We start from the raw sequence: 88405 nt of genomic DNA, 5'->3' as shown, positions 1-88405 counted from the left end.
GCCTGAACGTGAGCACGAAACACAGGCATCTGTTGCAGGTTATACGGGATGAGAAAGGTAAGAAGTATGTACGAGCGGCTGGTGATAAAAAGTCTTCTTTGTTTCACGCTAATCCCCTGGGTCACGTCATTCTGAGATGATCCTGTTCAGGATCTGGGTTTTTGGGAAACCGTGGTCTGGGTTAGCGGGTTGGTGGTAGGAAAGAGCAAAGGAACTGGTTGGCCGTTGAGCGGTTCTCCGTTCGCCGAAAAGAACCGTGAAGCAAGAGCATCAAGATTCCGACCAGTAGCTTTGTCGGAATGACAGCATCTGGCCCTTTCGGAAAAACCATCTGCTGTCATCCCGAACTTGTTTCGGGATCTGGTCCCGAAGAACCAAGAACCTGGACGCGTAGCGTCGGAACGAAGAACCAAGGACGTTTTCTCCTTCATTATCCTTACCGCTCTGATTCTGGAATTGTTATAAATGGTCCTCGTAAGGAAGAAAAAAACGAGGGGCAGACTGGTTCAATCCCCCCGTTCTTCGGTATTTAGCGAGAGATCCTAAAAGATCAATGTTCTCGCCAATTTGGATTCCTTTTGTCAGCTACAGATCAATAGGACATTTCCAATATTCTTTCCAGATCTTTGGTTTTCAGGTTACCAGGTGTCACTTCGACAAGAGCTCCCATTGTTCTCATAGCATCCTCAGCAAGTCTACCGAGCATAGACTTCTCGACTCCAAGGTCCTTAAGCGTAATGTCTATATCCACGCTTTTCTGAAGCCTGTGTATTAATTCTATTGACATTTTCGAGAGCTTATCGATATCTATCTCACTTTCAGGAGCTCCCATTATTTGAGCTACTCTGGCCAATCTCTCTTTTGTATGAGGCCTTATGTAATCAAAGAATGCAGGGCCGGTTGCGCAAAGTCCAGCTCCATGGGTAGCGTTATAATGGGCGCTTATAGGATGCTCAATGGAATGATTTGCGATGCAGCCCGAAAGTGTTTCGCAAATTCCTGCGGCTGTACTTGCCCATGCGAGGGCTGTTCTAGCTTCAATGTCGTTGCCATCCCTGTAAGCTATGGGTAGATAATGATTTATGAGCGACATGGCTTCCAGAGCAAGAAGGTCTGAAGTTGGCTGATGGTTTGTATTTATGTAAGACTCAATTGCATGATAGAAAGCGTCCATTCCGGTTGCCGCTGTCTGATAGGGTGGAAGAGTCTTCATAACTTCGGGATCGACAATAGAAACAGTGGGAAAAGTTTGATCAAATCCGACACCTATCTTCTCGTCAGTTTCAGTATTGGTTACCACGGCAAAGGGGTCTGACTCGGTTCCGGTACCGTGAGTAGTGGGAATAGCGATAACAGGTAGCGCCGTTTTGGGAATTCTTCCTCCCCCAGATCCAGTGTAATCCCAGCATTTACCGCCATCCTTAGCGACCACGGCTATTAGTTTTGCCGAGTCTATGGGGCTTCCCCCACCGAGACCGATGATCAGATCGCATCCTTCATTGTTTGCAAACTCAGCGCCTTTATCGACCGTAGATGAAAGGGGGTTTGGGACTATCTCATCAAATACGGCTGTTTCTACTCCATTCTTCTCTAGAACAGCTATGACCCTGTCAAGAAGGCCAGTCTTTTTCGTACTGCTCTTACCCGTTACAATTAGTGCCTTCTTGCCCAAGGACTTTGCAAACTCTCCAACTCTGTTTAATGATCCAACACCGAATACTAGCCTTGTCGGCAAAAAATACTCGAAATTCGAAATCCTATCCACTTCATTAACCTCCTCAATGTCTTTAAATCGAAAACAAATTGTTGATTTAACTCACATTACAGTGTTTCAACCATGAAACTCAAAACTATCGCCGGCCATAAGCTCCAGGACTTCGGCAGGAAATCTTTCTGCGATCTTCTTCACTACTTTGTCACCTGTACAGTGACCAATATGGAACTTATCTATATCGAAACCCAATAGATATTCAAAGATCTCTTCAAGCTCATCTTCAGTCTTGTGCAACAAGTGCAGGCCTCCAACTACGTTCTTTACTTTTCCAAATCCCGATGCTTGTTTTACGATGTTACCAATCCCCCTGTGAGAACAGCCCGTTATAACTGTCACAACACCATTTTGGACAACAGCAAGAGAAAGTTCGTCTTCAAAGAAACCTCGAATTCTTGTACCCCCTTTGATTCTGTTGTGCTTATCTCCGGGCCTTTCCTCGGTAACGAACGGAGCAGCAGTCATTACGTGTAGACCATTTGTGATCTCTCTTGAAGCGCGCACAGTTTCGATAGAAGCTCCGAGCTGCTCATATTCACTCCCACAACCTCCTGGACTGGATTCCGTTGAACCGCTGAATTTCCTCTCAAGACATCCTTCGCCGACCATGACCTTTTTTGCACCTGTTTTTTTCAAGACACTTCCGAGCCCACCAAGATGATCATAGTGACCATGACTGATAATAATCGACTCAACCTCAGAAAGATCTATACCCAATTTTTCGGCATTCTTAACTGCAACGTCGGTAGATCCAGTATCGAAAAGGAACTTCTTTCCATTCAGTTCGATAAAGAATGAAATTCCATGTTCAGATTTGAAACCTTCGAGACCTTTGTCATTGCAAAGAACAGTTATTTTCAAGTTAATTCTCCTCTCTGCGACCGGGAGTTTCACCTCTTCCCCGAGCGACAAGTTTATTCACACTTCCGAAGTTCTAACAAGCGGAAAAAACCAATCAACACGAATCTCACTAATCAATCAAGATCCATTTTGAAATTTACCGGTTGATCAAAATCTGACTCTAATCAATGCTTTCAAAGAGACAGTTATAAGAAATTCCATGAATAACATTACAACAATCACGGGCCCTGGAGGCATGTCAAGCACGTATGATACAAAGATGCCCATCACGCTTGCCACTACTGCCATAGCCAGTGAAATCAGAATCATACCTCTGAATGAACCGGCAATGGTCTTTGAAGTGACTGCAGGAATGACCAAAAAGGCAGTGACAAGAATTATTCCTGCAATTTTTACCGAGCCTACTACGCTCAGACTTATTCCTATTAGCACTCCATAATGTATGAATCCAATAGGTACACCGTAGTGTTTTGCCATCCCCTCATCGTAAGAGTAATACAGCAGTTCTCGGTAAAACACCGCGAAGAAGACCCAGGCAATAACGTTAGCTATCAATAGCATCCAAACGTCTTCAGAAGTGACCATAAGTATATTACCAAAGAAAAGACCCATAACATCAGGAGTATAGCCCCGTATAAATGAGAGAGCAATTACGCCCAGCGACATCGAAAGAGGGAGAAGCATTCCAATAACACTACTCTCGGACAGTTTGTTCTTCCTCGTAAAATAACTGACGGCAACTGCAAAAATCACGGCCGTAACCGCAGCCATGAGAAGATAGTTCGTTCCGAGCAGCAGACCAAATGCAATACCACCGAACGTCGCGTGAGCTGCCCCATCACCAATGAATTCAATCTTTCTAAGAACAACCACGCTTGAAAAGATACCCGTGAGTGCACTTACAAGAACTGCGGCTAAAATAGCATTACGCAAGAAGCTGTATGATATGATATCACTTATAAAATCCTGAATCATAAGTGATGCTCCCTTTCGAAATGATCTCTTGATCTTATGAAGAAATCAAGGTCGCTAGAGAACGCGGACTGCAGTTCCTCTGGAGTAATATTGTCCGCATCATTATAGCAATGTAGAGTCTTGTTGATGCACATCACAGTATCACAAGCGTCAAAAACCATTCCAATGTCATGGCTTACCATTAGTATAGCAATACTCTTTTCATTCTTGAGAGACTCGAGTAACCTGTAAAAAGAAGCTTTACCCATCTCATCAACTCCAGCTTCCGGTTCATCGAGTATAAGCAAGTCGGGATCGGAGGCCAACGCCCTTGCCAGCATCAGTCTCTGATACTCACCGCCCGAAAGCGTGCCGGCCTTTCTATCTCTCAGATCTAAAATACCTACCGTCCTGAGAAGATCATCCACTCTAATCCAGTCGCTTTTTCTGAAGGGCCTCAAGATTCCACGATCACCGTATAGCCCCATTGCAGCCACTTCCCTTACCTTTATAGGGAAATCTCTCTTCCTGTCTGGATTCTGAGATAGATATCCAATCTTCCCGGAAACAACGATCTTTCCCGAATAGCCTTCAAGATCTCCAACTATCGCTTTTATGAGAGTTGTTTTCCCTGCACCATTCGGCCCTATTATCCCAACGAATTCCTTTCTTGAGATACTGAAAGAAACGTCCCTCAGAATCCAATGACTTCCAATCCTGTAGCTCAAATTTTCGACACTTAGAATTTTATTTTCCATCAAATACCCTCATCATTTCGTCGAGATTCCATTGTAGAAGCTCAATAATGCTTCCCATTGAGAGACCTAAACTATCCAGTTCGCCATGACCGACCGCTGTTTCGCTTTTCAGTATATCTATGGCTCTCTTTGAATGCTGGTACTCCGCGAATATTCCAATGACATCCTTTTCTCTTACAAAGTCAACGAGTTCCTTTATTTCCCCTATACTGGGCTCATCGCCAACTCCTTCAAGAACAGGCTCAAGCTCTATTCCATATCTTCTAAAGAAGTAAGTGAAACTTGGGTGAGCAACTATTACAATCGACCCTCGAAATCTCTCCAAATAAGAGCTGGCCTTCTCATCGAAATCATGAAGCTCGGAAATTAGTTTTTCTGCGTTTACTTTGTACAACACCGAGTTAGCCGGATCAATATTGGACAGTTTTTCCACGATAACGGGAATCAAGTAGTCGGACAGAATTACTGGATCAAGCCAGATGTGAGGGTTGAAATGGTGTAAGTCGGTGTTCGCTTCACCAATTTCATCTTCAGATACGAGAAAGTCATCCGGCAACTGATTCCCCATGTATAACACGTGCTTTCCCTGCGCTGCCAGATCTTCAAGATAACTCTCTAGGAAACTCTCCAAATCTAAACCATTCGCAATGACTAAGTCCGCTTCATTTAGCTTTCTCACATCCGATATCTTGGGAGAGAATATGTGTGGGTTCTGACCTGGTCCAATCAGAAGATCGACCTGGCCTTCTTGACCGACTATTTCTCTAACGATCAAATAGTAAGGGTTTATTGTTGCCACAATCTTTAGAGGCAACAGGGTTGTTGAAAACAGAATCATTAGCGCTGTGATAGTTAGTAAAGTCCGTTTTTTCATAGCTTCCCATCCTCGATGTCGGAGAGCATTTTTCTCTTGCACTCTCCACAAATTCCAATGAAGTAAAACACATGATCAGTAATTGTAAAATCGCGGCTTTCCGCAACTTTTTTTGCAAAAGAATCGGCAAAACCCTCATAAAATGGTTCGGTTTTGTGGCACTTTTTGCAGTGCAAAAAATGTACCGGTTCTCTTTCGCTACTGAAATAAAATCTTGTCTCGCACTCGAAGGATATCGACCTTATAAGCCCCTCATCCTCCAGGAAGGAAAGGCTTCTATAAACGCTTGAAAGATTCGGTTTTTCCTTCAATTTTCCATAAATGGAATCGGCGCTCAACGGCGATTCGGAATTATTTATCAGGTCCAAAACTTCTCTTCTAAGTGATGTCAGTCTTTTCAATTGACACCTCCGTATTGCAATTCATTTGCGCAAACTCATTGCAATCTATTTTTGCATATACTTTTCTTCTTGTCAATTCTCTTGGATTCTAAGACTGCTTTCGCATCGGAAGTATTTCAAGCAGCTTTTGAAAGAAAAAAGGCGAGGAATTTGCAAATTGCGATATCCCGGTGATCTCTATGGCCGGGTCTCTCAAAAGAATCAAGGCCTTGCCAGAATCATCCTGCCAGATCTCACCGAAAACCCTGATTTTCTTTCTGTACAGTCTTTGCAAATCTTCGGAATCCTGACCGAAAAGTGTCGCTTCCTCAGGCCTTACTCTCACGACAATATCATCACCAACTACCGTAAAGCCATTTACGTCAATCACAGTGAACTCGACCCATACTATCTTTCCGAGAAAACCGCCCAATTGATACGGATAAAGGGCTTCACGAACCTCAGAGGCATCATAAACTTGAAAATCATTGTAGGATGAGAAGATCCCACTTCTGTTATTGAAAGCCTGTCTGTAGGCTTCTCTGATTTTCGCTGAATTATGGGAGGTATCCTCATAGGTTAGAGGTCTCGCCAGACCTTGCCTGACTAGTTCTGCATTCACGAATTCACCTTCAGAGTTGAAGAGGTAAGCAAGATGCCTTCCGTAAGAATCCTTTCCATGGAGTTCAAGGGTAACCTTTCCATTGCTCAGAACCATCTGCTTCAAGAACTCTCTTGCTTCTTCGGCAAATTGACCGGCCGGCTTGCTTCCTGAAGTGACCTCTGGTGCATCTATACCAATGAGCCTAACCGTTCCTTGAAGAGCCTTTACAGTAATAGAGTCACCGTCAATCACAGAAGTTACTGCTGTCGTTAGTTTGGAACGATCGCATCCTTGAAGAAGAAAGAATGAGAAGAAAAAAACAAGGCTTAGAACTATGAAAACACTTCTCTTCACTACTTATCCCCTCTTTATCGGTTTCTAACTGTGTAAACCAATTATACAATCGCACTTTGATCTCTGGCTTTCACAGATGGAAGAATGGTCCTTTAATGAGCAAATATGTAAATTTGTACTTTAAAGGTAGAATAGAAACGACTGAAAAGCAAAGGGGGTGAAAGAATGAAAGACAACATTTCCTCAGAGCAGCTCTCAGAACTTCTTACGCAGGCTTTGGCTCTTATCGAGGACGGAGTTGCTGTGCTCGATGAATTCTCGAATGTGCTTGTGGCAAACAATCGGGCCTCCACTCTGATAGAAGGGTTGCGGGAAGAGATTAAGAAGAAGATGAGAGATTTGACACGTAGAAGTGAAGAGGCTTTGGAATACCACCACATAAGAAAGAACGGGAGATGGTTGAGGTATTATTTGAAGAAATTATCGGTACCAAATGCATTGTACTTTCTCTTTGTGGTCGAAGATATCTCAGACTTGAAGCTAGCCGAACAAACAATTTCTGAACTTGCTCATTTTGACGGCGAGACTGGGCTCCCAAATTACGTGCTTTTCAGAGACAGATTGAACATGGCAATATTTAGAAGCAGAAGAAACAACCTGTTTTCGATGGTCGCTGCATTTGAACTAAGTAATAGAGAAGCAGTTCAGAGCATCCAAGAAGCAACGCTTGTAGAGATAACAGAAGAGCTTGTCAAGGGCATAAGAAAGAGCGATACGCTGTGTAGGTTTTCTAGAAGAGAATTTCTTCTGCTTGCCGAGGACCTTAAAAATCCTGATTCCGCCGCCAGGATAATTGGAAAAGTCCTTAGCTCTTTTGAGAAGTGGAAATTGGACCAAGGCGATTCAACGCTGGAACTCAAAGCGGGATCTGTCTTGCTCCCAAGGGACGGAGTGGAAGCGGAGTTGCTTGTCAACAAAGCCTTCGCTTCGATAAGTTCGCAAGGAGTCGAATAGCCATGAAATTCATTGTCATTGCGGTTTCTTTGCTCTCGGTAGTCTTAATTGCTCCCTTTCTTATCCCCGTGAGAGATCTGGAGGGTACTGTGAATCCTATTCTACTTGCAGAGGAAGATAGTATGTTTGTCAACATAAAGAACATAAACATTCATTACAAGAGCGCCGGTGAAGGTTCTACTTTGGTCCTTCTTCTTCATGGGTTTGGGGCAAGCACTTTTTCGTGGCGCGAGGTGATTGGTCCTTTAGCTGAGGAGTATTTCGTAGTTGCGTTCGACAGACCTGGATTCGGTTTTACCTCAAGACCGCTGGGTGAAGATCTTGAGATTTTCAACCCTTATTCAATGGAAGGCCAGGTAGAACTTACAGTATCACTCATCGAGTATCTGGGATATGAAGAAGCTATCTTGATCGGTAATTCTGCCGGCGGCCTTACTGCATTGGAAGTAGCGGCATCGTACCCGCAAAAGGTCAAAGGACTCGTGCTAGTAGATGCTGCCGTATATACGAACGATGCAGATAACCCCTTTTTCAAGTTACTGACAAACACACCACAGGGTAGACATCTGGGTCCTCTTGTATCTAGAGCTTTCCTGGGAAACTCACGAAATCTTCTAGATCTGGCTTGGTACGATACCGGCAAGCTTACCCCGGATATTCTTGAAGGATACGAAAAACCACTGAAGGCGGAAAACTGGGACAGGGCTTTATGGGAACTGACGCTTGCAAGAAAGCCTTACGACTATTCCAAAATTCCCATTATTCATGTACCGTCATTAGTTATCACTGTAGAGAACGACAAAATAGTGCCCATTGAGGACTCAGTAAGGCTCGCGAAAGAGCTTCCCTTAGCTCGGCTGTCTATCATCCCAGACACGGGCCACCTGCCACATGAGGAAAGCCCCTGGGAATTCCTCGAAATTGTAATGCCATTCTTGAGATCGCTAGCGACAATGGATTAGAGGATTGGTATCCAAATTGAATACGGCGCGAAAATATGGAAAAGGAACAGCGCCCATGTGACTATCATCAGGCCTTTATGTATGGGTCTCCATTTCTTCTTCATAGCCGAAACATACTTTCCGAGCAAATAGACTATGAACTGCGCAAATACCCCGATGAAAACAAGACTGCCACTGTACAGGACAAAACCTCCAGTTGCAAGATAACCATGATAAAGGGCAGTGAACAAGAGAATTGAACCGGTCCATGGATGAACAGCGGCCAGGACTACCATCATTTTCTTAAAGCCCTTCCAGGGAAAGCGCTCAAGCCTCTTATTGAATGTGCGGTAGAACCATCTTGTCAGAAAGAGAGATGTGTTTATGACAAGAAGAGTGAAGTTTATCCATCCAAGAGTTTTCATCCACGTGTACACTTTCGCACCTCCAACGCAATGACATACAAATAAGATACCAGTTTTAGTTCTCGAAAACCCCATTTCTCAAGTGTCAAAACAAGAGGCAAGAACCGGATATCTTAGCTGTGAAGAGATGGAACAACTATCAGATTTGTTATCGAGGTTCGCGCAGAAGTTAAGTATGAAGTGTCATAAGGCATTTGGTGAAAGTGCCTTCTTGCAAAAAGATAGGCAGTGGTACTTTTTTCAATTTATAGTCTTGTCGGCCGCTTACTCTTTCAGAGCCTGCCATCTATTCCAATTCTTAAAAATTCGGGTAAAGGTTTTCAGTACAAGAGCTACTCATTGATCTTTCTTAGCAACCAGGCCATGTTTTCACCGAGAACTCTCATTGTTCGTATTCCCTCTTTATCTTTCTCGAAATCTCCTTTTCGCCAGGCTAAAGAGAGATTCCAGTATGATGAACCGGGAATTATCATCTGAGAGATAAGGAAGAAGTGATTGATGGAATCAAATGCGTGAACCGATCCACCTCTACGAACAGCTACTACGCCTGCCCCTACTTTTCTCCTGAACATGGCGTTGTTGGCAAGAGCCACCATCCCCGCTCTATCGATCAGAGCCTTCACCTCAGGCGAGAGATCCGCAAAATAAGTCGGCGTTCCGAAGATAATTCCGTCTGCCTCAACCATATTTTCTATGCAACCGTTCACATAGTCATCATCTATTGCGCATCTCCTGTTTTTCGTGTCGAAGCAGATATTGCAGGCAGTGCAACCCATTACGGGGTTCCCGCCAATCTGTACTATCTCGGTATCTATTCCTTCATCATTTAGAACAGTGAAGACTTCTTCAATCATCTTAGAGGTGTTCCCATCAACACGCGGACTTCCATTAAAGGCTACGACTTTCATTCTTGACCTCCAGCTACATGGTTGAAAAATGGAGGGGCATCCCCCTCCACTAATTTATCACCTAAACATCTCTTCTATCAACCTTTGATGAGTCTTTTCGCCTCATCTAGTGAGGGTATTTTCCCGGATAGAACGATCTTTCCATCGACCGCGACAGCAGGAGTCGAGACTATTCCTTTCTCCATAATCGCCATCATGTCCGTTACCTTCTCGATTATCGCATCTGAATCCAACTCTTCAACGGCCATCTTCATAATCTTTTCTGTCTGCTTGCATCTCGGACAGCCCGAACCAAAGATTTCGATCTTCATTGTACGACCTCCTTAATCCTAAAATAGATTTCCATATATGAATCCCCACAACGTGGAGAATACCACTACCAATCCAAAGTAAGTGAATGCTCTCTTCTTTCCCAGAAGTCTAGTGATAACTATCATGCTGGGCAAACTAAGTGAGTTACCTGCCATGAAGAGCGCCAGGGCAGGACCTTTGCCCATTCCCAGAGACATGAGCGACTGAACGATAGGAACTTCCGTCAATGTCGCAAAATACATGAAGGCTCCAAAGACAGATGCGAAGAGAGTTGAGCCGAACCTGTTGCCTCCAAGAAGAGATTCCACAAAACTTTGCGGAAGCGCGCTGGATATGATTCCTGCCGCAAAAACCCCAAAGAAAAGATACGGGAGGATCTTCTTTGCAAAATCCCATGTCTCACCTATCCACTGATTTCTCAGTTCTCTCTTGAAACGTATAGCCATTACAAAAACTGCAACAGCGGAGATAACTAGTATTGATGCCTTAACTATCGGATCGATAGCCAGGCCGCCAACAATTAAGAAGGTCATCTGGAGACCCAGAAAACCAATAGACTCTGGCCAGGAAATTTGATCATCCGATTCCTGGGTCACAAAACCTCCTGATCCCTTTTCTCTAAAGATGCCCTGCATCGTCAAACCAATAAGAATTGCCGAGGTCGAAGCCCCAAGAATTCTCACAAGTGCCATCTCCCATCCTATAGCACTTCCAGTTAGGAAGATTGCAGCAACATTTATTGCCGGACCGCTGAAGAGAAAGGCAACTGCAGGTCCAAGGCCGGCGCCCCGTTTGTAGATACCACCGAAAAGAGGAAGAATCGTACACGAACAAACTGCCAGAATTCCGCCAGAAATGGCGGCGATTGGATACGAAATGATCTTTCGGGCATCGGGACCCAGTAGTTTCAATATTGAGTCCTTCCGTATAAATACAGTGATAGTACCCGCAATGAAAAAGGCAGGCACAAGACAGAGAAGTACGTGTTCTCTTGCGTATGAACCAAGCATTGTAAAACCGCTAATTATCGCATCCTGCACATACTGGCTTCCAAAAGGCAGAAAATAGAAAATAAAAAAACCAGTTGCCAACAATCCGAATTTCCTAACTTCTTTCTTCAAATCCTTCTCCATCTCAAAAATGCCTCCTATTCACTCAGGCTGGTAGCCTGTGCATATATCTCCTCAATACTTTCAGTTCCGGTTATTCTTTCGAGTATTATCGACATAAGTAGTATTCCTGGAATGTTTATCGCCAGTCTAAGCAGAGCGAACCCTGCACCCAGTGATCCCAACTCGAACATAAACATCGGAATTTTAGTTGTTGACCAAGCTCCAATGAAGATCAGCACGTTCGAAAACTTTACTCCTTTCTTCATGAAGACCGCTGCTATTGGAAAGGCTCCATATAGAGGCCCCGCCGCAGCTGCCCCTAGAAGAAAGGAAAGTACTATTCCCTTTATTCCTGACTCCTCTCCCAGATGTCTGATAATCTTCTCTCTCGGAATCCAGACATCGAGAAGACCCAAGAGAATAAATATTGGAGGAATAACGGACAACATTTCCAAAAAACTCGATCCAGTAATGCTCAGTGCATTGCGCCCAACCTGATTGTCGACAGCAAATACGGCAGAAACGACAGCTGCCATTAATAGTGGAAAGACATACCTTTTCGCCTTCATCCCAGAACCGCTCCCATAAGACCAGCCACTATAAATGAGAATCCAAATGCCATTACATTTCTCACAATCGTTAATTTGGTTCCGAAATACTTTTTCTCCACCGGAAAAGTGACAACTCCTACCATCATCAGGGTGGAGATGAAAAGAGCTATCTGAGTTATACCGGCTCCATTATTCAGCAACATGGCCGCCGTAGGAAAAGCCACAAAACCGGGAATTAGGGTGATAGACCCCACTACTGAAGCTATCAGCAACCCCCAAACTCCCGAACTTTCTCCTAGCAGCTGTGAGATTGTCTCGGGATTCAACAGCGCGATAAGCAACCCGACAAAAAGCAGAATAGCGATCAGTTCAGGCAGAATTCCCTCAAATGATCTCCATGCTTTCTTGAGCGCCAGAATTGTCTTTTTTTGGCTTGCAATGAGAGAGATAACTAGAAGCAATCCAGTTATGAAATAGATTACAATGCTGTACACAGTCATCTACTCCGATTCTTGTGATGATACATCAGTGATTGACTTGGCAAGCTCGATAATCTCCAGGACTCTTCTATCTGCTATGCTGAGCTCCTTTCTCGTGCCATTCCTGTTTTCTTTGACGAGGCCCGTATCTACCAGCGCCTTAACGTGCCTTGAGAGAGTTGTCTTGTCTATCGAATAAAGGTCATCGAACTCGCAAATACACATAGTACCTTTTGAAAGATGCTCAAGTATCTTCAGTCGCCAGCTACACCCTAGTGCCTTGAAAAGCATTACTGTCCTCTTGTTCATCAGACACCTCCAAAGAAGCTATACTTATAGAATAATCTATGTTGCATTGTTGTGCAACAATGAAACTTAACGTTCTGTAAAAACCCAGAAAACAATCGGCGTGTATCATATTCATATATTCGAATGTGAGAATATTGGAGGCAGTATACTTGGAACAGAGATTTGATGTTTTCAGCAAATATCTAACAGTGTGGGTGGGAGCTGCAATGGTTCTGGGGGCCATACTGGGCAACATTCTTCCCGGTCTCTCAAATTCCCTAGGAAACTGGCAAATTGCAAATGTTTCAGTTCCGGTAGCAGTAGTTCTGCTTTTCATGATGTATCCGATCATGCTGAAGATTGAGTTCAAAGAAATAGTCAACGTACAGAAGAACTCCAGGCCTCTTCTAGTAACATTGGTAGTCAACTGGGCGATCAAGCCGTTTACTATGGCCTTCATCTCGTGGCTTTTCATAAAGATATTCTTTAGTCCATTGATTCCTGATGGACTTGCTAATGAATATGTTGCTGGGATGGTATTGCTGGGATTGGCTCCATGCACAGCGATGGTTCTAGTTTGGACATATCTTGCAAAGGGCAACATAAACTACGCGCTTGTACAGGTGGCAATCAACGATCTGTTTATTCTCTTTCTTTTCGCACCAGTGGGTAAACTTCTGATAGGAGTATCGACAGGCTTTCCGGTACCCTTCTCAACCATTTTCTGGTCGGTTGTCTTCTATGTAGCAATTCCTCTTTCTTTGGCGATTCTGACGCGAAGGCTTGTAGTGAAAAGAAGAGGAGAGAAATACCTGAACGAGAATGTCATTCCAAAATTCGATCCGTTCACAAAGATTGGGTTACTTCTAACACTTGTCCTGGTATTTATGTTTCAGGGAAAGACAATAGTTGATAATCCTCTTCACATAGTCTTGATAGCAATACCTTTAGTGATTCAGACCTATCTGATCTTTTACATTGGATACTATGCAGTGAAAAAGCTAAAGATAGACTATGCCGAAGCCGCGCCATCGACGTTTATTGGCGCGTCGAATTTCTTTGAACTTTCAATAGCGGTTGCACTCATACTTTTCGGTATGAATTCCGGTGCAGCGCTGGCTACAGTAGTCGGCGTGCTTGTCGAAGTACCGGTAATGCTATCACTGGTTGCAATCATGAAGAATCGGAAGGACTCATTCGATTTCTCAAAAGGTGGGGGGATTAAGTGAAGACGCTTGCTAGGAATCTTACCGACGTTATGAAGAGTCTTGCCGATGAGACAAATCTGAGACTTCTTGGCCTTATCAAGCTTCATGAGGAATTATGTGTCTGTGAATTCGAAGATATGCTTGAGCTCCCACAGCCTACAGTTTCCAGGCACTTGAAAGCACTGGCTGATTCAGGGTTGACTCAAGCTAGGAAAGATGGCAGATGGAGATATTACAGCATGGCTGATTGCCCGGGATTCGTTGACGAAATCGTTGATATCGCTGTAGATGAGTTTGGAATCAAGAAGCAGGAGAGACATAGAAAGTGTGGTGAAGAACAATGAGATTGGCATTCTTTTCCGATATACATGGAAATCTTGAGGCTCTCGAAGCAGTGCTGAAAGATATTGAGAGTCAAAACATTGAAAGAATTTACTGTCTCGGAGATCTAGTAGGGTATGGCCCTCAGCCACAAGAGGTTGTTCAAAGAATTCGCGACCTTAAAATCCCTACGATAATGGGAAATTATGATGATGCAATAGGTTATGAAAAGAAAAGCTGCGGCTGCGCATATAATCCCGGTAGAGAAACGGAAGTTGGAGACGAGTCCTTAAACTGGACCATAACAAATACTTCAGCTACAGTTAAGGAGTTCTTACGTTCACTTCCTCATACATTGGAATTCGAAGAAGAAGGTGTGAAGTTTCTTTTTGTTCATGGAAGCCCTGTAGATCATCTACTTGAGTACATTAGGCCAGAAACTTCAAGCGAAAGGCTACAAAAAGTGTTGGAGAGCGTCAAAGCCGATGTTGTAGTAAACGGCCACACTCATCTCCCGATGGTTCGCTGGGCGATGGGAAAACTCGTCTTCAACGACGGCAGCGTCGGCAGGCCTAAGGACGGAAATCCCAAGGCCTGCTATTTGATTATTGATGTTGTCCAGCAGAGTATTTCATATGAATTTCGAAGAGTTGAGTATGATGTCAAATCTACAGTTGAGAAAATTACTGAGGTCGGGCTGCCTGCAGAACTTGCTCTAGTTCTTGTGCTTGGCAAAGGATACGAAATGGGGCAGTCGAAATCAAAGAACACAATTGACTTCAAGATCTGAAGCTCTATGGTTCGATCTTTTGCGGTTTTCATAAGAGACGCTGATTGAGCTCGATATGAACGCGGTTTGATGGAAGGATCGAGGCGAGAGAACACTGACCCAGAAAGAAATCTGTGAAAAAGAATCAAGAAGAGGTTCTTGGGTACGAAAAAGACTGGGAAAGGAAATTCTAGATTAGTAATTGCTCTTTTCATGGGGGGTGAAACGTGAAACTGAAGAGAATCATTAGAATCTGTCTGGTGCTGTTTGTCTCGATCAGTATTGCTTATTTTGCTTATGACGAAATCAATCTTATGCAAGAATCTTCGAAGACTCGAGAAAATGTTCTTGGAGAGATCTGTGATCCCTCTCTCCCGGTGGATTACTCTGTTCTTTACTACTTTCACGGCACGATCCGTTGTAAGGCATGCCTGGACATGGAGGCAAACGCGAAGAAAGTAGTCGAGACATACTTTTCTTCACAGTATGAAGCGGGGACCTTGAGGTGGAAAGTGGTGAACATAGACCTTCCGGAGAATTACCACTACCTCGAAGATTACATTATCATGTATAACACTCTTGTCATCCAGCAATACATAGACGGGAAGCCCGCCGAATGGAAGGAACTGTGGCATGCCTGGGATCTTTCAGAAAAGGAAGATCAGTACATTGAATATGTGAGAGATGAAGTTGCTTCTTTTCTGGAGGTTAACTGATGGACAATTTAGTGATTTCAATGATTTCCGCTCTTTGGTTCGGGATTCTTACCTCAATTAGCCCCTGCCCTCTGACAACAAACATTGCAGCGGTTTCATTTATTAGCCGGAATATAGGTAGCCCGAGAAAGTCGGTTTTCGCAGGGCTTCTTTACACACTGGGAAGGGTAGCTACATATGTTGTCATTGGCGCAATTCTTGTTTCTAGCTTGACGGTGGCCCCCGGTATGTCGAGATTCCTCCAGAAATACATGGGGAAGTTGATTGGTCCGATAATGATCATCGTTGGTATGTTTCTTCTTGAACTTCTAAGTTTTAGAAACAAGGGAAGAAATCTGGATACAAAATCACAAGAAAAGATCAAGAGCAAAGGCCTGCTCGGTGCCCTGATCCTCGGCTCTCTGTTCGCCCTTACCTTCTGTCCTGTATCGGCGGCACTTTTCTTTGGAAGCGTAATCCCTCTTGCCGTCAATCAACAGTCCAGACTGTTGATTCCTGCAATCTATGGAATCGGAACAGGCCTACCTGTTGTCGTTGTTGCCATAGGAATTGCCATAAGCACGAAGCTGGTCGCGAAGATGTTCAAGCGAATTAACAAGTTCGAATATTGGGCTCGGACAGTTACCGGAGCAGTTTTCATAGTCCTGGGAATCTACCTTAGCATCACCAGGATTTTCCTGTGATGAAAGTTTCTTACTACGACATCCCTAAATCAGCAACAATGCCCGGTTAATCAAGGCTCATATGGAGGTAGCAGATGCACATCATGAAGAAAAAGACTGCCACAGTAGTTGTTATTATTCTAGTAGTCGCTGCAATAGTAAGTATCTGGTTATTCAAGAACGCTGGCAGCGACTCCAAAAGTAATTCGTCAAAACACGCCGAAAATCAAATCGATGGCATCATTTCACCTGCTTACGAAGATGCTTTCACCCTTGAAGCAACTGCCATAGGGTTGGATGAACTAAAAGTTTACGGCATTCCAATCATAATAGATTTCGGAGCCGATTCGTGTATCCCATGCAAAGAGATGGCACCTGTCCTCAGGAACCTAAACTCTGAGATGCAGGGAAAGGCCATAATCAAATTCGTGGATGTTTGGAAAAACAGGCAGGCCGCTGATGGATTTCCTATTCAGCTAATACCTACGCAAGTACTAGTAAACTCTGAAGGAAATCCGTATGTTCCGAGCAAGGATATTGGGATAGAATTCACAAAGTACGTTATGAAGGACACGGGAGAACATATATTCACCGTTCATCAGGGAGGGCTTACTGAGGATCAGATGAGGAAAATACTTGCAGACATGGGGATTGAGAATGAATGAAATTCTTATAAGTCTTTCAGATGTAATCACCTCTAGCGGCTGGCTAGCCCCAGTAATGGCTCTTTTTGCGGGTATTCTGACATCTCTAACTCCTTGCGCCTTGTCTGGAATTCCGCTAATCGTAGGTTACGTTGGAGGAATTGGCCAGAGAAACATGAGGAGAGCATTCTGGCTTTCAGTAACCTTTGCTGCCGGCGCGGCGGTAACTTTTACCATTCTTGGAGTTATTGCCTCGCTTGCAGGGAAGCTCATGGGTACTTCAACACCATGGTGGTATATCATTTTAGGCATTCTGATGGTGCTAATGGCTCTGCAAACATGGGAGCTTATCGAAATCATTCCATCAAGTTATCTGATCTCAAAGAATAGAAGAACTGGGTTTATTGGTGCATTCATTGCAGGAATTCTTGCCGGAGTTTTTTCGTCGCCATGTTCTACACCTGTGCTCATAGTTCTTCTGGCAATTGTTGCAGGGAAAGGGAACGTCGTCTGGGGAGCTCTGTTGCTTCTATTGTATTCAATCGGCCATGGAATTCTGGCTATTGTGGCAGGTACTTCAGTCGGGCTAGTACAGAAGTTGTCAGAAAGCAACAGCTACAGCAGAGTCAGTCTGATACTGAAAACCTTTATGGGTGCTTTAGTCCTCCTGATAGGTTTATACATGTTCTATCTCGGGTTCTGAACTGCAATGAGTCCAGCGGATTTTCTGTAGATTATGGAATAGGAAGAGAGATCTAGACTCCAAATTCGATACTTGTTGATGAGACTTCACTGATGAACGGATCGTACCTAGAATCTGCAGCGACCACGTTATAAAAGCCTTAACGAAAGGACGCAGCCTTGTTCATTTTGTGGAGCCACATGACAAAATGCGGGTCTCTCTTGGACTCATTTTCCCACGTTTTCTGTACCGGTATTGAGGACTGCGTAGCATAGACTGCCGAGGCAGCAATCAAATTCGCCAATAATGGCTGAAGTATACTTGGGATGCTTCTGAGAACTTTGTTTATATCTCTTTGCTTGACTTTCTGATGTACCCGTTTCTATGAGCGATTTGGTCAAATTATGAAGTGCAAGACATGGATATAAAGTATGCTGGAGAGCCGAATCATTTCTAAATAGGTCAACATTAACCGCTTTTTGAGAGCACCCGAGGCGACATCGACAACAGGTCGAGAAAAGGAATTAATAACCTGGAGAGTTGCTCCAGAAACGGGGCACCCGCGAAAACTCTGTTTAAAGCTAAGGATTATAATAGAAGCAAAACTTTATCTAACTCTACTAGGGGGAAACTTATGAAAAATGAAGAGAATCACTCGAGTTTTTCTCAAGGATTTTCTAATGGCCATCATCATGGAAATTCCTTTGCTTCTAACAGAAAACTAATATTCTCAGTGTTCTTGAATCTAACGATTTCGATTACCGAGGTATTTGGAGGTTTGTTTTCCGGTAGTCTTGCTTTGATTTCGGATTCATTACACAATTTTGGAGACACGAGTTCACTATTTGTTAGTTTTATTGCTAGAAAGATCTCGAGAAAAGAGAGAAACAGCACTTATACATATGGCTACAAACGGGCGGAGATAATTGGCGCAACACTTAACACCATCTTTCTTCTTGCTATTGCAGTTTTCCTTTTTGCCGAGGCTATTAGGAAACTCCTTTCACCGGCTGAAATAAAGGGAGAATTGATGTTTTGGGTTGCCATTGTTGGACTTGTTGGAAATGTAATTACTGCCTTCCTTCTTTTTTCGGAATCAAAACAGAATCTGAATATTAGGTCTGCCTTTATACATATTGTTAGTGATACTCTTTCTTCAGTTTTCGTTATAATAGCCAGCTTGATAATAATCAGGTATGATTTTCTGCTTCTCGATCCCTTGCTTACAATTGTAGTTGGAGCATATATTTGCTATCAGTCAATCCATCTTCTGAAGAAAACTATGCAGATTTTAATGCAAGGAATTCCCGATGATCACAGTATTGAAATGGTAAGAACGGAACTTGAAAAACTTGATTTTGTTCATAACGCTCACCATATACATATATGGACCTCAGATGGATCCGACATATATGTTGAGGCTCACGTCCAGTTAACGAAAGAAGCCGAAAACTCAAAGGTAAGCCTTGATAGTTATCTGGAAAAAGTCGAACAGGTACTTAAGCAACTTAGAATAAACCATTCCACAATTCAGATTGAAAACGGTCGTTGTAATGGAGGAAGCTGACTTATCTGAGATAACAGAATCTTCTTTACCATTTTTCGAAGTATGTTAATTACTGCAAAACCCACTACAGTTTCAGGAAAACCATTAGAGAGAATTCTCTGGTGACTTAGTTCAGGTAGTTCTTTTTTTTGCAGATATAGAGGACCCCTGTAATAAATGAGTCTTCGAACTGGCAGGATGGGAAACGCCCAGTTCTGCATTACACAGGTAACGAAAGGCATGAGATTATCATCCATTAAGGATTCTCTCAAAGCTTAATCCCAAACTTCGAAAGTATGAGCGAAAAGAAGGCATAGCCTGCCATCATGACTCCACTGGACAAGGCAAGTGCTACGTAGAAATTGATGCCTCTTCTGAGAAACAATGGTATAGTGACAAAGAAAATTAGAGAAGGAAGGACAAATAAGAGAATACCGGTTGAGAGTTCAGCAACTTTACTTAAATTTTTCGTATCGTTGTAGAGCCAGAAAAGCGCCAAAATCGAAGTAAGAGGTAAAGATGCTATAAGTCCCCCAATGTATCCAGACTTCTTGCTGACTTCAGAAACAAGAGCGATTATTACCGATGACACAAGGATTTTCACGATGTATCTCAGCAAACTCCTTCACCTCCGCTTTGACTATTCTTCTTGCCCGAACTGCCCCAAGCACTTTGAATGATCTTGTGTCACTCCTGAGATTCTAATAGATTATCATACGCCGGTTTAGCTCAGCTTGTAACGAATCGTTCCTTCGTAAAAACAATTACGATTAGTCCTCCAGTGGCAATGAGTGAAGCCATCATAATGAACATGCCGAAATAAGAATATTCCGCAACAGTTCCGGCCAGCATCGGCCCAACCATGAAACCAATGGCTCTGGCCGACCTAAGAAGTCCCAGAAACTCGGCTCTTCTCCCCGGCGGTGAACAGAGAGATACCATAGTGCCGGCACCGTTTATGAAGGCTCCAAAGGCAATGCCAAGGCAGAAGTACCCAATCGCAATGAAAACCCAGTTCTTTGCCACGGCAAAGAAAACCATTGTGAATACTGTTAGACCTATGCCGATCAGCGTACTTTTTCTTGGTCCAGTCTTCGATATCACCCTTCCGAAGAAGATATGAGAAAAGATCTGCATAAAGGGGTTTATCGAAGTAATGATTGCTGTAGCCGCTCCTGACAAACCAATTCTTTCAGTCATATATATTGCAATTATCGAAGTGGCTCCAGCCGTTCCAAGTTGTCTCAAGAAAGTACCAGCATAAACAGCCCATAATCCATTTTCCCAGAGAGGCGTAGAATCCTCTTTCAAGGGGAACAACCTGTTCAAGAAGCCCTTTCTACGAGAGACGAGGTGTTTCTCTTCCTTCAAGAAAAGGACAGGTATGACAGCAATCAGAGCAACGAATGCATACCAGTTTATAGCCTGGCTCACAGTGAAAAAGACTAGAAGAATCGAGAGCATAATTCTGCCTGTTAGCATTCCGATTGAATTTGCAGTATTCAATATCGACAGTTCTCTTGAAGTATTCCTGACCGAATCCCGTGAATGCTCAGTGCTCAAGGCCATTGCTATAGGTTCGAATCCAGCGGTGAAGAAAGCAATTAATGAAGAAAAGAGAATGAATGCTATGGGAGTCTCGATTACTGAATAGGCAAAGTAGAGAAGGGCCGGCGTGAGTACAAGTAATATCATCAGTAGTTTTCGTTTCTTAAGTCCGTCAGATATCGCTCCCCAGGCCGGAGAACCAAAAGTCTCTACAGCGCCCCTCACTGTTGTAAGAAGCCCGACCATAAGAAGTGAAGCCCCAAGCTCTCTTAGCTTCAGCTGCAAGAGCAAACCAAGACCGAACATCACAAAGAACACTAACAGAGATGTCAGCAAGAGTGGAAGACGTTTGTTATGCAAGGGAGTTTCTCCTTTAGTTTGATTGACTTATTAATTATAGCATCAGCTTCCAATCCCTCAAATTGGTCAGAATTATCGTGATGAGGACTCAAATTCGATCAGATGACCATCACGTTCATTCAGAAATCCTGCTCTCTTCTTAGCTTTCCAGCTTCTTCTCGAGAAGAACCGAGAATTCTTTCATACCAGTGGCTCTAGACCAGAAGTGATAATCACTCTCAAATACACATTCGAAGAAGGATTCTTCAACCCCCCTAACCAATAGATACTCACTCAGGAATGAAAGTAGGTTTCTTCCTATACCCATTTGGCGAAAATGTTCGCTGACAAAAACAAATTCTATAAATCCGAGAAGACTGTAAGTCATAAGATCTTCGAAGACAGAATAGATTAGAACTCCCGCCGTTTCTTCATCTTGGCGGCAAATTAGAATTCTACCTCCAGAGTCCATGATTTCATTCAGATTGAAGAACAGCTCACTTGGTGTCATTTGAAGCTGGTGTTTTACTATTTTGGGAGAAGACGAGATTTCGACAAAGACTTTTCCAAGATCATCAGGAAGACCGCGGAAGATTTCGAAAGAATTTATCCTAGAGTGTGAAAGTCGTTTATCAGTACTGAAGGTAATTCTCTTTTCATTGAAGCCCTCACTTTTCAGCATATGCCATCCAGCTCCGAATCTATAGGTATTGGCGGTAATCTTCTGAAAAAAAGGCTTAAGTTCCTTTAAAGCAGACCTAAGAAGAGTCCTTCCTGCTCCTTCTCCTCTGTGCTCTTTCTTGACATATAGATCATAGATGTGTCCAGATAAACTGGAAGAAAACCGTTCGTCCCTCTGTGGCCCGAAGTGGACATGCCCAATTATCTCTCCTTGGCCTCTCAAAACAAGCAATTTATCGCCTCTCTTAAGAAAATCAAAGTAGACTTCCTCAATCGGCCTGAGTTCTGAAAGCGAATACCTACCATTACTCGATTCGGGAATCGAGTGATACATCTTCTCCATAATCCGTCTTGACTCCTCAGAAGAGGGCCTATCGACATAGAAATCTTTCATCATGATCCCGCCTATAGGGAAGATAAATGATACCGTTTTTACCCAACTCCTGTATGATTATAGTAACTTTGCACATGGAGGTGTAGCAGTGAAAAGAATCTCTCTATTTTTAGTTTTGCTGGTTTTCTCTGTGATTGCTCTTGGACAATCGGAGTTTATGATTCCTATGAGCACCGAGGATTTCGGACTGAGGGGACCTGTTAAGTCAGCAAAAATACTATACCCGGAGAACGAAATGGATCTGGGAGTCGATGAGGAGTTCTTCCTCTCTGGATACAGTGTTCTTTCGTTCAACGAGAATGGCAGTCTTGTTTCGCAGATTGAATATGACAAAGACGGTAATGAACAGAGTGCGATACTCTTCAATTACGACGCCAATGGAAAACTACTTTCTGTGTCTGGAAGAGAGAATGGTGTTGAGGAAAACGTCGACGAAATAAAGGTCGAAAACGGAAGAATTGCTGGAATAGTTGTTGAAGACTCCGAAGGTGACTCTAATTTGATCATGGAATATGATGAGGCAGGAAGACTGATCGCTCAGAAGATATCCGGAATGAGCGAAGGCCAGGAAATTGAAATGACTATCTCGATGAAGTACGATGACAACGGAAATCTAATTGAAGAGTCATTTGGAATGATGGGCATGGTAATGACAAAAACAGTCTTCGAATATAACGATAAGAATCAGAGCATTAGAGAACTGGAATACATGTATATGTTCGCAGAACCCGGAAGCGAACCGGAACCTATTGAATCTATTCTTGAATACAACGAGATGGGCGATGTTGTTCTAAGAATATCCGACAGCGCCTTTGGTGAAGAGAAAGAGGCCGTTGTATACGAGTACGAATATGATTCAATGGGAAACTACACGCATAAAGTAGGCTATTATGTAATGAACGCTGCTGATCTCGAAAAAGAAACCTGGAAAGAGACTGCAACTGTTGAAGAAGAAGAAACTCGCGAGATTGAGTATTACTGATCAAAATGCATAATCATAAGAGGGTGGAAACACCCTCTTTTTCATTTTGAAATATCTGCTTTCTCTTAAAAGTACCGCTGCGAATTTACTTCCCTCTTTTTGTTTTGTTATTACTACGATACTCACGTTAAACACAGAATCTTACAAGAAAAACTCTAACAATCGAATTTATAACGTAATCGATCGTTGAGTCAATATAAACGTAAATATCGTTCTTTCAATACTATAATCTGCCTGCACAATGACTTATTGACATACAGCTTGAATATGAACAGGAAAGCTCCGCATGACGGGAAGGTGATATTATGCGGCTGAAAAGAGTATCGATAGTTATTGTTGCGGCTCTCGTTGCAATGCTTATGATATCTTCCTGTATTCCAAAAGATCCTGTTGTAGCTGCCACAAGAAAGTTCATTCAGTTCATAGAGGAGGAAGGAGAACCGGAAGGGCCATTTACCGGACTGTATCTTGGAGAAGTTGTTAAGGGCGATGTCATTGGATCTGAGTCGGCTGGAGGCCAACAACTCCAGTATCAGTTGCAAGGGATAAATGAAGCAGGTTATTTCTTTTATCTGGATGAAGCTCCCGGTGCATTCTACGATCACCCTGGAAAACTCGTCGTCATTTCTAAAGGCGGCCAGGCTATTTTTGAAGAAGACACCGAAGGCTGGCCAACGATTAACGGAAACATTGTTTCACCTTTGAGCGATCGGAATCTCTATGCTAAAGCAGTTATTTGGGACAAGTGGAAGTATGTCAGGGAAATAATCACTGGAATTGTTGTTGACTGGACACAAGTGTTTTTCAGAATAAAGGGGGCCGTAATTACCAGTGGACTCACTCCCACACAGAATCTTTACGCGGAGGCCCGAGATGTAAGGGATCTCATGTCCACCGCTTTCAAGACAATAATGGGAACTGACAAAGTAAAGGATGTGAAATATTTATCTGGCGCAGCTTTACCAAACTGGACTGCTGTGCGAGCTGCAATGGACGACCTTTTCACCACAAAAAAGGTTACCGACATGACCCTATATTTTATTGCACATGGAAACACGAACCTCATGAATCTCGGGGGAACGACTTTCTACGCAAATCAACTTAGAAGCTATATTCTCGAGCACTCTAGCAAGAGGTTCCTAATAATAATCGAGTCTTGTCATTCTGGTAGCTGGCTTGAGGGTCTAAAATCCGACGGAGTAATCCCTTCAAATGTCGAAATAATAATAACTACTACTACCGCTACCAAGGGTGCATATCCAGACTGGGACAGCGCTGGTGGTGCGGTGGATTACAATCCTGACGACATGTATGTTGAGTGGTCGGGTGACTTCCTGCAAAAACTCTCTTCCTTTACCGGCACAGGCTGGCCAGAAGTCACATCATACGCCTCTAGCAAATCCATAGACACACTGCCCGCATTGTTGTACAAGTGTTATACGGCAATAAAGGGTGGAAGTCCTTCGACTACGTCATGGACTTTGACAGAGCGTTCTGTGGCAGGCCCTGTTCAGCAACCTATGATATACACGAAGTGGACACCTTAAGGTTATTATTGAAAAGTAAGTGAAGAGCGGGTGATTCCCGCTCTTTATTTTTCTCCTAGCTTTGTTCTTCGCAAATAGCATAATTGAAATATGGATGTTCTTTCTATGGTCAAACCGGAAAAGCAAAAGGGTTACCTTGTAAGACTGAAGGTTCTTAAAGACGAGACTGATCTTCTCAGGGTTGAAATCGAGCTCTACAAAACTTCAACCCACCCCGTGATAATGGATTCACTTTTCGATACCTCTATAATAAGGGCGTCCAAACTGGTACGCAACAGTGGCTTCACCATGAAGAGTTTTCGAGAGTATATCCGACAAGGCTGCCCAAAACACTTTCGGCGAGAATTATATCGAATAATGGACGATTTTGATAGAGAGGAAGCCCTCCTTGCAGAACGAATTAAGAAACTAAAGAATCGTCGTGATCGAGTGATTGTTCACATGGATCCGCGTTTTGCCTTTCATCCCGAGCGAGAAGATGAAAACAGAGTAGATCTAGAAGACATAGAAGCGATATGCTTACATCTTGAAAGACAGGTTGCTTTCTTCAGTGGAAAGACTCTAGACGAAGGATGAAGTTAGCGTTAGAGCACGTATGGAGCATCCGCAGAACTTCAGTTGAATCCTATCTCCGATGAACGAACCCAGTAAACCGAAACGGCCAGCAAGAGTTATCAGCAGTGAAACACTTCGGATGACACACACCTAATGAAAGAATAACCGTTAAACAACTATTCGAAGAATTCCCCTTTGACAAATGCAGATCAGAATTCACGATCGATTTGTTCTTTTTCTATGTATAAGAATCTGCAAGAATATGCAACCAAGAGTAATATCTACAAGCTATGTGCCCATGAGAGATCTCATAACGTATGATACAAGAATTACCAGAAAACTATCACTTTTCGAACATGAAGCGCTCACTTCTATCAACACTTACTGAGTTCCCCAAAGAAAATGTCTCCTATGTAGATTCATGAATGTTTTCCCGGAGAATCGTCACCTGTTCCACATTTCGACGAATGTCTCATGAGAGATCAGCGGTCGGCTAATGAATTTCAGAAGATCATCGTCTATTGTCTCTTTTCTTACGAGTTCGTAGCCCGCCTCCTCAACTTTGAGAAGTATCTCTTTTCCTTCATCTGTCGGATCTCCCCTGTCAAACATTAGGTGAACATGAGGCCTGATCAAAGCACCGGAAAACACTACGCTAGCATTCTCCGCCAATTCACGTACGATTCTTATAAGAGTGTCGAAGTTTTCCTTTTCCCACCAGCCGCCTGTAGATACCAGCATAATCTTCTTCGTTTTCCAGCCGGCTCTCAGCTTGGCCCGAGTCCTGCCATCAACAATACTTAGTACTGGATCTATCATAGGACATAGCCTGTTTATGAGATTCTGCATCGCTCCCGACAACGGAATGTAAACTGGAGCTGCCAGTACGAGAATCTCAGATTCTTTGATTTTCTCATAAATCGGTTGCATACTATCCTTCATGCAGCAGATTCCAGGCTCTATATCCCAGCAGTGCATACTTCCGCAAGTACAAAGTAGTGGTGAAAAAGTGTTTGTGTAGAAGAGCTCAGTATCGCATCCCGCGCTTTGGATGCCCTTTAAGAGCGAAGATAACAGTCTTGAAGTGTAGCCTCTCTCCATCCTTGGACTTCCATTGAAGGCAATTGCTTTCACTATTTCACCTCCTCAAACGAGGATTCACAGACTTGAAAGCAAGATCAATCTTTTCTAAGATTCCAGATTTCATGTATCCACCCCCCGGAACATCTCAAAAACAATCTAGTCTTTTAGTCTTATAGTGTGACTTATGCGTTATGACAAAAGAAACTCTTTACTCCTTTCTTCAAACGTTATATCTTTACCTGAGTAGGCTGATCTACAAAGATGAAATGTTTATAATACTTGACATTATGTAAAGTGTTATGTACACTTGACCCAGGTGATGGCTATGAAGAACAGATTGAAGGAATTTAGATTCAAGAATGGAGAAATGACACAAGACAATATGGCAAGAATAGCTGGAGTAAGCCGGCAGACAATAATTGCAGTCGAAAAAGGAAAATTCAATCCTTCAGCAAAACTTGCTCTTAAGCTCGCAAATATCCTTCACTGTACTGTCGAAGAACTCTTTGAACTGGAAGAGGGTGATTAGGTGTTGCTTAAAACGGGTATCTTGATATTTGATGTCTTCATAATTATCCTATCAGTTTCTCTCATTAGAACGGCGGGAGGCTGGTATTCTCTACTCTTACTGGGCCTCTATCTCTTTCCTTCACTGAGGATGCTCCGATTGATCCCCGGATTTGACGAAAGGGAGAAGGCAATCGACAGTTTTTCATCTAATATGGCTTTAGGAATAAGCTTCGTTTTAGCCATCTTTTATATTGGTATGAGTTACACCCTTACGATCGACGCTGCGATCTCTTTCATCCTTATTCCTTTTGTTGCAAAGGCCGTCTTTTTCTCCGGATTCACCCTTGAGAGAAAGCAGTTGGTTTCAATCATTGGAAGATCGGTGGGCTTGATATTTGTAGGATTCGCTCTTTTTTCCCACGGTTTTTCTACGGTTGGTTTGATAGAAATGCTGCCCGGTATCGTTATTATTATTTGCACTGAGCTTTCTCGCAGATACAGATGGTTCGGTCTCAGTTATCTGTTCTTAATAGGTGTTGCAACATGGGTCTATTTACCAAACTTTGGAAGAATCACGTCGGTGCTTGTATACTCATTGTTCGTCATTCCGTTTAGTTTTCTTCTGGTAAGATCTCTTATGAATACCTTGAACTATGAACTCTAGGTCTTTCTTCGATACTGCAAAGCCTCTGCAATGTGCCTGGCCTCGACTTTGCTTTCTTCGAGATCGGCAATTGTGAGTGCTACTTTTAGAACTCTATCAATGGCCCTTGCGGTTAATTTCATCTTATCCATGGCCGCCGAAAGAAGTGATCTCGATGCAGTATCGAGTGGGACGTATTCTTTCAGCAAGGCATGACCAAGCTGACTATTCGAAAATATGCTCATTCCATCATATCTCTCCGACTGTCTCTTTCTTGCCGCAATGACCCTCTTCCGAATTTCGTCCGAGCTTTCTGTCGTCGAGTTTTCCATATACTTGTCGAAATCTAGTCTTGGCATATCCACAAAGATGTCTATTCTATCTTCCATTGGACCCGAGATCTTTCTGTTGTACCTCTGTATGTCATACCAAGAGCATGTACACTCTCTAGTTTTATCTCCGTACCACCCGCAGGGACAGGGATTCTGAGCAGCAACCATCATGAACCTTGCTGGATATGTCGCAGTTAGCTTTGCCCTGGCCACTGTTATCACTCCATCCTCTAGCGGCTGTCTGAGAGCCTCGATAACATCTCTTCTGAATTCCGGGAACTCGTCCATGAACAAAACTCCATTATGAGCCAGACTAATCTCGCCCGGCTTTGCGTCATTGCCTCCTCCGACAATGGACGTTGTCGACGCAGTATGATGCGGCGATCTAAAAGGCCTCTCCTTTATTAGTCCTTTCTCTCCAAGAAGGCCCGCAACACTGTAAATCATCGTTGTCTCAATAGCCTCTTCCATAGTCAAAGGAGGAAGAATTGACGGAATCCTGCGTGCAAGCATTGTCTTGCCGCATCCTGGTGAACCTCGAAGAGAGATGTTGTGACCACCTGCAGCAGCAACTTCGGAAGCTCTTTTGGCAAACTCCTGACCTTTGATCTCAGACATGTCCGGCCCACTAACATTACCAAGTTCTGGCTGCGAATAAGCGATGGGAGACTTCTCTATATACCCGTTTAGAAAACCGACCAGATCATTTAGATTATCGGCCGTAAATATTGTCAAATTGTCTACTATTGAAGCCTCCTGTCTGTTAGGAGCAGGTAGCACTATCTTCATACCCTTTGCCCTTCTTGAAAGTGAAAGCAAAATCGGCAATACTCCCCTTACTCTTCTCAAGCTTCCATCAAGACCTAGCTCTCCAAAGAAGACAAAGTCTGATAGGTCGGCGTTAATCTTTGAAGTGGCTTTGAGAAGCCCCACAGCTATTGGAAGATCAAGATAAGAACCCTCCTTCTTCACATCGCTAGGAGCGAGGTTCACAGTTATCCTTCCATTCGGAAGCTCAATCCCAGAATTCTTGACGGCACTCTTCACCCTCTTCTTGCTCTCCTTAATAACGGTGTCTCCTAGACCTACAATATCCATTTCCTGGATGACTGCCCTACTGTCAATATCCAGCTCAACAAGAACATCCAGAACTTTCAGACCAACAGTTGTAACCGTTCTAACTCTTGAATAGCGCATTCCATGACCTCCTATCTCATCTCACATTATATCAATCAATGAGCGGAGAGGTGATATACTTAAGTTGAGGTATGGTTGAGGTGTGCATATGAAGAATACACATCGTATTAAAGTGAGAGCTCTCATTATTAAAAACGAATCTGTCCTTCTTGTTCGTCATGAGCATCACGACAGACCTCCCTTCTGGTGTTTCCCTGGCGGCTTTGTCGAATCGGACGAAGATCTTTTCAGTGCAATCAAGAGAGAGATAAGGGAGGAGACTCAAGTAGTGGTTTCCCCACGCTCTGTCATTGCACTTCAGGAATTCAAAAGAGAAAGCCTTCTGGAGGTGATATTCTCCTGCGATTATGTCTCAGGAAAGTTGAAGCTGGGATCAGATCCAGATAATCCGGGAATCCCAACTCTGGTCGATGCGAAGTGGGTAAGAATTGATGAACTTGACAGGTTCAAAATACTTCCAGTTCAACTCGCTTCTCTTTTAAAGAACAGCTGGGGTAATCTCTGCTCAGTAGAACTGTTCCAGATCGAAACCATGAGAGAGGTTCCCTAGAAGGACCATGATCCCGGTGCACTGTAACGGTCTTTGATATTGTGATAACATGTAATAACGCAACTTGAGTCACATCACGCGAGAGGAGGGTTATCATGGATTACAACATCTACTCTAAAGACGTAACTGTAACAGACTCCATGAAAGACTACATCGACAAGAGGTTCTCGAAAGTGTCGAAAGTTGTCAACGAGGAGAAGCTAATCTCGATGGATCTCAGGCTCTCGAAGGAAAGAGCTTTTTACAAGATCGAAGCGACCGCCCACCTGCCAGGTGTCATGGTTCGTGTCGAGGAGAAGGGCAGTGACTTCTATACGGTCGTTGATTCATCATCGGATGCCTTTGAGAGAAGGATTAAGAGATTCAAGGAGAGAACTCGCTACAAACATAAAAACGGCCTTAAGGAAAACCTCGATTCAATTCCCTCCAAGTTTGAGGAAGACCACTCCACAATGATAACAAGACGCAAGAAGTTCACTATTAAACCTATGACCGAGGAAGAGGCCGTGCTTCAAATGGAGATGTTAGGCCACACTTTTTTCGTTTACAGAAACATTGACACAGATGAAGTGAATGTTCTCTATACCAGAAAGAATGGATCCATAGGACTAATTGAAATGACTGAATAGCGAAAGGCCACCTGAAGGTGGCCCGCTTTTTTATTATCCGATGAGATATACTGGTTGTAGAAAAACTGAAATCTAGTTCTGTCTATAGAAATGAAAGGGCGGTGGCAAGAATACAGAATAACAGAACACAGACTATAGTCTTCAGTCGAATCGAAGACGAGGTCAGGATTGCTTCGCTTGACGGTGATCAACTCGAAGAGATATTCTTTGAAGATATGGACAGCGAAAGTGTCACTGGAAATATCTATCTGGGTAAGGTAGAGAATGTTGTTCCCAGTCTGGAAGCTGCTTTTGTAAATATTGGAATTGGAAGAAATGCTTTTCTAAGATTCAAGGATGCATCGGGACAACCAAAACTTGAAAAGAACAACAAGGTTCTCGTACAAGTCAGCAAGGATCCTATCGGCTCGAAGGGACCTCAAATAACTCTGAAAGTCAGCATCCCCGGAAGGAGTTTGGTGTACACTCCCTTTTCAAAACATATCGGAATCTCTAAGAAGATTACGGACCAGCAAGAAAGACAAAGACTTACCGCAGTTGCGAAGTCCACTTTAGAAAACAAGGAAGGTGTGATATTCCGCACAGCCGCTTTTGGTGTTGGCGACGAGACAATAAAAGAAGAGCTTGAGAGTCTGCGTACCAACTGGAATCAGATCTGCGAGACGTTCAGGAGAAGCAGAAAACCAAAGATTCTATACGAGGAACCATCCTTTGTCGAGTACATTCTTAGAGAGAGACTTACTGAAAACACGAAAGAAATAGTGGTTGACTCGGAAGAGCTTTGGCACGACGTAGTGGCCGGAATCAGCAAGTTCAAATCGGGCTTCAAACCAGTCGTAAGATATGTCGAGGGCGATGCCTTCGCAAGCGAAGAAGTGTACGAGAAGATGAAGATCCTTTACACGAGAATGGTTTCTCTACCGGGCGGAGGAAATATCTACATAGACAGAACTGAAGCCATGACGGTAATCGACGTCAATTCGGCAAGCAATGTTTCCGGCAACGACGTTTCCGAAACCTCTCTAAATACAAACCTGGAGGCAGCTTCAGAAATAGCAAGACAGCTCAAACTCCGGAACATAGGCGGAATAGTTGTAATCGACTTCATTGACATGAAAAGCGATGAAGATCGTCAAAAGATTATTTCCAGTCTAACAGGTGAATTCAAGAAAGATAAGGCCAGGACAATGATCATGGGATTCACGAGGCTGGGACTTCTAGAAATGACAAGGAAGAGATCGTCTGCAGCCATTGGATCCAAGTTATACTCTTCTTGCCCGATTTGCAAGGGAACCGGGAGAATCGAGTCTCCGAGAGCAGTTTATCAGAGGTTGCTTAAGGATCTCGCGAGAGGCTTTGAAGATGAAACTATCAGCTCGGCAACCGTTCAAGTTTATCAGAACATGTCGGGAATCCTTACGCCAGAAAACCAGAAGAATCTTGCCAAATCTCTGAAGAGAGAAATCTCGGTGGGCTTTACGTGGCCTATTCCTACCTCATATGAGATCAAGTTCGCGAAGAAGCAAGAAAAACCAAAGAGAACACGAAGGAAAACGAAAAAGGAGTCCAACTGACTCCCTTATCTATTCTGGTGGATGCGACAGGGATTGAACCTGTGGCCTCTTCCGTGTGAAGGAAGCGCTCTTCCGCTGAGCTACGCATCCGTATAGTAGATTCTATCACCGGCCAGATACAGTGTCAAGGTTTGAAACCTGGCTTCGTGGTGGCATATGGTGGTGATGGCCTGAAAGAGGGGAAGATCGGTGTTGGGGGTCGGAGGTTGGTCAGGAGCAAAGAATAAGAGCTTGAACCAGTCCTCAAGAAGAAAATTACGCCCGCGGATCAGAACGAACATATTTTGTCATCCTGAAGTGCTCCTGTTCAGGATCTGGGCTTAGAAATAAACCGAGGTTAGGGGTCAGAGGTAGGAAGAGCAAGAGAGTGGTCGCCGTTCGCCGAGGGAAAACCTGTTATTCGTTCAAGTGCGAGAATCTGTTCCTCGTTCTTGGTCAATTTCAAAAGCCAAGATCAAGATGCTGAAAGAAGTTCAGCATGGAATTAGGAGCAGGGTATAGAGTATAGGGTCTGGGGTCTCGATAACGAAAGCAGTTGACCCATTCACGGCTTTCAGTGCTACTGAGGATGTAACCCCTACAGTGGCCTTTGAAAGATCTCTGTATATTCAACCCTCAGCGAATTTTCGAATAATTATTCGCTGTCATCCCGTGGAGTCTGCCCCAAAGCTCTCCTGCTTGAGACTTCTCTTTTGGGATCTCGTTCAGTGTCATCCCGAATTCATTTTGGTATCTAGTTTTCTAAAGGGCATATGTTCTTATCATGCAATGGGTCTTCCACATCAAAATTTATGTTCTAAAATCCGCAGTTACTCTTCCTGAGAACCGGGTTCAGCTCTAGAAAGAGAAATTGCGAAAACATGTACATTAGGCATTTGAGGTAATACTATTCCCTTCAAAGGCTTCTCAAGAAGATTGATACAACAGTAATACAACATGCATTTTATTCTCTCCGTGTTGCCTGTATTATCATATCTACCTGAAAACTCGAATGCGATCTTCTCTCCTGTAGAGGGACCTCCACACCAGTCGGAAAAAGACAATGGAATCACTTGCTGATAGTCGTCTTCATAAATTAGAAGAGCTTCACCTGTGTAATCACCGTGATTCGCCGCACCAAGAATGCAGATCTTATCGAACATTTCTGCCGAAAATGTCAACGCCTGTCCTGTAAGCCTGAAGTTGTCGTTTCCGTCTACATTAACCATGAATTCGGTGTCTTCTACAGCAAGAAAACCGGAATCGATAGCTTTCTCAAGCTCCGAGGATATGTAGGAAGCTCCGAATTGTCCCTGAGGATTATCGAAGTTTGCTGTTTTCCTTTCGTCAGAGGTAGCAATTCCGTTGTTATCAAAATACTTGAGCAGATCTAGGTGGACAAAACCATTCATCTCAATAAGGCTTACTGGAAGCACCGGTACTTGTAAAACGCTCTTTTCTCTCTCAAACACCCTGCCATCGATTACGGATACTCCCTCGTCAAATTCACTGCACCCTTTGAAATTGAAGACAATCGTTACGTCATCTTCAACGAGATAAACTGCAACGATGTCTGGCACTAGAATGATCTGATCGATGTCAAAGCTTCCTTCGCTCACTTTTCCTCCGACCGTAAGCGTTGTCTCTTTTCCATTTCCCTTGAGGACTCCTAGCTTCTGCACTGTTTTCTCTTCGATTCTTATCGTCTTTTCCGATTTTGATTCTCCCATTCTCAAGGTGAAAACCACTTCATTCGTTTTTGCTTCATTTATAGCTGCAAAGACTGAATAGGAAGCCTCTACGAGGGTGACTGGTTGACGTAAGCTAAATGCTCCGGAAATTTTGGTCACCGCACTTCCTGAGACTCCAGTACTCTGAATAATCTCCGATTCTGAAAGGCCCGCCCTCATAGATTCAGCTTCCAAAACCACTACCGGGGTGAGAACCTCTATCGCTGCTGAGAACAGATCTCCGTACTCTTCGGGAAGTCTCTTGATTCTTTCCAGAGAAAGAAGCATGGAAATTGTTGATTCCGCTCCCGCATTTTTGTTCACATGTGTGAACTCAAGTCCGTCAAATCCCTCCCCGTTCTTTCCTACCATTGACTGATTCAATTTGTTGACCCCAAGGAACCAACTCCCAAGAAGAGCCGTTATGGCTGCAAAATCCCTATCGCCGGTTAAGTGATATAGTCTGAAGCCCGCTGAAATTGCCGATTCAGCTGCATAGGCGATCTGTGGGAAAAGCTGTAAATAGCTCGAAATTGAGTAAAGGGGCCCCGCGTTTATAAGGAGCAAAGAGCTTTGCTTGAATGATTCTGTCGAGATTTCAAGAAGGCTGTCGTCTCCCAGAATCTCTCCCGCCACTGCCAACGCCTCCAGCTGTCTTGAACCCCACCCGTGCCAGAAGTATCTCGGTTCTGAAGGCGATGATTCGTCGACAAGACCATTGAAAATAGAGTCCTCATTCTGAATGACTTTGCTCTGCAAAGCAGCTGCGCATCTCTTTATGAAACCTCCCAATAGCGCATCGTTGCTCATGGAATACAACTCCGCCGCTCCAAGAAGAACTACTGAGGAAAGATCAGTGTATCCCTGGATAAGACCGTCACGCTCAAAACCGATGATTTTTCGAAAACAACGTTGGGCCGCATCTGCCAAGCGCATCGAGAACTCTGGATCGAGATTCTGAGAAACCCGAGCCCCTTTCGCAAGAGCATACAGAGCTCTCGCCGCCCACCAGTTGCCTCCTTTTCTTGATGTGGGACCGTTTCTGTTGATGCTACCATCCTCGAAGACAAAATTATAGAAATCTCCATCACTGTCCTGCATGGAAAGAACAAATTCGAGAGCTTCTTTAGCGCGATCGTAGTGTTGTTCCATTCCAGAGATTTCAAAAAGCCTCAAATATAGAACTGCAGCCCTTGCAACATCGTCGACGCATGTCACTCCTTCGCCCGGAGCGTCGGCATGCCTGTAATTGCCATCAGGAAGCCTGTCTGCATAGATCCAGTAACCGATTTCACTTTCTCCCTCAACGGCAAAATGATCTCTGAGAAACTCAAGATGATCCAGATTAATCTGAACTTCAATTCCTAAAAGCATCAACGAAATAAGAAGTACTAGAATAATCAACGCTTTCTTCATAAGCACCTCCAAAAGAAAAGGGTGAGAGGAAACCTCTCACCCTTCATTAAGGATCAGTTATTCTCCGATCTTGAGTGATTGAATCTCTGACTTCTTCATTTCAACGAACTCTATTGAGTCCTCTATCGAGTCGGCACTGTATATCGAGTAAACCCTCTTGAAACTGACAACATCTCCTGCCACAAAGTGCTTTACATAGTCTTCCCAATTCGATGATACGTAGTCTTTCGTACTCTCGAAGATATCGATCTCACCTGGCATCCATTCGAAGTATCCGTCTCTGAATTCTCTGCTCTCATATACCCAGGTAAGGCCACCCATCCACTCTTCATAGTCGGCGACCACGACTGGGACCTCTGGATTTATCTCTGCTACACCAGTCTTCAACGACTGCGAGTAGTTGGCTCTCCAGCTCTCCTGGGAGGCAAAAATGTATGTTGCACCCCACCAGAGAGGTCTCATCGAATCGACAGCCGGAAAAACTATGTAAGGTTTGTTTCCGGAAAACATGATCGCATTTCTATCAAGCCAATATTCTAGCGGGGTAATGTTCAGCTGATCGGCCCAAAGAAGTCTTCTGAATACCGGGAGTGTATGGACCGTGTCTTCGGCTGCGTCAGTCAATACTCTTGTTGCCATTATTTGCAGTTTCATTAGTTCGGCGTATGTCGCAAATTCGAAGGTGTTATGAGAAATGATATCCCCATTGCTGAATAATGTTGTGATTATCTTTTGGGTTATTCCGAGGAACGGTTGGGCTTCAAGCGTGCTGACTACTGTTATTCCTACGGGGCCTGCCGGAAGAACTGTAGCTTCCTTTACTATGAAGTCTCCACTTGTCTTTTCCTCATGTCGCCCGTATTCACCATCTACGTAGTATGTAGATCCAACGTAGCCGGACATTCTCACAATTCCCAGTTCGTCTACTATCGTGCCCTCTACATCTCCAAAGCCTGTAACCTTTACTAGACCCTTGCTATTCGCTACTGCAGTTATTTCTCCAATCTCGATAAGCCACTGTCCTTCTTCCTCCACGACCTTTCCCACTGAAACGAACTCCGGTGGAAGAATATCGAAATCGTCGGTAACCGTGATTTCTGCCGGTCCTGTAATCAGAAAGGCCATAACATCCCCGGACGACAGTTTGCCATTAAGATCGGTATCGTCAATTTGATAAGGAAGCTCCTTCCCATCCTGAACTACTTTAAGCGAATCCCAGTTAGCGTCAAAGTCAACTCCAACAAGATCAAGGATCTCGCTCATCGATATTGTTACTGCAATGGGTTCTCCAGTGAAGGAGCTGACAGACACTGGAACTCTCACTGTTTCAGCAACAGAAAAAACTGAGAACACTATGAAGAAAAGAACCAAGAACCTTTTCATATTAACACCTCCCTAAGGTCGATATGAAATCGCTTACATATTGTTGAAATTATAGAATCTAATTGCGTTTTTGTTCTAAAAGTATCTAGAGCTGCTCTGATCATCTATATATTGTAGTAAGCTACTGCATAATCTAATCTCTCTCTAATGAAGTTTATCTTTATTTTTTAACCAAAATTGCTACCTGGCAGCCATCAAGGCGGAAAATAAAAGCAATATTGCGAAATTTAATCTCTACAATGTATAAAAGCTTCTAAAGGTTCCAGAAGGATCTAGAATAGACATGATTATCTAGTCGAAATAAGGGTATATTTATCCTAGAGATGTAAGCGTTTACATATACTGAGGTGATAATTTTGTCCGCTAAGCTTTCTGATGTTGCTAAATTGGCCGAAGTATCTACAGCAACCGTCTCCCGAGTGCTCAATAAAAGTGGGTATGTCTCCAAGAAGTCAAGAGAAAAGGTTATGCTGGCCGTCGAGGAACTTGAATACAAGCCTTCAAAAGTCGCGAGTTTTCTGGCAAGTCGAAAGCTCGCGTTCAATATTGGAATTGTTGCAGGAAAGAGATTATTTCGCGTCCTGTCGGATCAATCCGATCAGTTTTACACAATTGTCCTCAAAGGAATAGAAGAGTTTTTCGCGGGGAACAACATGAGGGGAACTCTTGTCCCTTCAAATGATTTTTCGGAAGACTACGATGGATACCTGCTGATCGGTGGAGAGATTACTGAAGAGGATATAAGAAGAGCAAAGGAGACTAAGAAACCGGTTGTGCTTATCGATCAGTATCTCGCCGGCGTAAAGGTCGACTGCGTTGTATCTGATGGATATGATGGAGCAATATATGGAATGAAAAAACTGATTTCGAAAGGACTCAAGAAGATTGTAAATATCCACGGACCCCTTTCTCATTTTGGATTCAAGGACCGCTTTGACGGCTACATATCTGCAATGGAAGGCGCCGGATATCTTCCCAAAGCTTATGAATACGATGAAGATAATGATAATATGAGCGCGATAATCGATCTGCTGCTTTCTAGATATGGACTTCCCGATGCTGTATTTGGATGTAACGACACCGCCGCGATAAGAGCGATGGAAGAGCTCCAGGCCAGAGGAATAAATATACCGGAAGAGGTGTCGATCATGGGTTTCGATGACATCGTCAATTCCTCGGCGACTACTCCCTCATTGACTACTTTCAAGATATTCAAGCATGAGATGGGAGTAGTTGGATCTAGGAGGCTACAAAGTCTGCTAATTGGTAATGAACCGCATCCAACAAAGATCTCCCTATTCACTGAATTTGTTCAGAGAGAAAGCACTTTATAAAAAAGGAGGTAAATCACATGAAAAAATTGATTCTGTTAACTTTGTTTTCGTGTCTCTTTGTGGGATTGTTCGCCGTTGAACTTGTCTTCTGGACAGCGCCCAATCCTCTCCAAGAAAGCTTCTGGAAGGAAGTAGTGGCTGAGTGGAATGAAAACAACCCTGATATCCAGATCAAGTGGTCGACTATTCCCGCTGCGGGAAGCTCAGAAGAGGCTATCCTTACTTCAATCGCTTCCGGAAGAATGCCAGATATCTGTACGAACATATTTTCGGGATTCGCCGCACAACTCATCGAAGCAGATATACTTATTCCCCTCAACTCTTTCCCGGATTTCTGGGAACTCGTGGAGCAAAGAAAGATGACCTCCATCGTTGAAAACTGGAAGTTCGGAGATAACTATTACGTACTCCCGATCTATTCGAACCCTATAATGATGTGGTGGAGATCAGACATCTTGAAGGAACTTGGGTATGACAGACCGCCGAGAACCTACTCTGAGATCTACGAGATAAGCGAGAAGTATTCTGTGCCGTACGAGAAGTATGGAGCACTTGTGGTAATGGGAAGAAACTGGTACGACCGATGGTACGACTTCATAACCTACTACTATGCCGCGAGTGAAGGAGCTCCATATCTAGATGTTGAAAAAGCCAGAGCACTTTTCAACAATGAGACCGGCGAGAAAGTCGTTACATTTATAGATACCATGTTCAGAAACAACTGGACGGCAGTTGATCTCGGAAGCAACCCTTTCTATTTCGGTGTTGTCCTTGGAGGGATCTTCGGTCCGTGGGAGATAAACCAGGCGAGAAATCTCTTCCCCGATGTCTTCGATCATATAACAATCGTTCCCCCTCCAGTTCCAGATGATTATCCGGAGGACAAACCGATCTACACTTTCGCAGATACCAAGGGGCTTGTAATGTTTGCCACCACAAAGCATAGGGAGGCTGCATGGAAATTCATTAAGTGGGTCTATTCGGATATTGAAAAAGACAGAAAATGGATGGAGTTCACTAATCTTCCTCCGGCAAGGGAAGACCTGTTAACGAATCCCATCTTCCAGGAGTATATGGAGGACAATCCGAAGTTCGCTGCTTATGCGAGCCACGTTGCCTACGCCGTTCCGCCGGCTTTGACTACGAAGACTGTAGAAGTTCAGGAAATTCTCACAACATTTTTGATAGAGCAAATAATGTATGGAAAATCAACTCCGCTAGATGCACTTAAAGACTCTGCTACGAGAGTAAGGAGAGAACTCTTCTAGGAGAAGGGGTGATTGAGAGTGAGGAAGAGACTGAAAACCATCGATGCAATAAAGGGCTGGTCTCTGTCTGGGGGATATCTGGTATACACGGCAATATTCTGGGGTTACCCATTTGTGTGGCTTGTTATACTTGCTTTGTCAAAATGGAATTACTTCACCCCAAGGAAGTTCATCTGGTTTGACAACTTCATAGAACTATTTCAGGACGAAATGTTCTGGAGAGTTTTCTTCAATACATTTAACTTCATGCTGTACTTTATCCCCATGGTTCTCGGTCTTTCCTTACTCTTTGCCCTTGGATTGAAGAGAGTCAAGCTATTCCGAACGTTTTTCATACTCGCATTTCTCGTAGCAAATGTCTCATCGGGAGTGGCTTATTCCATAATTTTTCAAAAGCTCTTCGCGATAAACGGCCCCTTGAATGGATTAACAAGAGCGATTTTTGGAATTACGATTCCATGGTTCAGCAGTCCTCAGCTGGCCACTCTTTCAATAGCGATCATGGTCACATGGAAATTCATAGGATACTACGGTCTAATACTCTTTTCTGGTCTTCAGGCGATCCCGGAGAGCCTTTACGAGGCCGCAGAACTTGATGGGGCCGGAAAGATGACAAAGTTCTTCAGGATAACTTTACCTTTGATAAACCCGTCGATTGTCATGGTACTGGTTCTCTCCCTTACTCTGACTTTCGGAATATTCACGGAACCATTCTTGATTACTGGAGGGGGACCAATGAGAACTACATACACATTTCAAATGCTGATTTATACGACAGCCTTCCAGAAGATCAATCCGGGGTACGCTTCAACACTGGCTATAGTTGTTGCATTACTTAGCTATGGCTGTGTATTGCTTACAAGGAAGCTGGTCGAGAGAGAGGTGGAGATTGTATGAAGAAGGTCCCGACAATAATCCTTTATGTATTTCTTTTTGCCGCCTCAATACTTTGGATTTATCCTTATGTATGGATGCTTCTCTCATCGTTCAAACCAACCAATGAGATTTATTCAGGTTTTCTTCCAAGTCAGTTTACTCTGGACAATTACAGATTCATTCTTGAGGCCGCAGACAAGATGGAGAGACCATTTATTCAGGCTCTTGGCAATTCAATCTTCATTTCGGTTACAGTTACCCTCGGTGTCTTGGTATCTTCAGCGCTTGTTGGCTTCGCCCTTTCAAGGCTTAACTTCAAGGGAAAAAACGCCATATTCAACTTCATAATCTTTCAGATGATCTTTCCGGGATTTCTATTCATAGTTCCACTGTACGTTCTTATTAAAAATCTAGGTCTTATAGACACTAGAACGGCATTGATTCTACCTTCACTCGTCTCTGCTTGGGGAGTCTTCATGTTTACACAGTCGTTCAGAGCAGTTCCCAACGAATACCTGGAAGCGGCCAGAATGGATGGAGCCAATGATCTATGGATAATCACCAAGGTATTGGTTCCACTGACAAGCTCAACCGTATCGATCGTAGGTCTCTTCACTTTCATAGGAATATGGGATAATTTCATGTGGCCACTGATTGTGGTAAGCGACTATTCGAAGATGCCTCTCTCTGTACTACTTGCAAGTTTTAATATGCAGTACGGGAGTTATCTGGGTCCAGTCCTGGCCGGTTCTGTATTGCAAACAATGCCGATGGTCTTAATATTTCTGGTGTTCAGAAAGTACTTTCTTCAGGGAATCTCTATGTCATTGAAATGAGGAGTGAGAGTTGTGATCAAACTAGAAAGACATCCGTTAAATCCCCTATTCTCTCCGATCTCGCAACATCATTGGGAATCCAAGTATGTTTTCAACTGCGCCGTTATAAAACGCCAAGGATTGTTTCACATGATTTATAGGGCTCAGGGCGAAGATATGGTTTCGAGAATGGGATACGCCGTTTCATTAGATGGTGTTAGATTCAACCGCTTCGAAAAACCGGTCTTCACTCCAGGGAGCCAGCTGGAGCTTTACGGGGTGGAAGATCCAAGGCTTACAGAAATTGAAGGAAAAGTCTACATGCAGTACACGGCCTACTCTCCAAAAGGCGTACGAATATCTATGGCTTCGACTACCGACTTTCTCAGGTGGGAACGTCACGGAGTGATAATCCCTGATGTCGATAACAAAGATGCTGCGCTATTCCCGGCGAAAGTAAAAGGTCGATATCTCATGTTCCATAGGATCGAACCCGACATGTATCTGGCTTATTCGGAAGATCTGAGGACCTGGACGGAATTCACCCCGATAGCCGGTCCAAGATCTGGTAAGTGGGACAACCTTAAAATCGGCGTGGGGGCCCCGCCAATAGAGACTGAATATGGTTGGCTAGTCCTTTATCACGGAGTAGAGAATACTCCAAGGCCAACTTATAGACTTGGATTTATGCTCCTTGACCTGGAAAATCCCGAGAAAGTTGTAAAGAGGAGTGATGAACCGATCCTTGAACCGGAAGAAGAGTGGGAGATTTTCGGAGGTGTCCCCAACGTTGTATTCTCCGATGCGATGGTAGAACATGAAGAAAAGTACTTTGTCTACTATGGCGCAGCCGATAACCATATCGCTCTTGCCACAATCGACAAAGAGACCGTGGTGAAATGGATAAGGAGTTGATTTGATGAAAAGATCTTTGGTAATTGTGCTGCTTCTCTCATGTGTAATTGGCGTTGCCGTTTCGATAGATTTCGAATCTCTATACACCATGGAGAGAGCTTCTGATTTTCCGCTTCTTATGCCACAGGGGATCGAATGGGAAAGCAAAGCGGTTTTTAATCCGGCCGCCATAATGATAGACTCTACAATTTACCTTCTCTACAGATCGGAAGACTGGAGTGGCACGGGTAGATGGAACGGCACATCCAGAATTGGCCTTGCGAAGTCCACCGATGGGTTTGAATTTACAAGAGAGCCTTCCCCCCTTATATACCCAACAGAACCATATGAAATCCCGGGTGGATGCGAAGATCCCCGTATCGTTAAGATTGACGACCTGTACATCCTTACTTACACGGGATACGATGGAGGAAAGGCTAGGCTTTGCATCGCAACTTCAAAGGACTTTGCAGAATGGGAAAAGCTGGGACCGGTATTCAAAGATGACACTTGGTCAAAGTCCGGTGCTATAGTACCTGCGAAGATCGACAACAAGTACTACATGTATTTTGGTGATTCCTCAATAAAACTCGCTTACTCCACAGACCTGAAGAACTGGACAATTTTCCCCAGACCCGTCATGGAACCAAGACAGGGAAGTTTCGATAGCAGGTTGATTGAACCGGGGCCAACGCCAATCATTACTGACGAAGGGATTCTGTTGATATATAACAGTGCTGATTTCTCCACGATTTATAGACCTGGAGCTGCGTTGTTTGATATCGAGAATCCCAGAAAGATTATCAAGAGAACCGACAAACCTCTTGCAGAACCGGAACTTTCATGGGAGAAACAAGGGCAGGTTCCAAACGTGATATTCATAGAAGGGGCTGTGATTAAAGAAGATAGACTCATACTATACTACGGCGCGGCCGATACATATATAGGGGCTTTCGTCGTCGATCTAACCGACTAGTCTTTAACTCTAACTCCCAAAATTATTCTTTCTCTGAGCTTTCTTCGGGGCCTTGCGATGGGCCCCGTTTTCCAGTGATGCGATCTCTTTTCGGCTCAAACGTTTGATATCACCGGGATTGGGAACGAGAGATATGCTCAAAGGACCAATGGATACTCTGACAAGGCTCGATACAGACTTGTTTAATACCCTAAAGATCTCCCGAATCTCTCTCTTATGACCCTCATGAATGGTAATCGCATATTTTGAAAAGTCGCCGTCGCTTCTCACAAGCCTTATCTTTGCAGGCGACGTCATGAATCCATCCCCGAGCGTCAACCCACCCTTCACAGCTTCAAGATCGCGATCGGTCAATTTTCCCTTTATTCCTACTACATAGGTTTTCTCGATCTCTGATGCCGGATGGGAAACAAGATTGGAAAGATCACCGTCATTCGTCATGAGTATCAGACCGCAGCTGTCCTGATCGAGTCTTCCGACATGAAATACCCTTTCTTTTATTCGTTCTGAGACTAGATCGGAGAGCGTCTTTCTTCCGCGATCATCACTCATGGCACTCAGGTATCCTACTGGCTTATTGACGAGATAAACCACTTTCTCTTCATTAGAGAAAATCAGTCTACTTCCGTCAAGAAGAATCTCCGAACTCTCGGGAAAAACGTCAAGCCTAGGGTAAGTCTCGATCCGGCCGTTCACTTTCACTCTCCCGTCCAGAATCGCTTGAGTCGACTTTCTCCTTGACATGTTCGTTATCTGAGAGATTATCTCGTGAAGTTTCAAGATCATCTTCCTCCTTGCTGAAGGCCAAACCGTTTACTATCTCCTTAAGATCATCGACCTGGAACAACTCGTAGAAACGGGAGGTAACTTTGTAGAGATAAGGCCTTCCAGGTAGCTTAGATTTTCTCTTGCTTATGAGCCCCATTTTCGATAACTCCAGGAGCTGTCCCTGAGAGGAACGACCTCTTATAAGTTCGACATCGTTTCTTGTAAGCGGGCCCTTAACTGCGACTATCGCAAGCGACTCCATCTGGGTATCTGTGATGCTTACTAAAGGTCTTACAGATATCTGACTTACAAATGACTGAATTGAGGCTTTAGTATAGAACCTGAGTTTGCCGTTGACGGATTTGATCATAACTCCGTGTTCATGACCTCCGTATTCTCTTTCCAGCTCCTCCAGGAGAAGCATTACCTGGTTCAGCTTCATGCCCGTGATCGAAGCGATTCTCGATGGTTCGATTCCACTTCTTGCAGAGAATATCAGCGCTTCAATTATCGCCTTTTTTGTCAGTTCCTCGCTCACGAAGCTTTCCTCCTGAGAGTTAGAGGTTCTACCGTGTCAAGATAGTATCTGTTCAATTTCAACAGCTCAAGTACTGCAAGAAAGGAGACGATGATTTCCGACCTGCTTTCGAGACTCATTAGAAATTTGTATAGCTCTATCGTCTCGTATAGCTGCTCTATCTGAAGCATTCGATCTTCGACGTTGATACTTTCAGAGACAATCGTATAAACTCTATCTCTCAAAACCGTCTCTTTGAGGATAGCCTTGAAGGCCTCCGTCAGTTCCTCGGGGAGATCTTCCTTCCTTTTCTGATCGACCGTCGGTTTCGCCGTAGCTCTTTCGTAGTTGTAAGCATCGTAGAGCTTGACCCGAAATTCTTTGGAAAGGTCCTTGAGAGCTTTATACTCTTCTACTCTCCTGTAAAGTTCCTTTCTCTGATTGTCAAATGTTTCGGCTTCGCCGCCACTCATTCTTGGGAGAAGCGCTTTAGACTTCATTTCCATAAGGGTTGAAGCCATGACGAGGAAATCAGATGTGACGACCATGTCAAGAGATTTCATCTTGTTGACGTGAGTTATGAACTCATCTGCTATGACAGTGATTGGAATTGAACGTATATCCACCCGATGTTTTCTCACAAGAAAAACCAGTAGATCAAGCGGTCCTTCAAATTCCGGGAAACTGAAGACCAGTTCGAGTTGTTCCATCTTCACCACCCCAACTTCGTTGCTTCAATAACCCTCTTCATTGTCTCTTTTGCAACCACTCTAGCTTTCCTATTGCCATCTTCAATTATTTCGAAAAGTTCATCTGAATTCTCTTTTAGATGAGAGAGTTTTTCCCAGACGGGAGAAAGCCTTTGAACTAGATTCTTGTGAAGAAGCCTCTTGCACTCGATACAACCGATTCCCGCCGTCTTGCAACCCTCAACAACCCATCTCTTTTCTTCATCAGAGGTAGTGAATGCTTTGTGGTAATCCCAGACCGGGCATTTTTCAGGGTCTCCCGGATCAGTCCTTCTCATTCTCGCCGGATCGGTCATCATTGGAGCTATCATTTTCCATAGCTCTTTCTCATCTGTGTCTATCAGGATATAGTTTCCGTAGCTCTTAGACATCTTCCTGCCATCCGTTCCGGGAAGCTTTGGAACCTTTGCGAGAATCGGTTCCGGCTCAGGGAAAACTTCGGCAAACTGATTGTTGAATTTTCTGGCGATCTCCCTCGTCAACTCCACGTGATATATCTGATCCTCACCGACTGGAACTCCTGTGGCAAGATACATTAGAATATCTGCGGCCTGAAGAACAGGGTACAGTAAGAATCCGCCGCTTGAAAGATCTCTGTCTGTTATCTGTTCCTTTTGATCCTTGTAAGTGGGTACTCGTTCAAGCCTTGAAACCGATACGAGCATCGAGAAATAAAGAAAGAGCTCTGCATGCTCCTTTATTGCAGACTGAATGAAGAGAACAGATTTCTCTGGGTCGAGACCTGCCGAAACGTATGTTCTCACTATGTCAAGACTCCAATCGTAAAAAGAAGAGGTTTCGTCTATATGGGAAGTAAGTCCGTGCCAGTTAGCCACAAAGTAAAAGCATTCGTTCCCTTGGTCTTGCAGTTCTTTCCACTTCTCCAGAGTGATAAAATGACCGAGGTGAAGTCTGCCAGTAGACCGCATACCGCTAAGAATTCGCACTGAAATCCCTCCAAACCGGAAACTCGAAATAAAAACCTTTACCGATCGTCAAAGTCAAATGAAAAGCTTTGTACAATGTATTTTAGCATAGAATGATGTTATCATATTCTCAGAATCAATCTAAAATTGTCAGGAGGTTTTAAATGAAATTCAATACCCTTCTTATCATACTTGTTGTTGTCATGGTTGGAATGACCGCAATAAATATGTTTATGGCATTCAACAACAGGCTGGACATAGATACCCTGTCTTCAACCAGCAACTATTCATACGACTACGAGGGACGGGCGACACTTGACATCGAGACAGAGATAATCTTCAATAAACCAGACCAGATGACTCAGTTCCTTGAGCAATATGATAAGCCTCAGGAAGAACAACTGGCCGACTTTCAGGAATCGATGACTCAGTTTTCGGAAAGCTTCGACAGACTGATGTTAGTAGAGAGCTTCCAGTCAACGGCAACTGTTCTGAGTTCTAACAGAGTTAAAGTAGTCGAACATGCCGTTATCGCAGGCTTTGCAGCGGTTGAAAATGGTGTTGTTAATACCGACATGGGAGACATGGAGTTCGACCTTACAGGTGATGCCTATTCCTTAACAATTTCAATACCGGCCGACGCAAAGGTAATTAATCTAGATCCAGCTCCAACCGTAGCCGCAGATGGAAATGAATTCATATGGACCAATACGGGCAAGACTATCTTCCCGAAGATTCAATTCTCGAGAGGTGAGTAGAGTAAGTCAAGAAGCAAGGAACTTCATTTCACTGATAAGAGAATCGACCTGCACTTCTGTACTAACGGGGGCAGGTATATCTGTCGCTAGCGGCATTCCCGACTTCAGAAGTCCGGGAGGTCTATATAGCAAGATTTCTCCGGACATCTTCGAGCTAAGCTCTTTCATTGAAGATCCGGCAAGGTACTATAGAGTAGCAAAGGAGAGAATACACACTATGTCGGACGTAAGCCCAAACGCTACTCACATTCTCCTCACCAGACTACAAACCCTGGGTCTAATTGAGACGATAATCACGCAAAATATCGATGGACTTCAACAGAAGTCGGGGGCAGAAGAAGTTGTGGAGCTACACGGGACCGTTTCCAAATTCGAATGCATGCAGTGTAAGAAACGGTTTACAAGGAAAGAAGTCGAGTTACTGCTTGAAAGATCCGATGTTCCTAGATGTGATTGCGGTGGCCTGATCAAGCCAAACATCGTTTTCTTCGGAGAAATGCTACCCCAGGATGCAATAAGAAGAGCCGAGAATGCTGCATTGAAGTCCGATCTCTTTATTGCTATGGGATCCTCCTTGATGGTTTACCCCGCCGCTCAGTTTCCAGTAATTGCAAAATCCTCAGGTGCCAGAGTCGCGATTGTCAACAGAGATGAAACTGGCCTCGATTACCTTGCCGACTACATATTCTCAGTTGAACTTGAAAGCTTTTCAGAGGAAGCTCTCAGACTTCTGGACGAAGAATCATGAAACGGTAATTTCCAGACAAATCCTTTTTGAATTCACAGGAATATCCATTAAGGTCAGAAACTAACTCTCTTAAACCCTCGGTCTCATACTGAGATATTTCCAGATAAACTTTTTTCCCCGTTGGTAGATATTTTAAAAACTCCCTGTAGAAGTCAAGACCGTCTTTTCCTCCATCCAGAGCAACTATAGGTTCGTACTTCCTCACGTTGGTGTCCAGAGAATCTAGATCCCCCGTCCTTACATACGGTGGGTTGGAAACGATGACCTCGACAGAATCTAGAAAGTCATTCAGTCCTGATATGTTGTCACCTTCAATGAATCTAATATTGAATATTCCGTTCGTTCTGGCATTCTTTTCGGCAAGCATGAGAGCATCTCTAGAGATGTCTGTTGCAAAGACCAGTGAAGAAGGAATATTGCGGGCTAAAGCACAGGCTATCCCCCCGCTTCCAGTTCCGATATCGGCGAACACTTTCGAATTCTTCTCTTCGTCGATGACTATCTCAACTAGCTCTTCCGTTTCATTTCGGGGTATCAAAACACTCCTTGTAACCTCAAGCCTGATTCCAAAGAATTCTCTGAATCCTAATACGTAGTCGATCGGCTCTCCCTCAACAACTCTTTCCACGGCCTTCATATATTTTGCGCTTAACTTCGATTCGATTTCCTTCTCTCCATTGAGGATCAGATCGGCTTCATTCAAGGAAAGAACTCCCCTAAACAGGGATATCATAACGAAGCGGGAATTCTCTATTCCCGCCTCCGAAAGCTTTCTTTTCGATATATGGATTAGCTCTTTTAGATTCACATTCCCAAGATCTTTCTTACATCGTCGCTAGCCATCTCGGGTGACCATGGTGGATCAAAAGTGAGTTCCATCTTCACATCGCCGATTCCCTCAATCTCGCTGACCTTTCGCCTTGCATCTTCAAGCATCAGTCCGGCAAGAGGACACATAGGCGTCGTCAAAGTCATCTTGACCTTGACATCGTTCTCATTTTCTAGCTCCACTCCATATATCAACCCCAGAGAGACTACATCGAACCCTATTTCGAGATCGTATACTTCTCCAAGGGCCTTCATAACGTCTTCTTTTGTCACACTCAACTTATTCTCCTCCACCCGTTTCGTAGTATCTTTTTATGACAGCCTCTTCCTTGAAAGGCTTGAACTCCTGTTCCTGCCAGATTCTCCAGAAAAGATCCTTTTTTTCCGAAATCAATATCCCCTGTATTTCTTCCCTAACATCTTCAATGCCCTTTGCTCCTGCAGGAGAATATGATTCGAGATAGATTACCGCGTACTTATTGCCAAGAGTCACGACGGAAGAAAGCAACTCACCTTCTGTCGGTTTGAAAAGCGATTTCACAAGTTCGGGATTCAGCGCCTCGATTTCTTCTCTCGTATAACTCCCGGACTGCACTTCCGGGAAAGTATCCAAAACCGAAGAAGGGTTAGCATCCCTGGATGCAGCTTTCCAAACCGAATAGGCTTCCGAGAAGGAATCAAAGAGAAGCACCTTCATGTCGGCCCTCTCTTCTTCTACAGCATATCTCGAAGAATTGGCCAGATAGTACTGCTCTATCTCCTCTTCGGTGACTGTCGCATTCACTGTAACGGCTTCATACAAGGAACTTAGAACCTCTTTGTAAGCGAGATCTCTGACCACCTTCGCCTCATAGGAGCTTAATCCGTCGATGTAACCTTTGAGAATGTAGAAAAGGTCCGCATCCGACTTCTCAATCTGAAGTTCGGTGAGTGTGTCCATGATTGACTTACTTACTACTTCTCTTAAAGCCTCGATATCGGCTTCGATCCCAACCTCTTTTGCATACTGAATTAGAAGAGTCTCTTCAATAAGAGCTTCGAGAGAATTTCTTTCGTATTCCTCTAGCAGTTTCTGACCTGCTTCAGTATTGAGGAGCATTTCCGAAAAAAGAGGATCTACCTCTTCTATTCTCTTCGATATCTCGGTATAGTTAGGCAAAACCTTTGAAAGGAAAGTATCCATGGTGATGATCTCACCGTTAACCTCGGCGGCTATACCTGTTTCAGAAAGGGTTTCTGTCTGCGAAAGCGCTACTGCAGTGATCAATAATAATATCAGGGCAGCGATAAACTTCTTCAATTTGTACCCTCCTTCGCTATTTCCCACAGGTGATTCAACTCATCTATGGTCATATTGTTGATATCAAGGCCATGCTTCTCAATATGACTCTCCATTTCGTGGAAACGGTTCAAGAATTTCTCTGTTGATTTTCTCAAAGCCGCTTCGGGATCAACATCAAGGAATCTAGATAGATTTGTGACCGTGAAAAGAACATCTCCTACTTCCTCTTCGATCTTTTTTTTGTCCTTTTCGACTATCGCGCTGTCTAGCTCTTCTATTTCTTCATTCAATTTTTCGCGTGGTCCTTCGATTTCTCCCCAATCAAAACCGACCACGGAAGCGTTCTCCTGAACTCTTCGCGCCAAGCTCAGCGCGGGAAGAGCCTTATTTATCTCACCTATCGAAGAACTCTTTCCCGAATCTTTGGCTTTTTCCTTTGCCTTTATTTCCTCCCACTGACGATATGAGTAACCCTCCGAATCTGAAAAGACGTGGGGATGCCTTCTAATTAACTTGTCCGTCAAGACCTTTAGAACATCCGTTATCGTGAAGGCCTTTCTTTCCATTGCAATCTGCGCATGAAAGACAACCTGCAGAAGGACATCGCCAAGCTCTTCGGCGAGCTCCTTATCATCTCCACCATCGATTGCATCGAGTACCTCGTAAGCTTCTTCGATCAAGTAAGGTTTTAGGGACTGATGAGTTTGCTCTATATCCCATTCACATCCTCCAGGTGATCTCAATATCTTCATTGTCTCAATTAGCCTTAACCATTCACTTCCGTCAAATTCATTCTTCATTTGTCGGCCTCCATAGTCGCCAGCCCCGCTCTGAAAAGCCTGATTTGGCTCACTTCACTCTCATTCGACCAGCGGCTTGCCCTTTCCTTTGTGATCAATTCCCTGACAGGCCTAAATGTCAGTCTGTGCCAGGTGGTCGGTCCATGCTTTCTAAGAGCTCTTAGATGCATATCGGTGCAGTAACCTTTGTGATTTCTATAACCGTACTCGGGATACAAGATGTCCAGTGAATCCATTATTCGATCTCTGAATACCTTTGCCACAATCGAGGCACTCGCAATCGCTGCACTTCTTCGATCGCCGCCAACTATGCATTCACCCTTTATATCGAGTTTAAGCGATTTTCCATCAACTATTATATAGTCTGGCTTCCTCGACAAAATCCTCAGTGCTCTGTTCATTGCCAACCTGGTAGCCGCAAAGACATTGAGAATATCAACCTCCTCAGGAGAGGAAAGACCGATTCCTACGATAGAGTTCTCAAGTATTTGTCCAAACAACAACTCTCTCGTCTTTCTACATAGAGCCTTCGAATCGTACACGCCATCGACGGGATTCAAGACTATAACGGCAGCGGCCACAACTGGACCGGCGAGAGGGCCTCTTCCTGCTTCATCTACCCCCGCAATAACTCTGTAATCAGCTCTGTATGAAGCATCGAATCTCACAAGTTCGGATAGATCTCGTTTGGCCGATTTCATACTGAAATTATACATCACCATTCAGGAGGCTTCAGCACATGTCTATAAAGGCATCAAAACCGTTAAATGAACAGCTTTAGGTGCAGAATCAGTCTTAACCGGTACATGGATGATGATATAATGTTTTGAATAGTATCGTTTTCAGTAAACTAATACAAGGGGTTTGGAGGTGCTGTGATGTCCGTTGGTGAAGTCAAAAAGGAAGACGCTGCAATTCTTGAGAAGAACCTAAGAACGATTTCCACGAGAATCAGAAGGGAAGGAAGAAAGGTTTTGAGAGACTTCCCGATCACTCCTGCCCAATTCGATGTCCTTCAGGTGCTTTTTTTTAACGGAGAGAAACGGATGAGTGACATCAGTCGCTGGCTTGGAATAACCAAGAGCACGACAACTGGTCTTGTTAAGAGGCTCATCGACGCTGATCTGGTAGAGCGAAGACGTTCCGATAAAGATAGGAGATCGTACATTATCGACATCTCCGCCGCCGGAAAGACACTAATCGAGAAGGTCATCGACAGAAGGGTGGAGTACTTGAAATCTGTAATGACTGAGATCAAGTCCGATCAGGTGAAAGAACTTGAGGTTATTGTTAAGAACCTTCTCGAAATAATGGACAGCAAGAAAACGAAAGACTAATCGTCTGGAGGTAATTATGAAGAGAAGAACTACCCTGATTATCGGATTGATTGTCATTTTCCTTACCGCAACGATCTTTGCAAGTACCGTGCGAATCAAGGGAGACACAGTGCTTGGATCGCTTCAAAAAGAGGTTTTTACCTTCATCGGGAACGTTTTTATCAATAAGGACGGAGATATTTACGTCGAAACTCCCCTTGCAACGGCCACAAAGGGCGCTACTGATTGGGAGAGCTTCGTAACCGAAGGTGAGACCTTTGTTAGATTCCAGACAGGCGAAGCAACCGCTCTATCCCTCGACTACAATCTGGAGAACTCCACGGGAACTCTTTTCGGAAATGTGGAGGCAGTTATCTATTCAAAGGAAGAGGACGGAAAGGATATATTCATATACGAGACAGAGATTCTTAACTTTGATCAGAAAACGGAATACTATGAAGGTTTTGCTGAAGAAACTGCGGAAGCAACGCCCGAGCTTATCTTCATAAATTACAAGGGAGATTTGAATGTAGACACTCTTTACTTCGAATACTTCGGAGATACCGGCCTTCTGAACCTAAAGGGAAACGTCTTTGTCGATGACTTCAAGAATAGTAGGAAAATCTGGGCCTCCGAACTGATATACGATACGACGGATGATTCATTTGAAGGGAAAAACGTAGAGATAGAGCTTGTTTTTTAGCAGGAGGAAGAAATAATGATTGACGTAAGGTTGATTCGAGAAAACCCCGAAATTGTGAGGAGGGCCCTTGAGTGCAGGCAGATGACCTCGGAGCTGCTGGATGAGATAGTCTATCTGGAATCAAAGAGGAGAGAGGCGCTGCAGGTCGTTGAACAGAAAAAGGCCGAGAGAAACAGTATATCTTCGGAGATTGCCCGAGCCAAAGCTAGCAAAGACGTAAGCCTTTCGCTTTCCCTTATGGAAAGGGCAAAAGAAATCTCATCTGAAGTTAAGGAACTTGATCTCCAAACTTCTCAGATAGAAGAAGAACTGAAGAAAAAGCTTCTCTATCTACCCAATATTCCTTCGTCGACCACACCTGTTGGCAAGAGTGAGGAAGATAACGTCGTCATCAGGATGTGGGGAGAACCGAGAAAGGTCGACTTTGAAATCCGACCTCACTGGGACTACGGCCCGGAAACCGGACTTATAGACTTTGAAAGAGCCGCGAAAATATCTGGAGCGAGATTCACGATTCTTAGAAGAGACTTTGCAAGACTTGAGAGGGCAATAGCTAACTTCATGCTGGACCTCCACCACTCAAAGGGGTACGAGGAAGTAGCTCTGCCTTTCATGGTTAAGAGAGATACTATGCAGGCAACGGGCCAACTACCTAAATTTGAGGAGGAGGCCTACAGAATCGACCCGGACGATATGTTCATGATACCAACTGCAGAGGTCCCACTCGTTTCGCAGCACATGGACGAGATCCTCGAAGGTGACCTGCCCAAAAAGTACACGGCGTACAGTGCATGCTTCAGGAGAGAGGCCGGATCGTACGGAAAGGATGTTCGGGGCATGATAAGAGTTCACCAATTTGACAAGGTTGAGCTTGTCTGGTTCACCCATCCCGATGACTCTTACGATGCTCTTGAAAATCTTACGGCCGATGCTGAAGATGTTCTCAGGAAATTGGAGCTTCCTTACCGGGTAGTCTCTCTTTGTACCGGGGATATTGGGTTTGCCGCGGCAAAGACTTATGATCTTGAAGTTTGGTTGCCTTCTTACAACACTTATAGGGAGATTTCCTCCTGCTCAAACGTTGAGGACTTCCAGCCAAGACGAGCCAACATAAGGTTCAGAGATGTTGACAACAAACTGAAGTTTGTACACTGTTTAAATGGTTCTGGACTGGCCGTTGGAAGGACCCTGGTAGCAATAGTCGAGAACTACCAGAGAAGAGACGGAAAGATCGACGTGCCGAAAGCTCTCGTACCATACATGAGGCAGGAGGTAATTGGTTAATTGCCTAATGCCTTCTTCGTCCTGCCTGAAGACAACAGAGTCATTCTAGACGGCGGTGAAACCAAACATCTGAGAGTGACGAGAGCAAAACCCGGTGATGAACTGACAGGCATTGATGGGAGAGGTACCGTTTACAGATTTCTTCTCGAAGAACTCGGGAAATCATCTGCTTCGGGAACTGTAGTCGAGCGAGAGTACGTTGAGAGAGACGGGAAGAGTATTACTGTAGCCGTGGCAGCGACAAAGTGGCCACGGCTTCATATTTTGATAGAGAAAGCAACCGAACTGGGAGTCGACAGAATCGAGTTGTTCAATAGCCTTAGATCGGTTTCAAGAGTTGATGAAACTAAGCTGACTAAGTTCAATGCGGTCGCAAGGGAAGCGGCCAAGCAGAGTGTTAATCCTTACATTCCCGAGATTACTGTATCCCAGACACTTCCTCTAGAAGGATCATACAACCTGCTTCTGGAATTCGGCGGCAGACCTTTATTAGAAGTGGAAGAAAAACTCGCTTGTGAAAGAAAACTGCGACTGATAGTGGGACCCGAAGGGGGCTTCGCGCCGGAGGAGATAAAAGACATCTCGACCCGATGTACGCCCGTTTCGTTGGGAAGAAGGACTCTGAGAGTCGAGACAAGCGTGATTGTAGTACTCGGAATCATAAACTATCGTCTCGGCAGGATGTAGGAGGTGTAAATGGTGATTTTCTCACTGACTTTGAACGCAGCTCTAGATAGATTCTTATATACAGACGCTCTAATTGAGGACGATACGGTGAGGGTAGATAGAGTCAAAGATTACCCCGCAGGAAAGGGTGTAGACGTATCACGTGTGATAAATGAACTGGGAGGCCATTCGGTCGCTGTAGCTTTCCTTGGAGGTCATACCGGAAAGGTAATAGAAGAGATGCTCGACGATGAGGGAGTCGTTTATGCAACGGTAAGAAGTGAAGAAGAAACAAGGACCAACATTCTCGTACAGACTGGAAGCGGTCAATACAGAATGAGTCTTCCCGGTCCGGTAATATCCGTCAAGGAAGTCTATAAACTGTACAAGACAATCGACGTACTTTTGAGAAAGGACGACTACCTTCTTTTGTGCGGAAGCATACCGGAAGGAGTAAGCAGCGATATCTACGCTCAGCTTTGTTCAAGGATGAGGAAAATTGGAGTCAACGTTTATATCGATTCCGACAAGGAGCCTTTCTCCAAGGGGGTCGAGGCCAAGCCAAGAGGAATAAAGCCAAATATTCACGAACTTCAGAGACTGCTCAATCGCGAGCTAATCGGAGAGATAGATTTTAGAAAGGCCATTTCCGAAGTGTCGAACAAGTATTCAATCGAAGAAATTCTACTGACTATGGGAGCCGAGGGAGCGATTGCATCAGTGAGTGGGGAGTTCTATCGTATTCGGGTACCTAAAGTACCTGTCAAGAGCGGGGTTGGTGCAGGGGATTCTTTCCTGGCGGCATACTGCATGTACAGAGAACTTGGCGAGACGGTGAAAACTGCCTTGAAAATGGCTGGTGCCGCCAGTTCAGCTGCCGTCATGACACCCGGCACAGAGCTTTGTAGATTCGATGATGTAATGAGTCTTGCTTCGAAGATAGCTGTAGAAGCGCTGTAATCGAGACGTTGTATGACCATATACATTCAGTAGCTAAAGAGGGTTTTCTCCAGATCGATTCGGTGTTTTCTCTTCGCAAGAGAGATGAATGGATGATAAAAAACGAAGATTTCATAGCCTTCTTGAAGAGTAAAGGTAAGAGCTAGAATGTTATCAACACAACGTTGTCTGGGGTTGCATCCCTCGAGAAATTCCTTCTTGATTCGAATGAGAAATCAGTTGAAGAGGCAGAAAAAGAGGATATTGAAAGTTTCGCAAAATCGAACCGCAATGACAAGGCCCGTCTGAAGCAAAACTCCGTAGGATAGGCCAGTATTTCAGTTTTCTTTCTGAACCTTCACTCGCAAAATTCGCCCCAGAGCTTCGTGAGAAAGGAATCGCGGCAAAGAGGGAAAGAATGAGAATACACAAATTCCCTGGTACGACACGATAGTAATGGAAAAACTCGCGAAAGCGGGCATATTTGCCACCTATCAAATGATCGAAGTGCCCTTTCACCTGAGCTAAGAGAAAGCCTGGCTGCACGCATCGGGACTGAAATGGAGAAAATACTTGAGTACCTTAAACTCTCGGATCTTTCAAGACTTGGTGGAATGAAAGGAGTTAGGGTGAGGCTATACTGCAATGCAGGATTAGATACCTTGGACAAACTTTCTAACTGGAACCCTGAGGAACTTTGGGCGATGCTGGTCGACTTCGTCAGAAAAACGGGTTTCGAGGGAATACCTCCTCTGCCGAAAGAAGTAAGTAGCACAATAGAAGCGGCTAAGAAGCTTGAAAGGCTTATTGGGTACTGATGTTGGCGTGATTAACGGTTTCGTTCAGCCGAATTGTTTTTGGATTGACTCAGCTTAGAGAAGAAACTCCATCATGATTCTTTCGATCAAAAACAAGCCCTTCCATACTTGTATAATCTTTAAGACGATTATTGCGGAGATGGAGGTGGAAGATGTCCAGAGACACTCCTTTGAAATAGGATTACATCGATTGCGTGAACTCCGTCATAGATTACATTGAGGAGCACCTTTCATCCCCGATAACTCTCGACGATCTCTGCTAAGAAAGCTTCTACTCATCAGTTCATCTTCAGCGGATCTTCTTTCACACTGTGGACAAGATGATAGGCCAGTATCGCAAGGGTAGAAGGTTGAGCGTGGCTGCCGAAAAACTTGCTACAACCTCGATAAGTATTTTGGAGATCGCCTTGCAGTTAGGCTATGATTCGCAGGAATCACTTACCAGAGCATTCAAAAGCAGATACTACGTGAAGCCTGGCAAGTATCGCAGGCTTTGACTCCACTTCGCCGTCACTCAGAAAAAGAGACTGTGCAAAAAAGACCCGATTGGTCTCAAGGGAGGAATAAGAATGGAACCAAAGATCATCCACAAATCGGCGTTCAAAGTCATTGGTCTGAAGTACTACGGAAATGATCCGGCGAACAACTGCCCGAAACTCTGGAGAGATTTAATGGAGAGGCATACCGAGATCGAGAATGTCATATCGGCGAAGGAAAGCTACGGATTGATGTGCACTGGAGAAGAAGACTTCATAGACGGCAAGTTCGACTACATAGCCTCTTTGGCCGTCTCGACTCTGAGAATAATCCCGGAGGGAATGGTTGGGGCAGAAGTGCCTGAGGCAACCTATGCCGTTTTCACTCATACGGGAAAGCTTGACTCACTGCAAAATACCTATGAGTACATCCATGCAAAGTGGTTTCAGAACTTCGAGTATGAACCGATTGTTTTGAACGAGTTTGAACTATATGACAAAAGATTCACAGGGGAAGAAGATTCGGAGTTTGACATCTACATACCGATAGAGAAGAAGCAATAAAAAAGGGGGACTGGATAATCCAGTCCCCGTTTTGCAGATCTACTATATATTGTGCTCCTTAAGGAAGTCTTCTATTATCTCTTCTAGATCGGGCTTCCCTATCTCCTGAAGCTCATAACCGATTCTTACGGCAGGTTTCTTTATGTCGATTACCCTTCTCAGGTCAATCGGAGTTCCAATTATAACAAGATCTACGTCGGCCTTGTTAATGGTCTCCTCTAGCTCTTTCATCTGTTTCTCACCGTATCCCATCGCTGGAAGGATCTGATCCAGGTGGTTGTACTTTTCATATGTTGAAACGAGTGATCCTACTGCATAAGGCCTTGGATCAACTATCTCGGATGCACCAAACTTCTTAGCCGCTACCCATCCCGCACCGTACTTCATTCCACCGTGGGTCAGGGTCGGGCCATCCTCTACGACGAGAACTCTCTTGCCCTTTATTTCGGACGACTTGCCTCCCTCAATGGTTATCGGTGAAGCACCGTCAACTACAATGGCATCGGGATTGAATTTCGCAATATTCCTTCGGACGATGTCGATATCTTCTGGAGAAGCCGTCTCCTCCTTGTTTATAACAACTACATCGGCCATCATAAGATTCGTGAATCCCGGGTAGTATGTAGTCTCGTGACCGGCTCTATGAGGATCGGTTACAGTTATATACAGATCTGTCTTATAAAATGAGAAATCATTGTTTCCGCCGTCCCATATTATTACGTCTACATCCTCTTTTTCAGCTTCTCTGAGAATCGCTTCGTAGTCGACCCCGGCATATATAACGGCATTTCGATCTATATGAGGTTCGTATTCCTCTCTCTCTTCAATAGTGCATTCGTGTTTATCTAGATCCGAATAATCGGCGAATCTCTGGACCTTCTGTTTCACGAGATCTCCATAAGGCATCGGATGTCTGATAGAGACAACCTTCTTCCCCTTGGCTCTCAGGATGTCGAGCACTCTTCTGGTTGTCTGGCTCTTTCCACAGCCCGTCCTAACTGCGCAGATAGAGATTACCGGTTTCGAGGACTTAACCATTGTCTTGCTGGGCCCAAGAAGAATGAAATCCGCACCGTGTGCGTTTGCTATTGCCGCCCTCTCCATGACATATTGATGTGGAAGATCGCTGTATGCGAGAACGACCTGATCGATCTTGTGCTCGTCGATCAATTTGCCGAATTCTTCTTCCGGAACTATCGGAATGCCATTTGGATAGAGTCTGCCTGCGAGTTCCGCAGGATACTTTTTTCCATCGATTCCAGGTATCTGAGTCGCCGTGAAAGCTACTACTTCGAACTCTTCGTTGTCTCTGTAGTAAGTGTTGAAGTTATGAAAGTCTCTTCCGGCAGCGCCGAGAATCAAAACCTTTTTTCTTTCCAATTTCTCCACCTCCATATATATTCCAACTATCCTTTAAAATTCTACATTTAAAAGAGGATCCCTACAAAAAAACCTAATTCCGCCACGAAACGATGAAGACCAAAAGAAGGGATTTTGTGAGCTTATACGTGAGTATGCGTTACTATGCGCCCGTTTGGTCTGCATTGGCTGCAACGATTATGAGAACCCTCGACTTTGCCGAGATCAGCTCATCTTCACCGACAAATCTTCCGTCTACCAGAACAAGAGGAGAGACAGACCCAAGCTGTGTTTCCTCTATCAGTTCACTGAAGGTAAGATCTCTGTCGAAACTCCATCGATTGTTTCCATAGACTACTTCCAAGCTTCGTCACCTCTTGGCTGAAGAACAGACGGGACAACCTTCACGTCGTTCAAAGGAAATGCTCTCGAATTTACCCTTTCTCAGGTCAAACCAGAAAACATCGTCTCCACACATTCCGGTATTCAGAAAAGTCAACACCATGGCCGCCTCTAACATGCCTCCAAAATAGCTTACAAAAGTCAGTATCCCCTTTTGTGCCCCCGTATCCTTTCTGTTGTCGCCCATGAAACACCTGTAGCAAGGCACTCTTTTATCTCTAAACATCGCATATCCGCCAAAATTCTCTACGGCCGAATCGACAAAGGGAACACAGTTGCGGTAGCAGGAATCATTTATCAGATACCTAGCCTCATAATTGTCAACGCAGCTGACAACTACGTCGGGTTTTTCAGTCTTGATGAGGGTTGGATCGAAACTTTCTTTACGGATCTTGACCCGAACGCCACTGTACCGCTGTGCAATCTTTTTTTCAATTACACTCGCTTTTGAAAGACCAACATCTCCATAATCGTACAATATTTGTCGGTGTAAATTGTTAAGTTTAATTTCACCCGGTTCGATGATACATATGTCATCAATTCCGTTATCCAGCAAGATTTTTATCAATGGGCAGCCCAATCCGCCGGCTCCAACAACCATCACTCTTCCCTTTCTGGACGCCTTCTGCAAATCTAACGGGAGATCACAAATGGGACCGATCTCGTTGCTTCCATTCATGAGCCAGGAAAAAACCTTTCCGGCTATCAAAGGTGAGAACATAATCGACAGAGTGTGTGGAAAGCTTACAATTCTCTTTCCACAATCTTCCTCGATTTTGAAATCGTCTCCATCTCTGAATTCCATGGTCTCTTTCTGCCTGTAAATCAGAGGCGAATAAAAGGGGAGAATTCTGTGCCTTGGAAAATCTCTAGTGATTCCGGAAAGACCACTTCTTATTAGGAGTTCGGCGGTAAGTTCCTCAGTCGCGCCCCATAGATGACCAAATGTCTCCTCGGCCAATCTCAGCAGGAACGACCTGGTCATTCCCTCAACAAGTAATTGCCGCTCGTACCATCTGAATAGAAAATCATTCTCTATGTCCATATGCGTCCCTCCACAGATCCAAGACCAGCCTAAGTATAACAAATAATCCTCAAGTGGATAACCCTACAGCTAAAGACTTATTCGTGTTTGAAAATGGAATACACCTCTTGGAGCCGGATCGCGAAACCTTTGATCTCAAGTGGTGGCAAACAAACGGGAGAATGAATTTTCATAATTCACTTCACGAATTGAAATTTTGCGCTCGGAAGGCGCAGGCTGACATAGAACTGAGAGACTTTCAAGAGAGTCTTCCATCTGCTAATTCAGAGTATTCCAAAGCCATTGATGAACATGCCTTTTTTTTGACCCCTCTCAACCCTCCCGATATTTACGGGAGTATCTACTGGAGAGATCACATATCCGGTATATATCCCTTGAACTGAGCCCTATAAAGCCCCGCGTAATGTCCGCCCTTCTCGAGGAGTTCGTCATGAGAGCCCCTTTCTATGATTCCATTGTTCGTTATCACAACTATCTCATCGGCGTTCTTAATTGTGGAAAGTCTGTGGGCAATTACAAGTGTTGTGCGTCCTTTCGAAAGGGCTTCTAGAGACTCCTGGATCTTCAGCTCAGTCTCATTATCCAGCGCAGAAGTGGCTTCATCTAAAATGAGAAGGGGAGGATTCTTTAGAAAGACCCTCGCGATTGATATTCTCTGCTTCTGACCTCCGGAAAGCATTACTCCTCTTTCACCAACATAAGAATCGTATCCGTTCTCGAGACTCATGATGAAATCATGAATATTCGCTCTCTTTGCAGCCTCAATTATCTCTTCGTCTGTAGCGTCGCCCTTACCGTAAGCAATATTATCCCTAATTGTTCCTGCAAAGAGAAAGACATCCTGTTGAACAATACCGATGTGGGTTCTTAAGGAGTGAATGGTAACGTCACGAATATCCACTCCGTCAACGGTGATCCGTCCACTTTTAACGTCATAGAATCTAGGAATAAGATGGCAAAGAGTTGTTTTTCCACCACCAGAGGGGCCGACTAGAGCCACCATCTTACCGGCAGGAATATGGAGATTTATATCGGTGAGTACGTTTTCACCTCCGTCGTAGGCGAAAGAGACCTTCTCAACTCTTATATCTCCCCTGACACCATTTAGTTCAACTGCATCCGGCGAATCTGTGATGCTTGACTTCGTTTCCATTATTTCAACGAACCTTTCAAAACCTGACATTCCGTCTTCATATTGCTGAGCAAACTGCATAAGCCTTCTTATCGGCTGGAGAAATAGATCAACGTAAAGAAAGTAAGCTACAAAGGCTCCGACGGTTATCTCGCCTGAGTAAGTAAGATATCCCCCGAAAGCCAGAACGGTAACTTTCAACATGTTCATCATCAGGTCGACACCGGTCGTCATCTCGGCCATCGACTTGAAGGCGAACTGCCTGGATTCCTTGAATTCCTGGTTGCCAAGATCGAATTTACTTTTTTCGAATTCTTCATTGGTGAATGACTGAGCGACTCTAATACCAGAAATACTGTTCTCAAGCTGTGCATTGACGTTCGCTATCTTCTTTCTCACCAATCTAAATGCCTTTGCCATCTTCTGTCTCTTTCTCACTCCATACCAGACCATAAAAGGTATATAGGCAAAGACAACGAGAGTGAGTCTCCAGTCGTTCTGCATTAAGATTATGAAGGCTCCGATCAACGTTACAGTAGAAATGAAGACATCTTCGGGGCCGTGATGTGCAAGCTCCGTGATTTCTCGAAGATCGTTCACTATTCTCGACATGATCTTCCCGGTTCTCACCTTGTCGAAATAACTAAAAGATAGCGTCTGCAGGTGGGAGAAAATATCCTTTCTCATGTTGTACTCCATCCTTACCCCGACAACGTGACCCCAGTAACTGACAACGTAATTGAAGACGGCTCTCAAGACAAAGAGAAACGCCATTATTGCGGCGATAATCACAATACCTCTCATGTTACCCGAAGGGATATAATCATCCAGGGCCAATGTAGTGAATCTAGGAAAAACCAGATCGATTCCAGCAATCATGAAAGCACATGCCATATCCAGTAAAAATAGCCCTAGATGTGGCCGATAATAGGCCATGAATTTTCGAATCATAGCAAGCCTCCCGCATAGTTAGGTAAGAGTCTCAATTTTACATTAGAATACTCTGGATAACAAGTTCATGCATTTAAATCCAAATAGAGAAATTGACTCCTTGTCCTGTCGAACGAGCTTTATGATCTTTACGCAGTAATCCCAAAATACTGTTAAAATAGCTGTGGAGTCTTCAGTTCAGGAGAAGGAAAAGAAGAGCTTGTCGAAAACAGTAGTCCTTTACAAAACTAGATATGGAAGTTCGAAGAAATATGCAGAATGGATTGCAGAAGAGCTCCACGGCGATCTCTTTGATATTGAAGATGTCGATCCTGAAAGACTTAAGGATTACGACTGCATCGTATTCGGCGGATCACTCTACGCCACTGGCATCAGTGGATTGTCTACAATAAAAGAGAATTTCAAATCTTTCGAGAATAAGAAGGTAATTATCTTCTCCGTGGGAGCTTCTCCAGCGAGATCAGAGGTTATCGAAGACATAAAGGCAAAGAACTTCTCGCCTGAAATTGTCGAGAAGATTGAGTTCTTCCATTTGAGGGGCGGATTTGACTTCAAGAGATTGAGACTCGTAGATAAGATTTTGATGATTCTATTGAAGAGTAAACTCAAAGGAAAGAAGAGACGCGGAGAAGAGCTTTCCGACGATGAAAGAGGGATGCTGGCGGCTTACAGTACGGCAGTAGATTTCACAAGCAGGAAAGCTATTGAACCGATACTGGAAAGCATCAGTAAGTTTACTCACGGGAATGCTTAAGACAGATTCTGGATCGAAGCGTTGCTTGCAATGAGAAGTATTTTGAAAGAGTCACACCTCTCAAGCACTTCCCCGATTGAATTTGCTCTCGCTCTTTCGTACGGTTCTGTGTAGGAGGATTTTGCTTTTTCATATGCGCCACTAAAATCAGGATGTTCGTTTTTGTACAGCAAGAGAGTTTGCTTTCTGCCCCGGAATCGGTGGGTAAGAATTATGATCGGAGGTAATATGTCCAGAATTCGTAGGCTTGAAGAGATCTCCTTAAACTCCTGGCCAGCCGGTTACACAAAGTTCCTTGATGGCTGGGTATTGAGATACGCAGGCGGATATACAAACAGGTCAAACTCCGTCTATCCTATCTACGATGGGTTCGAACCTCTAGAGCAAAAGATCGAAGAGGCTAGCAGGTTCTATAAGTCAAAGGGGTTAAGGACGATGTTCAAGCTCACCGCGGACTCAAAGCCTGCAGGACTGAACAGTGTCCTCAAAGAGATGGGGTTTGAAGAAAGGGATAGAGCACTGGTAATGACGAGAGCGATAGGCAGTGAACCCCACGATCTTTCAGACGCCGATGTCGCTTCAAGGCCCGAGGAGGAATGGCTCGAACTCTTCTTCTCTCTGAATAGCAGGGCAAGAGAAAATCAAGCCTGGGCAAGAAAACTACTTTCTATGCTTCTTCCTGGCAGCCCCTTCATCATCCTTAGAAAAAGAGGAATCGCAGTTGGTTGCGGGTTTGCAGTAATAGAAAGCAATCACGTGGGACTCTTCGGAATAGCGGTGCGAGAATCGGAACGGCGAAAAGGATACGGGAGAGAGATAACCGAAAAACTCTTGGAGCTTGGTAGGCAACGGGGAGCAGAGACAGCCTATCTGCAGGTTGACAAACCCAACGAGAGCGCGATAAGTCTCTATTCTAAGATCGGCTTTCGAGAAGAATATCAGTACTGGTACAGGGTTGGCGAATAGATGTTAGACACAGTAGATCTCTTCAACGATTTGAGCAGTGATGAAAAAAGCGAAGTTCTTTCGGCTTCGCGAACTGTCAGGTTCCAGCCCGATCAGGTGATCTACACTCCAGATGATCTTTGCGATTCACTTTGTATAGTTCTCAAGGGCAGGTTAAGAATTGCAAAGGTATTGCCCTCTGGTCGTGAACAGACTATCAATTACATTGAAAAGAACCAGATTTTTGGAGAAGCGCTTGCGTTCGCTGGAAGAAAGTGCGCCTCACATGTCTTCGCGGAAGAGGATTCGGAAATACTAAGCATTCCGAAGAGAGCTCTCCTATATGCTTTCAAAAACAAGCGTTTTCTGTTCTCTTACCTAAAGAGCATTTCCGAAAAGACACTGAATCTCTCATATATCATTGAATTGCTTTCATTATCAACCGTCAAGAAGAAGCTGGCAAGCTACCTTCTGGAACTATCTCTTGAAAAGGGAAGCAATTCATTTGAACTTCCTCATACCAAGAAGACACTCGCAAACCTTTTTGGATCAACAAGAGAAGCCGTTTCTCGAAACTTTTCTGAACTGCGGAAGGATGGAATCATCTTCATGCCAGATAGAAATTCCGTGGAAATAAAAAGCTCAAAACAACTCGAGAAAATTCTCTTCGATTAAATTAAACTATCGAACCTCTTTTCCAAATACTCTCTAACCCCGTTCAGATTATCGAACACATGTTTTGAAAGCGACAAATCAAGGTCTATGTTCTCCTCGTGCCTTACCCCAAGAACCTCCATTCCGGCCATGAAACCGCTTCTAATGCCGTTTGGCGAGTCTTCAATAACAATGCAATCCTCCGGGGCAATTCCCAAAAGCCGCGAAGCTCTTTGATAGATCATCGGCGATGGCTTAGATTCCCTAACTTCATCTCCCCCGACGATTACCGAGAAGTATTCGAGCACGTTTATTTTCTTCATCAACTCCTCAATAGCGGACTTCTCAGTCGACGATGCAATGGCCACTTTAACCTTTCCGTGAAGAAAATCTAGAAGCTCAATCAATCCGTCATTCGGAACCAGTGTCTCTCTGGCGAGTTCTAGATACCTTTCCATGTACCTTCTGCCAAATTCCTCAGGCTCCATATCCAGACCGGCAGTCTGAACAATTACTCTCTGAGTTTGAGACATTTTAAGACCCATCTGCTTCTCGAAGAGCTCATCACTTATCTTTCCACCAAGCTCCGAAACCAGTTCGGTACAGGCCCTTCTATAGAGCTTTTCGGAATCGATTATCACGCCATCCATATCGAATATTACTGCTCTAATCATTTCATATCCCTCAAATTCAAAAGATTTCTGATATCGGCTGCTGCCCTCCGTACAGTCTCTTTTCTCACACAGATTATGCTGCTGAATGGATCAACGTCGATCAACGATGACTTGAACAGAAGTCCCATATGATAGGAAATGGTAGACTTGGCGAGGCCTGTGAATTCAACGAGGTCCTTCTGTAAAGCCGGTTCCTTGCTGAGTCTCTTCAGGATCTTGAATCTGGTCTCGTCGGAAAGCACCTTAAGAAGACTCCGTAGCCTGACTTCCTGCGGGATTCTGCCCGAGAAATCTTCGGTAACCTCTTCAAGACCCATTATCAGAAGATGAAAGGTCGGATATGTCATTAGGCCAGAGTTTGTATGAGGTACCGAGTTTTGAAGAGTTATGTATACAGGTTTCGTCTCGTCGAGTACGATATCGTAATAGTCGAGATAGTTCGAGAAGGCGTCTTTGATCTTCTGTGACGAACTACTCTCTATGTATCCTTTTACGAGCCGAGTGTTGAGGTCTCTTAAACCGCTTCCTTCATAATAGTTTAAGATTTTCATCGTCTTGGAGGAAAGGAAATCCATCGCCGTCTTCGGAAAGAAGAGTAGCTGGTGCACAAACCAGACAGTATCCGGGCTTACACCGCCTATTGCCTCTATGGCCTTTGAGACCTTCTGCGGTTCCTCGCTTATCATACGATTCAGCTCATCATGGGAAATCTTGAGCCTTCTATCTGCAAATACCTGGATGAAACGGTCTCTTATCAACTCGATTCCCTCTTCCGTTACATTAAGGCTTTCCTCAATTGTCACCTGCATACCGTCTTGAAGCTTCTGCCTTATTGGGAAGAGGATGGGAGCCATAACACCCAGTTCGTTCATAAAGGTTATATACATCCTCGTTGACCACTCTTCATCCTTAAGAAGTGTTTCCCTGAATTCCAAGAGCTGAGAAGAGGGTTCATAATCAACCCCGAGCGTCTTGAGTACCTTCTCAACAGGACCAGTGTTCAGCGAAAACTGAATGGCCATTGTCAGATCGTATATTTCGAAATAGCCGGTGATTATTTCCATTAGTTCTCACCTTCATCGTATAGCGTCTCAAGTCCTTTCAGAATTTTTTCGAGACGCTCTTTATTCAAAGAGAAGTACACTCTTCTGTGATCTTTTCGGCTCTTAACCAGGGCAAGTTCGGACAGAGTCGAAAGGTGGTAGGATACTGTCGCTTTGGATAGCCCTACGAGCTTTGCAAGCTCATCCACGTATTTTGGTTCCTCGGATATCGACTTCAAAATCTGCATCTTGGTTTGATCGGCTAGATTTCTGAGAAACAGTCTGAGAGTATTGTCCGTAACCGATGGATTCATAATCTCTTCAATCTGCTTGAAGTGCTCGCTGAATACTATCAGCTGGGTATTGCAGGAGCTTGCAAACTTAAGCCCTGAATACTTCAGTGTATTCTGAAACAAGAGATGAAGCGGCAAGTCTTCTCTTGCCTTAATGCCATAAAAATCAAGAAATCCCTCGGCAATTTGATTATACTGATCATTTTCGAAGAGCTTTAGTTTTTCGGCTATCTGATCGCGATTCTTTTTTCTCAGACCGGATTCTTCGTAGTACTTCTTCATTTCGTTAAGAGCAAAGAGCAGGATCTCTTTCGACTGCCTGGGAAAGTTTATCAGCTGAGTAATGAACCATGTCGTGTTTTCAGAGAGATCTTCGGCCTTGTTTACAGCTTCGGGCACAATGCTTAGATCCCCTTCAAGTATCTTATCTACTTCCTCTTGAGAGAAATTAAGATTGTTCGAAAGAATGCTGTTTACTACACATCTAGATTTCTCTTCGAAGTTATTCGCAAGGCTTTCGATTGAGTCCTCGAGGAGAATCTCCCCCCCCGGCCTTTCGGGAAAGTCGCAAAAGAAGATGACGCTGTCCTTTATTTCCGAAAATACGTCAGCGACAACTTTTATCGACCAGTTCTCATTCTCTCTGATCTTAAGAAGAAATGCCCCTAGCTCTTGACCCGGTTCGAAATCGAATCCAAGATCATGTGAAACTGCGTCGAAATAACTCTTCCTGTCAGCAAGACCACATGCCATCAAAATCTCTACGAGTTCAACGTATCCCGGGATTATATTCAAGGAATACACCTCTCAAGTTCGACTTGTATTGAATTATAGCATGGATAAGGTTCGAGAAACCTTGAACCAGGGAAATTCATCAACAACGCAACTCTATAACGTACTTAAAATGCGGAACATGTACAAGTATTCTTCGGTGTCGAATCAAATCCATTTGAAAGTGCAAGATCGTAAATCTGCTTAATCGATATATTGTTAGAAGTTTATTGTGCGTTAACAATAATAGTTTGACAACTATCTAACGTAGTGATATGATGAAAATGTAAGAGATGAATCGAACAGACGAAAAGGAGGAGTCGATATGAAGAAGGGATCTTTGAAAATCGGAAAAGATGTCCAGAAGGAAATCGATAAAGCCAGATCGGCTTCTATAAGATACGGAAACTTTTTTGCACTCTGAAGAAATAAACCAGTAGAATCGCGACATACAAGCAACCCCCCTTTTCCCCCACGGAAAGAAAGATGACTTCGGGTCTCTCGGTAGAGACCCTTTTTTGTTTCTTTCATTCAAAAAGAGAGAACCTTCAGGCTCTCTCTTTTTCTTGGGGTTTCTCTAGTCCTACTGAAAAGTAAGGAAGGGTCTGGACTTCAAGATTTCTACTCGTGCCTTTTCTATCTGTTCCGTAACTTCTCTCATCGATTTTGTAGTGCAATTTGACATTATCAATTCCTCCACCGGTTCGATATATATCTTACACTGAGATCATAACATATGGTTAGATATATGTCAAACCTAGTCCTAGAATTCTATTGCAGTCTAACTTTATTCTTGTTCTGCGTTTTGTCTCTAATTCCAGGCTGAGATGGTCTCCACATTTTTTCTGGTTAGAAGAGCAGGTTTCCTCTTTCAGGGTCCGATAAGAAAGCAGGGATACTATACTAGATCGTGGAGCATCTTACGGGCCGGACTGGAGTAGCTGGAATACCCATTTGGGATGAGTTATACTTGTGATCACTGAATGATTTCGACAGGAAATTCGAAGTATCGTCACACAGAAAACGATATTTGGTTCTCAAGGGTAGATGTTTTGCGAGGAAGGAGGGTGAACAGAGAAATGTTCTTCATAACGAAGGAGTTCACTTTTGACGCAGCACATAACCTCACCATGTATCACGGTAAGTGCGAGAAGCTGCACGGTCACACTTATAAACTTCAAGTTACCGTTGCCGGGGAGAAGCAAGAGGAAGACATGGTAATCGACTTTCTGAAAATGAAAGAAATTGTCAGAGACGAAGTCCTGAGTGTGCTGGATCACTCTTATATAAATGATGTGCTATCGCAACCAACTGCAGAGAACATAGCAGAGTGGATTTTCAATAAACTCGCAGGCAAGATTCGCGGGAATTCGTTCGAGCTCTATGAAGTAGCCTTATGGGAAACTCCCACCAGCTTTGTTCGTTACAGGGAGAGAGATGGTTGGTAGAGATTCCCTTAGGTCGCTTCTTCCCTGCCGACTCAATCATTCATAAACTGTCTCCCGTTGTCAAGACGATTTCTTTTGTGGCGCTTGCGGTGGGATCTTTGTTCTTGAGCGGCATTGTTGATTCTCTGATCCTTTTTTCCTTTTGGATTTCGCTTCTCTTGCTTTCAAAGGTTCCGCTGGGGGAGTACATCAAAACCCTCTGGACAATCAAGTTTCTTCTACTCTTAATTGTCATCTTCCAGCTCTTCTTTACGCACGGAAAAGTCCTGCTGGATATGAAGATACTGAGGATAACAGAAGAGGGCCTTTTGAACGCCACCTTATTGACTGTTAGGATGGTTTTTGCAGTCTTCTTCAGCATTACATTATCATATACAACAACCCCCATGGAGATCTCCTCCTCCATTGAAGCAATCGTCGGAAAGCTACCGATGAAAACTAAGAGGGTTTCTGAACTCGGAATGGCACTTTCACTAACCCTCACTTTCATTCCTCTTCTCTCGCTTCAGACGAATCGAATAATTATGGCCCAGAAGGCTAGAGGTGTGGAATTCAATGGCGGAAGTTTTTTCAAGAGAGTAAGAAACTCTCTCTCAGTGGTGATACCCGTGATTACGACCTCGCTAAAGAAGGCCCAGGACACCGCGTCCGCTCTGGAAATAATGGGATACGAGCCCGGCCATACATTGCGAAGCCTCGACAAAATGAGCTGGTCGATTAATGACTCGATTATCTTGATTTCGACGGCGGTTTCTATTACAGCGGTTGTTATACTGTAAAGCCAAAGAGATCGGCCAAACGTGAGGGGTTTATTCTTGCCATTGCTCTGGCAGACGATAGTCTTAGGCGACTCTCACTGGAAGCATCTACCACTATCTCTTCGAGACAAGGGAGCAAACCGTCCAGTTTGAGAAGACCCGTCACGGAAGAAGCAAGAATCCTCGTCTGAAGCTCTTCCTTCCTGTTGGAAAGAATTCTTGAAACGTGATCACCCACATCCAATGTTTTGAGTTTCTTTACTGCTCTGAGTGAAGCCTTCTTCAGTCTCGACGAAGTTGATCTCAATGATTCATCAATGACATCGGAGATAGAATTATCCATTAGGTTGGCCAAAGCTTCAATACATATCGCCCTAACCCTGTCTGAGGGATCATTAAGTCCTTCTCGAAGAATATCAACCGCGGATGGTTCAAGTAGACCTTTGACGTACTGCGCCCCGACGAATCTCATCTCTTCATCATCTGAATCCATGAACCTCTCTGCGGCCTGCAACAACGAAACATCGTATCCCTTGATTTTTCTGTAAGTCTTCAGTGCTGTTATTGCTACGTTTGAATCCTCGGACTCGACTAGCTTTCTCAGCGCCGGAACCGAGACCTCCTCCGGGAATGGTTCTAGAGATTCAACTAGAATCTGCTTTGTCTTTGAAATGCGAAAATCCTTTATAAGACCCAAAAGCTTTTCTGAAGAAGTCGAATCCAGTTTACCGAGCCTTGAATGAATAGCAAGTTTCTGGAATTTTCCCGAAAGCGAAGAGAGCACCTCTTCATCTAGCTGCAGTTCGCCATTGTAGGCAGACAATATCCTTCGAACGTCGGTGCTTGGATCTCCGTTGAACTCCTGTAAGAGTTCGCTCTCTCCGGCTTCCGCAAGGGAGATAACAAAGGTCTTCCTAACCTTTTTTGAAGGATCTGCAGCAATTTTCCTCGCCAACTCCTCGTCCTCATAACCGAACTCGACGAGTTCCTTCGCCGTTGCGCTTCTAACGAGGTCTGACGGGTCATCAAGAGCCTTCAGTATAGAATCTCGATCTTCACCGAATTTCGCCATCGAAGAAACCGCGTTTTTTCTGACATCCGGCGAAGGATCATCAAGAAAAGACTCGATATTCTCGATTTTCATATCGCGTTCCACTGCTGATTTTATTGCCCTTGCCCTTACGTATGCCGATGGAGATTCCAGCATATCCTTCACATTCATTTCGGCTCTTGAGAAAATCTCCTCCTCAATAGCCTGAAGCATCTTTCTGATATCTTTTGGATTCATTTTATCCACCTTCAATTCCAATCAGGATTTCTCCTTCATCAACAAAGAATCTTACGCTTCCTTCTTCTCCATAAAAACCGGCAGACTTTACAAATTCGGTCACCGTGTTGTAAGAGTTGCCAGATCTTCTAATAATTCTGTCGCCGGAAACGTAATATCTGATTCTCTTGTATCGACCGTCAACAATAGCGTCGAAGCTAATGAAGGAGGTCCCCCACGAAAAGTTTCCGATTGATCGGTTGAGATCTCTTTCAATAACATCGAAGGTTCTGGAAAGCGACATGTAACTCTTTGTCTCTCTCACAATGTTGAATGACATCGCAATCGACATGTTCACTATTTTGAAAACCGATATCAGAAGTATCGCAGAAACCGCAAGCGACACAACCATCTCAATCAGAGAGATTCCCTTCCTCATACTCAATCATCTCGAGAAGGTTTTCCAGTCTCTCGAGGACCCTATCCCTGCCGAGAACGGAGATCGTCTCGAAAAGTCCCGGAGTCACAAGCCTTCCCGTTACCCCCCCTCTCAAGGTCTGAAAAGTATTCTTCTTCGAAGCTATCTTTTCATCGGCAAGCTCTCTTACGGTTTTTTCTACTCCTTCAACAGACCAGTCAAGAGAATCCTCAAATTTCCTTATTGCTGCCGAGATTAAATCCTTGCTCCAGTTGTTCTGAAGATACTTGGAAACATACTCCTCTTGATAATCGAGCTCATCACTGAAAAAGGGAGCAGAGAAATCAAATAGCTGTTCAAGCGTGTTTATCTTCTCCCTGCACATCGTGAGTACCTCTCTCGAGTAGAACTGGTCGGACTCAATGATCGCGTAGTAGTCAAATCTTCCGGTGAACTTCAACCACAATCCAAACTGGATCATGAGCTCCTCGGGATCCAGCAATCTCAAATGCTTTCCGTTTATCCATTCGAGCTTCTCATAATCGAAGACAACGCCTTTGTTAGAGATATCGGAAGGAATGAAATCCTTGACCTTTTCGTGATAATCGAAAATTTCCTCATCGACCGTCCATCCGAGAAGCGCCAGATAATTCATAAGCCCCACGCTAAGATAACCTTCTTCTCTGAAATGGTCCACGCTTGTGTGGCCGTGCCTTTTTGAAAGCGGAGCCCTGTCACTCCCAAGAATCAGTGGTATATGCATGAATGTAGGCGGTTCCCAGTCGAGAGCTCTATAGATCATTATTTGCCTTGGAGTGTTCGTAAGGTGATCCTCGCCTCTGAAGACATGAGTAATATCCATCATATGATCATCGACTACCACAGCAAAATTGTAGGTGGGGAAGCCATTGGACTTTATAATTATGAAATCCGAGAAGTTCTCGTTCTCAAAACTCATCTTCCCTTTTGAGAGATCAGAAAATTCCGTTTTGCCCTCTGGAATCCTGAACTTAATTGTGTAGACTTCGTCACCTGATATATCAGGCATCTCCATTGAGATTCTCAGCACGTCTTCCTGATTCGACTTTTTGTAGACCGCATAATATGCGTGTCCTCTCTCGACGAGCTCTTGAGCATACTTATCATAAAACCCGAGAGCTACTCGCTCGCTCTGTCTATAAGGACCGTACTCCCCACCGATGTCGGGACCTTCCGACCAATTAAGACCGCACCATTTCATGGAAGAGAGAATCTGGTCCTCGAATCTCTTCTCGGAACGCTCGGTATCTGTATCTTCTATTCTCAGCACGAAACTTCCATTTTGATTTTTCGCAAAAAGCCAGTTGAACAGCGCTGTCCTTACACCGCCAACGTGAAGATTGCCTGTCGGACTTGGCGCAAATCTACACCTTACCATTCTCTGCCTCCTCAAGTAACCTCTCAAGATCTTCGATACTATTTGCTCTCATGACTTCTGCAGTTCTCCTCTCGTCTAAATACTTTCCATCTATGAGCACCGACCCTATCCTATCTGTCCAGCCACCGGTACCACCCATGAGAATGACGGGGTGTCCGTAAGAATATGAGGAGATTATCTCAAGCAGAGTTCCTGCTTGACCTCCGATTGAAATCACCACATCTGCAGATTTAGTAAGTATCAACGATCTCAAAGCAAAATCCATCCCAGTGCGAATCCTGATTTCATTGTGGGTGTTGCCCTCATCTCCGGCGGGGAGCACACCAATAACACGTCCCCCTTCTTTCGAAACAGCTCTAGAAACAAGTTCCATTACCCCGTCTCTTCCACCCGTCATAACAACGTGTCCGTGCCTGGCAAGAGTCCTCCCTACTTCTTCGCAAATTCCGTGAAGCTCCTTCACGGGGCTCGCGCTTATTGAACCGGAGTATCCTATTACCGTTACGTGAAGCATCATTCATCACTTCCAAGATACTTTTCTACCACCAGACTATCTCCAAGAACCGCCGCAGGATCGCCTGAAGAAATGACCTCTCCCTTGTACAGTACGTATAACCTGTCGACCACTTTAGCTATGGATGAAACATCATGATCCGTTACGATGACACCGATCCCCCTGCTCTTTAGCTTTCTGATCATCTTCTGAATATCCTTCACTGTCATTGGATCGATGCCGACAAAGGGCTCGTCCAGAAGAATGAACGAGGGTGAAAGAGTCATAGTCCTGGCAAATTCAAGCCTTCTCTTTTCTCCCCCAGATATGAGAGAGGCAGTTTGATCTTTCAGAGAAAGAATACCAAATTCGTCAAGAATTTCACTTGCCTTTTCCAGGCATTTGTCTTCCTGACCCGTTAGCTTCATCACCATTGTAAGGTTTTCGATTACTTTGAGGCCTCTGAAGATCGACGTTTCCTGAGGCAAATAGGCAATCCCTCTCTTGGCTCTTTCGTGAATAGGAAGGTGTGTAATGTTCTCACCATCAAGGAAAATGCTTCCCGAATTAGGAATCACAATTCCCAGGATAGACTTGAAGGCGGTGGTCTTTCCTGCACCATTTGGTCCAAGGAGTCCCACAACCTCAAGAGAGGATGCCTCCAGCGAGACATCCTTTAATACTCTTCTTTTTCCGTAGCGTTTGTCAAGATGTTCGCATTTCAGATAAGAAGGATCACTCAATTCTGAAAACCTTTCATATATTCAATGATCGCGTCGGTAACATCGTACGCGGAAGAACCATAAACGACAACCTCACTGGAGAGCACCATATCTATTCCGACAAACGTAGCATAATCCTTTATTCTCTTGTTGACCTGTTCCATTATTACCTGAAGCTTTGCATTGTAAGTCGTTTCAAGTGTTTGTTCGTACTGGCTCTTCTTCGTAAGGATCTCTTGCTGTTTCTGTAGAAGGGCGTCTTGACTCGCTCCAGAATTTGCCAGATCTTGATATTCTTGGCTAAGAGTATCTAACTGGCCCTGATAAAACTTCGTGTCTTTCTGATAATCGATGTTCAAAGTTACCCAGTCTTTTGTCGCTTCTAGCACCTTCTGCATATTGGCAAATGCAATCTTTGCAGGCTCCGATGGACCAGCACCGCCTTCAGAAACAACTATCGCTCCGACAGCCGATACCATTATCACAATAAGAATGAATCTCAAGGATCTTTTCACAAGAACACCTCCTAAAATACTCTCTTTGAATCCAATAAAATTGTAACGGGCCCACTGTTAACAAGTTCTACGTCCATGTGAGCCTGGAATATTCCTGTCTCGACTCTCACAGTCTTAGACGCCATCTGGAGAAAATCGTTGAACAGCCCCCTGGCCACTTCAGGTTCGGCAGCATCGGTAAACGAAGGTCGCCTGCCCTTTCTCGCATCACCCATTACTGTGAACTGCGATATGGCAAGAAGCGATCCCGAAACATCTATAAGGGAAAGATTCATTTTGTCATTTTCATCTTCAAAGATACGGAGATTAACCGTCTTGTCTACCAGCCACTCCACATCTCTCTCATCATCTTCCCTGCCAATTCCAACAAGAACAAGAAGCCCCTTATCTATCTTGCCCGTGACCTTTCCGTCCACAACTACACTCGCACTACTTACTCTTTGAACTACAGCTCTCACGAAACTCCTCCGTATCTCTTAACATTTTGAACGCCCTTCATACCCCTGAGGTTCTCCATAACTGAAGTAAGATGGGCTACATCCTTGACAAGGATATTCGCAATCAGTGTATCATATCCCCACCTGCCTGCTTCAACGGAGTACTTCATTACTTTTGCGTTCTTGTTTTCAAGTCTCTCAAGAGACTTGTTTACAATGGTTCTATCAGCACTATCAAACTCCACAACGATCCAGGAACTGAATTTGCCGCCAGTGTCAAGGTTCCAGTGTGCCTCCACAAGCTTGTCTTTGCTTATGCCTTTCAGGTTTCTACAATTGCGAGTGTGAATCGAGATCCCCCTGCTGCTCATTACAGCAACGATATCGTCCCCGGGAAGCGGAGTGCAGCACTTAGCAAAATAAACGGCAATTCCCGTTTCACCCCCTACAACAACCTCATTACCCTTTGCCTGTTTCTGTTTTATCAGTTCCGTCTCTTCGGGAAGAGTCTCAATCTCTTCTTCCTTCGGCGCAAGAAGGCTTAGAACCTCTCCCATAGTTACCGATCCATCACCAAGCTTGCTGAAAAGATCGTTTTCATTGTGCGCACCCAACCTGTTCATCAGGGCCTTTATTTGTTCTCCCTCAATGAGGTCATCCATCGAAACGGCAAGACGTTTGCTTATCTTTCTGAATATCTCTTTGCCCCTCTCTACGAGTTTCGCCGAGTATTCATTCTTGAAAAATCTCTTTATCTTAGCCTTGGTCGAGTTTGCTCTCACATATTTCAGCCAGTCGAGACTCGGACCTTCGCTTGCCTTGTTAACAATTACCTCAACCCTATCACCAAGTTGCAGTTCATAGTTGACCGGAACGAGACGATCGTTCACCTTGGCACCGGCGTAGTGATGGCCAACCTCAGTGTGGATGGCATAAGCGAAGTCAATCGGTGTGGCCCCTTTCGGAAGATGAACCACCTCACCCTTTGGAGTGAAGACAAAAACCTCTTCGACCTCTAGCTCGCGAGAAATAGATTCCATATCTTTGAAGCTTTCTATGAAATCTTTCTGCCAGTCAACGAGCTGCGTAAACCATGTTCTATCCTTTACATCTATGCCTTCTTTATAAACCCAGTGAGAGGCAACACCGTATTCAGCTTCCTTGTGCATTCTCTCGCTTCTTATTTGGATCTCCAAAGGCTCCCCTCTGTGGGTGATTAAAGTTGTGTGGAGTGACTTGTATCCGTTCGATTTGGGAGCGGCTATGTAGTCTTTGAATCTACCAGGCATTGGTGGCCAAAGAGAGTGAACCGCTCCCAGTATCTTGTAGCAGTTGACTTCATCTCCGGTTACGATACGGAGAGCAATTAGGTCGAATACTTCATCGAAAGACCTATTCTTCTTAATCATCTTCTGCCATATGCTGTACAGATGCTTTACTCTTCCTTCGATCAAGGCGGAGATCCTGTTCTTTCTCAACTCTCGAAGCACAATTTCTTTGTATTCGTCCATTATGTCCTGACGTTCCTTAAGCTTTCTGTTGACCTTGAATTTTAGTTCCTTGAACTCTTCGGGATACTCATACTTGAAAGAGAGATCCTCGAGTTCGGCCTGTATTTTGTGCATACCTATCCTGTGGGCAATCGGTGCATAGATTTGAAGTGTCTCTCTTGCCTTGTCACGCTTCTTTTCAGGATCTTTTAGAAAGTCCAGCGTTCGCATGTTGTGAAGCCGGTCCGCCAGTTTCACTATGATTATCCTAGGGTCATCTGAAAGTGCCAGAAGCATCTTTCGTAATGTCTCGACTTTCATTCTCGACTTGACTATCTTGGACTCAAGCTTCTCATTTAGCTTCAAGTTGCTTATCTTTGTCACACCGTCAACTATGAGGGCTACCGTATCTCCATATTTTTCTGCGATCTCCGATAGTGGAACATTGCAGTCTTCGACTATGTCATGAAGAATTCCGGCAATGATTGTGTCGTTGTCCGCGGAAAACTGGGCCAGTATTTTGGCGACTTCAATGGGGTGACTTATGAAGGGCTCTCCAGAGTCTCTCATCTGTTCCTGATGATGGAAGCGCGCGAACTCATAGGCGTCGAAGATCCGCTCTTTGTCTCTCCTCTTGAGGCGATATTGAAGAATGCTTTCGAGGTCACCCAGGAGAATCTGGGCATCGATTTCAGTTCTGGCCACTATCTCACCTTCTATTTGTTTATTTTAGCATGAAGCAACTGGTGAATACAGCGAGCCATGCGCAAAGATTTCCAGTCGAGGAAGTTGAGAAGTTCATTCTTCAGCCCTGGTCTAAAGCGTTGACCTAATCGAAACGGTAGAATATTAGAGTAATCATTGTCCTTAACACGGGGGTGAACATGTGAAGAAACAGTCGCTACTAAGTGCGTTGCTAATCATGTTGATGATTTCACTGTCGATAAGCTGTTTCGCTACTTCCATAGACTCAAATCATATCGTCACGGAAAGTAAAGTCCACTTCTTTGTCGAGGGAGAGAGAATAAACGGTATTCTGACACGTCCAGAATCTTCAGAAGGACCCGTGCCAGTTGTTGTGCTACTTCATGGATTCCTGGGACATATGGATGATCTCACTGTGTACGGTTCTGAAGAATCCCTCTACAGGATGACCGCAAGGCTTTTCGCCGAAAAGGGCCTGGCATCGTTGAGGTTTGACTTCAGGGGCTCCGGAACAAGTGATGGCGAATGGAAGGACACTACTTTCACGAAACAGATATCCGATGCGATATCTTCGATTGACTTTCTTTCATCGGCGGAAGATTTAGACAGCCGAAGAGTCGGCGTAGTCGGTCTCAGTCAGGGTGGTCTCGTCGCAGCCTGTCTCGCAGCTTGCGACTCCAGAGTCAAGAGTGTTGCCCTCTGGTCGGCAGTCGCAATACCCGTTCACACGTATTCGGCACTTCTCGGTAAGGATTCCGTTGATAGAGCTATTGAAGCAGATCCACTCGAAGAAATCACCGCAGAGATTTCCTGGGGAGGAACAACTGTTCTCAGAAAGGAATTCTTTGATGAGCTGTTTCTTATAGATCCCGTTGCCGAGATCGTTTCCTACGATGGGCCACTTCTGGTTGTCTCTGGATCGAAGGACGATCTGGTCTTTCCCCAACCGGAAGTCTCAAATCTCTTCACAATGTACCACAAAGGTGTAGACAGACTGCTTCAACAGGACTCCGGTCACATTTTCGACCTTTTCGAAAGACAGGATAAAGTGCTGGAGATCATCGATGCTACTCTGGAGTGGTTTTTGATAACTCTTTAGAAAGGGGTGGATAAATATGAGATTAGAAGGTAAGAAGATAGCGGTTCTTGTTGAAGACGGCTTTGAAGATCTCGAATTCTGGGTACCGGTGATGCGGCTTCGCGAAGAAGGAGCAGAGGTGGTCATTGCTGGCAGGGAAAAGGGCATTCTTTTTCTTGGTAAGAGCGGGCTTGAAGCGTTTTCGGATTCAGACTTCAAATCGATAGACGTCTCGAAAATGGATGGGATTGTGATTCCCGGCGGGTGGGCTCCCGACAGGCTTAGACGATTCGAAGAGGTGAAGAGTCTGGTTAGAGATGCCAACGAAAGAGGAAAGGTTATCGGGATGATCTGCCATGCCGGTCTCGTTGGAATATCGGCAGGAATTGTGAGGGGTTCGAAAGCAGTAGGAAGTGAAGGAATAAAAGATGACCTAATAAATGCTGGTTCGGTTTGGGTAGACGAGCCGGCATTAGTTGATGGCAATCTAGTTTGGGGAAGAGTGGTGAAAGACATCCCTGACTTCTGCAGGAAACTGGTCGAAACTCTCGAAAATGGACTCCGTTGACTCAGTCAAATAATGACAACATGAGAAAGGGTCGGCAACAAGACCTGTGATTTTCTAGTACCTCAGAGTAGAACCGAATGCAAGCACTCTCTTCATTATTGGTTCTACCAGTGATCCTTGCACTAAAACTGCTCAGTGAAATTCTTCAAGTAATGTATTGAAATCCGACAGAATTTATAGTATTATTAGAATAACCCTCCCCCCAGGGGGGGGTCCAATCGAAGGGGTGATACGATGATGTTCTTTGGATTCCTAATAGTAATCTTTGCGGTAGTATTCTTTCTGAAGCCTGATATCCTGAAGAGTCGAATGACTATCTCCTCCTCATATGACAAAGAAATGAGAGTTCTCAGAGAAAGACTGGCTAATGGAGAGATCTCAATTGAGCAGTACGAGCAACTGAAAAAGCCGCTGTCTGAGGAAAAATGAGATGAGTTTTGAGAATAATCATGTAAAAGAAGAATATATTGTAGAAGGCATGACCTGCGCGGCATGTGTAAGAGCCGTTGAAAAAGCTGTCTCTAAAATCGAAGGAGTGGAGAGGCCTGTAGTAAATCTCGCTACGGAACGTCTTACATTCGAAGTGTTCCAGGAAGTCGATAAAGGCAGAGTATTTGAGGCAGTAGAGCGGGCAGGATACAGTCTTAAAGAAATTCCGGTTTTTAGGAAGGCTGTAATGGAAATTGATGGAATGACATGCGCTGCCTGCAGTACAGCCGTAGAAAAAGCAATCGGAAGGCTGCATGGAGTTGAGAATGTCAGTGTCAATCTATCTTCGGACACCGTTTCTTTTAAGTACGATCCCAACATCTTGAAAATTGGAGAGGTGAAGAAAGTAGTTGAAAAAGCCGGATATAGGCCAGGCAACCTCGTCACTGAAGCATTTGAAGAGAGCCGACTGAAAAAAGAGGCTGCAATAGCATCCTACAAGAGGAAATTCATATTTTCTGCGGCCTTCGCTCTGCCGCTGCTGATAATTGCCATGGGCCATATGATGGGCCTTTCGCTTCCGGCAATCATCGATCCCCATCTCAATCCCCTTAACTTCGCCATAGTTCAGCTAATTCTAACGATTCCGATAGTAGTTGCGGGCAGAGATTTCTATTCCAAGGGAATACCAAATCTCTTCAGAGGAAGCCCAAATATGGACACTTTAGTAGGTCTAGGGACGGGAGCGGCATTCTCTTACGGAATCTTTGCGACGGTTCAAATAGCCCTCGGTAGACACAGCTACGTAGGAGATTTGTACTTTGAATCGGCCGGAGTGATTATCGCTCTAATATCTCTCGGCAAGTATCTTGAGAATCTTTCAAGGGGAAGAACTTCCGATGCCATAATGAAACTTATGAATCTCTCTCCCGAAACGGCTCTCGTAAAACGGCAGGACGTCTTCGAAGAAGTAGCGATTGAAGAGATAGAGGTTGGAGACGTTCTTCTTGTCAAACCTGGTATGAGAATCCCGGTGGATGGGGAAGTCTTGAATGGTGCAAGCTCAGTAGACCAGTCAATGATTACTGGGGAATCGATTCCCGTAGATATCTCAGAGAGTTCGAAAGTAATTGGCGGTACTACGAATATAAATGGAGCATTCGAAATGAGGGCAACTGTCGTTGGCAGCGACACAGTCCTTTCGAGAATAATCAAACTCGTCGAGGACGCACAGTCGTCAAAGGCTCCGATAGCCAGAATGGCCGATGTCGTCAGCGGTTATTTCGTGCCATTCGTTCTAGTGATTGCGGCAGTTACTTTCCTTGTCTGGATGACGCTTGGATATGGTCTCGTCTTTTCAATGTCCATGATGATAGCGGTGCTTGTAATAGCCTGTCCCTGCGCACTCGGACTTGCCACGCCTACCGCGATAATGGTGGGTACCGGTAGGGGAGCCGAAATGGGAATTCTTTTCCGGAATGGCGAAGCCCTAGAAACCACTCACAAAATTGGTGCTGTAGTTTTCGACAAGACTGGTACGATAACGGAAGGAAGGCCAAGGTTAGTAGATGTGCATACATTTGGGAAGCACGGAAGAGAAGGTGTGATGCAGATATCGGCCAGTATTGCTTCAAAGAGTTCCCACCCGCTCGATGTGGCTATCTCCGGTGCATATAGTGGTCCTCTCCTGGAGGTTTCTTCATTTGAGGCTTATTCTGGCAAAGGAATTCTGGCGAGAGTCTCTGGGCAGGAAGTCAAGATGGGAAACCATCGTTTTATTTCTCTGATGCCGGAAGAAATGAAGTTTGTCGATGAGTTATCCAGTGAGGGTAAGACACCCGTTGTTGTCTCCATAGAAGGTAGAGCGGCAGCAGTGCTTGGTATCGCTGATGTTGTGAGAGAGGATTCTCTGGATGCGATTAAGTCTCTGAAGAAAATGGGAATAGATACTTACATGATGACCGGTGACAACTCCAGGACTGCAATGGCAATTGCTAACCAAGTTGGGATCGAGAATGTAATATCGGAAGTGATGCCGGAAGACAAAGCCAAAAAGGTTTCCGATCTCAAGAGGGAAGGTAAGACAGTGATGATGGTAGGCGATGGAATAAATGATTCTCCGGCTCTTGCGGAGGCCCATATTGGAATTGCCGTTGGTTCTGGAACGGACATCGCTATTGAGACGGCAGATGTGGTACTTATGAGCGACAACTTAAGCAACATCTTCAAAGCGATAAAGTTATCGAAGGAAACTATAAAGAACATAAAACAGAATCTCTTCTGGGCATTCTTCTACAACGTAATCGGCATACCTTTGGCAGCCGGTCTCTTCTACGGAGTTGCCGGAATAAGGCTTAATCCAATGGTAGCCGGAGCGGCGATGGCTTTTTCTAGCGTAAGTGTAGTAACCAACGCATTAAGATTGAAGAAAATTAAGATCTGAAAGGGAGGAAGAAAATGAGACTGACAATTGAAGGAATGAGCTGCAACCACTGCAAGATGAGGGTTGAAAAATCATTGAAGGCTCTGGAAGGAGTCAAGGACGTAGAAGTCGATCTTGGAACCGGAGTGGCAACCATTAGCACTTCAAAGGAAATAGAAGACAGGTTGCTGAAAGAAGCCGTAGAAGATGCCGGCTATTTGTTAAAGGGAATCGAAAGATAAGATGGATAATCATTCTCATCACAAACACAGCGGCGCGTTGAAGATTCTCAGGACAGCAAGGGGTCAGATAGACGGTATCATAAAGATGATAGAAGAAGAGCGATATTGCATAGATATTTCGACACAGCTCCTGGCCGTTATCTCTCTTCTCAAAAAGGCAAACACAACCGTTGTCAACAAACACATCGAAACATGCATAAGGGAAGCTATTGATTCAGGAAATGTCGATGAGAAGATAGGTGAACTGGAGACGCTTATGAAATACATCGAAAAGAGCCTCTAATCTACTGAAGGAGGCTCTTTTGGAGTTTTACCGTCATCTATTGAATGCTTCGATAATCCCTTAAGCACCTCTTCCAGCTCATCGTCTTCAACACTCCAGAGATCTTCGATTCTTTGCTTCATCAGGGCGTCTCTCTCTTCGGATGCTTTCATATAGAGCATGAAGAGCTTCTTCCTGCGCGAATCCATCGAACCAATCTCTCTTAGGACATCGATCGTTACTTTCTTGTCCTCATCTATTAGGTCTCCGATCGTAAGAACTACGTCTTCGAGTTTCCACTGAACATCGTCGGACAGCACAGCGAGCGTTTTCCTGATCTTTTTAAGCTTTTCAGTTCTCTTTTGCATCGGCTCTTCCCCCATTTTTCTCTCGTTTTTCTTCTTCGGGATGCCTGATGACCAGGCTCAGCAGAGCGCCCGCTACGCTTAGCACGGCCGAGACTATGTAGCTTATCTCATACCCACCGGTGATATCACGGGCGATTCCTCCGAGCAATGGCCCGATAACTCCGCCAACACCCCACGCCGTTATCATTACACCGTAATTCACTCCAAGATTCTTAACACCGTAAAAGTCAGCCGTCACAACCGGAAAGATTGCAAGCATTCCACCAAATGTGAACCCAACAACGCTCTTGCCTATTAATAAAGCAAGAGGATTTGTTAACGAGCTGAACAGGAAGTAAACAAGTGCCTGTATGGCAAACATAGCGAAAAGTGTGGCCGTTCTCCCAATAAAGTCGGAGATGCTTCCCCAGGTAACCCGGCCAATGAAATTGAAGATTGCATATACAACCACGAGAAGAAAGCCGTTACTAATCGATGCCTGCTCAAGACCGATCTTAGACATCTGGCCAATAATGAGTAATCCCGCAAATGTTCCAAAGAAGAACATGGTCCACAGTATGTAGAACTGTGGTGTTCTAACCATCTCCTTAAGGGTGTAATCCTTTGAGGTCAGTCTATGGACCTTTCTCGGCTTCTTTTTCAGTCTTACCTTTTCGACTCCCTCTTGGGGATTACTTATGAAGAACGAGAGAGTGAAGACTATTAGAAAGAATAGAAGACCCAGTATCATAAGGGACGTGGGCAGACCAAACAGACCAATGAGGCCTGACGTCAACGGTGCAATATACACCGGTGCCAGGCCGAAGCCACTGACAACGATTCCAGATATTAGCCCTCTATGGTCGGAGTGAAACCACTTCACTGCGGCCGGCGTTGGCGATGAATAACCAAAACCCATTGCAAGACCGAAGACAAGACCGAAGAAAAACGTCAGACCGGCAACCGAAAGGTTCAGGCCGGAAAAGAAGAAACCCAGGCCGGCAAGGATCGATGAAACAAAGAGAACGGGTCTCGGGCCAAACTTGTCCTGAAGCTTTCCCCCGGGAATCATAGTGAGAGCGAAAACCGCAGAAGCCAGCATATAAGGGATTTGAGTCTGAGTTGCAGTCCATTTGAAGTCGTCTATCAGGGCCGCAGAAATAATTCCCCATGAATAGAGGACGCCGAGCGTAAGGTTGACTCCAAGACCACTGAAGACTACGAGCCAGGCCTTCTTTGTATTATCCACAGATTTGTCCTCCTGAAAATGACGTTAATTGCCGGGCAGATCTGTTCAGTCGGTTCGTAGTACTATGCTAGTATTTTACAACAACTCCACATCATTCCAAAACTGTGCGATACGATCAACCAATTCTTAGATGAAAAACCGGTGATTACTTTTCCCTTGTCCTGAATAGGCTCGCGTAAGAACCGGAAAACGCTTGCTGGAAGTGAACAAGCTGCCACTTCTTCTCAACCTTTAGTAGAAAGGCCGAACCAAAAGTCTCAACTCTCCTTAAGGCGGCTTTTCTAGCAAACTTGACGCCTCTTTTCCATGAAAAATAACAGAATGAAGGTCTTTCAACAGAGGATTCCCAGGATATCGGTTCGAAAAGAACCCCGAATGATTCGAACTCTCTTTTCAGAAGCTGGAGAAACTCATCTATGCCATTACTGGATAGTCCCTCGGGATTGATGTAGGTAATATTATCGGTGCAAAGTGACTTCAACGATTCAAAATCCTGATTCCTGTAGCTCTCGAAAAAGGCCTTTAGAACCTCTCTGGCCGACATCTCGCTTGGCTCCACTGAATAACACCTCACTCTCAGTCACTATTAAGATTCTATCATTGAACTGCCCCGTCAAATGTGTACAAGATCGTATCGTTAGTCGTTCAAACTGGAATGTAATCTCGCTGAGATGGGAGGTTTTCTTAATGAAAACGATTGTTATGATCTTTTTCTTTCTCGTTTTCTTTGTGGCAGTCCCCGGGCTAACACTGAGAGCTGGAAAAGAAGCCCAGCGATAATCGGTTTCTCTCTGGAACTGGACTCCAATATTTACTGCGGAGTGGGAGCGATACCTACATTTACGATATTTGGTTCAGGCGGTCCCTGGTCTTTCTAGCTTACAGGAAGTTACAGATCGTAATTTGAGCTTATTCGGAGAGAAGATGATAATATCAGCTGTTGGAAGAGGTTGTGCCGGAGCGATATTTTCCGACGCTTTCGATTTGGCTGCCATAGCGGGAATGCTTCTTGAGATCAAATGGAGTTTAAATACTAGCTTCAAAGCAGGATTTCAGCTGTGGATGAGTCTTGGACTGTATCAGCGAATTACGAACCCGGAAACGAGCTTCGTTCCAATGGGTCAGATCGGCGTAGCCCTTGATTTCTGAAGGTCATCATTTTTTGAACCTGAGTGTTTTCAGCTTACCGATCTCTCTAAAACCCAGCCGATTATAGATCCTTCCCGCCTCTGGATTGTCGTATAGCAAACATGGTGTCCTTCCCTCGGCGAGTAGATCTTCACACAGCTTGGATACAACTGCCGAAGCAAGACCTCGCCCTCTGAAATCCTTGCCGGTTGCGACTCCAACAATCATTGCCATATCGGAACTCTCGGAGGTACTGGCCGCCGTGGCCAGTATTTCGCCCTGATCTTCAATTATGTATCTTCTTGTGCTCCCGTCTTTCAGTGTGGCCATGAAGGATTCTTCATCCGTTGCGTGGAACTCTTCTATTGAGAAAAGAAAGGCCAAAAGCTTCTCTGCATCCTCAGTAGTAGCCCTTCTTACCTCAAACCCGGCCGCATTAAGATTGGGTTCCCTCAAAACTGCGAAGCGGAGAGTTTCTTCCTCTTCACGTATCTCCTGCAAATACGGAGATATCCTATCTATACCCGAGATGGTTCCGCTAAGCATCATAGCCTGTTCATACCTCCTCACAACGCCTGCCGCTTCTCTGAAATTCATCCCCGCCCCGTCGGAAAGAATGAGAAATTTGTAGTATCGAAGCAGAATGCCTCTAGGACTGTCAAAGTCTCCATCTAGGTAAATCTCCATGTTGTCCGAATCAGGACTTGTATTCTCTATATCGCCGATAATGAACATGTTGAACTCCCTGTTTTTGTAAAGAAAGGGAAGAAGATTCCTCCACTCACTGCCGTCGATTTTTCTCATCGGATCACCGCCATTAGTTTGGACTGTAAAGACTATACCATCAAGAACCTATTCACAAATCGCCTCCTCTAATACGTTCGTGACTTATATCACGTACTTGACCTTACTTTTGCTATAGACTTTCATTGAAAGGAGAGATTTATATGACAAATAGAAAGGCCGCGGCTCTGAGAGTAATTGTAGAGGTTGGCTTCCTGTTCCTATTCTTTTTTCTTCTGAGGAGCAGGGATCTCCAGAAGTGGTTCTTAATTTTCGGGATCGGTCTGGTCGGAGCTCTATTTCTGGGAAGGTTTTACTGCGGGTGGATCTGCCCAATGGAAACACTTTTCAGACCCATAAATTGGCTCTATTCAAAGCTTAGAGTGAAGAGGTTAAAGACACCAGCAATCTTCAAGAACAATGTATTCAGATGGTCTGTACTTGTTCTCTTCCTTTTGCTTATGGTAGCGGTAAGAATCTTTAAGATCAAGGTCAACCTTCTTCTATACATAACTGCCTTCTCTGTTCTGATAACTCTGGTATTCGAAGAGGAGTTTTGGCACAGGTATATGTGTCCCTTTGGAACCTTGCTGTCTCTCTTTTCAAGAAAACCGTTGTTTGGAATGAAGGTGGAGAAACCACCGTGTGTTTCCTGCGGGATCTGTCAGAATGTTTGCCCTGTAAGTGCAATCGAATCCGAAGAAGATGGAATGAAGATTGACACTTCGGAATGTCTTGTATGTCTTAAATGCAAAGAGAGCTGCCCGAAAATTTCGATAAAGTATTCCGTATTGAAATGATCAGTAGCTTGCCTTGAAAAGGGCAGACTGAAGAGTTATCCCATTTAATCTGGGACGGCTTTCCATTGTTTGAATATTGGATTGCTACCAAGGTTTTTAATGCTAGAATCATTCTATTACTAAAGTAGAGAGAGGAATTATAGTGTCGACTGAAGAAGGCAGCGACAACCTGGCAAGATCAGTTTTCGCTCTTCAGGAGCGGATGAAGGAATTGGATTGCGTTTACAGAATATTCAATGAGCTTCATAAGTCTTCGACTGCCGATGAAGCAGTTGTATCTGTATTGGAACAGCTTCCTCGGGGATTTAGATTTCCCGAACTGACGGCGATAAGAATAGAGATCGATGGAAATGAGCATAGATCAGTCGATCAATGGTCTGATGAAAGAATGATTTCAGCGGAAATCGTTGTGAACGGAAAGAAAATAGGAACAATAAGTGTCTCCTTAACAGAAGAGCTCGACATAAAGGGAAGTCCTTTTCTTAAGGAAGAAAAGAAACTTCTTTTGGGAGTAGCTGCTGCGCTTTCAAATACCCTTGAGAGAGTAATCATTCAGCGGGAACTGAAGGAAAGTCTCGCAAGACTAACTTTCGCAGTAGATGCTTCTGGCGAAGGCATATGGGACTGGGATATTGAGACCGGCAAGGTTATTTTCTCCAAGCGATGGAAGGAGATACTTGGTTTCTCTGACGAAGAGATCTCTGACCATGTCAGCGAATGGGAGAAGAGAATTCATCCCGAAGATGTTGAAGAAGTGAAGTCTGTTCTCAACAGATGTTTCAAGGGCGATATACCCTTCTATGAAAAGGAGTACAGGCTAATAGGGAAGAACGGTTCTCTTGTCTGGGTTCGTGATAGAGCACGAATTGTCTCAAGAGACAGTGAAGGAAAACCCTTGAGGATGGTCGGAATGTACACCGATCTTACCCAGCGCAGGATGGACGAAATTAAACTTCAGAAACTCAACAAATTGCTAACCCTAATGTTCAGAGCAAACGAATTTCTCGTCCATGCAAAGGATGAACATTCTTTACTGAAGGGACTTTGTGACATCGTGGTCGAAAACGGAGGGTTCCCTCTTGTCTGGATAGCCTTCAAGAAGTCCGGGGGGAAAATGTTGACACCTGTTGCGGTAAGCGGAGTGGCAAAGGGTTATCCCTACGAAGTTGCAGTCGCCTGGGATAACAGCGAACTGAGCAGAAGCGCAATAGGAAAAGCCATAAAGACCGGCAGGACATTCATTTCAAGGGATATCGACAGTTCACCCGACTATCTTCCTTGGAAGAAAACGATTCTGAAGTACGGGTTGAAATCATCGATTGCCGTGCCTCTTGTTATTGGAAAAGAGATCATAGGCGGCTTTGTCATTTATTCCACAGAGGAAGATGCATTTGATAATGAGGAGGTTCTCCTTCTCGAAGAGCTCGGCGAAGATATCTCCTATGGAATACTGTCACTGAGACTAGAGGCTCAGCTAGAGCATCAGAGCGGTGTTCTATCATCTATTAGAAGAGTAAACCAGCTGATAGTATCGGCAACCGATGTTGAAGAGTTGATCAAAAGGGCGACGGAGCTTATGACGGGTTCCCGCGGTTTCGAAAGATGTCTTCTTGTTCTCGTTGAGAATGAAAATGTGAAGAACTGGGCCGCTTCTGGCTTCAGCAGAACGCAGCTGCTCGAAGTCGACTCGATTTTCGAGTCGGGAGAAATTCCTCCTCTTTTGAGAAGGGCAATGGAAGAAGAAGGAGTGATCTCCTTAACTGGAAGAGAGTACAACAAACAATGCGTAATAATCAGCGATTCAGATGATCTTGCAGTCTTCGCGAAAGGGCTCAGAATCGGTGGCAATATCCTGGGTGCTATGGCCGTAGTTATGAAACAGAGCTTCTCTTTTTCGAAGGATGAAAGAGATCTCTTTTCCGAAATCGTGGATGATATTTCTTTTGCGATTCATAAGATAAGAATTGAGAAGAACGAGAGAGTTCTTCAGAAGAGGTTTTCTCTTTTCATGGATAAACTGCCCGGAGCCGTGTTCATTTCTGACAGTGACCTGAAGACTTCATACTTCAATGACTTCGCAGCCAGAGTCTTTGGTTTCAAAGAAGACTGGAAAGGAAAGAATCCCGAAGCCAACTATCCCGGAGAACTCGACAAGCTGATTCTTCAAGATGATAGAAGGACTCAAAACGGGGAGAACATCGTGAGGGAAGAGAGGGTACTCGGTACCGACGGCAAGGAAAGGATCCTCTATGTTCAGAAGTTTCCAATTGTTTCAGAAGGAGATAAACCGATGGTCGGTGCAATCGCCATGGATATTACCGAATGGAAGCTCGCAGAGATGGCCCTCACCAGATTGGGAAGAGTCATAGATCTTTCAGTGAATGAGCTATATATATTCGATTCAGAGACTCTGAGATTTCTTCAAGCGAACAAGGGTGCTCTAGAGAATTCAGGGTACTCTCTTGAAGAGTTGCGAAAGATGACTCCACTGGATCTGAAGTTGGAGATGGACAGAAGGGTCTTCGAAGACATTATCTCCAGACTCAAAAAAGAGCCTGGAAGTTACGAGGTCTTCGAAACCGTTCATATAAGAAAGAATGGAACCGGGTATCCCATCGAAGTAAGACTACAGCTTCACGACAATGAATACGAACGTGTCTTTGTTGCCATTGTTTTGGATATCTCCGAGAGAAAGATCGCCGAGGAATCGGTGAAAAAGAGTCTTGAGTCACTTATAAATACTTTGTCTTCGCTTGTCGAAGCGAGGGATCCCTACACTTCCGGCCATCAGAAACGTGTAAGCGAGCTTTCGACAGCAATAGCGAGAAAGCTGTTTTCTGAAGATGAGATGCATGAAGATATCGTTGAATCGATAAGAGTAGCTGCTTTGCTTCATGACATAGGGAAGAGTGCAGTGCCCACCGAAATACTGACGAAGCCGGTAAGACTGAAC

General features: G+C 44.3%; 96 protein-coding genes, 1 tRNA gene and 1 pseudogene (1 of these 98 running past the window's edge). 48 read left to right on the top strand and 50 right to left on the bottom strand.

The window, feature by feature from the left end; all coding sequences use genetic code 11:
• Positions 1–592: 592 nt before the first annotated feature.
• The 7 genes from Y696_RS09155 to Y696_RS09125 form a co-directional block, all read right to left on the bottom strand.
• On the bottom strand, positions 593–1765 hold the full coding sequence (locus Y696_RS09155) for an iron-containing alcohol dehydrogenase (protein WP_121510322.1): 1173 nt from the start codon (positions 1763–1765) through the stop codon (positions 593–595).
• Between the two features lie 66 nt (positions 1766–1831).
• Entirely contained in the window at positions 1832–2632 is an 801-nt protein-coding gene (locus Y696_RS09150) for an MBL fold metallo-hydrolase (RefSeq protein WP_121510324.1), read from the bottom strand.
• Between the two features lie 147 nt (positions 2633–2779).
• The gene (locus Y696_RS09145) at positions 2780–3607 is read right to left on the bottom strand and encodes a metal ABC transporter permease (protein WP_121510321.1); all 828 of its coding nucleotides are present in this window, start codon (positions 3605–3607) and stop codon (positions 2780–2782) included.
• The gene (locus Y696_RS09140; RefSeq protein WP_006488172.1) at positions 3604–4344 is read right to left on the bottom strand and encodes a metal ABC transporter ATP-binding protein; all 741 of its coding nucleotides are present in this window, start codon (positions 4342–4344) and stop codon (positions 3604–3606) included. The genes Y696_RS09145 and Y696_RS09140 overlap by 4 nt, the downstream gene beginning before the upstream one ends.
• A complete protein-coding gene (locus Y696_RS09135; protein ID WP_121510320.1) occupies positions 4334–5218 on the bottom strand; it encodes a metal ABC transporter substrate-binding protein in 885 nt (294 codons plus the stop codon). The genes Y696_RS09140 and Y696_RS09135 overlap by 11 nt, the downstream gene beginning before the upstream one ends.
• Complete coding sequence (locus Y696_RS09130; RefSeq protein ID WP_006488174.1) at positions 5215–5619, bottom strand: Fur family transcriptional regulator; 405 nt, start codon at positions 5617–5619, stop codon at positions 5215–5217. Before Y696_RS09130 ends, Y696_RS09135 begins: the two co-directional genes overlap by 4 nt.
• 88 nt (positions 5620–5707) lie before the next feature.
• A complete protein-coding gene (locus Y696_RS09125) occupies positions 5708–6556 on the bottom strand; it encodes a thermonuclease family protein (protein ID WP_121510319.1) in 849 nt (282 codons plus the stop codon).
• A gap of 165 nt (positions 6557–6721) precedes the next feature.
• On the opposite strand from Y696_RS09125, the gene Y696_RS09120 reads away from it, so the two are divergent.
• Complete coding sequence (locus Y696_RS09120) at positions 6722–7510, top strand: GGDEF domain-containing protein (protein WP_006488176.1); 789 nt, start codon at positions 6722–6724, stop codon at positions 7508–7510.
• Positions 7511–7512: 2 nt separating this feature from the next.
• Positions 7513–8472 (top strand): alpha/beta fold hydrolase, encoded by a 960-nt coding sequence (locus Y696_RS09115; protein WP_121510318.1) that lies wholly within the window; start codon positions 7513–7515, stop codon positions 8470–8472.
• Here Y696_RS09115 and Y696_RS09110 read toward each other — a convergent pair.
• The 7 genes from Y696_RS09110 to Y696_RS09080 form a co-directional block, all read right to left on the bottom strand.
• On the bottom strand, positions 8469–8888 hold the full coding sequence (locus tag Y696_RS09110; protein WP_006488178.1) for a hypothetical protein: 420 nt from the start codon (positions 8886–8888) through the stop codon (positions 8469–8471). The genes Y696_RS09115 and Y696_RS09110 overlap by 4 nt on opposite strands.
• Positions 8889–9208: 320 nt before the next feature.
• A complete protein-coding gene (locus tag Y696_RS09105) occupies positions 9209–9784 on the bottom strand; it encodes a flavodoxin family protein (RefSeq protein WP_006488180.1) in 576 nt (191 codons plus the stop codon).
• Between the two features lie 77 nt (positions 9785–9861).
• A complete protein-coding gene (locus tag Y696_RS09100; RefSeq protein WP_006488181.1) occupies positions 9862–10095 on the bottom strand; it encodes a thioredoxin family protein in 234 nt (77 codons plus the stop codon).
• Positions 10096–10113: 18 nt separating this feature from the next.
• A complete protein-coding gene (locus Y696_RS09095; protein WP_121510317.1) occupies positions 10114–11229 on the bottom strand; it encodes a permease in 1116 nt (371 codons plus the stop codon).
• A gap of 14 nt (positions 11230–11243) precedes the next feature.
• Positions 11244–11777, bottom strand: coding sequence for a permease (locus Y696_RS09090; RefSeq protein WP_121510316.1), 534 nt, complete (start codon positions 11775–11777; stop codon positions 11244–11246).
• The gene (locus tag Y696_RS09085; protein WP_121510315.1) at positions 11774–12259 is read right to left on the bottom strand and encodes a permease; all 486 of its coding nucleotides are present in this window, start codon (positions 12257–12259) and stop codon (positions 11774–11776) included. Before Y696_RS09085 ends, Y696_RS09090 begins: the two co-directional genes overlap by 4 nt.
• A complete protein-coding gene (locus tag Y696_RS09080; RefSeq protein WP_006488188.1) occupies positions 12260–12547 on the bottom strand; it encodes a helix-turn-helix transcriptional regulator in 288 nt (95 codons plus the stop codon).
• Positions 12548–12696: 149 nt separating this feature from the next.
• Here Y696_RS09080 and arsB point away from each other — a divergent pair, with 149 nt between their 5' ends.
• From arsB to Y696_RS09040, 8 genes are all read left to right on the top strand, one after another.
• Positions 12697–13755: an ACR3 family arsenite efflux transporter gene (arsB, locus tag Y696_RS09075; protein ID WP_006488189.1), complete on the top strand. Its 1059-nt coding sequence runs from the start codon at positions 12697–12699 to the stop codon at positions 13753–13755.
• The gene (locus Y696_RS09070) at positions 13752–14078 is read left to right on the top strand and encodes a metalloregulator ArsR/SmtB family transcription factor (RefSeq protein ID WP_006488190.1); all 327 of its coding nucleotides are present in this window, start codon (positions 13752–13754) and stop codon (positions 14076–14078) included. The genes arsB and Y696_RS09070 overlap by 4 nt, the downstream gene beginning before the upstream one ends.
• Positions 14075–14845 (top strand): metallophosphoesterase, encoded by a 771-nt coding sequence (locus tag Y696_RS09065; protein WP_121510314.1) that lies wholly within the window; start codon positions 14075–14077, stop codon positions 14843–14845. Before Y696_RS09070 ends, Y696_RS09065 begins: the two co-directional genes overlap by 4 nt.
• 206 nt (positions 14846–15051) lie before the next feature.
• Positions 15052–15540 carry a nitrophenyl compound nitroreductase subunit ArsF family protein gene (locus Y696_RS09060; RefSeq protein ID WP_121510313.1) on the top strand — a complete coding sequence of 163 codons (489 nt, stop codon included), beginning with the start codon at positions 15052–15054 and terminating at the stop codon, positions 15538–15540.
• Positions 15540–16223, top strand: a complete 684-nt coding sequence (locus tag Y696_RS09055; RefSeq protein ID WP_121510312.1) for an aromatic aminobenezylarsenical efflux permease ArsG family transporter — start codon at positions 15540–15542, stop codon at positions 16221–16223. Before Y696_RS09060 ends, Y696_RS09055 begins: the two co-directional genes overlap by 1 nt.
• Before the next feature lie 74 nt (positions 16224–16297).
• The gene (locus tag Y696_RS09050) at positions 16298–16867 is read left to right on the top strand and encodes a thioredoxin family protein (protein WP_121510311.1); all 570 of its coding nucleotides are present in this window, start codon (positions 16298–16300) and stop codon (positions 16865–16867) included.
• Positions 16860–17549 (top strand): cytochrome c biogenesis protein CcdA, encoded by a 690-nt coding sequence (locus Y696_RS09045; RefSeq protein ID WP_121510310.1) that lies wholly within the window; start codon positions 16860–16862, stop codon positions 17547–17549. Before Y696_RS09050 ends, Y696_RS09045 begins: the two co-directional genes overlap by 8 nt.
• A 613-nt stretch (positions 17550–18162) precedes the next feature.
• Positions 18163–19095: a cation diffusion facilitator family transporter gene (locus tag Y696_RS09040; RefSeq protein ID WP_121510309.1), complete on the top strand. Its 933-nt coding sequence runs from the start codon at positions 18163–18165 to the stop codon at positions 19093–19095.
• A 247-nt stretch (positions 19096–19342) separates the two neighbouring features.
• On the opposite strand, the gene Y696_RS09035 is transcribed toward Y696_RS09040, so the two are convergent.
• The 3 genes from Y696_RS09035 to Y696_RS09025 all read right to left on the bottom strand — a co-directional run bounded on the left by Y696_RS09035 (position 19343) and on the right by Y696_RS09025 (position 22036).
• A complete protein-coding gene (locus Y696_RS09035; protein ID WP_121510308.1) occupies positions 19343–19693 on the bottom strand; it encodes a DUF3147 family protein in 351 nt (116 codons plus the stop codon).
• Positions 19694–19803: 110 nt separating this feature from the next.
• Positions 19804–20982, bottom strand: coding sequence for an MFS transporter (locus Y696_RS09030; protein ID WP_121510307.1), 1179 nt, complete (start codon positions 20980–20982; stop codon positions 19804–19806).
• Between the two features lie 139 nt (positions 20983–21121).
• Positions 21122–22036, bottom strand: a complete 915-nt coding sequence (locus Y696_RS09025; protein WP_121510306.1) for a GNAT family N-acetyltransferase — start codon at positions 22034–22036, stop codon at positions 21122–21124.
• Positions 22037–22124: 88 nt separating this feature from the next.
• Here Y696_RS09025 and Y696_RS09020 point away from each other — a divergent pair, with 88 nt between their 5' ends.
• The 3 genes from Y696_RS09020 to Y696_RS09010 all read left to right on the top strand — a co-directional run bounded on the left by Y696_RS09020 (position 22125) and on the right by Y696_RS09010 (position 25141).
• A complete protein-coding gene (locus Y696_RS09020; RefSeq protein ID WP_121510305.1) occupies positions 22125–23018 on the top strand; it encodes an RHS repeat domain-containing protein in 894 nt (297 codons plus the stop codon).
• A gap of 305 nt (positions 23019–23323) precedes the next feature.
• Positions 23324–24565, top strand: coding sequence for a C13 family peptidase (locus tag Y696_RS09015; protein WP_121510304.1), 1242 nt, complete (start codon positions 23324–23326; stop codon positions 24563–24565).
• Between the two features lie 105 nt (positions 24566–24670).
• Positions 24671–25141, top strand: a complete 471-nt coding sequence (locus Y696_RS09010) for a hypothetical protein (RefSeq protein WP_006488207.1) — start codon at positions 24671–24673, stop codon at positions 25139–25141.
• A 423-nt stretch (positions 25142–25564) separates the two neighbouring features.
• Here Y696_RS09010 and Y696_RS09005 read toward each other — a convergent pair whose 3' ends face one another.
• Positions 25565–26254 (bottom strand): flavodoxin family protein, encoded by a 690-nt coding sequence (locus tag Y696_RS09005; protein WP_121510303.1) that lies wholly within the window; start codon positions 26252–26254, stop codon positions 25565–25567.
• Positions 26255–26528: 274 nt separating this feature from the next.
• On the opposite strand from Y696_RS09005, the gene Y696_RS09000 reads away from it, so the two are divergent.
• Together Y696_RS09000 and Y696_RS08995 are read left to right on the top strand one after the other, a co-directional pair.
• Entirely contained in the window at positions 26529–26732 is a 204-nt protein-coding gene (locus Y696_RS09000; RefSeq protein WP_006488214.1) for a helix-turn-helix transcriptional regulator, read from the top strand.
• Complete coding sequence (locus Y696_RS08995; protein WP_121510302.1) at positions 26733–27377, top strand: hypothetical protein; 645 nt, start codon at positions 26733–26735, stop codon at positions 27375–27377. It abuts the gene before it with no gap.
• On the opposite strand, the gene Y696_RS08990 is transcribed toward Y696_RS08995, so the two are convergent.
• A complete protein-coding gene (locus Y696_RS08990; protein ID WP_121510301.1) occupies positions 27374–28885 on the bottom strand; it encodes a YifB family Mg chelatase-like AAA ATPase in 1512 nt (503 codons plus the stop codon). The genes Y696_RS08995 and Y696_RS08990 overlap by 4 nt on opposite strands.
• An 88-nt stretch (positions 28886–28973) precedes the next feature.
• On the opposite strand from Y696_RS08990, the gene Y696_RS08985 reads away from it, so the two are divergent.
• The 3 genes from Y696_RS08985 (at position 28974) to Y696_RS08975 (ending at position 31638) form a co-directional block, all read left to right on the top strand.
• The gene (locus Y696_RS08985) at positions 28974–29435 is read left to right on the top strand and encodes an NUDIX domain-containing protein (RefSeq protein ID WP_006488218.1); all 462 of its coding nucleotides are present in this window, start codon (positions 28974–28976) and stop codon (positions 29433–29435) included.
• 95 nt (positions 29436–29530) lie between these two features.
• On the top strand, positions 29531–30064 hold the full coding sequence (hpf, locus tag Y696_RS08980) for a ribosome hibernation-promoting factor, HPF/YfiA family (RefSeq protein WP_006488219.1): 534 nt from the start codon (positions 29531–29533) through the stop codon (positions 30062–30064).
• Between the two features lie 101 nt (positions 30065–30165).
• Positions 30166–31638 (top strand): Rne/Rng family ribonuclease, encoded by a 1473-nt coding sequence (locus Y696_RS08975; RefSeq protein WP_006488220.1) that lies wholly within the window; start codon positions 30166–30168, stop codon positions 31636–31638.
• Positions 31639–31653: 15 nt separating this feature from the next.
• On the opposite strand, the gene Y696_RS08970 is transcribed toward Y696_RS08975, so the two are convergent.
• From Y696_RS08970 to Y696_RS08955, 3 genes are all read right to left on the bottom strand, one after another.
• Positions 31654–31728, bottom strand: a tRNA-Val gene (locus tag Y696_RS08970).
• 719 nt (positions 31729–32447) lie between these two features.
• Complete coding sequence (locus Y696_RS08960; protein ID WP_121510299.1) at positions 32448–34763, bottom strand: hypothetical protein; 2316 nt, start codon at positions 34761–34763, stop codon at positions 32448–32450.
• Positions 34764–34820: 57 nt separating this feature from the next.
• Complete coding sequence (locus tag Y696_RS08955) at positions 34821–36146, bottom strand: hypothetical protein (RefSeq protein ID WP_006488222.1); 1326 nt, start codon at positions 36144–36146, stop codon at positions 34821–34823.
• Between the two features lie 356 nt (positions 36147–36502).
• Between Y696_RS08955 and Y696_RS08950 the strand changes: the two genes are divergently transcribed.
• The 6 genes from Y696_RS08950 to Y696_RS08925 are packed head-to-tail and all read left to right on the top strand — an operon-like array spanning position 36503 to position 42309.
• The gene (locus Y696_RS08950) at positions 36503–37480 is read left to right on the top strand and encodes a LacI family DNA-binding transcriptional regulator (protein WP_006488224.1); all 978 of its coding nucleotides are present in this window, start codon (positions 36503–36505) and stop codon (positions 37478–37480) included.
• Positions 37481–37497: 17 nt separating this feature from the next.
• Positions 37498–38748, top strand: coding sequence for an extracellular solute-binding protein (locus Y696_RS08945; protein WP_006488225.1), 1251 nt, complete (start codon positions 37498–37500; stop codon positions 38746–38748).
• A gap of 12 nt (positions 38749–38760) precedes the next feature.
• Positions 38761–39645 carry a carbohydrate ABC transporter permease gene (locus tag Y696_RS08940; RefSeq protein ID WP_006488227.1) on the top strand — a complete coding sequence of 295 codons (885 nt, stop codon included), beginning with the start codon at positions 38761–38763 and terminating at the stop codon, positions 39643–39645.
• Positions 39642–40460, top strand: coding sequence for a carbohydrate ABC transporter permease (locus tag Y696_RS08935; protein WP_006488229.1), 819 nt, complete (start codon positions 39642–39644; stop codon positions 40458–40460). Before Y696_RS08940 ends, Y696_RS08935 begins: the two co-directional genes overlap by 4 nt.
• Before the next feature lie 12 nt (positions 40461–40472).
• Positions 40473–41354 carry a glycosidase related protein gene (locus tag Y696_RS08930; protein ID WP_006488231.1) on the top strand — a complete coding sequence of 294 codons (882 nt, stop codon included), beginning with the start codon at positions 40473–40475 and terminating at the stop codon, positions 41352–41354.
• A 4-nt stretch (positions 41355–41358) separates the two neighbouring features.
• Positions 41359–42309: a glycoside hydrolase family 130 protein gene (locus Y696_RS08925; RefSeq protein WP_006488232.1), complete on the top strand. Its 951-nt coding sequence runs from the start codon at positions 41359–41361 to the stop codon at positions 42307–42309.
• 9 nt (positions 42310–42318) lie between these two features.
• Here the strand turns inward: Y696_RS08925 and Y696_RS08920 are convergent, their stop codons facing one another.
• Genes Y696_RS08920 through trpS form a run of 4 tightly spaced genes read right to left on the bottom strand, consistent with a single transcriptional unit; the run spans position 42319 to position 45290 of the window.
• Positions 42319–43095: a pseudouridine synthase gene (locus tag Y696_RS08920; RefSeq protein ID WP_006488234.1), complete on the bottom strand. Its 777-nt coding sequence runs from the start codon at positions 43093–43095 to the stop codon at positions 42319–42321.
• Positions 42977–43615, bottom strand: coding sequence for an SMC-Scp complex subunit ScpB (scpB, locus tag Y696_RS08915; RefSeq protein ID WP_006488236.1), 639 nt, complete (start codon positions 43613–43615; stop codon positions 42977–42979). The genes Y696_RS08920 and scpB overlap by 119 nt, the downstream gene beginning before the upstream one ends.
• Positions 43612–44304 (bottom strand): ScpA family protein, encoded by a 693-nt coding sequence (locus Y696_RS08910; RefSeq protein ID WP_121510298.1) that lies wholly within the window; start codon positions 44302–44304, stop codon positions 43612–43614. The genes scpB and Y696_RS08910 overlap by 4 nt, the downstream gene beginning before the upstream one ends.
• Positions 44305–44306: 2 nt before the next feature.
• Entirely contained in the window at positions 44307–45290 is a 984-nt protein-coding gene (gene trpS, locus Y696_RS08905; RefSeq protein ID WP_006488240.1) for a tryptophan--tRNA ligase, read from the bottom strand.
• Positions 45291–45433: 143 nt separating this feature from the next.
• On the opposite strand from trpS, the gene Y696_RS08900 reads away from it, so the two are divergent.
• Entirely contained in the window at positions 45434–46027 is a 594-nt protein-coding gene (locus Y696_RS08900) for a DUF4897 domain-containing protein (protein ID WP_006488242.1), read from the top strand.
• The gene (locus Y696_RS08895; RefSeq protein ID WP_006488244.1) at positions 46020–46775 is read left to right on the top strand and encodes an NAD-dependent protein deacylase; all 756 of its coding nucleotides are present in this window, start codon (positions 46020–46022) and stop codon (positions 46773–46775) included. Before Y696_RS08900 ends, Y696_RS08895 begins: the two co-directional genes overlap by 8 nt.
• Here Y696_RS08895 and prmC read toward each other — a convergent pair.
• Genes prmC through Y696_RS08870 form a run of 5 tightly spaced genes read right to left on the bottom strand, consistent with a single transcriptional unit; the run spans position 46750 to position 50407 of the window.
• Positions 46750–47583 carry a peptide chain release factor N(5)-glutamine methyltransferase gene (gene prmC / locus Y696_RS08890; RefSeq protein ID WP_121510297.1) on the bottom strand — a complete coding sequence of 278 codons (834 nt, stop codon included), beginning with the start codon at positions 47581–47583 and terminating at the stop codon, positions 46750–46752. The genes Y696_RS08895 and prmC overlap by 26 nt on opposite strands.
• A complete protein-coding gene (locus Y696_RS08885) occupies positions 47580–47882 on the bottom strand; it encodes a metal-sulfur cluster assembly factor (RefSeq protein WP_014731345.1) in 303 nt (100 codons plus the stop codon). Before Y696_RS08885 ends, prmC begins: the two co-directional genes overlap by 4 nt.
• Before the next feature lies 1 nt (position 47883).
• A complete protein-coding gene (locus Y696_RS08880) occupies positions 47884–48903 on the bottom strand; it encodes a SurA N-terminal domain-containing protein (protein ID WP_121510296.1) in 1020 nt (339 codons plus the stop codon).
• Entirely contained in the window at positions 48900–49685 is a 786-nt protein-coding gene (gene mazG / locus Y696_RS08875) for a nucleoside triphosphate pyrophosphohydrolase (RefSeq protein ID WP_121510295.1), read from the bottom strand. The genes Y696_RS08880 and mazG overlap by 4 nt, the downstream gene beginning before the upstream one ends.
• Entirely contained in the window at positions 49682–50407 is a 726-nt protein-coding gene (locus Y696_RS08870; protein WP_121510294.1) for a ribonuclease HII, read from the bottom strand. The genes mazG and Y696_RS08870 overlap by 4 nt, the downstream gene beginning before the upstream one ends.
• 156 nt (positions 50408–50563) lie before the next feature.
• Here Y696_RS08870 and Y696_RS08865 point away from each other — a divergent pair, with 156 nt between their 5' ends.
• From Y696_RS08865 to Y696_RS08830, 8 genes and pseudogenes are all read left to right on the top strand, one after another.
• Complete coding sequence (locus Y696_RS08865; RefSeq protein ID WP_014731341.1) at positions 50564–51022, top strand: MarR family winged helix-turn-helix transcriptional regulator; 459 nt, start codon at positions 50564–50566, stop codon at positions 51020–51022.
• 16 nt (positions 51023–51038) lie between these two features.
• The gene (locus Y696_RS08860; RefSeq protein WP_014731340.1) at positions 51039–51704 is read left to right on the top strand and encodes an LptA/OstA family protein; all 666 of its coding nucleotides are present in this window, start codon (positions 51039–51041) and stop codon (positions 51702–51704) included.
• Between the two features lie 15 nt (positions 51705–51719).
• Entirely contained in the window at positions 51720–52988 is a 1269-nt protein-coding gene (serS, locus tag Y696_RS08855; RefSeq protein ID WP_014731339.1) for a serine--tRNA ligase, read from the top strand.
• Positions 52989–53675 carry a 16S rRNA (uracil(1498)-N(3))-methyltransferase gene (locus Y696_RS08850; protein ID WP_014731338.1) on the top strand — a complete coding sequence of 229 codons (687 nt, stop codon included), beginning with the start codon at positions 52989–52991 and terminating at the stop codon, positions 53673–53675. It abuts the gene before it with no gap.
• Positions 53676–53684: 9 nt separating this feature from the next.
• Positions 53685–54614, top strand: a complete 930-nt coding sequence (locus tag Y696_RS08845) for a 1-phosphofructokinase family hexose kinase (protein ID WP_014731337.1) — start codon at positions 53685–53687, stop codon at positions 54612–54614.
• Between the two features lie 416 nt (positions 54615–55030).
• Entirely contained in the window at positions 55031–55411 is a 381-nt protein-coding gene (locus Y696_RS08840; protein ID WP_310793751.1) for a DUF4332 domain-containing protein, read from the top strand.
• Between the two features lie 284 nt (positions 55412–55695).
• Positions 55696–55908: pseudogene (locus tag Y696_RS08835) on the top strand (helix-turn-helix domain-containing protein); the annotation flags it as partial.
• Between the two features lie 72 nt (positions 55909–55980).
• A complete protein-coding gene (locus Y696_RS08830; RefSeq protein WP_041928193.1) occupies positions 55981–56451 on the top strand; it encodes a GyrI-like domain-containing protein in 471 nt (156 codons plus the stop codon).
• Positions 56452–56493: 42 nt separating this feature from the next.
• Here the strand turns inward: Y696_RS08830 and Y696_RS08825 are convergent, their stop codons facing one another.
• The 4 genes from Y696_RS08825 to Y696_RS08810 form a co-directional block, all read right to left on the bottom strand.
• Positions 56494–57831 (bottom strand): cyclic 2,3-diphosphoglycerate synthase, encoded by a 1338-nt coding sequence (locus tag Y696_RS08825; RefSeq protein WP_014731336.1) that lies wholly within the window; start codon positions 57829–57831, stop codon positions 56494–56496.
• Positions 57832–57973: 142 nt separating this feature from the next.
• Positions 57974–58174, bottom strand: coding sequence for a hypothetical protein (locus Y696_RS08820; protein ID WP_006488272.1), 201 nt, complete (start codon positions 58172–58174; stop codon positions 57974–57976).
• Between the two features lie 6 nt (positions 58175–58180).
• A complete protein-coding gene (locus Y696_RS08815) occupies positions 58181–59257 on the bottom strand; it encodes a ThiF family adenylyltransferase (RefSeq protein ID WP_014731335.1) in 1077 nt (358 codons plus the stop codon).
• Positions 59258–59609: 352 nt separating this feature from the next.
• A complete protein-coding gene (locus Y696_RS08810; protein WP_014731334.1) occupies positions 59610–61340 on the bottom strand; it encodes an ABC transporter ATP-binding protein in 1731 nt (576 codons plus the stop codon).
• Positions 61341–61539: 199 nt separating this feature from the next.
• Between Y696_RS08810 and Y696_RS08805 the strand changes: the two genes are divergently transcribed.
• The 3 genes from Y696_RS08805 to Y696_RS08795 all read left to right on the top strand — a co-directional run bounded on the left by Y696_RS08805 (position 61540) and on the right by Y696_RS08795 (position 63714).
• Positions 61540–62094, top strand: coding sequence for a flavodoxin domain-containing protein (locus tag Y696_RS08805; RefSeq protein ID WP_014731333.1), 555 nt, complete (start codon positions 61540–61542; stop codon positions 62092–62094).
• 228 nt (positions 62095–62322) lie between these two features.
• Positions 62323–63060 carry a GNAT family N-acetyltransferase gene (locus tag Y696_RS08800; protein ID WP_236609138.1) on the top strand — a complete coding sequence of 246 codons (738 nt, stop codon included), beginning with the start codon at positions 62323–62325 and terminating at the stop codon, positions 63058–63060.
• Positions 63061–63714 (top strand): Crp/Fnr family transcriptional regulator, encoded by a 654-nt coding sequence (locus Y696_RS08795; RefSeq protein WP_014731332.1) that lies wholly within the window; start codon positions 63061–63063, stop codon positions 63712–63714.
• On the opposite strand, the gene Y696_RS08790 is transcribed toward Y696_RS08795, so the two are convergent.
• The 3 genes from Y696_RS08790 to Y696_RS08780 are packed head-to-tail and all read right to left on the bottom strand — an operon-like array spanning position 63711 to position 66507.
• Positions 63711–64367 carry an HAD family phosphatase gene (locus Y696_RS08790; RefSeq protein WP_121510293.1) on the bottom strand — a complete coding sequence of 219 codons (657 nt, stop codon included), beginning with the start codon at positions 64365–64367 and terminating at the stop codon, positions 63711–63713. The two genes, Y696_RS08795 and Y696_RS08790, sit on opposite strands and share 4 nt — an antisense overlap.
• Positions 64364–65431: a helix-turn-helix transcriptional regulator gene (locus tag Y696_RS08785; RefSeq protein ID WP_006488286.1), complete on the bottom strand. Its 1068-nt coding sequence runs from the start codon at positions 65429–65431 to the stop codon at positions 64364–64366. The genes Y696_RS08790 and Y696_RS08785 overlap by 4 nt, the downstream gene beginning before the upstream one ends.
• Entirely contained in the window at positions 65431–66507 is a 1077-nt protein-coding gene (locus Y696_RS08780; RefSeq protein WP_236609137.1) for a helix-turn-helix transcriptional regulator, read from the bottom strand. Before Y696_RS08780 ends, Y696_RS08785 begins: the two co-directional genes overlap by 1 nt.
• 1046 nt (positions 66508–67553) lie before the next feature.
• Between Y696_RS08780 and queD the strand changes: the two genes are divergently transcribed.
• Positions 67554–67922, top strand: coding sequence for a 6-carboxytetrahydropterin synthase QueD (queD, locus tag Y696_RS08775; protein WP_014731329.1), 369 nt, complete (start codon positions 67554–67556; stop codon positions 67920–67922).
• Positions 67916–68701, top strand: a complete 786-nt coding sequence (locus tag Y696_RS08770) for an energy-coupling factor transporter transmembrane protein EcfT (RefSeq protein WP_014731328.1) — start codon at positions 67916–67918, stop codon at positions 68699–68701. Before queD ends, Y696_RS08770 begins: the two co-directional genes overlap by 7 nt.
• Here Y696_RS08770 and Y696_RS08765 read toward each other — a convergent pair.
• The 8 genes from Y696_RS08765 to Y696_RS08730 are packed head-to-tail and all read right to left on the bottom strand — an operon-like array spanning position 68691 to position 76144.
• Complete coding sequence (locus tag Y696_RS08765) at positions 68691–69968, bottom strand: HEAT repeat domain-containing protein (protein ID WP_014731327.1); 1278 nt, start codon at positions 69966–69968, stop codon at positions 68691–68693. The genes Y696_RS08770 and Y696_RS08765 overlap by 11 nt on opposite strands.
• A gap of 1 nt (position 69969) precedes the next feature.
• Positions 69970–70386, bottom strand: coding sequence for a type II secretion system protein J (locus tag Y696_RS08760; RefSeq protein ID WP_014731326.1), 417 nt, complete (start codon positions 70384–70386; stop codon positions 69970–69972).
• Entirely contained in the window at positions 70361–71782 is a 1422-nt protein-coding gene (gene gltX / locus Y696_RS08755) for a glutamate--tRNA ligase (RefSeq protein ID WP_014731325.1), read from the bottom strand. The genes Y696_RS08760 and gltX overlap by 26 nt, the downstream gene beginning before the upstream one ends.
• Positions 71769–72299, bottom strand: a complete 531-nt coding sequence (locus tag Y696_RS08750) for a TIGR00725 family protein (protein WP_014731324.1) — start codon at positions 72297–72299, stop codon at positions 71769–71771. The genes gltX and Y696_RS08750 overlap by 14 nt, the downstream gene beginning before the upstream one ends.
• Positions 72296–73018 (bottom strand): LPS export ABC transporter ATP-binding protein, encoded by a 723-nt coding sequence (gene lptB, locus Y696_RS08745; RefSeq protein ID WP_006488303.1) that lies wholly within the window; start codon positions 73016–73018, stop codon positions 72296–72298. Before lptB ends, Y696_RS08750 begins: the two co-directional genes overlap by 4 nt.
• Positions 73015–73512 (bottom strand): OmpH family outer membrane protein, encoded by a 498-nt coding sequence (locus tag Y696_RS08740; RefSeq protein WP_006488305.1) that lies wholly within the window; start codon positions 73510–73512, stop codon positions 73015–73017. Before Y696_RS08740 ends, lptB begins: the two co-directional genes overlap by 4 nt.
• A gap of 11 nt (positions 73513–73523) precedes the next feature.
• Entirely contained in the window at positions 73524–73970 is a 447-nt protein-coding gene (gene dtd, locus Y696_RS08735) for a D-aminoacyl-tRNA deacylase (protein WP_006488307.1), read from the bottom strand.
• Positions 73967–76144: a bifunctional (p)ppGpp synthetase/guanosine-3',5'-bis(diphosphate) 3'-pyrophosphohydrolase gene (locus tag Y696_RS08730; RefSeq protein ID WP_006488309.1), complete on the bottom strand. Its 2178-nt coding sequence runs from the start codon at positions 76142–76144 to the stop codon at positions 73967–73969. Before Y696_RS08730 ends, dtd begins: the two co-directional genes overlap by 4 nt.
• A gap of 181 nt (positions 76145–76325) precedes the next feature.
• On the opposite strand from Y696_RS08730, the gene Y696_RS08725 reads away from it, so the two are divergent.
• From Y696_RS08725 to Y696_RS08700, 6 genes are all read left to right on the top strand, one after another.
• A complete protein-coding gene (locus Y696_RS08725; RefSeq protein WP_121510291.1) occupies positions 76326–77243 on the top strand; it encodes a S9 family peptidase in 918 nt (305 codons plus the stop codon).
• A gap of 16 nt (positions 77244–77259) precedes the next feature.
• The gene (locus tag Y696_RS08720) at positions 77260–77790 is read left to right on the top strand and encodes a type 1 glutamine amidotransferase domain-containing protein (RefSeq protein WP_006488314.1); all 531 of its coding nucleotides are present in this window, start codon (positions 77260–77262) and stop codon (positions 77788–77790) included.
• A 234-nt stretch (positions 77791–78024) separates the two neighbouring features.
• Positions 78025–78219 carry an SHOCT domain-containing protein gene (locus Y696_RS08715; protein WP_121510290.1) on the top strand — a complete coding sequence of 65 codons (195 nt, stop codon included), beginning with the start codon at positions 78025–78027 and terminating at the stop codon, positions 78217–78219.
• Between the two features lies 1 nt (position 78220).
• Positions 78221–80662, top strand: a complete 2442-nt coding sequence (locus tag Y696_RS08710) for a heavy metal translocating P-type ATPase (RefSeq protein WP_121510289.1) — start codon at positions 78221–78223, stop codon at positions 80660–80662.
• A gap of 14 nt (positions 80663–80676) precedes the next feature.
• Positions 80677–80883 carry a heavy-metal-associated domain-containing protein gene (locus Y696_RS08705; protein WP_014731321.1) on the top strand — a complete coding sequence of 69 codons (207 nt, stop codon included), beginning with the start codon at positions 80677–80679 and terminating at the stop codon, positions 80881–80883.
• A 1-nt stretch (position 80884) separates the two neighbouring features.
• Positions 80885–81166, top strand: coding sequence for a metal-sensing transcriptional repressor (locus Y696_RS08700; protein WP_014731320.1), 282 nt, complete (start codon positions 80885–80887; stop codon positions 81164–81166).
• Here Y696_RS08700 and Y696_RS08695 read toward each other — a convergent pair.
• From Y696_RS08695 to Y696_RS08685, 3 genes are all read right to left on the bottom strand, one after another.
• A complete protein-coding gene (locus Y696_RS08695; protein ID WP_014731319.1) occupies positions 81163–81513 on the bottom strand; it encodes a hypothetical protein in 351 nt (116 codons plus the stop codon). The genes Y696_RS08700 and Y696_RS08695 overlap by 4 nt on opposite strands.
• Entirely contained in the window at positions 81497–82741 is a 1245-nt protein-coding gene (locus tag Y696_RS08690; RefSeq protein ID WP_006488325.1) for an OFA family MFS transporter, read from the bottom strand. The genes Y696_RS08695 and Y696_RS08690 overlap by 17 nt, the downstream gene beginning before the upstream one ends.
• Before the next feature lie 145 nt (positions 82742–82886).
• Entirely contained in the window at positions 82887–83300 is a 414-nt protein-coding gene (locus Y696_RS08685; protein ID WP_099773113.1) for a nuclear transport factor 2 family protein, read from the bottom strand.
• Positions 83301–83665: 365 nt separating this feature from the next.
• Between Y696_RS08685 and Y696_RS08680 the strand changes: the two genes are divergently transcribed.
• Positions 83666–83890 carry a hypothetical protein gene (locus Y696_RS08680; protein WP_121510288.1) on the top strand — a complete coding sequence of 75 codons (225 nt, stop codon included), beginning with the start codon at positions 83666–83668 and terminating at the stop codon, positions 83888–83890.
• Between the two features lie 6 nt (positions 83891–83896).
• On the opposite strand, the gene Y696_RS08675 is transcribed toward Y696_RS08680, so the two are convergent.
• Positions 83897–84673: a GNAT family N-acetyltransferase gene (locus Y696_RS08675; RefSeq protein WP_121510287.1), complete on the bottom strand. Its 777-nt coding sequence runs from the start codon at positions 84671–84673 to the stop codon at positions 83897–83899.
• Between the two features lie 143 nt (positions 84674–84816).
• Here Y696_RS08675 and Y696_RS08670 point away from each other — a divergent pair, with 143 nt between their 5' ends.
• Together Y696_RS08670 and Y696_RS08665 are read left to right on the top strand one after the other, a co-directional pair.
• Entirely contained in the window at positions 84817–85452 is a 636-nt protein-coding gene (locus tag Y696_RS08670) for a 4Fe-4S binding protein (RefSeq protein WP_121510286.1), read from the top strand.
• A gap of 142 nt (positions 85453–85594) precedes the next feature.
• On the top strand, positions 85595–88405 hold the 5' portion of the coding sequence (locus tag Y696_RS08665; RefSeq protein ID WP_121510285.1) for a PAS domain S-box protein. The gene runs 348 nt beyond the window's last position; only the first 2811 of its 3159 coding nucleotides appear in the window; the start codon lies at positions 85595–85597; its stop codon lies beyond the right edge, outside the window.

The organism is Mesotoga sp. H07pep.5.4 (assembly GCF_003664935.1).
Classification (GTDB): Bacteria; Thermotogota; Thermotogae; order Petrotogales; family Kosmotogaceae; genus Mesotoga; species Mesotoga prima.
This window is presented reverse-complemented; position numbering and strand designations above follow the sequence as displayed.

Bases quoted from the DNA above. Each gene is read 5' to 3' on its own strand.
- Y696_RS08960 (WP_121510299.1), bottom strand. From the start codon at position 34,763: ATGAAGAAAGCGTTGATTATTCTAGTACTTCTTATTTCGTTGATGCTT.
- Y696_RS09055 (WP_121510312.1), top strand. From the start codon at position 15,540: ATGGACAATTTAGTGATTTCAATGATTTCCGCTCTTTGGTTCGGGATT.
- Y696_RS08795 (WP_014731332.1), top strand. From the start codon at position 63,061: ATGTTAGACACAGTAGATCTCTTCAACGATTTGAGCAGTGATGAAAAA.
- Y696_RS08720 (WP_006488314.1), top strand. From the start codon at position 77,260: ATGAGATTAGAAGGTAAGAAGATAGCGGTTCTTGTTGAAGACGGCTTT.
- Y696_RS09085 (WP_121510315.1), bottom strand. From the start codon at position 12,259: ATGACTGTGTACAGCATTGTAATCTATTTCATAACTGGATTGCTTCTA.
- Y696_RS09115 (WP_121510318.1), top strand. From the start codon at position 7,513: ATGAAATTCATTGTCATTGCGGTTTCTTTGCTCTCGGTAGTCTTAATT.
- Y696_RS09015 (WP_121510304.1), top strand. From the start codon at position 23,324: ATGCGGCTGAAAAGAGTATCGATAGTTATTGTTGCGGCTCTCGTTGCA.
- Y696_RS08810 (WP_014731334.1), bottom strand. From the start codon at position 61,340: ATGATTCGAAAATTCATGGCCTATTATCGGCCACATCTAGGGCTATTT.
- Y696_RS08715 (WP_121510290.1), top strand. From the start codon at position 78,025: ATGATGTTCTTTGGATTCCTAATAGTAATCTTTGCGGTAGTATTCTTT.
- Y696_RS09000 (WP_006488214.1), top strand. From the start codon at position 26,529: ATGAAGAACAGATTGAAGGAATTTAGATTCAAGAATGGAGAAATGACA.
- Y696_RS08675 (WP_121510287.1), bottom strand. From the start codon at position 84,673: ATGAGAAAAATCGACGGCAGTGAGTGGAGGAATCTTCTTCCCTTTCTT.
- Y696_RS08860 (WP_014731340.1), top strand. From the start codon at position 51,039: ATGAAGAGAAGAACTACCCTGATTATCGGATTGATTGTCATTTTCCTT.
- Y696_RS08985 (WP_006488218.1), top strand. From the start codon at position 28,974: ATGAAGAATACACATCGTATTAAAGTGAGAGCTCTCATTATTAAAAAC.
- Y696_RS08910 (WP_121510298.1), bottom strand. From the start codon at position 44,304: ATGGAACAACTCGAACTGGTCTTCAGTTTCCCGGAATTTGAAGGACCG.
- Y696_RS09010 (WP_006488207.1), top strand. From the start codon at position 24,671: ATGGTCAAACCGGAAAAGCAAAAGGGTTACCTTGTAAGACTGAAGGTT.
- Y696_RS08785 (WP_006488286.1), bottom strand. From the start codon at position 65,431: ATGGAAATAATCACCGGCTATTTCGAAATATACGATCTGACAATGGCC.
- Y696_RS08935 (WP_006488229.1), top strand. From the start codon at position 39,642: ATGAAGAAGGTCCCGACAATAATCCTTTATGTATTTCTTTTTGCCGCC.
- Y696_RS09120 (WP_006488176.1), top strand. From the start codon at position 6,722: ATGAAAGACAACATTTCCTCAGAGCAGCTCTCAGAACTTCTTACGCAG.
- Y696_RS08955 (WP_006488222.1), bottom strand. From the start codon at position 36,146: ATGAAAAGGTTCTTGGTTCTTTTCTTCATAGTGTTCTCAGTTTTTTCT.
- gltX (WP_014731325.1), bottom strand. From the start codon at position 71,782: ATGGTAAGGTGTAGATTTGCGCCAAGTCCGACAGGCAATCTTCACGTT.
- Y696_RS09100 (WP_006488181.1), bottom strand. From the start codon at position 10,095: ATGAAGATCGAAATCTTTGGTTCGGGCTGTCCGAGATGCAAGCAGACA.
- Y696_RS08865 (WP_014731341.1), top strand. From the start codon at position 50,564: ATGTCCGTTGGTGAAGTCAAAAAGGAAGACGCTGCAATTCTTGAGAAG.
- Y696_RS08790 (WP_121510293.1), bottom strand. From the start codon at position 64,367: ATGATTAGAGCAGTAATATTCGATATGGATGGCGTGATAATCGATTCC.
- hpf (WP_006488219.1), top strand. From the start codon at position 29,531: ATGGATTACAACATCTACTCTAAAGACGTAACTGTAACAGACTCCATG.
- Y696_RS09065 (WP_121510314.1), top strand. From the start codon at position 14,075: ATGAGATTGGCATTCTTTTCCGATATACATGGAAATCTTGAGGCTCTC.
- Y696_RS08760 (WP_014731326.1), bottom strand. From the start codon at position 70,386: ATGAGGAAGGGAATCTCTCTGATTGAGATGGTTGTGTCGCTTGCGGTT.
- queD (WP_014731329.1), top strand. From the start codon at position 67,554: ATGTTCTTCATAACGAAGGAGTTCACTTTTGACGCAGCACATAACCTC.
- Y696_RS08710 (WP_121510289.1), top strand. From the start codon at position 78,221: ATGAGTTTTGAGAATAATCATGTAAAAGAAGAATATATTGTAGAAGGC.
- Y696_RS09105 (WP_006488180.1), bottom strand. From the start codon at position 9,784: ATGAAAGTCGTAGCCTTTAATGGAAGTCCGCGTGTTGATGGGAACACC.
- Y696_RS08765 (WP_014731327.1), bottom strand. From the start codon at position 69,968: ATGAATCCAAAAGATATCAGAAAGATGCTTCAGGCTATTGAGGAGGAG.
- Y696_RS09040 (WP_121510309.1), top strand. From the start codon at position 18,163: ATGAAAAATGAAGAGAATCACTCGAGTTTTTCTCAAGGATTTTCTAAT.
- Y696_RS08815 (WP_014731335.1), bottom strand. From the start codon at position 59,257: ATGGACATAGAGAATGATTTTCTATTCAGATGGTACGAGCGGCAATTA.
- Y696_RS09080 (WP_006488188.1), bottom strand. From the start codon at position 12,547: ATGAACAAGAGGACAGTAATGCTTTTCAAGGCACTAGGGTGTAGCTGG.
- Y696_RS08990 (WP_121510301.1), bottom strand. From the start codon at position 28,885: ATGCGCTATTCAAGAGTTAGAACGGTTACAACTGTTGGTCTGAAAGTT.
- Y696_RS09090 (WP_121510316.1), bottom strand. From the start codon at position 11,777: ATGAAGGCGAAAAGGTATGTCTTTCCACTATTAATGGCAGCTGTCGTT.
- Y696_RS08680 (WP_121510288.1), top strand. From the start codon at position 83,666: ATGATAATATCAGCTGTTGGAAGAGGTTGTGCCGGAGCGATATTTTCC.
- Y696_RS08670 (WP_121510286.1), top strand. From the start codon at position 84,817: ATGACAAATAGAAAGGCCGCGGCTCTGAGAGTAATTGTAGAGGTTGGC.
- Y696_RS08945 (WP_006488225.1), top strand. From the start codon at position 37,498: ATGAAAAAATTGATTCTGTTAACTTTGTTTTCGTGTCTCTTTGTGGGA.
- Y696_RS08830 (WP_041928193.1), top strand. From the start codon at position 55,981: ATGGAACCAAAGATCATCCACAAATCGGCGTTCAAAGTCATTGGTCTG.
- Y696_RS08705 (WP_014731321.1), top strand. From the start codon at position 80,677: ATGAGACTGACAATTGAAGGAATGAGCTGCAACCACTGCAAGATGAGG.
- Y696_RS08920 (WP_006488234.1), bottom strand. From the start codon at position 43,095: ATGATCTTGAAACTTCACGAGATAATCTCTCAGATAACGAACATGTCA.
- Y696_RS09145 (WP_121510321.1), bottom strand. From the start codon at position 3,607: ATGATTCAGGATTTTATAAGTGATATCATATCATACAGCTTCTTGCGT.
- Y696_RS09025 (WP_121510306.1), bottom strand. From the start codon at position 22,036: ATGAAAGATTTCTATGTCGATAGGCCCTCTTCTGAGGAGTCAAGACGG.
- Y696_RS09045 (WP_121510310.1), top strand. From the start codon at position 16,860: ATGAATGAAATTCTTATAAGTCTTTCAGATGTAATCACCTCTAGCGGC.
- Y696_RS08695 (WP_014731319.1), bottom strand. From the start codon at position 81,513: ATGCAAAAGAGAACTGAAAAGCTTAAAAAGATCAGGAAAACGCTCGCT.
- Y696_RS08800 (WP_236609138.1), top strand. From the start codon at position 62,323: ATGTCCAGAATTCGTAGGCTTGAAGAGATCTCCTTAAACTCCTGGCCA.
- Y696_RS08870 (WP_121510294.1), bottom strand. From the start codon at position 50,407: ATGGTGATGTATAATTTCAGTATGAAATCGGCCAAACGAGATCTATCC.
- mazG (WP_121510295.1), bottom strand. From the start codon at position 49,685: ATGAAGAATGAATTTGACGGAAGTGAATGGTTAAGGCTAATTGAGACA.
- Y696_RS09050 (WP_121510311.1), top strand. From the start codon at position 16,298: ATGCACATCATGAAGAAAAAGACTGCCACAGTAGTTGTTATTATTCTA.
- Y696_RS08845 (WP_014731337.1), top strand. From the start codon at position 53,685: ATGGTGATTTTCTCACTGACTTTGAACGCAGCTCTAGATAGATTCTTA.
- Y696_RS08750 (WP_014731324.1), bottom strand. From the start codon at position 72,299: ATGATGCTTCACGTAACGGTAATAGGATACTCCGGTTCAATAAGCGCG.
- Y696_RS09140 (WP_006488172.1), bottom strand. From the start codon at position 4,344: ATGGAAAATAAAATTCTAAGTGTCGAAAATTTGAGCTACAGGATTGGA.
- Y696_RS08900 (WP_006488242.1), top strand. From the start codon at position 45,434: ATGAAATTCAATACCCTTCTTATCATACTTGTTGTTGTCATGGTTGGA.
- serS (WP_014731339.1), top strand. From the start codon at position 51,720: ATGATTGACGTAAGGTTGATTCGAGAAAACCCCGAAATTGTGAGGAGG.
- Y696_RS09135 (WP_121510320.1), bottom strand. From the start codon at position 5,218: ATGAAAAAACGGACTTTACTAACTATCACAGCGCTAATGATTCTGTTT.
- Y696_RS08700 (WP_014731320.1), top strand. From the start codon at position 80,885: ATGGATAATCATTCTCATCACAAACACAGCGGCGCGTTGAAGATTCTC.
- Y696_RS09095 (WP_121510317.1), bottom strand. From the start codon at position 11,229: ATGGAGAAGGATTTGAAGAAAGAAGTTAGGAAATTCGGATTGTTGGCA.
- Y696_RS08925 (WP_006488232.1), top strand. From the start codon at position 41,359: ATGAAAAGATCTTTGGTAATTGTGCTGCTTCTCTCATGTGTAATTGGC.